114 protein-coding genes and 1 pseudogene (2 of these 115 running past the window's edge) are annotated in these 112891 nt (G+C 73.6%); 24 read left to right on the top strand and 91 right to left on the bottom strand.

What is annotated here, in order from left to right; genetic code table 11:
* The 3 genes from ABZ881_RS15350 to ABZ881_RS15340 all read left to right on the top strand — a co-directional run.
* Positions 1–577, top strand: partial view of an alpha/beta fold hydrolase gene (locus ABZ881_RS15350; protein ID WP_358485016.1) — the 3' portion only. Its footprint begins 422 nt before the window's first position; only the last 577 of its 999 coding nucleotides appear in the window; its start codon lies off the left edge, out of view; it ends in the stop codon at positions 575–577.
* 310 nt (positions 578–887) lie between these two features.
* Entirely contained in the window at positions 888–1730 is an 843-nt protein-coding gene (locus ABZ881_RS15345; RefSeq protein ID WP_358485014.1) for a M23 family metallopeptidase, read from the top strand.
* 102 nt (positions 1731–1832) lie between these two features.
* Positions 1833–2441 carry a DUF1707 domain-containing protein gene (locus tag ABZ881_RS15340; RefSeq protein WP_358485013.1) on the top strand — a complete coding sequence of 203 codons (609 nt, stop codon included), beginning with the start codon at positions 1833–1835 and terminating at the stop codon, positions 2439–2441.
* A gap of 9 nt (positions 2442–2450) precedes the next feature.
* Here the strand turns inward: ABZ881_RS15340 and ABZ881_RS15335 are convergent, their stop codons facing one another.
* Positions 2451–4871 (bottom strand): UvrD-helicase domain-containing protein, encoded by a 2421-nt coding sequence (locus ABZ881_RS15335; protein WP_358485011.1) that lies wholly within the window; start codon positions 4869–4871, stop codon positions 2451–2453.
* A 265-nt stretch (positions 4872–5136) separates the two neighbouring features.
* Between ABZ881_RS15335 and ABZ881_RS15330 the strand changes: the two genes are divergently transcribed.
* Together ABZ881_RS15330 and ABZ881_RS15325 are read left to right on the top strand one after the other, a co-directional pair.
* A complete protein-coding gene (locus ABZ881_RS15330) occupies positions 5137–5442 on the top strand; it encodes a chorismate mutase (RefSeq protein ID WP_358485010.1) in 306 nt (101 codons plus the stop codon).
* Positions 5443–5763: 321 nt separating this feature from the next.
* On the top strand, positions 5764–7230 hold the full coding sequence (locus ABZ881_RS15325; protein WP_358485008.1) for a hypothetical protein: 1467 nt from the start codon (positions 5764–5766) through the stop codon (positions 7228–7230).
* Positions 7231–7297: 67 nt separating this feature from the next.
* On the opposite strand, the gene ABZ881_RS15320 is transcribed toward ABZ881_RS15325, so the two are convergent.
* Both ABZ881_RS15320 and ABZ881_RS15315 read right to left on the bottom strand, forming a co-directional pair.
* Complete coding sequence (locus tag ABZ881_RS15320) at positions 7298–7972, bottom strand: response regulator transcription factor (protein ID WP_344029029.1); 675 nt, start codon at positions 7970–7972, stop codon at positions 7298–7300.
* Positions 7969–9222, bottom strand: a complete 1254-nt coding sequence (locus ABZ881_RS15315; RefSeq protein WP_358485075.1) for a PspC domain-containing protein — start codon at positions 9220–9222, stop codon at positions 7969–7971. Before ABZ881_RS15315 ends, ABZ881_RS15320 begins: the two co-directional genes overlap by 4 nt.
* Positions 9223–9537: 315 nt before the next feature.
* Between ABZ881_RS15315 and ABZ881_RS15310 the strand changes: the two genes are divergently transcribed.
* Positions 9538–10815: a PspC domain-containing protein gene (locus ABZ881_RS15310; protein WP_358485006.1), complete on the top strand. Its 1278-nt coding sequence runs from the start codon at positions 9538–9540 to the stop codon at positions 10813–10815.
* Positions 10808–11038, top strand: coding sequence for a hypothetical protein (locus tag ABZ881_RS15305; RefSeq protein WP_344029023.1), 231 nt, complete (start codon positions 10808–10810; stop codon positions 11036–11038). The genes ABZ881_RS15310 and ABZ881_RS15305 overlap by 8 nt, the downstream gene beginning before the upstream one ends.
* 158 nt (positions 11039–11196) lie before the next feature.
* Here ABZ881_RS15305 and guaA read toward each other — a convergent pair whose 3' ends face one another.
* Together guaA and ABZ881_RS15295 are read right to left on the bottom strand one after the other, a co-directional pair.
* The gene (gene guaA / locus ABZ881_RS15300) at positions 11197–12759 is read right to left on the bottom strand and encodes a glutamine-hydrolyzing GMP synthase (protein WP_358485003.1); all 1563 of its coding nucleotides are present in this window, start codon (positions 12757–12759) and stop codon (positions 11197–11199) included.
* A 27-nt stretch (positions 12760–12786) separates the two neighbouring features.
* Positions 12787–13545: a TetR/AcrR family transcriptional regulator C-terminal domain-containing protein gene (locus ABZ881_RS15295; RefSeq protein WP_358485002.1), complete on the bottom strand. Its 759-nt coding sequence runs from the start codon at positions 13543–13545 to the stop codon at positions 12787–12789.
* Between the two features lie 80 nt (positions 13546–13625).
* Here ABZ881_RS15295 and ABZ881_RS15290 point away from each other — a divergent pair, with 80 nt between their 5' ends.
* Both ABZ881_RS15290 and ABZ881_RS15285 read left to right on the top strand, forming a co-directional pair.
* A complete protein-coding gene (locus ABZ881_RS15290) occupies positions 13626–14633 on the top strand; it encodes an ABC transporter ATP-binding protein (RefSeq protein WP_358485000.1) in 1008 nt (335 codons plus the stop codon).
* Positions 14630–15427, top strand: a complete 798-nt coding sequence (locus tag ABZ881_RS15285; RefSeq protein WP_358484997.1) for an ABC transporter permease — start codon at positions 14630–14632, stop codon at positions 15425–15427. Before ABZ881_RS15290 ends, ABZ881_RS15285 begins: the two co-directional genes overlap by 4 nt.
* A 3-nt stretch (positions 15428–15430) precedes the next feature.
* Here ABZ881_RS15285 and ABZ881_RS15280 read toward each other — a convergent pair whose 3' ends face one another.
* From ABZ881_RS15280 to guaB, 3 genes are all read right to left on the bottom strand, one after another.
* A complete protein-coding gene (locus ABZ881_RS15280) occupies positions 15431–15865 on the bottom strand; it encodes a hypothetical protein (protein ID WP_358484995.1) in 435 nt (144 codons plus the stop codon).
* An 88-nt stretch (positions 15866–15953) separates the two neighbouring features.
* Positions 15954–17078 carry a GuaB3 family IMP dehydrogenase-related protein gene (locus ABZ881_RS15275; protein WP_358484993.1) on the bottom strand — a complete coding sequence of 375 codons (1125 nt, stop codon included), beginning with the start codon at positions 17076–17078 and terminating at the stop codon, positions 15954–15956.
* Between the two features lie 34 nt (positions 17079–17112).
* Entirely contained in the window at positions 17113–18624 is a 1512-nt protein-coding gene (guaB, locus tag ABZ881_RS15270; protein WP_358484992.1) for an IMP dehydrogenase, read from the bottom strand.
* A 122-nt stretch (positions 18625–18746) separates the two neighbouring features.
* Between guaB and ABZ881_RS15265 the strand changes: the two genes are divergently transcribed.
* Positions 18747–19157 carry a DUF5319 domain-containing protein gene (locus tag ABZ881_RS15265; protein ID WP_358484990.1) on the top strand — a complete coding sequence of 137 codons (411 nt, stop codon included), beginning with the start codon at positions 18747–18749 and terminating at the stop codon, positions 19155–19157.
* Positions 19158–19260: 103 nt separating this feature from the next.
* Here ABZ881_RS15265 and ABZ881_RS15260 read toward each other — a convergent pair whose 3' ends face one another.
* The 4 genes from ABZ881_RS15260 to ABZ881_RS15245 all read right to left on the bottom strand — a co-directional run bounded on the left by ABZ881_RS15260 (position 19261) and on the right by ABZ881_RS15245 (position 23635).
* The gene (locus tag ABZ881_RS15260) at positions 19261–20490 is read right to left on the bottom strand and encodes an anti-sigma-D factor RsdA (RefSeq protein WP_358484988.1); all 1230 of its coding nucleotides are present in this window, start codon (positions 20488–20490) and stop codon (positions 19261–19263) included.
* The gene (locus ABZ881_RS15255; protein ID WP_358484986.1) at positions 20483–21058 is read right to left on the bottom strand and encodes a sigma-70 family RNA polymerase sigma factor; all 576 of its coding nucleotides are present in this window, start codon (positions 21056–21058) and stop codon (positions 20483–20485) included. Before ABZ881_RS15255 ends, ABZ881_RS15260 begins: the two co-directional genes overlap by 8 nt.
* Before the next feature lie 732 nt (positions 21059–21790).
* Complete coding sequence (locus tag ABZ881_RS15250) at positions 21791–22387, bottom strand: response regulator transcription factor (RefSeq protein ID WP_010225624.1); 597 nt, start codon at positions 22385–22387, stop codon at positions 21791–21793.
* A gap of 201 nt (positions 22388–22588) precedes the next feature.
* A complete protein-coding gene (locus ABZ881_RS15245; protein WP_358484984.1) occupies positions 22589–23635 on the bottom strand; it encodes a hypothetical protein in 1047 nt (348 codons plus the stop codon).
* 87 nt (positions 23636–23722) lie between these two features.
* Between ABZ881_RS15245 and ABZ881_RS15240 the strand changes: the two genes are divergently transcribed.
* Positions 23723–24055: a WhiB family transcriptional regulator gene (locus tag ABZ881_RS15240; protein ID WP_344028988.1), complete on the top strand. Its 333-nt coding sequence runs from the start codon at positions 23723–23725 to the stop codon at positions 24053–24055.
* 111 nt (positions 24056–24166) lie between these two features.
* Here the strand turns inward: ABZ881_RS15240 and groL are convergent, their stop codons facing one another.
* Together groL and groES are read right to left on the bottom strand one after the other, a co-directional pair.
* On the bottom strand, positions 24167–25789 hold the full coding sequence (gene groL, locus ABZ881_RS15235) for a chaperonin GroEL (protein WP_358484982.1): 1623 nt from the start codon (positions 25787–25789) through the stop codon (positions 24167–24169).
* 107 nt (positions 25790–25896) lie between these two features.
* Positions 25897–26193, bottom strand: a complete 297-nt coding sequence (gene groES, locus ABZ881_RS15230; protein ID WP_197519944.1) for a co-chaperone GroES — start codon at positions 26191–26193, stop codon at positions 25897–25899.
* Between the two features lie 227 nt (positions 26194–26420).
* On the opposite strand from groES, the gene ABZ881_RS15225 reads away from it, so the two are divergent.
* Positions 26421–27329, top strand: a complete 909-nt coding sequence (locus ABZ881_RS15225; protein ID WP_358484981.1) for an aldo/keto reductase — start codon at positions 26421–26423, stop codon at positions 27327–27329.
* A gap of 74 nt (positions 27330–27403) precedes the next feature.
* Here the strand turns inward: ABZ881_RS15225 and ABZ881_RS15220 are convergent, their stop codons facing one another.
* Positions 27404–28825 (bottom strand): PucR family transcriptional regulator, encoded by a 1422-nt coding sequence (locus ABZ881_RS15220; protein ID WP_358484980.1) that lies wholly within the window; start codon positions 28823–28825, stop codon positions 27404–27406.
* A gap of 117 nt (positions 28826–28942) precedes the next feature.
* On the opposite strand from ABZ881_RS15220, the gene ABZ881_RS15215 reads away from it, so the two are divergent.
* The gene (locus ABZ881_RS15215; RefSeq protein ID WP_358484978.1) at positions 28943–30193 is read left to right on the top strand and encodes an aspartate aminotransferase family protein; all 1251 of its coding nucleotides are present in this window, start codon (positions 28943–28945) and stop codon (positions 30191–30193) included.
* 5 nt (positions 30194–30198) lie between these two features.
* On the opposite strand, the gene rimI is transcribed toward ABZ881_RS15215, so the two are convergent.
* The 7 genes from rimI to glmS all read right to left on the bottom strand — a co-directional run bounded on the left by rimI (position 30199) and on the right by glmS (position 37735).
* A complete protein-coding gene (gene rimI / locus ABZ881_RS15210) occupies positions 30199–30663 on the bottom strand; it encodes a ribosomal protein S18-alanine N-acetyltransferase (protein WP_344028975.1) in 465 nt (154 codons plus the stop codon).
* Positions 30660–31373 (bottom strand): tRNA (adenosine(37)-N6)-threonylcarbamoyltransferase complex dimerization subunit type 1 TsaB, encoded by a 714-nt coding sequence (gene tsaB, locus ABZ881_RS15205; protein ID WP_358484977.1) that lies wholly within the window; start codon positions 31371–31373, stop codon positions 30660–30662. The genes rimI and tsaB overlap by 4 nt, the downstream gene beginning before the upstream one ends.
* Before the next feature lie 11 nt (positions 31374–31384).
* Positions 31385–31879: a tRNA (adenosine(37)-N6)-threonylcarbamoyltransferase complex ATPase subunit type 1 TsaE gene (gene tsaE / locus ABZ881_RS15200; RefSeq protein WP_358484975.1), complete on the bottom strand. Its 495-nt coding sequence runs from the start codon at positions 31877–31879 to the stop codon at positions 31385–31387.
* On the bottom strand, positions 31876–33096 hold the full coding sequence (locus ABZ881_RS15195) for an alpha/beta hydrolase (protein ID WP_358484973.1): 1221 nt from the start codon (positions 33094–33096) through the stop codon (positions 31876–31878). The genes tsaE and ABZ881_RS15195 overlap by 4 nt, the downstream gene beginning before the upstream one ends.
* Positions 33093–34289: an alanine racemase gene (gene alr / locus ABZ881_RS15190; protein ID WP_358485073.1), complete on the bottom strand. Its 1197-nt coding sequence runs from the start codon at positions 34287–34289 to the stop codon at positions 33093–33095. Before alr ends, ABZ881_RS15195 begins: the two co-directional genes overlap by 4 nt.
* Before the next feature lie 65 nt (positions 34290–34354).
* Positions 34355–35836 carry an NAD(P)H-hydrate dehydratase gene (locus ABZ881_RS15185; RefSeq protein WP_358484971.1) on the bottom strand — a complete coding sequence of 494 codons (1482 nt, stop codon included), beginning with the start codon at positions 35834–35836 and terminating at the stop codon, positions 34355–34357.
* 39 nt (positions 35837–35875) lie between these two features.
* Positions 35876–37735 (bottom strand): glutamine--fructose-6-phosphate transaminase (isomerizing), encoded by a 1860-nt coding sequence (gene glmS / locus ABZ881_RS15180; RefSeq protein ID WP_358484969.1) that lies wholly within the window; start codon positions 37733–37735, stop codon positions 35876–35878.
* 118 nt (positions 37736–37853) lie between these two features.
* Between glmS and ABZ881_RS15175 the strand changes: the two genes are divergently transcribed.
* Positions 37854–38735: a dienelactone hydrolase family protein gene (locus ABZ881_RS15175; RefSeq protein ID WP_358484967.1), complete on the top strand. Its 882-nt coding sequence runs from the start codon at positions 37854–37856 to the stop codon at positions 38733–38735.
* 105 nt (positions 38736–38840) lie between these two features.
* Here the strand turns inward: ABZ881_RS15175 and ABZ881_RS15170 are convergent, their stop codons facing one another.
* From ABZ881_RS15170 to eccCa, 8 genes are all read right to left on the bottom strand, one after another.
* Positions 38841–39206, bottom strand: a complete 366-nt coding sequence (locus ABZ881_RS15170; protein ID WP_358484964.1) for a hypothetical protein — start codon at positions 39204–39206, stop codon at positions 38841–38843.
* Positions 39203–39457, bottom strand: coding sequence for a hypothetical protein (locus ABZ881_RS15165; protein WP_358484962.1), 255 nt, complete (start codon positions 39455–39457; stop codon positions 39203–39205). Before ABZ881_RS15165 ends, ABZ881_RS15170 begins: the two co-directional genes overlap by 4 nt.
* Positions 39458–39625: 168 nt before the next feature.
* Positions 39626–40960, bottom strand: coding sequence for a phosphoglucosamine mutase (gene glmM, locus ABZ881_RS15160; RefSeq protein WP_358484960.1), 1335 nt, complete (start codon positions 40958–40960; stop codon positions 39626–39628).
* Positions 40961–40971: 11 nt separating this feature from the next.
* Positions 40972–41577 carry a 30S ribosomal protein S9 gene (gene rpsI / locus ABZ881_RS15155; RefSeq protein ID WP_358484959.1) on the bottom strand — a complete coding sequence of 202 codons (606 nt, stop codon included), beginning with the start codon at positions 41575–41577 and terminating at the stop codon, positions 40972–40974.
* Positions 41578–41606: 29 nt separating this feature from the next.
* Positions 41607–42050: a 50S ribosomal protein L13 gene (rplM, locus tag ABZ881_RS15150; protein ID WP_344028945.1), complete on the bottom strand. Its 444-nt coding sequence runs from the start codon at positions 42048–42050 to the stop codon at positions 41607–41609.
* Between the two features lie 268 nt (positions 42051–42318).
* Positions 42319–42612, bottom strand: coding sequence for a WXG100 family type VII secretion target (locus tag ABZ881_RS15145; protein ID WP_344028942.1), 294 nt, complete (start codon positions 42610–42612; stop codon positions 42319–42321).
* Positions 42613–42625: 13 nt separating this feature from the next.
* Positions 42626–42937, bottom strand: coding sequence for a WXG100 family type VII secretion target (locus ABZ881_RS15140; protein WP_358484955.1), 312 nt, complete (start codon positions 42935–42937; stop codon positions 42626–42628).
* 114 nt (positions 42938–43051) lie between these two features.
* Positions 43052–48247 carry a type VII secretion protein EccCa gene (gene eccCa / locus ABZ881_RS15135; protein WP_358484954.1) on the bottom strand — a complete coding sequence of 1732 codons (5196 nt, stop codon included), beginning with the start codon at positions 48245–48247 and terminating at the stop codon, positions 43052–43054.
* A 100-nt stretch (positions 48248–48347) separates the two neighbouring features.
* Between eccCa and eccD the strand changes: the two genes are divergently transcribed.
* Both eccD and mycP read left to right on the top strand, forming a co-directional pair.
* Entirely contained in the window at positions 48348–49721 is a 1374-nt protein-coding gene (gene eccD / locus ABZ881_RS15130; protein ID WP_358484952.1) for a type VII secretion integral membrane protein EccD, read from the top strand.
* Complete coding sequence (mycP, locus tag ABZ881_RS15125) at positions 49718–51055, top strand: type VII secretion-associated serine protease mycosin (protein ID WP_358484950.1); 1338 nt, start codon at positions 49718–49720, stop codon at positions 51053–51055. The genes eccD and mycP overlap by 4 nt, the downstream gene beginning before the upstream one ends.
* On the opposite strand, the gene eccB is transcribed toward mycP, so the two are convergent.
* Positions 50990–52405 carry a type VII secretion protein EccB gene (eccB, locus tag ABZ881_RS15120; protein WP_358484948.1) on the bottom strand — a complete coding sequence of 472 codons (1416 nt, stop codon included), beginning with the start codon at positions 52403–52405 and terminating at the stop codon, positions 50990–50992. The genes mycP and eccB overlap by 66 nt on opposite strands.
* A 126-nt stretch (positions 52406–52531) precedes the next feature.
* Here eccB and ABZ881_RS15115 point away from each other — a divergent pair, with 126 nt between their 5' ends.
* Genes ABZ881_RS15115 through ABZ881_RS15095 form a run of 5 tightly spaced genes read left to right on the top strand, consistent with a single transcriptional unit; the run spans position 52532 to position 57659 of the window.
* Positions 52532–54127, top strand: a complete 1596-nt coding sequence (locus ABZ881_RS15115) for an ABC transporter substrate-binding protein (RefSeq protein WP_358484946.1) — start codon at positions 52532–52534, stop codon at positions 54125–54127.
* Positions 54124–55134: an ABC transporter permease gene (locus ABZ881_RS15110; protein ID WP_358484945.1), complete on the top strand. Its 1011-nt coding sequence runs from the start codon at positions 54124–54126 to the stop codon at positions 55132–55134. Before ABZ881_RS15115 ends, ABZ881_RS15110 begins: the two co-directional genes overlap by 4 nt.
* Positions 55127–56056, top strand: a complete 930-nt coding sequence (locus ABZ881_RS15105) for an ABC transporter permease (protein ID WP_358484944.1) — start codon at positions 55127–55129, stop codon at positions 56054–56056. The genes ABZ881_RS15110 and ABZ881_RS15105 overlap by 8 nt, the downstream gene beginning before the upstream one ends.
* Positions 56053–57009, top strand: a complete 957-nt coding sequence (locus ABZ881_RS15100) for an ABC transporter ATP-binding protein (RefSeq protein ID WP_358484941.1) — start codon at positions 56053–56055, stop codon at positions 57007–57009. The genes ABZ881_RS15105 and ABZ881_RS15100 overlap by 4 nt, the downstream gene beginning before the upstream one ends.
* Positions 57006–57659, top strand: coding sequence for an ATP-binding cassette domain-containing protein (locus tag ABZ881_RS15095; protein ID WP_358484940.1), 654 nt, complete (start codon positions 57006–57008; stop codon positions 57657–57659). The genes ABZ881_RS15100 and ABZ881_RS15095 overlap by 4 nt, the downstream gene beginning before the upstream one ends.
* A gap of 2 nt (positions 57660–57661) precedes the next feature.
* Here the strand turns inward: ABZ881_RS15095 and ABZ881_RS15090 are convergent, their stop codons facing one another.
* The 41 genes and pseudogenes from ABZ881_RS15090 to rpsL all read right to left on the bottom strand — a co-directional run bounded on the left by ABZ881_RS15090 (position 57662) and on the right by rpsL (position 84162).
* Positions 57662–57958 (bottom strand): YciI family protein, encoded by a 297-nt coding sequence (locus tag ABZ881_RS15090; RefSeq protein WP_358484938.1) that lies wholly within the window; start codon positions 57956–57958, stop codon positions 57662–57664.
* 15 nt (positions 57959–57973) lie between these two features.
* Positions 57974–58420: a nucleoside deaminase gene (locus ABZ881_RS15085; RefSeq protein ID WP_344028909.1), complete on the bottom strand. Its 447-nt coding sequence runs from the start codon at positions 58418–58420 to the stop codon at positions 57974–57976.
* A gap of 36 nt (positions 58421–58456) precedes the next feature.
* Positions 58457–59260: a tRNA pseudouridine(38-40) synthase TruA gene (gene truA, locus ABZ881_RS15080; RefSeq protein WP_344028906.1), complete on the bottom strand. Its 804-nt coding sequence runs from the start codon at positions 59258–59260 to the stop codon at positions 58457–58459.
* A gap of 284 nt (positions 59261–59544) precedes the next feature.
* Positions 59545–60072, bottom strand: a pseudogene (gene rplQ / locus ABZ881_RS15075) (50S ribosomal protein L17); the annotation flags it as partial.
* A gap of 2 nt (positions 60073–60074) precedes the next feature.
* Positions 60075–61127 carry a DNA-directed RNA polymerase subunit alpha gene (locus ABZ881_RS15070; RefSeq protein ID WP_344028904.1) on the bottom strand — a complete coding sequence of 351 codons (1053 nt, stop codon included), beginning with the start codon at positions 61125–61127 and terminating at the stop codon, positions 60075–60077.
* Positions 61128–61218: 91 nt separating this feature from the next.
* Positions 61219–61824 (bottom strand): 30S ribosomal protein S4, encoded by a 606-nt coding sequence (rpsD, locus tag ABZ881_RS15065; RefSeq protein WP_344028902.1) that lies wholly within the window; start codon positions 61822–61824, stop codon positions 61219–61221.
* A gap of 18 nt (positions 61825–61842) precedes the next feature.
* Positions 61843–62250 (bottom strand): 30S ribosomal protein S11, encoded by a 408-nt coding sequence (gene rpsK / locus ABZ881_RS15060; RefSeq protein WP_344028899.1) that lies wholly within the window; start codon positions 62248–62250, stop codon positions 61843–61845.
* On the bottom strand, positions 62250–62630 hold the full coding sequence (rpsM, locus tag ABZ881_RS15055) for a 30S ribosomal protein S13 (protein WP_358484934.1): 381 nt from the start codon (positions 62628–62630) through the stop codon (positions 62250–62252). Before rpsM ends, rpsK begins: the two co-directional genes overlap by 1 nt.
* Before the next feature lie 197 nt (positions 62631–62827).
* The gene (gene rpmJ, locus ABZ881_RS15050) at positions 62828–62941 is read right to left on the bottom strand and encodes a 50S ribosomal protein L36 (protein ID WP_010228516.1); all 114 of its coding nucleotides are present in this window, start codon (positions 62939–62941) and stop codon (positions 62828–62830) included.
* Positions 62942–63002: 61 nt separating this feature from the next.
* Complete coding sequence (gene infA, locus ABZ881_RS15045) at positions 63003–63224, bottom strand: translation initiation factor IF-1 (RefSeq protein WP_010228514.1); 222 nt, start codon at positions 63222–63224, stop codon at positions 63003–63005.
* Between the two features lie 244 nt (positions 63225–63468).
* On the bottom strand, positions 63469–64848 hold the full coding sequence (locus ABZ881_RS15040) for an NAD(P)(+) transhydrogenase (Re/Si-specific) subunit beta (RefSeq protein WP_358485071.1): 1380 nt from the start codon (positions 64846–64848) through the stop codon (positions 63469–63471).
* A 50-nt stretch (positions 64849–64898) separates the two neighbouring features.
* Complete coding sequence (locus tag ABZ881_RS15035) at positions 64899–65231, bottom strand: NAD(P) transhydrogenase subunit alpha (protein WP_344028893.1); 333 nt, start codon at positions 65229–65231, stop codon at positions 64899–64901.
* Positions 65231–66349, bottom strand: a complete 1119-nt coding sequence (locus ABZ881_RS15030) for a Re/Si-specific NAD(P)(+) transhydrogenase subunit alpha (RefSeq protein ID WP_358484931.1) — start codon at positions 66347–66349, stop codon at positions 65231–65233. Before ABZ881_RS15030 ends, ABZ881_RS15035 begins: the two co-directional genes overlap by 1 nt.
* 136 nt (positions 66350–66485) lie before the next feature.
* The gene (gene map / locus ABZ881_RS15025; RefSeq protein WP_358484929.1) at positions 66486–67331 is read right to left on the bottom strand and encodes a type I methionyl aminopeptidase; all 846 of its coding nucleotides are present in this window, start codon (positions 67329–67331) and stop codon (positions 66486–66488) included.
* 48 nt (positions 67332–67379) lie between these two features.
* On the bottom strand, positions 67380–67934 hold the full coding sequence (locus tag ABZ881_RS15020; protein WP_344028885.1) for an adenylate kinase: 555 nt from the start codon (positions 67932–67934) through the stop codon (positions 67380–67382).
* 127 nt (positions 67935–68061) lie between these two features.
* Positions 68062–69372: a preprotein translocase subunit SecY gene (gene secY, locus ABZ881_RS15015; protein WP_344028883.1), complete on the bottom strand. Its 1311-nt coding sequence runs from the start codon at positions 69370–69372 to the stop codon at positions 68062–68064.
* A 295-nt stretch (positions 69373–69667) separates the two neighbouring features.
* Positions 69668–70108, bottom strand: coding sequence for a 50S ribosomal protein L15 (gene rplO, locus ABZ881_RS15010; protein ID WP_358485069.1), 441 nt, complete (start codon positions 70106–70108; stop codon positions 69668–69670).
* A 29-nt stretch (positions 70109–70137) separates the two neighbouring features.
* Positions 70138–70323, bottom strand: a complete 186-nt coding sequence (gene rpmD / locus ABZ881_RS15005) for a 50S ribosomal protein L30 (RefSeq protein ID WP_344028880.1) — start codon at positions 70321–70323, stop codon at positions 70138–70140.
* A 5-nt stretch (positions 70324–70328) separates the two neighbouring features.
* A complete protein-coding gene (gene rpsE, locus ABZ881_RS15000; RefSeq protein WP_358484925.1) occupies positions 70329–70961 on the bottom strand; it encodes a 30S ribosomal protein S5 in 633 nt (210 codons plus the stop codon).
* A 34-nt stretch (positions 70962–70995) separates the two neighbouring features.
* Positions 70996–71406 carry a 50S ribosomal protein L18 gene (rplR, locus tag ABZ881_RS14995; RefSeq protein ID WP_344028875.1) on the bottom strand — a complete coding sequence of 137 codons (411 nt, stop codon included), beginning with the start codon at positions 71404–71406 and terminating at the stop codon, positions 70996–70998.
* Positions 71406–71945, bottom strand: coding sequence for a 50S ribosomal protein L6 (gene rplF / locus ABZ881_RS14990; RefSeq protein WP_344028871.1), 540 nt, complete (start codon positions 71943–71945; stop codon positions 71406–71408). The genes rplR and rplF overlap by 1 nt, the downstream gene beginning before the upstream one ends.
* A gap of 17 nt (positions 71946–71962) precedes the next feature.
* Entirely contained in the window at positions 71963–72361 is a 399-nt protein-coding gene (rpsH, locus tag ABZ881_RS14985; protein WP_344028868.1) for a 30S ribosomal protein S8, read from the bottom strand.
* Between the two features lie 124 nt (positions 72362–72485).
* On the bottom strand, positions 72486–72671 hold the full coding sequence (locus tag ABZ881_RS14980; protein WP_068797778.1) for a type Z 30S ribosomal protein S14: 186 nt from the start codon (positions 72669–72671) through the stop codon (positions 72486–72488).
* Between the two features lie 4 nt (positions 72672–72675).
* Entirely contained in the window at positions 72676–73239 is a 564-nt protein-coding gene (gene rplE / locus ABZ881_RS14975; RefSeq protein ID WP_344028865.1) for a 50S ribosomal protein L5, read from the bottom strand.
* Position 73240: 1 nt separating this feature from the next.
* Positions 73241–73567: a 50S ribosomal protein L24 gene (gene rplX, locus ABZ881_RS14970; protein WP_344029796.1), complete on the bottom strand. Its 327-nt coding sequence runs from the start codon at positions 73565–73567 to the stop codon at positions 73241–73243.
* Positions 73568–73582: 15 nt separating this feature from the next.
* A complete protein-coding gene (rplN, locus tag ABZ881_RS14965) occupies positions 73583–73951 on the bottom strand; it encodes a 50S ribosomal protein L14 (protein ID WP_068797776.1) in 369 nt (122 codons plus the stop codon).
* 8 nt (positions 73952–73959) lie between these two features.
* A complete protein-coding gene (gene rpsQ / locus ABZ881_RS14960; protein WP_344028858.1) occupies positions 73960–74244 on the bottom strand; it encodes a 30S ribosomal protein S17 in 285 nt (94 codons plus the stop codon).
* Entirely contained in the window at positions 74241–74486 is a 246-nt protein-coding gene (gene rpmC, locus ABZ881_RS14955; protein ID WP_020622931.1) for a 50S ribosomal protein L29, read from the bottom strand. The genes rpsQ and rpmC overlap by 4 nt, the downstream gene beginning before the upstream one ends.
* Positions 74486–74905 carry a 50S ribosomal protein L16 gene (gene rplP / locus ABZ881_RS14950; protein ID WP_344028856.1) on the bottom strand — a complete coding sequence of 140 codons (420 nt, stop codon included), beginning with the start codon at positions 74903–74905 and terminating at the stop codon, positions 74486–74488. Before rplP ends, rpmC begins: the two co-directional genes overlap by 1 nt.
* Before the next feature lie 2 nt (positions 74906–74907).
* A complete protein-coding gene (gene rpsC / locus ABZ881_RS14945) occupies positions 74908–75744 on the bottom strand; it encodes a 30S ribosomal protein S3 (RefSeq protein WP_358484921.1) in 837 nt (278 codons plus the stop codon).
* Entirely contained in the window at positions 75744–76181 is a 438-nt protein-coding gene (rplV, locus tag ABZ881_RS14940; protein WP_344028849.1) for a 50S ribosomal protein L22, read from the bottom strand. Before rplV ends, rpsC begins: the two co-directional genes overlap by 1 nt.
* A 38-nt stretch (positions 76182–76219) precedes the next feature.
* Positions 76220–76501, bottom strand: a complete 282-nt coding sequence (gene rpsS, locus ABZ881_RS14935; protein WP_020622935.1) for a 30S ribosomal protein S19 — start codon at positions 76499–76501, stop codon at positions 76220–76222.
* Between the two features lie 14 nt (positions 76502–76515).
* Complete coding sequence (gene rplB, locus ABZ881_RS14930; RefSeq protein WP_344028846.1) at positions 76516–77349, bottom strand: 50S ribosomal protein L2; 834 nt, start codon at positions 77347–77349, stop codon at positions 76516–76518.
* Positions 77350–77365: 16 nt separating this feature from the next.
* A complete protein-coding gene (gene rplW / locus ABZ881_RS14925; RefSeq protein WP_344028843.1) occupies positions 77366–77665 on the bottom strand; it encodes a 50S ribosomal protein L23 in 300 nt (99 codons plus the stop codon).
* Positions 77662–78354: a 50S ribosomal protein L4 gene (gene rplD / locus ABZ881_RS14920; protein WP_344028840.1), complete on the bottom strand. Its 693-nt coding sequence runs from the start codon at positions 78352–78354 to the stop codon at positions 77662–77664. Before rplD ends, rplW begins: the two co-directional genes overlap by 4 nt.
* On the bottom strand, positions 78351–79022 hold the full coding sequence (rplC, locus tag ABZ881_RS14915; RefSeq protein ID WP_358484918.1) for a 50S ribosomal protein L3: 672 nt from the start codon (positions 79020–79022) through the stop codon (positions 78351–78353). The genes rplD and rplC overlap by 4 nt, the downstream gene beginning before the upstream one ends.
* A 17-nt stretch (positions 79023–79039) precedes the next feature.
* On the bottom strand, positions 79040–79345 hold the full coding sequence (gene rpsJ / locus ABZ881_RS14910; RefSeq protein WP_003938093.1) for a 30S ribosomal protein S10: 306 nt from the start codon (positions 79343–79345) through the stop codon (positions 79040–79042).
* 482 nt (positions 79346–79827) lie between these two features.
* A complete protein-coding gene (gene tuf / locus ABZ881_RS14905) occupies positions 79828–81021 on the bottom strand; it encodes an elongation factor Tu (RefSeq protein ID WP_358484916.1) in 1194 nt (397 codons plus the stop codon).
* A gap of 146 nt (positions 81022–81167) precedes the next feature.
* Entirely contained in the window at positions 81168–83270 is a 2103-nt protein-coding gene (gene fusA / locus ABZ881_RS14900) for an elongation factor G (protein ID WP_358484915.1), read from the bottom strand.
* A gap of 47 nt (positions 83271–83317) precedes the next feature.
* Positions 83318–83788: a 30S ribosomal protein S7 gene (gene rpsG / locus ABZ881_RS14895; RefSeq protein ID WP_344028829.1), complete on the bottom strand. Its 471-nt coding sequence runs from the start codon at positions 83786–83788 to the stop codon at positions 83318–83320.
* A complete protein-coding gene (gene rpsL, locus ABZ881_RS14890) occupies positions 83788–84162 on the bottom strand; it encodes a 30S ribosomal protein S12 (RefSeq protein ID WP_020622943.1) in 375 nt (124 codons plus the stop codon). The genes rpsG and rpsL overlap by 1 nt, the downstream gene beginning before the upstream one ends.
* Positions 84163–84784: 622 nt before the next feature.
* Between rpsL and ABZ881_RS14885 the strand changes: the two genes are divergently transcribed.
* A complete protein-coding gene (locus ABZ881_RS14885) occupies positions 84785–85681 on the top strand; it encodes an alpha/beta hydrolase (RefSeq protein WP_358484911.1) in 897 nt (298 codons plus the stop codon).
* 180 nt (positions 85682–85861) lie between these two features.
* Here the strand turns inward: ABZ881_RS14885 and ABZ881_RS14880 are convergent, their stop codons facing one another.
* The 19 genes from ABZ881_RS14880 to ABZ881_RS14790 all read right to left on the bottom strand — a co-directional run bounded on the left by ABZ881_RS14880 (position 85862) and on the right by ABZ881_RS14790 (position 111836).
* Entirely contained in the window at positions 85862–89773 is a 3912-nt protein-coding gene (locus tag ABZ881_RS14880) for a DNA-directed RNA polymerase subunit beta' (protein WP_344028823.1), read from the bottom strand.
* Positions 89774–89822: 49 nt separating this feature from the next.
* Positions 89823–93320, bottom strand: a complete 3498-nt coding sequence (locus tag ABZ881_RS14875; protein WP_344028820.1) for a DNA-directed RNA polymerase subunit beta — start codon at positions 93318–93320, stop codon at positions 89823–89825.
* Between the two features lie 574 nt (positions 93321–93894).
* Entirely contained in the window at positions 93895–94287 is a 393-nt protein-coding gene (rplL, locus tag ABZ881_RS14870) for a 50S ribosomal protein L7/L12 (RefSeq protein WP_344028818.1), read from the bottom strand.
* A gap of 41 nt (positions 94288–94328) precedes the next feature.
* Positions 94329–94889 (bottom strand): 50S ribosomal protein L10, encoded by a 561-nt coding sequence (gene rplJ, locus ABZ881_RS14865; RefSeq protein ID WP_358484908.1) that lies wholly within the window; start codon positions 94887–94889, stop codon positions 94329–94331.
* A 292-nt stretch (positions 94890–95181) separates the two neighbouring features.
* A complete protein-coding gene (locus ABZ881_RS14860; RefSeq protein WP_358484907.1) occupies positions 95182–96036 on the bottom strand; it encodes a hypothetical protein in 855 nt (284 codons plus the stop codon).
* Between the two features lie 82 nt (positions 96037–96118).
* The gene (locus ABZ881_RS14855; RefSeq protein ID WP_358484906.1) at positions 96119–96703 is read right to left on the bottom strand and encodes a hypothetical protein; all 585 of its coding nucleotides are present in this window, start codon (positions 96701–96703) and stop codon (positions 96119–96121) included.
* A 190-nt stretch (positions 96704–96893) separates the two neighbouring features.
* Positions 96894–98189, bottom strand: a complete 1296-nt coding sequence (locus ABZ881_RS14850) for an MCE family protein (RefSeq protein WP_358484904.1) — start codon at positions 98187–98189, stop codon at positions 96894–96896.
* Complete coding sequence (locus tag ABZ881_RS14845; RefSeq protein WP_358484902.1) at positions 98186–99493, bottom strand: MCE family protein; 1308 nt, start codon at positions 99491–99493, stop codon at positions 98186–98188. Before ABZ881_RS14845 ends, ABZ881_RS14850 begins: the two co-directional genes overlap by 4 nt.
* The gene (locus ABZ881_RS14840; protein WP_358484899.1) at positions 99493–100890 is read right to left on the bottom strand and encodes an MCE family protein; all 1398 of its coding nucleotides are present in this window, start codon (positions 100888–100890) and stop codon (positions 99493–99495) included. The genes ABZ881_RS14845 and ABZ881_RS14840 overlap by 1 nt, the downstream gene beginning before the upstream one ends.
* On the bottom strand, positions 100890–101855 hold the full coding sequence (locus ABZ881_RS14835; RefSeq protein ID WP_358484897.1) for an MCE family protein: 966 nt from the start codon (positions 101853–101855) through the stop codon (positions 100890–100892). Before ABZ881_RS14835 ends, ABZ881_RS14840 begins: the two co-directional genes overlap by 1 nt.
* A complete protein-coding gene (locus tag ABZ881_RS14830) occupies positions 101855–103114 on the bottom strand; it encodes an MCE family protein (protein ID WP_358484895.1) in 1260 nt (419 codons plus the stop codon). The genes ABZ881_RS14835 and ABZ881_RS14830 overlap by 1 nt, the downstream gene beginning before the upstream one ends.
* Complete coding sequence (locus ABZ881_RS14825; RefSeq protein ID WP_358484894.1) at positions 103111–104547, bottom strand: MCE family protein; 1437 nt, start codon at positions 104545–104547, stop codon at positions 103111–103113. The genes ABZ881_RS14830 and ABZ881_RS14825 overlap by 4 nt, the downstream gene beginning before the upstream one ends.
* On the bottom strand, positions 104544–105389 hold the full coding sequence (locus ABZ881_RS14820; RefSeq protein WP_358484891.1) for an ABC transporter permease: 846 nt from the start codon (positions 105387–105389) through the stop codon (positions 104544–104546). The genes ABZ881_RS14825 and ABZ881_RS14820 overlap by 4 nt, the downstream gene beginning before the upstream one ends.
* Before the next feature lie 3 nt (positions 105390–105392).
* Complete coding sequence (locus tag ABZ881_RS14815) at positions 105393–106172, bottom strand: ABC transporter permease (RefSeq protein ID WP_344028035.1); 780 nt, start codon at positions 106170–106172, stop codon at positions 105393–105395.
* Positions 106169–107290 (bottom strand): ATP-binding cassette domain-containing protein, encoded by a 1122-nt coding sequence (locus ABZ881_RS14810; protein WP_358484889.1) that lies wholly within the window; start codon positions 107288–107290, stop codon positions 106169–106171. Before ABZ881_RS14810 ends, ABZ881_RS14815 begins: the two co-directional genes overlap by 4 nt.
* A gap of 318 nt (positions 107291–107608) precedes the next feature.
* On the bottom strand, positions 107609–108199 hold the full coding sequence (locus ABZ881_RS14805) for a TetR/AcrR family transcriptional regulator (RefSeq protein ID WP_344028029.1): 591 nt from the start codon (positions 108197–108199) through the stop codon (positions 107609–107611).
* A gap of 158 nt (positions 108200–108357) precedes the next feature.
* Positions 108358–109290 (bottom strand): oxygenase MpaB family protein, encoded by a 933-nt coding sequence (locus ABZ881_RS14800; protein WP_358484887.1) that lies wholly within the window; start codon positions 109288–109290, stop codon positions 108358–108360.
* 42 nt (positions 109291–109332) lie between these two features.
* Positions 109333–110442 carry an NDMA-dependent alcohol dehydrogenase gene (locus ABZ881_RS14795; protein ID WP_358484885.1) on the bottom strand — a complete coding sequence of 370 codons (1110 nt, stop codon included), beginning with the start codon at positions 110440–110442 and terminating at the stop codon, positions 109333–109335.
* 80 nt (positions 110443–110522) lie between these two features.
* The gene (locus ABZ881_RS14790) at positions 110523–111836 is read right to left on the bottom strand and encodes a HAMP domain-containing sensor histidine kinase (protein WP_358484882.1); all 1314 of its coding nucleotides are present in this window, start codon (positions 111834–111836) and stop codon (positions 110523–110525) included.
* An 83-nt stretch (positions 111837–111919) separates the two neighbouring features.
* Between ABZ881_RS14790 and ABZ881_RS14785 the strand changes: the two genes are divergently transcribed.
* Positions 111920–112567, top strand: coding sequence for a response regulator transcription factor (locus ABZ881_RS14785; protein ID WP_358484880.1), 648 nt, complete (start codon positions 111920–111922; stop codon positions 112565–112567).
* 131 nt (positions 112568–112698) lie between these two features.
* Positions 112699–112891: the beginning of a sterol carrier protein gene (locus tag ABZ881_RS14780; RefSeq protein WP_358484879.1), read on the top strand. The gene runs 218 nt beyond the window's last position; only the first 193 of its 411 coding nucleotides appear in the window; it begins with the start codon at positions 112699–112701; its stop codon lies off the right edge, out of view.

Here is a 112891-nt window from a genome sequence, read left to right as displayed (position 1 = left end):
CGCGCACGAGCTGCACGGCCACGTCGAGCGGCTGCGCGAGGTGACCGGCTCGGAGAAGGTGCACATCGTCGGGCACTCGCTGGGCGGGGTGATCGCCCGCTACTACGTGCAGCGGATGGGCGGCGACGCGGTCGTCGACACCGTGGCCACCCTCGGCAGCCCGCACTCGGGCAGCAACCTGGCCCGGCTCGCGCCGACCGCGCTGTGCCGCCAGCTGCGGCCCGGCTCGGACGTGCTGCGCGAGCTGACCGAGCCGGCACCCGGCTGCCGGACCCGGTTCCTGGTGGTCTGGTCGCGGATGGACGAGATCATCCTTCCGCAGCGCAACTCCCGGCTCCGCCATCCCGATCTCGACGTGCAGGAGCTGGGGCTCGACGACGTCGGTCACCTGTCGCTGCCGATCGACCGGCGGACGGTGCACTGGGTGGCGAGCACGCTGGCCCGCGGCGAGCAGGAGCGGCGCGAGCACGACCGGGTCCGCGACCGGCGGCTGCGCGGCTCGCTGCGCCCGGCCGGACGGCGCGATCCGGGTTCCGCCGAAGCGGTCACCGACCAGCGCGGGGCCCCCGCCTCCTGACGACGCCGGCGACGGCTCCCCGCACCGGCCAGACCGGTCGTCGATGATCTCCGACCGTCCGCAACCACCCGGTGGCACGCCGTTGCCACACCGCGACTCGCGGGTTACCGTCGCGTCGTCCACGTCACGGACCGATCACGGTGGTCGGCGCCCTCCCCGAACGGCGCCATCCCCGACGGAGCCCCCACTCCGACGACCACCGGCGAACGGCCCGCGGCGCCATGAACACCCAGAAGGGCAGGTCTTGGCGCGCCACCGCTCCCCCAGCGGCGCCATCCGACCGGAGCTCCGGCCCGGCACACTCCCCCGTGTGCCGGTCACCGCGGGCGGTCACCGGCTCCCGGCGCCACCGCCGACGATCTCGCGCACCCGTGTGACGGTCGCCGCCGCAGCCGGCGGTGCGCTGGTCGCGGCCGGGCAGACCGTGGCGGGCACCCTCGGCATCCCCGCACTGGCGGGTGCGCCGTCGGTGGAGGAGTCCTACGAGCGGATCGCCGCGTCGGCGATGCTCCCGGTGCCCGCCGAGCCGGCCGCGGCGACCGCACCCGCGATGACCTCGGCGATCGGTGGCGAGCAGCTGGCGACCGCGTCGTCGGTGCCCGATCTGGCGCGGACGGCCGCGGTCGACGTGGAGAACCTGACCAAGGCCGCCCGGCTCGGTGAGCAGGCCGCCAAGGTCGAGCGCGCCCTGTCCACCGCGATGTCGCAGGGTGCCCCGAAGGCCGTCGTCTACGACGGCGAGCCGTTCGTGATGCCGACCTCGGGCCGGTTCACCTCCGGCTTCGGTGCCCGCTGGGGCGTGCAGCACTACGGGATCGACCTGGCCGCCCCGATCGGTACGCCGATCTTCGCGCTCACCGACGGCGTCGTCGAAGAGTCCGGGCCGGCCAGCGGGTTCGGCATGTGGGTCGTGCTCCGGCACCACGACGGCACCGCGACGGTCTACGGGCACATCAACCGCTCGCTGGTCGAGGTCGGTCAGCAGGTCCGGGCCGGCGAGGAGATCGCCGAGGTCGGCAACCGCGGCCAGTCCACCGGCCCGCACCTGCACCTGGAGGTGTGGGAGGCGGACGGCACCAAGACAGACCCGCGGCCGTGGCTCGCCGCGCGCGGCCTCGACATCAGCGGCGCCACCGGCAGCCGGGACGCCTGAGCCGGTCGCCCGACGGTCCCGGACCGGGCGGCGGGACCCCCGGAACCGCCGGGTCGGGTCCCCGCCTTCCCCTCGCCGGAGGCGACCCGACAGGATGTCCGGGTGGGGGACGACTACCGGATCGGGGACGCCGAGCGGCGGGCGGTCGACGACCGGCTGCAGCGCGCACACGGCGAGGGACGGCTGACGCTGGAGGAGTACGAGGAACGGTCGGCCAAGGCGTGGGCCGCCCGGCACCGCTCCGAGCTGGCCGGCCTGACCGACGACCTGCCGCCCGACGACCGGGCGCCCGCCACCCGGGCGGGCGCGGCCCCGGCCACCTCACGGGCCCGCGAGATCGGCCTGGAGTGGGCGCGCACGGCGGGCGGGACGCTCACCACGATCGCGCTGGTCGCGGCCGCCCTGTGGGGCGGCTCGCACCTGCTCGGCGGGGATGACGGCACGGTCGTGTTCGGCAGCCGCACGGTCGGCGTCGCCGAGGACCGCGACCGGGTCGAGCTGGGGGTGCTGTTCGGCTCGGTCCGGGTCGTCGTGCCCGACGACGCGCGGGTGACCGTGGGCGGCTGGAAGGTGTTCGGCTCGGTGGACTGCGAGACCGCGTGCGCGACCACCGGCGGGCAGCCCGTCCGGGTGGAGGTGTCCGGCGCGTTCGGCAGCACCGAGGTCCTCACCCGCAGCGAGGCCGTCGCCGATCCGGACGACGATGACTGAGCCGCCCGACTACAGCTTCTGCATCGGCACGCCGCCGATCAGCATCAGCCGGACGGTGCCGCCGCTGCCGAAGTCGATCGTCACCGTGGCCCGCGGCCCGGACCCGTCGGAGGCGACCACCGTGCCCAGGCCGTACTTGTCGTGGTTGACCCGGTCGCCGACGTCGAGCTGCAGGGACTTGTTGTTCAGGCTGCGCTCGGGGACCTTCCAGTCGCCGCGGTCGGAGCCGGAGCGGCGGCCGAAGCCGAACCGGCCGACCGGGGCGGACGGCCGCTCCGCCACCAGCTGCTCCTCGGTGCGCCGCCAGTCGACGAGCTCCGGCGGCACCTCGTCCAGGAAGCGGGACGCGGGATTGGTACTCGGCTGCCCGAACGCGGACCGGACGATCGCCCGGGAGAGGTAGAGCCGCTGCTCGGCGCGGGTGATGCCGACGTAGGCGAGCCGGCGCTCCTCGGCGAGCTCCTTCGGGTCGCCGAGGGTGCGCAGGTGCGGGAAGATCCCGTCCTCCCAGCCGGTCAGGAACACCACCGGGAACTCCAGGCCCTTCGCCGTGTGCAGGGTCATCAGGGTGACCAGGCCGGAGTCGTCGTCCGGGATGGAGTCGGCGTCGGCGACCAGCGCGACCCGCTCCAGGAACGCGGCCAGCGAACCCGGCTCGGGGACGCCGGCGGCGATGTCGTCGTCGGCACCCGGGCCGTCGGTGGCCGGTGCGGCCCCGTCGTCCGGATCGGTCGACAGCGCCGCCAGGTCGGCCACCGCCGCGTCCCCGGCGAACTCGCGGGCTACGGTGACCAGCTCGGCGAGGTTGTCCATCCGGGTACCGTCCTGCGGGTCTTCGGAGGCCTGCAGCTCCTCCAGGTACCCGGTGCGCCCGTAGACGGCCTCCAGGATCTCGGCGGTGTCGTCCCCGCGCTCGACCAGCTCGCCCAGCTCGTCGAGCATCCGGACGAACCCGGCGATGTTGCGCTGCGACCGGGTGGCCAGCGCGGGCAGCCGCTCCGGTTGCTCGGCCGCGGTGCGCAGCGCGCGGGCGAACGACGTGCGCTCCCGCTCGGCGTACTCGGCGACGACCGCCTCGGCCCGGTCGCCGATGCCGCGCTTGGGTACGTTCAGGATGCGGCGCAGGCTGACCGTGTCCTCCGGGTTGGAGAGCACCCGCAGGTAGGCCAGCGCGTCCCGGATCTCGCGCCGCTCGTAGAAGCGCACGCCGCCGACGACCCGGTAGGGCAGCCCGACCCGGAGGAAGACGTCCTCGAAGACCCGGGACTGGTTGTTGGTCCGGTAGAACACGGCGATGTCGGAGTTGCGGTACTCGCCGGAGTCGACCAGCCGGTCGATCTCCCGGGCGACGAACGACGCCTCGTCGTGCTCGTTGTCGGCGACGTAGCCGACCAGCTTCTCGCCGTCGCCCGCGTCCGACCACAGCCTCTTGTCGCGGCGCTCGGTGTTCCGCGCGATGACCCGGTTGGCCGCGGTGAGAATGGTCTGGGTGGAGCGGTAGTTCTGCTCGAGCAGGATGGTCCGCGCGTCCGGGAAGTCCTGCTCGAACTCGACGATGTTGCGGATGTTCGCGCCGCGGAAGGCGTAGATCGACTGGTCCGAGTCGCCGACCACGCACAGCTCGGCCGGGGCAGCCTGTGCCGTCGCGGGCAGCACCAGCTGGCGGACCAGCTCGTACTGCGCGTGGTTGGTGTCCTGGTACTCGTCGACCAGCACGTGCCGGAACCGGCGCCGGTAGTACTCGGCGACGGCGGGCATCCGGTCCAGCAGCGAGACCGTCTCCATGATCAGGTCGTCGAAGTCGAACGCGTTCGCCTGGCGGAGCCGCGCCTGGTAGACGCCGTACACCTCGGCCACCCGCCGCTCGTGGTCGTTCGCCGCGCGCTCGGCCGCGTCGTCCGGCGAGAGCAGCTCGTTCTTCAGGTTCGAGATCTGCGCGGCCAGCGCCCGCGGGGCGTACTTCTTCGGGTCCAGCTCCAGGTCCCGGCCGACGATGCCGACCAGCCGGCGGGTGTCGTCCGCGTCGTACACCGAGAAGGCGCTGCGCACCCCCAGGTGCTTGGCCTCCCGGCGCAGGATCCGCACGCACATCGAGTGGAACGTCGACACCCACATCGGGCCGGACCGGCGGCCGACCAGCGCGTCGACCCGCTCCTTCATCTCGGCCGCTGCCTTGTTCGTGAAGGTGATCGACATGATCTCGCCGGGGTGCACGCCGCGCTCGGCGAGCAGCCAGCCGATCCGGTGGGTGAGCACCCGGGTCTTGCCGGAGCCGGCACCGGCCACGATGAGCAACGGCGATCCCGCGTGCGTGACCGCCTCTCGCTGCCGGTCGTTGAGACCCTCCAGCAGCTGGCGGCCGCGCGAGGTCTTCGGCTCGGCGGCGGACCCGCCCTGGCTGGTTCCGGGGAGTTCGAACAGCGCACTCATCGTGTCGAACACGGTACGCCGGGGGTCCGACACTCCCGAACCCGCGGCCGTCATCGCGCCGGGTGGTCTAGACTTCCGCGCGTGCGCAACGTGTACGTCGGCGGGCGATTTCGCCACGGGTCCCGGACCCGGGTACCCGCTGCGCCCACCGCGCCCACCGTCTGAGCGCAGAGCCACCAGCACGCCCCGGAGTCCGCGGACCCGGGGCGTTCGCGCGTCCCCGGTCCCCGGGCCCGAGCACCCGACCGACCGAGACGAGGAGCCCATGCCCGCCACCGACCCCCGCCCGCACGGCACCCGCACCGACTCCGTCCCCACCGCCGCGGACGACGAGATCGACGCGCTGCGCACCGAGATCGACCGGCTGGACGCCGAGATCCTGGACGCGATCCTGCGGCGCACCGAGGTCTCGAAGCGGATCGGCGCCGCCCGGATGGCGGCCGGCGGCCCGCGGATCGTCTACAGCCGCGAGATGGCCGTGCTGGACCGGTTCGACGCGCTCGGGGCCGAGGGCCGGGAGCTGGCGATGATGCTGCTGCGCCTCGGCCGCGGCCGGCTCGGCGGGCGCTGAACCGGCACCCGTCCCGCCGGGGCGTGCGGCACACGGCGTGTCGGCGGATCAGATCACAACCGTTCGCCGATTCGCCCGGTGTGCCCGCTGCGTGACCGATTCCGAAGGCGACGGGTGACCGACCTGGGACTTCCGACCCCGGTGCGTCACACACAGGTTGCCTGCGACGCCAACGAGCAGGACGAGCGGTTGGATACGCCCGATGAACGGGAATCACCCTAAAGGGGTACCTGCGACGAGCGGAGGGTCACCACTTGGGACGGGGCGGCTCATCCGGTACATCTTCCCTGGTCGAAATGACCCGAAGGAGGACGTGCGGCCGTGACCGACACCCCCGCCGGTGCCCCGCTCCCCGGCGCCCAGGGCGGCGCCTCCGGGCCCCGTGAGGTAGTGAGCGTCGCCGAACTGCTGGCCAGGCACACGGCAGGCGCGCGCGAGTCCCGGCACGAGACCGGTCCGCTGACCGGCCCCGTGCTGTCCGTGGGCGACCTGCTGCGCCGGGAGGGCCGCGCGCCGGTCCCCGCCGCGGCCGCCGACGTCCCCGCCGCCGGTGCTCCCGGCGGCTGGCCCGACATCGACCTGCCGCAGCCGCGCCCCGCGGCCGTCGCGGCCCAGGAGTGGGCCAACCGGCCCGCGGCCGGCCGCCGGCGGGCGGGTGCCGTCGCCGGTGCCCTGGTCGCCGCAGGTTCGGTGCTCGGCGCCGCCATCTACAACGGCGCCGCGTCGCACCCGTCGGACGCCCAGGCCGCCGCGGACGGGCTGTTCCCCGGCGTCGGGCTGCCGGCGAGCGCCCAGACCGACGGTCTGCCCGGCCAGTACCTGACCGCGAACGTGGCACTGCAGTCGACGCTGGAGACCCTCCCGGCGACCGCGCCCGGCGCGACCAACTGGATGGAGGTCGCGTTCCCGCAGCAGGCGGCCGGGTCCACCGCCGCGGCCACGGTGCGCCAGGTCTCCACCGGCTCCGGCCCGAGCGCCGCCGCCGCAGTGCCGGTGCAGCGCGCCCCGGAGCAGGGCGGTCAGGGTGGCGGGCTGCTGCCCGGGATCCTCTCGCCCGCCCCGTCCGCGCCGGGCACCCCGGGCACCCCGGGCACCCCGGGCACCGGGACCGGTTCCACCGCCACCGGCTCGCCGATCGGCGGGGTCCCGCTGGTCGCGGCGCTCAACAACCCGTCCCGCCCGCCCGCGGCGAACCTGATCGAGCCGGTCACCGCGCCCGGCCCGGCGCAGGGCGGCACCAGCACCGGCCCGCTGCAGGACATCACCGAGGCCGCCCGCCCGGTCGGGTCCACGGTCGGCGGCGTGGTCGCGCCGGTCGCCCGGGCCGCGGCACCGGTCGGCGAGACCCTCGGCGGCACCCTCAGCCCGGTCACCTCGGCCGTCACCCCGGTGACCGAGGCGGTGCAGCCGCTGACGAAGCCGCTCACCGACACCCTGGAGCCGGTCACCACCCCCGTCCTGGGGGCGCTCTCCCCGGTCACCGAGCCGGTGCTGAGCGCGACCGAGCCGCTCACCGGTCCGGTGCTGAAGGCCGCCGCCCCGGTGACCGGCCTGCTGGACACCTCCGCGAAGCGGGACTCCGGCGACGGCGGGTCCTCCGACGGTGGGTCCTCCGACGACGGGGGCAGCGGGGCCACCCAGCCGCTGCAGGCCGTCACGAAGCCGGTCGGCCAGACCCTGGGCGCGGTGACCGAGCCGGTCGGCGGCGTGCTGTCCGGTGCCACCGAGCCGGTCGGCGGCGCGCTCGGCGGCGTGACGAAGGGCGTCGGCTCGCTGCTCGGCGGCTGAGCACGACCCGTACCCCGAACGGCCCCGGACCAGCTGGTCCGGGGCCGTCGGTGTCACGGCGTCCGGATCAGACCAGCCTGCGGTCGGTCGCCCAGCGCGACAGCTCGTGCCGGTTCGACGTCTGGGTCTTGCGCAGCACGCTCGACACGTGCGTCTCGACCGTCTTCACCGAGATGAACAGCTCCCCGGCGATCTCCTTGTAGGCGTAGCCCCTGGCCAGCAGGCGCAGTACGTCCCGCTCGCGCTTGGTGAGCTGGTCGACCTCCGGATCGACCGGCGGGGCGGCGCCCGGGCGGTCGGAGAAGGCGTCCAGCACGAACCCGGCGAGCCGCGGCGAGAAGACCGCGTCGCCGGCCCGGACCCGGCGCACCGCGTCCGACAGGTCCCGGCCGGAGATCGTCTTGGTGACGTAGCCGCGGGCGCCGGCCCGGATCACGCTGATCACGTCCTCGGCCGCGTCGGACACCGACAGCGCGAGGAACACCGACTCGGTGCCCGCCGCCCGGGTCCGGCGCAGGATCTCCGCGCCGCCCCCGCCGGGCAGGTGCACGTCGAGCAGCACCACGTCCGGGGCAAGGTGCCCGACGCCGGCCACCGCCTCGTCCACCGATCCGGCCTCGCCGATCACCTCGACCACCGGCGTGCCGCCGTCACCGCGGTCGAGCTCGGCGCGCACCCCGGACCGGAACAGCGCGTGGTCGTCGACCAGGTAGACCCGGATCGGATCGCCGTCGTCGCTCATACCGTCTCCTTCTCCCCCAGCGGCATCGACAGCCGCACCTCCGTACCCGAGCCCGCGCCGGTCCGGATCCGGACCGTACCGCCGTGCCGGCGCATCCGTTCGTGCACCGAGTCGGCGAGGCCGTGCCGGTCGCCGTCCACCGCGTCCGGGTCGAAGCCGCGCCCGCGGTCCCGGACGAACACCTCGGCGGCGCCTGCGGCGCCGTCCTCGCCGGGTTCGACCTCCACGTAGACGTCCACCTCCGAACATCCGGAGTGCTTCGCCGCGTTCACCATCGCCTCGCGGGCCGCGAGCACCAGCGCCCGCAGGTCGCCGTCCAGCTCGGCGTCACCGACCAGGACCGGGCCGACCGTGACCGCGTAGGTGTCCTCGACCTCGCCGGCGACCCGGGTGATCGCCGCGGACAGCGTCGTCTCGGTCGCCGCGGCGCTGCCGTCACCGCCCCGCGCCCGGCCGCCCGGCCCGTACAGCCACGCCCGCAGCTCCCGTTCCTGCCCGCGGGCCAGCCGCTGCACCTCGCGGGCGTCGCCGGCCTGCCGCTGGATCAGGGCGAGCGTCTGCAGCACCGAGTCGTGCAGGTGCGCCGCGATCTCCACCCGTTCCGCCTCCACGGCGCGGGCCTGCCGCTCCTCCCCGAGGTCCCGGACCAGCCGTACCCACCACGGCACGGTCAGCACCGCGACGCCGAGCAGCGTGGCGAGCGCGGCCAGGATCCCGAACCTGACCTGGCCGAGATCGAGGTTGCCGACCAGGAACACCGCCAGCCCGGTCAGCACCAGGGCCGCGCCGAGCAGCGTGCGCAGCAGCGCCGCCCGCCCGCCGACGACCCGGCTGCGGGCGTCGCGCGCCCACCGCCTGCGCTGCGCCTCGTCTGCCTCCCGCCAGACGACGGCGGCACCCACCGTCGCGAGCCCCAGCGGCCCGGCGATCCAGCCGAGCACCGACGCCCCGGAGGTCGCCGCGACCAGGGACAGCCCGAGACCCAGGGTGAGCAGCCCGGCCGCCTGCAGCCGCTCGGAGCGGGTCACCGTGCGCTCGACCGGATCGTCCTCCTGCCGGACGAACACCCACAGCAGGCCGTAGGCCAGCACCCCGGCCCAGCCCAGGAAGGTCAGGACGACGAACGCCGCCCGGACCCACCGCACGTCCACCCCCACGTGGTCGGCGAGACCGCCCGCGACGCCGCCGAGCAGCCGCCCGGTGCGCCGCCGGGTGAGCGGGGCCGCGGGCCGGGTGGCCGGGCCCGGCACGGTCGTCGCCGCGCCCGGGTCCGCCTGGTCCGGCGGCGCAGCCTGGTCCGGCGGCGCAGCCTGGTCCGGCGGCGCGGCCCGGTCCGGCGGCGCAGCCTGGGTCCCGGCCGGCTCCGGGGACGTTCCCGGCTGCTCCCCGGGCACCACGTCCGGTTCGCGCACGACGGTCGCGGGCGGGCTCCCGGTTCGCGGGTTCGGGCTGTTCACCCCTCCATCGTCACACGCGCCGCGCCCCGGGCCTTCCGGTCCGGTTCCGGGGTCGCCTCGGGGTTGTCCCGGAGACCCCGGGGCTCCGGGGCGGGCAGAGTGACCTGCATGAGCGGATCGGGGGCCCCGGGGACGGGGGTGCAGGCGACGGACACCCTGCGCGACATGTGGGAGTCACGGCCACTGCGGCCGCGCGACGACCGGAAGCTGGCCGGCGTCGCCGCGGCGCTGGCCCGGCGCTACGAGCTGGATCCGACGCTGGTGCGGGTCGGCTTCGTCGTCGCGGCGATCGCCGGCCCGGGACTGCCGCTGTACCTCGCCGGGTGCGCGGTGCTGCCGGATGCGGGGCGGCCGGGGGGCCCGCCACCGCAGCGCGGCGGATCGACCTCCGCGCTCGCCGCGGTGCTGCTGACGATCGCGGCGCTGCTGGCGATCCCGCTGGTGATGCCGGTGGACCGGCTGATCGCGACGATCGTCACGCTGGGCCTGCTGGTCGCGGTGCACGTGACCCGCGGGGGGCGCCCGGGCGGCCGGACCGCCGCGCTCACCCCGACGCCGCCGGTGCCCTGGGCCGCACCGGACGGGACGACCGCCGCGATCCCGGCCCGGGATCCGGGCCGGCCGGGTACACCGCCGGTCGCGCCGCCGGAGCCGGAGCGCGCACCGCCGGCGTGGGACCCGCTCGGCGTCGCACCGTTCGCCTGGGACCTCCCCGAGCCGGGCCCCGAACCGGCGCCGCCACCCCGGCCGCGCTCCAGGGTGACCCCGGTGACCCTCGCCGTCGCGCTGGTCACCGCGGGCATGGTCGGCGTCGTGGTGCTGGCCGCACCCGGCGCGCTGCCCGCCTCCGCGGTCCCCGGTGCGGCACTCGCCGTCGTCGGGTTCGGGTTGCTGGTGGGTGCGTTCCGGCGGGCCGGGCGCTGGCTGATCCCGTTCGCGGTGCTGCTCGCGATCGTGACCTGGCTGGCGACGTTGCTGAACGGTGCGCTGGGCCCGGACGGGTGGGCGGTCCGCGGCGGGATGGGCCCGATGATGGACGCCCCGGCGACGGTGGCCCAGCTCGCGCCGGAGTACCGGCGCGGCACCGGCAGCATCGAACTGGACCTGACCCGGCTCGACCTCACCGCGGCCCCCGGCGCCGAGGGCCCGGTGTCCACCCGGGCCGAGGTGGGTGCCGGGGCGGTGATCGTCCGCGTTCCGCAGGACGCCGATCTCGTCGTGCGCAGCTCGGCCGGATGGGGCGACGTGACCGTCGACGGCCAGTCCCGGGCCGGGCAGGACGCCCGGCTCGACGTCACCGATCCCGGGCCGGACGGTCCCGGCGGACGGGTACTGGAGCTCGACCTGCGGGCCGAGATGGGAGCGGTGGAGGTGCAGCGTGGCTGAGCAGGGCGGTACCGGCCGGGACGGCCGTGCGCGAACCCGGCCGGATCCGGTCGGGCTGGTCGCGGGCCTGCTGTCGCTGCTGGTCGCGGCGGCCGGGATCACCGGGACGGGCCCGTGGGAGGTCGTCGACATCCGCTGGCTGCTGGCCGGGACCGCGGTCGTGGCCGGGATCGCATTCCTGGTGGCGAGTGTGCGTAACTCCCGGGCGGCCACGGACGACTAAGGGAGAGACGACGGGTGCCGGCGGGCTGGGGAGCCTCGCCGACGTCCGTTCCACCCGCGAGGTCGCGGCTCCGACGGGGGTCGAGCGCCGCTCGACCCGGGTGGGCCGGGGCGGGGCCGGACTGACCGGCTCCGCCCCGCATCACGTGGGCCCGGGGCTCACTCCCACTCGATGGTGCCCGGGGGCTTGCTCGTCACGTCGAGCACCACCCGGTTCACCTCGGACACCTCGTTGGTGATCCGGGTGGAGATCCGCTCCAGCACCTCGTAGGGCAGCCGGGTCCAGTCGGCGGTCATCGCGTCCTCGGAGCTGACCGGGCGGAGCACGATCGGGTGCCCGTAGGTGCGGCCGTCGCCCTGCACGCCGACGCTGCGGACGTCGGCCAGCAGCACCACCGGGCACTGCCAGATCTCCCGGTCCAGGCCGGCCGCGGTGAGTTCGTCGCGGGCGATCGCGTCGGCGGCGCGCAGCGTCTCCAGCCGGTCGTGGGTGACCTCGCCGATGATCCGGATGCCCAGGCCGGGGCCGGGGAACGGCTGCCGGGCGACGATCACCTCGGGCAGCCCGAGCTCGGCGCCGACCTTGCGGACCTCGTCCTTGAACAGCGCGCGCAGCGGCTCGATCAGGGCGAACTCGATGTCGTCGGGGAGCCCGCCGACGTTGTGGTGGCTCTTGATCGTCGCGGTGTTGTTGCCCGAGCCGTCCACCCCGCCCGACTCGACGACGTCCGGGTAGAGCGTGCCCTGCACCAGGAAGTCGACCTTCTCCTCGGCCAGCACCTCGGCGGTGGCGGCCTCGAAGACCCGGATGAACTCCCGGCCGATGATCTTGCGCTTCTCCTCCGGGTCGGTGACCCCGGCGAGCGCGGCGAGGAAACGGTCGGCCGCGTCGACAGTGTGCAGCTTCGCCCCGGTGGCGGCGACGAAGTCCGACTCGACCTGCTCGCGCTCGCCGGCGCGCAGCAGCCCGTGGTCGACGAACACGCAGGTCAGCCGGTCGCCGATGGCCCGCTGGACGATCGCGGCGGCGACCGCGGAGTCGACCCCGCCGGACAGCCCGCAGATCGCCCGGCCGTCGCCGACCTGGACCCGGACCGCCTCGACGGTCTCGTCGATGATCGACGCCGTGGTCCAGCCCGGGGTGATGCCGGCGACCTCGTGCAGGAAGCGGCGCAGCACCTCCTGGCCGTGCGGCGAGTGGCCGACCTCCGGGTGGTACTGCACGCCGGCCAGCCGGCGGCCGGTGTCCTCGAAGGCGGCGACCGCGACCCGGTCCGACGACGCGGTCACGGTGAAGCCCTCGGGCGCGGCGGTCACCGAGTCGCCGTGGCTCATCCAGACCGGGTGCCGGGCGGGCAGGCCGTCGTGCAGCACGCCCGGCGACCCGGACAGCGTGACCTCGGTGCGGCCGTACTCGCGGGTGCCGTCGTGCGCGACCTCGCCGCCGAGCGCGCGGGCCATCGCCTGGAAGCCGTAGCACATGCCGAAGACCGGGATGCCGGTGTCGAACAGCGCCGGATCGAGCGCCGGGGCGCCCTCGGCGTAGACGCTCGCCGGGCCGCCGGAGAGGATCACGGCGGCGGGCCCGCGGGCGACGATCTCGGAGACGGGCGTGGACGCCGGGACGATCTCGGAGTACACGTCGGCCTCCCGCACCCGCCGGGCGATGAGCTGCGCGTACTGGGCGCCGTAGTCCACGACGAGGACGGTCGGGGTCTGCACGCGTCAAGGGTAACGACGCGATCCGGGTCACCCGGGCCCCGGACCACCCGCCAGCCGCTCGATCCCGTCCAGGATGAGTTCCAGGCCGAACTCCCAGTCCCCGTCCGGGTTGTCGGCGTCGAACCCGCCGGCGTTCCAGAGCCGCAGCATCGACGGGAACCGCTGCTCGCTGAAGTAGGTCCCCCAGAACCCGGCCCGGGCCGCGTAGTAGTCGTCCTGGGTGACCCCGGTGCGCGCCGCGACGCTGGTGTCGGTGATCTCGGCCCGGGCGGCGCCGAACACGTGCGACTCGATCAGCCCGGCCGCGCGGACCACGGTGACCGCATCCAGCCCGGTCAGCAGGACGACCCGGTAGAGGTCCTCCTGGACGTCCAGCACGTGCGGCCCCAGCGGCATCCGCCACAGGTTGGAGCTGATCAGCCAGGGATGCGCGCGGTACATCCGCCACGCCTCGTGTGCGTGGAACGCGGCCTGCCCGCGCCACGGCAGCTCGCGGTCCGGGAGCTCCCGCATCCGCCACGCCCGGTCGACCATCAGCTCGAACAGCTCGTCCCGGCCGGGGACGTAGGTGTAGAGGCTCATCGTCCCGACGCCCAGCTCCTGGGCGACCTTGCGCATGGACAGCTCGTCCACCGAGCGCGCGGCCACCGCCATCCCGGCGTCGACCACCTGATCCAGGGTCAGCCGCTGACGCGGCCCGCGGCGCGGGGCCGGCGGCGGGTCCCACAGCAGCTCGATCATCGCCTGCCCGGCGGTGGTCCCGGCGGGTAGCTGGTCGTCGGTCACGAATTCTCCCTGGCGTGGTCTTTCCGTACGGCGTACTCTAACGATGCATTACTCAGTACGGCGTACGGCGAGAGGTTGCTGTGATCCACACCGAATCGCTGACCCGGCACTTCCGGGTCGGCCGGACGACGGTCGGGGCGGTCCGCGGCATCGATCTCGACGTCGGCGCGGGCGAGCTGGTCGCCCTCCTCGGACCCAACGGGGCCGGCAAGTCGACGACGCTGCGGATGCTCACCAGCCTGCTACCGCCCAGCTCCGGGCGGGCCGAGGTGGCCGGCGTCGACGTCGCGGCGCACCCGGCCGAGGTCCGCCGCCGGATCGGCTACATCGGGCAGAAGGACGGCGCCGGGCACAACTACCGGGTCCGCGACGAGCTCGTCATGCAGGGCCGCTTCTACGGGATGGGCAGGGCCGAGAGCGTCGCGAGCGCGGACCGGCTGCTGCGCACCCTCGATCTCGGACCGCTGGCGATGCGCAAGGTCGGGTCGCTCTCCGGCGGGCAGAAGCGCCGCCTCGACATCGCACTCGGCCTCGTCCACTCCCCCCGGCTGCTGTTCCTCGACGAGCCCTCCACCGGGATGGACCCGCAGAACCGGGCGAACCTGTGGGAGCACATCCTGCGGATCCGGGCCGAGCACGGCACCACCGTCGTGCTCACCACGCACTACCTCGACGAGGCCGACGCGATGGCCGAGCGGGTCGTCATCATCGACCACGGCCGGGTGATCGCCGACGACTCCGCGGAGCGGCTCAAGAGCGAGCGGGCCGGTGACCGGCTCACCGTCACCGTCGCCGCCGGGGACGTCCCGGCCGCCCGCGCGGTGCTCGCCGCCGCGGTCACCCCGGCGCTCGCCGGGCCGGGCGGCCGGACCGGGCCGGAGCCCGAGGTGCAGGAGCGGACCGGGCCGGAGGGGCAGGCGCTCACCGTCGGCGTCCCCGCCGCAGCCCGCGCGCTTCCCGCGCTGGTGGGGCGGCTGCGCGACGCCGGGATCGACGTCGTCGCCGCCGAGTCCCGGCGGCCCACCCTCGACGACGTGTTCCTGCACCTGACCGGCCGCAGCCTGCGCGACGGGGAGGCCGGACGATGAGCGCACCCGCCACCACCGGGCCTCGGGCCACCGGCGCGCTCACCGACATCGGCAACGTCTGGTGGCGGGAGACGCTGACCATCGTGCGGGACCCGTTCTCGCTGATCTTCTCGCTGCTCCAGCCGCTGGTGTTCCTCGGCCTGTTCGGGCCACTGCTGGCCGGCGTCGTCGGCGACACCGGCGCCCTCGGCGGCTCGTCGCTGCAGTGGTTCCTGCCCGGCGTGGTCGTCATGATCACGATGTTCGGGACGTCGATGACCGGATCGAACCTGCAGTTCGAGATCATGACCGGGGCGTTCGAGCGGATGCTCGCGACGCCGCTGTCCCGGTCGTCGCTGATGGTCGGCCGGGCGCTGAAGGAGCTGACCCCGCTGGTCGTGCAGGCCGCGATCATCACCCTGGTCGCGGTGCCGTTCGGGTTCGCGCTGTACCCGCTGCACGTGCTGGCCGGGCTGGTCGTCCTGGGGATCTTCGGGATCGGCGTCGGTGCGCTGTCCTACGCGCTGGCGATCGCCGCCCGGAAGACCGAGTGGATCTTCTGGGCGGTCCAGCAGTCACTGCTGTTCCCGCTGCTGATCCTGTCCGGGATGATGCTGCCGCTGGAGACCGGCCCGGAGTGGATGCGGGCCGCGTCGGTGGTGAACCCGCTCACCTGGATCGTGGACGCCGAGCGGGTGCTGTTCGCCGGGACGTTCGCCGATCCGGCCGTGCTGTGGGGCCTGCTCGCCGCGGTGGCGACGATGGCGGTCGGGCTGACCGTCGGCGTCCGGTCGATCCGGGGCGCCACCGCCTGATCGTCAGTCCTCGTGCCGCCCGCGGGAGCGGTGCGGGGGCGGGTTCACCGCGCCCAGCAGGGCGCGCAGGTCGGCGGCAGAGGCGGCGCGGCGGGCCAGGTCGACCGCGATGACCGGGGCGATCTGCCGCAGCCGGCCGAGCACGGCCGGATCGGCGAGATCGTGCCTGCCGTCGCCGAGCCCGGTGACGATCGCGTCCGGCCGCAGCACCGCGACGGCCTGCGGATCGGGTGCGCGCTCGGCGCCGACCGGCTCCGCGCCGTCCAGCGGGCCTGCGCAGCCGACCACCCGGGCGCCCAGCTCGGCCAGCAGCGCACCGACCTCCGGATCCGTCGCCACCACCCGCTGCACCGGTCCGCGCAGCGGCACCGGGGTGCCGGTGGCGTCGACGAACGCGCGGCCGCCGCCCATGGCGGATCCGGCGGTGGGTCGGCTCATCGGGTCCTCCTCGACCTGCGGGACGGCTCTGCCGACCATCATGCACCGGCGCGCCGGACCGGGAGCCGTCCCCGGCCGGGGTGGTCGGTCAGGCCCGCAGGTTCAGCCCGACCCGCTGGAACTCCTTGAGGTCCGAGTAGCCGGTCTTGGCCATCGCCCGGCGCAGCGCACCGAACAGGTTCGTGGTGCCGTACGGGCTGTCGGTCGGGCCGAACAGCACCTGGTCCAGCGTCCGCCCGGACCGGCCCAGGCCGGTCACCTCGGAGCGCGGAAGCGACGGGTGCGCCGCCGACGAGGTCCAGTACAGGCCGCCGGCGGGTGCCTCGGCGGCCTCGGCCAGCTGCTCGCCGAGCATCACCGCGTCCGCGCCGCAGGCCACGGCGCGGGCGATGTCGCCGGAGGTGCCGATCCCGCCGTCGGCGATCACGTGCACGTAGCGGCCGCCGGTCTCGTCGAGGTAGTCGCGGCGGGCGGCGGCGGCGTCGACGATCGCGGTCGCCATCGGCACGCCCACGCCCAGCACCTCGTCGGTGGTGGTGGCGGTGGACTGCCCGTAGCCGACGATCACCCCGGCCGCGCCGGTGCGCATCAGGTGCAGCGCGGTGCGGTAGTCACCGACCCCACCGGCGACGACCGGGACGTCGAGGTCGGCGATGAAGTCCTTCAGGTTCAGCGGCTCGCCGTCGGAGACGTGCTCGGCCGAGACGATGGTGCCCTGCACGATGAGCACCTCGACGCCGGCGGCGAGCAGTGCCGGGGTCAGCTCGCGGGCCCGCTGCGGGCTGACCCGGGCCGCGACGGTGTGCGCACCGTCGCGCAGCGGGCGCAGCGCCTCGGCGATCAGGTCCTCGCGGATCGGCGCCTGGTGCAGCTCCTGCAGCAGTGCGAGGGCGGTGTCCGACTCGTCGCCGGTGGCCGCCTCGACCACCTTCGCCAGTGCGCCCTCGGCGTCGCCGTGCCGGGCCCACAGGCCCTCGGCGTTGAGCACCGCCAGACCGCCCAGCTCACTGACCCGCACCGCCGACGACGGTGAGACCACCGCATCGGTCGGGTGGGTCACCAGCGGGATGTCGAACCGGTAGGCATCCAGCTGCCAGGCCGTCGACACCGCCTTCGAGCTGCGGGTCCGCCGCGACGGCACGATCTCGATCTGGCCGAGGTCGTAGGCACGACGGGCCTCCCGGCCCATCCCGATCTCCACGAGGTCACGCACGAGCACACCCTAGGCGGCGCTCCCGCGCCGCGGACTAGCGGGCGGCGTAGTTCGGCGCCTCGACGGTCATCGTGATGTCGTGCGGGTGGCTCTCCTTGAGCCCCGCCGCGGTGATCCGGACCAGCCGCGCCTGCTGCAGCTCCGGGATCGTCTGCGCGCCGACGTAGCCCATGCCCGAGCGCAGCCCGCCGCCCAGCTGGTGCACCACCGACGACAGCGGCCCACGGAACGGGATCCGCCCCTCGATGCCCTCCGGGACGAGCTTGTCCTCGCTGAGCACGTCGTCCTGGGCGTAGCGGTCCTTCGAGTAGCTGCGCCCGGCCGCGCCGGCGCGGCCCTGCATGGCGCCCAGCGAACCCATGCCGCGGTAGGTCTTGAACTGCTTGCCACCGACCAGCACGACTTCGCCCGGCGACTCCGCGGTGCCCGCGAGCAGCGAGCCCAGCATCACCGTGGACGCACCGGCCGCGATCGCCTTGGCGACGTCCCCGGAGTACTGGATGCCGCCGTCGCCGATCACCGGGACGCCGGCCGGGGCGCACGCCCGGGTGGCCTCGTAGATCGCGGTGATCTGCGGCGCGCCGACCCCGGCGACGACCCGGGTGGTGCAGATCGAGCCCGGGCCCACACCGACCTTGACGGCGTCCGCGCCGGCCTCGACGAGCGCCAGCGCGCCCTCGTAGGTGGCGACGTTCCCGCCGACGACGTCGACCTGCTCGCCGACCTCGGCGCGCAGCTTCGCGACGGTCTCCAGTACCCGCCGGGAGTGCCCGTGCGCGGTGTCGACCATCAGCACGTCCACACCGGCCTCGACGAGCAGCATGGCGCGCGCGTAGGCGTCGTCGCCGACGCCTACCGCGGCGGCGACCACGAGCCGGCCGTCCGGGTCCTTGGTGGCCAGCGGGTACTGCTCGGTCTTGTTGAAGTCCTTGATCGTGATGAGGCCGCGCAGCACGTCGTCGCCGTCGACGATCGGCAGCTTCTCCAGCTTGTGCCTGCGCAGCAGGCCGAGCGCCGCCTCCGCGGTCACCCCGACCTTCGCCGTCACCAGCGGCGCCCTGGTCATCACCTCGGCGACCGAGCGGTCCTGGTCGACCTCGTAGCGCATGTCCCGGTTGGTGATGATCCCGACGAGCTTGCCGCCCTCACCGGTCACCGGTACGCCGGAGATCCGGAACTTGGCGCACAGCGCGTCGACGTCGGCCAGCGTCGCGTCCGGCGAGCAGGTCACCGGGTCGGTCACCATCCCGGCCTCGGACCGCTTGACCACCTCGGCCTGGGCCGCCTGGGCCTCCGGGGAGAGGTTGCGGTGCAGCACGCCCAGTCCACCGGCCCGGGCCATGGCGATCGCCATCCGGGACTCGGTGACGGTGTCCATCGGGGACGACACCAGCGGGACCTGGACCCGGACCCGCCGGGTGACCTGGCTCGAGGTGTCGGCGGAACTGGGCACGACGTCCGACTCGGCAGGGAGCAGCAGGACGTCGTCGAACGTCAGGCCGAGCATCGCGAACTTCTCGGGCAGGCCGCCGATCTCGCTCGTCATCTCCTGGAGGCTCCTTGCAGTCACGGCTACCGCGGCGGGCGCCCGCCGCGCCGACGCCATCGTACGTCCACCATGGCGGGGTGGGCCGGGGCCCGGCCCTGTGCCCCGGTACCGTGTACAGCGTGTCACCAGAGGCGCTGCCACCGGACCCGTTCGCCGGAGACCCGGATGACCCTGCGCGCTCCATGGGGGCGCTGGACGATCACGTCGAGATCACCGGAGCGGGCTCCGGTGACCCCGACGGACCCCCGCTGACCGAGACCGACCGCGGCGAGATCCTGGCCGACCTGGCCGATCTCGCGGTTTACCAGGCGCTGCTGTCCGGCCGTGGGGTCCGGGGCATCGTCGTGGACTGCGCCGACTGCGGTGAGCAGCACTTCCACGAGTGGAACCTGCTGCGGGCGAGCCTCCAGCAGCTGCTCGACGAGGGCCGGATGCGGCCGCACGAGCCTGCCTACGATCCCGATCCCGCGCACTACGTCACGTGGGAGTACTGCCGCGGGTACGCGGACGCGACGCTCGCCGACGGCTGAGCCGCGCGACCCGGCCGGGCTGAGACGAAGACCGCACAGCGACCTGCGGCACACACGAAGGGCGGGCCCGGCCGGGCCCGCCCTTCATCGTTCCTGCGTCGCGCTAGTTGGGGCTGCTGCTGACCGCCCCGGTCGCGGTCGACGACGTCGGCCCCTCCGGGTCGGAGCTGCCCTCGCCGGAGGCGGTCGGCCGGGTCGACGACGTGGTGGTCGTCGGGTCGGCCGAGCCCTCGGTGGTCGGCGAGGTCTGCGACGGGTCCGGGCTCGTCGTGGTGGACGGGTCGGACGTGGTGCCCCCCGGGCCGGACAGCACCCGCGGATCGGTCGAGCCGCTCGGGTCGGCCGGTCCGGGGCTGCCCTCGCCGCCACCGGTGGTGCCACCGGGAGCGGTCGAGCCGGGCGGCGGGGACGGCTGCTGCGGCTGCGCCGGCGGCGGCTCCTCCGGGGTGCCCTCCGACGCCGGGGGTGGCGGCGGGGCCGGGGTGCCGTCGCGCAGCGGGGACCGCGGATCGGTCGGGGTCCCGGGCGGCGTCTCGGCGACCTTGGCGGTCAGGAACCGGTTCTGCTGCTCGAAGTAGCCCTGCTCGTCCGGCCCGACCTTGTCGACCAGCGGGCCGAGCGAGGTCAGGTCCTGCTGCGCGCCGACGGTGTCGCCGACGGCCAGCTTGGCGTTGACCCGCTCGATGCCCTGTCGCAGGTCGGCCGCGGCCTGCACCTGCTCGGCGCGCTCGCTGTAGAGCACCTTCGAGACGCCCCAGAGCGTGTCGCCCGGCACCGCCTCGTGGGCACTGATCGAGACGACGGCGAGCGCGCAGGCGGCCACCGCCGCGGCGGCGACCAGCGGACGCAGGTAGGAGACCTTCCGCGACGGCCGCGCCGGCTGCAGCATCTGCACGGCCTCGTCGGTGCCGACGAGCTCGGGGACCGGTTCGCGGTCGACCTCGTCCTTCCAGGACGACAGCATCGCGACCAGCCGGTCGTCGACGTCGTAGCCCTGGCTGCCGGGGCCGGACACGCCGAGCCCGGAGGACAGCGCGTTGATCAGCTCGTCGTCGGCCTGCAGCTCGACCAGGTCCACCGGACCCTCGTCGTCGAGCTCGGCGAACCGCCTGCCGACCGGCTGCGGGGCGGGATGCCCGTTGCGGCCGGGCGGGTGGACGTAGCCGTTCCCGTTCGGGCCGTGCGGTCCGCCCTGGCTGTTCGGGCCGCTGCCGTGGCGGCCCGTGCGGGGCTCGCCGAAGCGGCCCCGGGTCACCGGTGCCGGCGGTCGCTCCCAGCCGTCGCCGGGCGGCGGAGGGGAGCCCGGACCGACCGGACCCTGGTCGTCACGCATCCCGGACCACCTCCTCACTCATTATCTTCCGCAGCCGGGTCAGCGCCCGGTGCTGTGCCACCCGGACGGCGCCCGGTGTGGAGTCGACGGCCGCCGCGGTCTCCTCCGCGGACAACCCCACGACCACCCGCAACACGATGATCTCCCGATGCTTGTCCGGGAGGACCTCCAGCAGCCTGGACATCTCCGCGGACAGTTCGACCTGAAGGGCCCTGCTCTCCGGACCGTCCGCGATCTCGATCCGGTCCGGCACGTCCGCGACGGGCTCGGACCGGTTCCGGGATGCGGCGCGGTGCGCGTCGATCACCTTGTGCGACGCGATGCCATAGACGAAAGCGAGGAACGGGCGGCCCTGCACCCGGTACCCCGGCAACGCCGTCAGCACTGCAACACACACCTCCTGGGCGACGTCGTCCGCCGAGACGGACCCTCGGTCGGTCCCCAGTCGGGCGCGGCAGTAGCGCACGACGAGGGGCCGAATCATGGTGAGAACGCGCTCGACCGCGGAGCGATCGCCGGCCATGGCCGCTTCGATCCACTCGTCGGGTACGTCTCTTGATTCACTCATCGTGGGGAACCGCCCAGGCGTTACGAGACTCCGTCAGTGTCATCCGATCGTGGAGGCAACCCGCCACAGGACAGGCGGGGACCACAGTCCGCCCACCGTATCCGAGCGCAGTACGCCCGCGGGAGTTGCTCCACACGGAGTCAGACGATCGTGCGGAGTGTCGGGTTGCGCGGCGTGTCGGGTGCACGCGGTCACCAGCCGGGCACGGTCGGCGAACGGTCTGTTCGGGCCGCGGCGGGACGATCCGGGCGCTGCGCGGCGATGACAGGGCACATGACAGGGCCACTGACAGGGCCCGGACACCGGGACCGGACCGCCCGGCGCCGGTGGTGCCCGGCTCGGCGCTGTCCGGGCCGAAGGTCCTCGCGCGGGCGACGTAACACCAGAGGCGCGAGTGACGAGAGTGAAGCAGGAGCAGCGAGGTGACGACTCCCGGCGCGCGAGCGACCGCTCGTCCGCGGGGCGACGGCACGCGCTCGGGATGGGCATGCCGCCGACGGCGGACGGGATGTGCGGGTCCGGCCGCGGGGAGCACGACCGGCGCCGCGGCCCGGGACACGGGCCGTCGAGGGGTGCGCGCTGCGCACTCCGCACCGGACCGCGGGGGTCGGCCCGGCTCACCAGATCACATCCGGGGGTCGCGCCGGTGGTGCGGCGCCGACCGGATGCTGCGGGCGTTCCGGCTCGGGACCGGCGGACGCTCCGCGGGAACGACGTGGGTGTGGAACCCGGTCAGGAGACCAGGCCGCGGCGGAAGCCGTGCGCGACGGCCTGTGCCCGGTCCCGGACGCCCAGCTTGCGGAACAGCCGGCGCGCGTGGGTCTTGACGGTGTCCTCGGACAGGTAGAGCTCGCGGCCGATCTGGCCGTTGCTCTTGCCCTGGCTCATCCCGCGCAGCACCTGCAGCTCGCGCTCGGTGAGCTGGACACCCGGGTCGGTCGGCACCCGCGGGGTCGGCACCGAGGTGCTGGCCAGGGTGTGCGCGAGCGCGGCGACCAGCTCGGGACGCGAGGCGTCCCAGCGCAGGTAGCCACGGGCCCCGCCGGCGATGGCGGCGGCGATGCTGCCGGCGTCGTCCGGGGCGCCGAACACGATCACGTTCGCCTGCGGGTGGGCCGCGACGAGACGCCGGGTGGCCTCCACGCCGGTGGGGACCGCTCGCTGCGTCCCGACCAGGACGACGTCGACGGACTGGCGGGCGTAGCGGGCGAGGAGTTCGTCCCCGTGGGCCACGCAGTCGATGCGCTGGACCCCGGGGACCGCGGACATGACGCGAGTCAATCCCTCGCGGACGCTGCGACGATCGTCGCAGATGAGTACCGTCGTCACGACGATTCCTTCCTGCAGCTTCCTGCAGCCGGGTGATATTCACCCTCCGAATCGGCGGGTGACCCTCTCACCTTGACACGGTCGGGGCGAATTTGTTGCCCCCGTTCGGAACCTCGCCCCGCCTGGCTCAGCGTCATGTGGGTGAAGGGTCGCCGAATGGAGTAGTCCATACGGTACATCCTCCGGGCCCGCCTGCGGGCACTACTCCCGCAGCAGCTCCCGCCCGGAGCCGTCACTTCGCGTATATAGGACGCTCACCGTGCGCAACACCGCACTTCGGCGACCCTCCGCATCCGTTTGGCGACTACGCGTATCGAATCGTGACGCTCCGGCGTGTCGGCCCCTGGCGTCCGGATCATGCCGGCCGTCCGGCGTCGCCCGATCGGCCGTGGCGTGTCCGGTTCGTGCACGGCCGGCTCCCGCGGACGGACCACCGCGCTGTCCGGATGGCGGCCGGGCGCCGGTGCGGGCCGCGAGATCGGCGCCGGCGAGCAGCGCGGCACGGTGCAGCGGCAGCAGCCCGGAACCGTCCGCCTCCGCCGCGACCGCGTCCAGCTCGGCGAGCACCGCGACCGGGTCCTCGCCCGCGACCCCGCCGGCCACCGCGCGGACCAGCCGGCTCTTCAGCACGTGCCGGGGCGAGCCGAGTAGCCGGGCCCCGGCCAGCGCGCGCCCGGCCGCCCCGAGCGCCGCGATCGGGTCCCCCGCGATCAGCGCGGTCTCGGCCAGCACCCAGTCGTGGCGCACCCGGCTCCGGTGGCCGGGCCCGCCGCACCACGGCCCGGCGCGGTCGAGCAGCACCCGGGCGGTCCGCGCGTCGAACCGGCCGAGGGCGTCCGCGGCGAGCCCGGTGAGCGCGTCGGCCGTCGCGGCACCGGCCCCGGTCCCCCAGACGTCGGCGGCGGGCGGGGCACCCGCGGCGGCGATCGCGGACAGCGCCCGGAGCGCCCCGCCGTCGAGCACCGCAGCGGCGGCGTGCCCGCCCAGCTGCCGCAGGTGCGACGCCCGGGCGACCGCGGCGTGCGCCCGCAGCACCGGCCCGGCGGCCGGCGACCGGGACAGCGGCTCCAGCACCGCCGCGGCGGCCGCGTAGTGGCCGAGCCCGCCGAGCGCGACCCCACCGGCCCAGCGCCACAGCGGTCCGGACCGGCCGGCCGCGGCCGTCTCGGCGGTGCTCGCCGGGCCGCCGAGCAGGCGCCGGATCCCGGGCGGCGGGCCGGCTCCCGGATCCGACGTCCGGACGTGCACGATCGTTCACCTCGAATCAGGTTTGCGCCCGGCAGACCCCGGGAAACTGGACATCGACACGTCCGAGGTCGAAGGCAGGTGACGAACATGGCGGACATCCGGAGGCTTCCCGGCCCGGTCGCCGACATCTACGACTGGCAGATGGAGGGAGCCTGCCGGGGGATGGACAGCGCGTTCTTCTTCCATCCCGAGGGCGAGCGCGGGCCCGCGCGGGCCCGGCGCGAGGCACGCGCCAAACAGGTCTGCCAGGAATGCCCGGTGCTGGCCCAATGCCGGGAGCACGCGCTGAAGGTCCACGAGCCGTACGGCATCTGGGGCGGGCTCTCCGAGTCTGAGCGCGACACGATCATCCGCGGGCCGCGCCGGACCCTCAAGGTCGCCGATCCCCAGCCGATCGAGAAGACGCTGGGCTCCGCCTGAGCGTCGCACCCTGCCGCGACACCGGCGCGTCACACCGGTTCCCGATGCCGTCGAGGGCGGGTGGTCGACCCGACCACCCGCCCTCGACGTGTGTGCTGTGTGGATCCGGGGTCAGTGCCCGTGCCCGTGGCCGTGACCACCGGCGGCGGCCGGCGGCTCCTCCTCGGGCTTGTCCACCACGGCGCTTTCGGTGGTGAGCACCATCCGCGCGATGGAGGAGGCGTTCTCCACCGCCGACCGGACCACCTTGACCGGGTCGATGACCCCGTCGGCGATCAGGTCGCCGTAGCTGCGGCTGGCCGAGTTGTACCCGGTGCCCCAGCCCTTCTCGGCGACCCGGGACACCACGATCGAGCCCTCGTCGCCGCCGTTCTCGGCGATCCAGTGCAACGGCGCCGAGAGCGCCTTGCGGACGATCGCGACGCCGGTCGCGGCGTCACCGGTCAGGCCCAGACCGCCGTCGAGCTCCGAGGCGACGTGCACCAGTGCGGAACCGCCACCGGGAACGATGCCCTCCTCGACCGCCGCCCGGGTCGCCGCCACGGCATCCTCGATGCGGTGCTTGCGCTCCTTGAGCGCGGTCTCGGTGGCCGCGCCGGCGCGGATCACCGCGACGCCGCCGGAGAGCTTGGCCAGGCGCTCCTGGAGCTTCTCCCGGTCCCAGTCGGAGTCGGACTCCTCGATCTCACGCTTGAGCAGCGCGACCCGGCCAGCGACGTCGTCCTTCGAGCCGCCGCCCTCGACGATCGTCGTGTTGTCCTTGGTGACCACGACGCGCCGGGCCCGGCCCAGCAGCTCCAGCCCCGCCTCGTTGAGCTTGAGGCCGATCTCGGGGTTGATGACCTGACCGCCGGTGGCGATCGCCAGATCGTCCATGAACGCCTTGCGCCGGTCACCGAAGAACGGCGACTTCACCGCGGCGACCTTGACGGTCTTGCGGATCGAGTTCACCACCAGGGTGGACAGGGCCTCGCCCTCGACGTCCTCGGCGATGATCAGCAGCGGCCTGCCCTCGCCGAGCACCTTCTCCAGCAGCGGGAGCAGGTCCTGAATGGAGCTGATCTTGTCCCGGTGCAGCAGGATGTACGGGTCGTCGAGCGCCGCCTCCATCGACTCGGAGTCGGTGACGAAGTACGGCGAGAGGTAGCCCTTGTCGAACTGCAGGCCCTCGGTGATCTCCAGCTCCGTCGAGAGCGTGGAGCCCTCCTCGACGGTGATGACGCCGTCGTTGCCGACGGTCTGGATCGCCTGGGCGATCAGGTCGCCGATCTCCTGCTCGCGGGAGGCGATGGCGCCGACCTGGGCGATGTGGCTGCCCGCGTCGACCGGGGTCGCCCGGGAGAGCAGGACGTCGGACACCTTCTGCGCGGCGGCCGCGATGCCCTGGCCGAGCGCGAAGGGCGCGGCGCCCGCCGCGACGTTGCGCAGGCCCTCCTTCACCAGCGCCTGGGCCAGCACGGTGGCGGTGGTGGTGCCGTCGCCCGCGACGTCGTTGGTCTTGGTGGCGACGGTCTTCGCCAGCTGCGCCCCGAGGTTCTCGAACGGGTCCTCGAGGTCGATCTCGCGGGCGATCGTGACGCCGTCGTTGGTGACCGTGGGGCCACCGAACTTCTTGTCGATGACGACGTGCCGGCCGCGCGGGCCGAGCGTCACCTTCACCGCGTCGGCGAGCTGGTTCACGCCGCGCTCGAGCGCGCGACGCGTGTTCTCGTCGAAGCTGATCTGCTTCGCCATCTTCTCTTCTCTCAACCTCTCGTCATGGGGAGAAATGCGACCGCCCCGGCCGGGACACCCCTCGGGGTGGACCCGCCGGGGCGGTGCGCGTCACGAGATGCTCGGCGTCAGTTGACGACGGCCAGCACGTCGCGGGCGGAGAGGATCAGGTACTCCTCGCCGTTGTACTTGACCTCGGTGCCGCCGTACTTCGAGTAGATGACGACGTCGCCGACCGCCACGTCGAGCGGGACGCGGTTCCCGTTGTCGTCCACCCGGCCCGGGCCGACGGCCAGGACCTTGCCCTCCTGGGGCTTCTCCTTGGCGGTGTCCGGGATGACGATGCCGGAGGCGGTGGTGGTCTCCGCCTCACTGGCCTGGACGACGATCTTGTCCTCGAGCGGCTTGATGTTCGCCACGACGATGACCTCCCCTTCCTGGGGTGAATCCGGTGTCACGGGTATGTCCGGTGTCAGCAGCGCGCACGTACGCCCTCCCGCCCCGCCGTCGCGGGTGCCGGGGCGACAGGTGTCCGTCGCGCGCATTGGCACTCTACTCACGAGAGTGCCAGAACCGCGACGGGGGCTCAACCGGTTCTTCACCCACCCGGGGCACGAACTGCGGTGCACCCCGGAGGGTAGCGTCCACAGCCGTGGCTGACCTGGTTCTCGGGGCGAACGTGTTCGGCTGGACGGCGGACCGGGACGCGTCGTTCGCGGTGCTCGACGCGTTCGCCGACGCGGGCGGGACGATGATCGACACCGCCGACTCCTACATGTGGCGCCATCCCGGCAACTCCGGCGGCGAGTCCGAGACGATCCTCGGCGAGTGGATGCGGGCCCGGGGCAACCGGGACCGGCTGCACATCGCCACCAAGGTCGGCGCACTGCCCGGGCACACCGGGCTCGCCGCGGAGAACATCGCGGCCGCCGCGCGCGCGTCGCTGCGCCGGCTCGGCACCGACCGGATCGACCTCTACCACGCACACCGCGACGACTCGGACACCGCGCAGGAGGAGACCCTCGACGCGTTCGACGCGCTCGTCCGCGAGGGCCTCGTCCGCGAGATCGGCGCGTCGAACTTCGGCCCCGAGCGGCTGCGTTCGGCGCTGGAGATCTCCGCACGCGACGGGCTCACCGCCTTCACCGCCGTCCAGCCGCTCTACAACCTGATGGAGCGCGACGACTACGAGGCCGCGCTGGCGCCGCTGGCGGAGTCCGAGAAACTGGCCGTCTACCCGTACTACGGGCTGGCCAGGGGCTTCCTCACCGGCAAGTACCGGCCCGACTCGGTGCCGGAGGGTCCGCGCGCCGAGCGCGCCGCCGCCTATCTCGACTCCCGCGGCCGCGCCGTGCTCGCCGGGCTGGACGAGATCGCCGCCGGGCACGGCGTGCCGGTCCCGGCCGTCGCGCTGGCCTGGCTGGCGGCCCAGCCGTCGGTCACTGCGCCGATCGCCAGTGCCCGCACCCCGGAGCAGCTGGCGCAGCTGTTGCCGATGCGGACCCTGGAGCTCACCGACGACGAACTGCGCCTGCTGGCCTACCTGTCGGCGACCGGCTGACCGGTCCCGGGGCGGTCGCGCGCGGATCCCCGTGCCGGGTCGCCGACAGCCACGCCGCGTGGCGCACCTCGCGATCACCCGCCGGTGAGCAGGGCGAGGTAGATCCCGGCCAGCACCGCCGGGTCCCGCAGGTCCCCGACCAGCGCCTGCACCCGGCCCAGCCGGTGCCGGACGCTGTTCGGGTGCACGTGCAGCGCCCGCGCGGTCGCCGGTACGTCCTGGCGGTGCGCGAGCCAGACCCGCACCGTCTCGACCAGCGGCGGGGCCAGCGGCGCGAGCAGGGGCCGGGCCAGCTCCGCGGTGCGCTCCTCGCCGATCTGCAGCACCATCCGGTCGAGGACGCCGAGGTCCCCGGCCCGGACCGGGCCGCCGCCGGTCAGCGCCGCGTGCCGGGCGGCGAGCCGGGCGTCGCGGTGGCCGGGGCCCAGCGGCGCCCCTGCAGCGACCCCGGCCGACCCGGCCACCGGGGGCCCGGGGGCGGGGACGTCCTCCCCCACGACGGCCACCACCGAGCCGTCGACCTCGCCGAGCAGGTACGGGACGCGCAGCGCGTCCAGCGTGCGCTCGGCGTCGGCGAGTGCCGTGCCGGCGGCCAGCACGAGCACCGTCCGAGGCCGGTCGGCGGGCGGTCCGTGGGTCCCGGCGTCCGGGCCGGGCGCCGGGTCCCCGGCCACCAGCCGGTGCAGCTCGGCGGCCCGGTCCGCCCGGCGGCGGAGCGCGTCGTCGTCCGCGGCCGCGGCCAGCCCGCCGAGCAGCCGCGCCACCAGCGCCACCGCCCGCACGATCAGCGGGACCGGCACCGATCCGCGCGACGCCCCCGCGACCAGCCACGCGCGCAGCTCGCCGCGCGGCCGGACCGCGGCGGCGAACAGCCCGTCGGCGTCCACCACCTCGACCGGCGGCCCGGTGATCGCGAGCCCGCGGAACCGGGTCCAGCGCTCGGCCGCCCCGGCCCGGCCGGATGCCGGATCGGCGGCGAGCACCGACCCGTCCGGGCGGTGCAGCGCGACCCCGCAGCGCAGCGCGCGGGCGAGCCCGTGCACCAGCGACTGCTGCGGGACCGGCCCGTCGAGCAGCCCGGTGAGCGTGTCGGTGATCGCCGCGGTCCGCCGGAACACGTCCCGGTCGCGATCCAGCACGGCCGCGTCGACGGCGCGGACGATCTCCCGGAACGGCGTCGCCTCGGGCACCGCGAACAGCGGCAGCTCCCGGCGGCGGGCCTCCTCGACCAGCGCGGCGGGGACGGTGTCGTGCACGATCCCGATCCCGAACCCGAGCGCCGCGAGATCACCGGCGGCCAGCTCCGCGACCAGCTCCCGGCAGTCGGCGGGCGAGCCGAGCCGCAGGCCGGTGGTGAGCAGCACCCAGCCCGGCGGCACCCAGCGCGTCGGGTGCCCGATCTCGACGACGTGCGCGCCGAGCACCGGCCGCCGCCGCCCCGGCACGACCGGGACGAGCCCGAAACCGTCCCGGCCGAGCAGGTCGTCGAGATCCACACCCTTGTGAATAACACAACGACGCCGTCCACAGTTGTGGATCCACCGGGATCCGGCGGCCGGCGATCGGGGCTAACGTCGAACGGCGAGTCCCCGTCCCGCCCAGGAGGTCCGCCGATGTCCGCGTTCTGGCATCCGTTCGCCGCCATGCACTCCGTCCGCGACAGCGCGGTGACGATCGTCCGCGGCGAGGACGTCTGGGTGTTCGACGACGCAGGCAGGCGCTACCTCGACGGCACCGCGAGCCTCTGGTACGCCAACGTCGGCCACGGCCGGCGGGAGATCGTCGACGCGATCACCGAGCAGCTCGGCCGACTGGAGGCGTACTCCACGTTCACCGACTTCACCAACGGGCCGGCCGAGCGGCTCGCCGCCGAGATCGCCGAGCGCGCCCCGCTGGACGGCGGCAAGGTCTTCTTCACCAGCGGCGGCGGCGACTCGATCGAGACCGCCGCGAAGCTCGCCAGGGAGTACTTCGGCGCGATCGGGGAACCGCAGCGCACGGTGCTGCTGCACCGCGAGCACAGCTACCACGGCACCCACGGCCTGGGCACCTCGCTGGCGGGCATCCCGGGCAACCGGCTGGCCGGGCCGTTCGTGCCGGACGTCGTGCAGACCCCCTGGGACGACGCCGCCGGCCTGGAGAAGGCCATCGTCGATCTCGGCCCGGAGCGGGTCGCGGCGTTCTTCTGCGAACCGGTGATCGGTGCGGGCGGCGTACTGCCGCCACCGGAGGGCTACGTCGCGGCCGCCGCCGAGGTCTGCCGCCGGCACGGGGTGCTGTTCGTCGCCGACGCGGTGATCTGCGGGTTCGGCCGGCTCGGCGACTGGTTCGGCGTCGAGCGGTTCGGGGTCCGCCCGGACATCGCCGTCTTCGCGAAGGGCGTGACGTCGGGCTACCAGCCGCTCGGCGGGATCGTGGCGTCCGAGCGGATCGCGGCCCCGTTCTGGGACGTCCCGGGCCGGGTGTTCCGGCACGGCCAGACCTACGCCGGTCATCCCGCGGCGTGCGCGGCGGGCAGCGCCACGATCGCCCTGCTGGAGCGGGACGGGCTGCTGGCCAGGGCCGACATGCTGGAGACGCAGCTGCTGGAGCGGCTGCAGGGGATCGCCGACCATCCGCTGGTCGACCACGCCCGCGGCGGCACCGGGGTGCTCGGCGCGCTCGCGCTCGACCCGGAACGGCTGGCCGGGGCGCCCGACCTGCCGCAGCGGGTGTTCCGCGCGGCCCGCGAGCGCGGGGCGCTGATCCGCCCGATGGGCTCGGCGGTCGGCTTCTCGCCGCCGCTCACCGCGACCGCCGAGCACCTCGACCTGCTGGCCGAGGTGACCGCGGCCGCGCTGGACGACGCCGCTGTGACTCGGTAGGCGGCTCAGCCGCGCGCGGTCCGGCGCATGGTGTGCGCGTCGGCGCCGGACGGGTGGTAGTACCGCTTGCGCAGGCCGACGATCTCGAAGCCGTGCCGCTCGTACAGCGTCCTGGCCGGCTCGTTGTCGGTCCGGACCTCCAGGAACACGGTGGCGCGCAGCTCGTCGGCGACCTCCAGCAGCTTCGCCAGCAGGGCCCGGCCGATCCCGTGCCGCTGCCAGGCCGGATCGACGCCGATCGTGTGCACCTCCGCCTCGGCCTGCGGCGGACCGGCGACGACGGCCAGCCCGGCGTAACCGACGAGCTCGCTGCCCGCCCGCGCGGCGAGATAGAGCTGCCCGGAGCTGACGGCGTCCCGGAACGCCTGGGCGCTCCACGGGTCGTCGCCGGGGAACAGCAACCGCTCCAGCTCCGCGCAGCGCTCGGCGTCGGCCCGGTAGAGCGGGCCGACCGTGACGGTGGTGCTCATGCGGTGACGCGCTTGCGCCCGGTGGGCTCGACGGCGTCCGGGCGGCGCAGGTAGAGCGGCTCGACCGGCTCCGGCTCCCGGCCGGCCCGCAGCGCGGCCGCGGCCACCCCCACCAGGCCCTCCGGGGTGGCGGCATCGGGTCCGCCGACCGGGACACCGAGCCGGTCGGCGAACGCCGGGTCCCCGGCGACGGTGCCGACCGCCAGCTCGCCGAGCCGGCCGGCCAGCGTGTCCGGCGGTTCGACGGCGGGGCCGCTGAGCCGCCGCGCCGCCGGGTCGTAGGCCGCCCAGTACACCTCGCGCCGGCGCGCGTCGGTCACGACGAGCAGGTTGCCCGGCCCGGCCTGCGGACGTTCCGCGCCCGGCTCGACGATCCCGGCCGCGGCCAGCGCGATCGCGTCGTGCGTGCAGACGCCGTGCACCGGGACGTCGAGCGCGTGGCCGAGCGCGGCCGCCGAGGCGATCCCGACCCGCAGCCCGGTGAACGGCCCCGGTCCGGCGCCGACCACGATCGCGTCCACCGTCGCGAGGTCCCGGCCGGTCTCGGCGCACAGCGCCCGCACGGCGGGCATCAGCAGCTCGCCGTGCCTGCTCGGGCGGGTGGGGGAACCGCGGTGGGCGCGGACGGCGAGGGCCCGCGGGGTGTCCTCCAGCGCGACCAGGCCGGCGGTGACGACCGGGGTCGCGGTGTCCAGGGCCAGTACCAGCACGGTCGGCCAGCCTACGGGCGTGCGGTGCGGCGCAGCGTGGCGACCCGGGTCTCGTCGTCGCGGCGCTCCAGGACGACCTCGACGGCGCGCTCGGCGAGCCGGTCGGCCACCCCGATCCCCCACTCGACGGCGACCACGGCCCGGTCCAGCTCGGTGTCCAGGTCCAGGTCGTCGAGCTCGTCGATGACCGCGGCGGCAGCGGCTGTGTCGTCCGGCCCGCCGGCGCCGCCCAGCCGGTAGGCGTCGACGTGCACCAGCGCCGGCCCGTCCCCGGACGGCGGGTGCTCGCGGGCGATCACGAATGTCGGCGACGCGACCTGCCCGGTCACCCCGAGCCCGCGGGCCAGCCCGCGGACCAGCGCGGTCTTGCCCGCCCCGAGCGGGCCGGCGAGCAGCAGCACGTCCCCGGCGACGAGCTCGCGGCCCAGCTCCTCGCCGAACGTCTCGGTGTCGGCGACGGTCGGCAGCTCGCGGCGCAGCGGCGCGGCACCCGGCGCGGGGATCACGCGCGGCCCTTCCGCTTCCCGCGGCCGGCCCCGCGCAGGACGCCGGCGCGGCGGCGCGGCCGGTCCGGCGTGCCGTCGGCGTCCGGGCGCCGGTCCGGGCCGTGCTCGGGGCGCCTGCGCCGGAACCGGCCGCCCCGGGTGCGTTCCAGGCTGCGTTCGATCAGCGCACCCAGCTCGGCGTCGACCTTCTCCGGCTGCTCCAGCATCGGCATGTGCCCGACGCCGGGCAGCCGCACCAGCCGCGCGGTCGGGATCGCGTCGGCGATCACCTCGCTGTGCCGGTACGGGATGATCCGGTCGCCGTCGCCGGCGAGCACCAGCACCTCGGCGCAGCACAGGCCGGGCAGCGCGGCAAGCCGGTCGTGCGTGCCGAGGGTGTCGACGAAGTCGGTGAGCGCACCCACCGCGTTCGAGTCGATCATCGTGTCGACCAGGTCCACCATCCGCGGGTCGACCTGCCGGTCGCCGTAGGCGAACCGCTTGGTGATCGCCCAGATGATGTCGCCGAGCGCGCGGCGGCCGGTCTCCACCAGCCCCGGCTGCCAGGCGGCGAGCCCGCCGAGCGCGCGGATCACCGGGTTGCGGCGGGACAGGAAGGTGCCCGGCAGGCCGGACGCCGCCATCTCGCCCGCCGACGTCGACACCAGCGCGACGGCGGCGACCCGGTCGTGGAACAGCTCCGGGTGCTGCTCGGCGAGCGCCATCACCGTCATGCCGCCCATCGAGTGCGACACCAGCACCAGCGGCCCCTCCGGGACCATCGCGCGGATCACCGCGTCGAGGTCCCGGCCGAGCTGGTCGATGGTGCAGGAGTCCTGCGGCGCCCGCTCGGAGCGGCCGTGGCTGCGCTGGTCGTAGAGCACCATCCGCACCGACGGGTCGGTCATGCCGGCCAGGAACGCGCGCTGCTCCTGCCAGGTCCGCCGGTCCAGCGCGAAGCCGTGCACCAGGACGACGGTCGCGGCGGGCTCCGATCCGTCCGCGGGCGCGACCTCCTCGCAGGCGAGCCGGATGCCGTCGTCGGCCATCACCGAGCTCTCCTCACCGATCCGGCCGGGCGAGGGCGCGCCGCCGTGCTCGGCCATCTCGGTGGCCAGGCTGCGCCGCGCCGCGGCGATCTTGCGGCGCTGCGCGGCGACGCCGACACCGGCGGCCGCCCCGGCCGCGCCGACCAGGCCGCCGGTGATCCCGGCGACCGTCCATCCCCTGCGGCTCACGCCTGCCCTCCGTCGTGCACCGTCCGGCGGACCCGGCCCCTGATCCCGGTGACGATCTCGTAGTGGATGGTGCCGAGCTCGTCGGCCCACTCGCGGGCGGTCGGCCCGCCGCCCGCGCCGGTCCCGAACAGCTCCACCGGGTCCCCGACGGCGACCGCGAGCGCGCCCGGCTCCCCGCAGTCGACGACGAACTGGTCCATGCACACCCGGCCGGCCACCGGCCGGATCGTGCCACCGATCCGCACCCGCATCCGGCCGCGGTCGTTCCCCCGCCGCGGGACACCGTCGGCGTAGCCGAGCGGCACCAGCGCCAGCACCCGCGGCTCGGCGGCCACGAACTCGTGGCCGTAGGACACGCCCTCGCCCGCCGGGACCGTCTTCACCAGCGCGACCCGCCCGCGCAGCGTCATCGCCGGGCGCAGCGGGCTGTCCGCGGGCTGCGCGATCGGGTCCAGCCCGTAGGCGGCGATACCCGGACGGACCAGGTCGAGGTGCAGGTCGGGACGGGTCAGCGTGGCCGCCGAGTTGGCGAGATGGCGCAGCGGGGCGAAGCCGCGGTCGCGGACGTGCGCGACGGCCGCGTGCAGCCGGGCCGCCTGGGCGTCGATGCTGGGATCGCCGGGCTCGTCGGCCCGGGCCAGGTGCGACCAGACGGCGACCGGCTCGGCGGTCCCGTCGGCGGCGGCCGCCACGACGTCGTCGACCAGGCCCGGCCACTCGCCGGGCGGGCAGCCGTTGCGGCCCAGCCCGGTGTCGGCCTTGAGGTGCAGCCGGACCGGCCGGCCGGCCGCGCGGGCCCCGGCGAGCACCGCGGCGAGGTGCTCGCGGGAGGACACCGACAGCTCCACCCCGGCCGCGACGGCGGCGGCGAAGTTCTCGTCGGGCAGGTGCAGCCAGCTCAGCAGCGGGGCGTCGATCCCGGCGGAGCGCACCGCGAGCGCCTCGTCGAGGGTCGCCACGCCCAGCCGGGTCGCGCCCGCCGAGAGCGCGGCCCGGGCGACGCCGGGTGCGCCGTGGCCGTAGCCGTCGGCCTTCACCACGACCATCGTCTCGGCGCCCGAGCGGGCCGCCGCACCGGAGAGCAGGGCGACGTTGTGCCGCACCGCGTCCAGGTCGATCACGGCCTCCGCGCGCGGGCCGCCGGCCGGGGGTGTGGCGGCACCCGCACCGGGCACGGGTTCGGTGGCAGGCAACACGGGCCCGATCATCGCATCCCGCACCGGTCGGCCCGCCGGGGACGGGACCGCGCGGCCCGGGCTCAGCCCGCTGCGGCGGCCCGCACCCCGCTCAGCGCGGCCGGGATCGCGGCCTGCAGCGACGACGCGGGCACCGGCACCGGCGGCAGCCCGTGCGCACGCGCGGCGCGGGTCGCCGCCCTGGCGTGCACGAGGGTCGCGCAGCCGGCCGCCCACCAGGGCTCCATGCCTGCCGCCAGCAGGGCACCGATCATCCCGGTGAGCACGTCGCCGGAGCCCGCGGTGGCGGCCCACGCGTCGGCCGCCGGATCGACCAGCGCGCGCCCGTCCGGGGCGGCGACAACGGTGGCGTTGCCCTTCAGCAGCACCGTCACGCCCAGCTCGGCCGCGGCGGCCCGGGCCGCCGCGACCCGGTCGCCGCCGTGGTCCCGGTACAGGTCGCCGGCGATCCGGGCGAACTCGCCGGCGTGCGGGGTGAGCACCGCGGGCTGCCCGTGCACGCGCTCCCGCAGGGCCCGGTCGGCGGCCAGCAGGGTGATCCCGTCGGCGTCGATGCAGACCGGCACCTCCCGGTCCAGCACCGCCTCCAGCACGGCCCGGCCGGCCGATCCGGTGCCGATGCCGGGGCCGACCGCCCACGCCTGGGTGCGGCCGGCGTCGGTGATGTCCCCGGTGGCGACGATCTCCGGCCAGTGCCGGCGCACCTCGTCGGCCGCCGAGCCGGCGAACCGCACCATCCCGGAGGTGGCCAGCGCGGCCGCGCCGGCGGCCAGCACGGCGGCGCCCGGGTAGGTCGCCGATCCGGCGGCGATCCCGACGACGCCCTGGCTGTACTTGTCGTCGTCCGGGCCGGGGACCGGCCAGTACCGGCCGGCGTCGGCGTCGTCGAACACCCGGGCGTGCGGCTCGCCCAGGTACGGTCCGAGCCCGAGGTCGACCAGGTGGACCGGACCGCACAGCGGCGCCGCGAGCGCGTGCACCGGCTTGCGGGTGCCGAAGGTGACGGTGCACGCGGCCCGCACGTGCGGTCCGGCGGTGCGCCCGGTGTCGGTGTCGACGCCCGACGGCAGGTCGCAGGCGACGATCGGGACGCCCGCCCGGTCCGCGGCGTCGACCAGCGCCGGGGCCGGATCGCGCAGCGGGCCGCGGCCGGAGATGCCGACGATGCCGTCCACCACGACGTCGGCACCGGCCACCAGCTCGCGCGCCGCGTCCAGGGTCTCCGGCAGCACCGGCAGCACCCGGCCGCGGGCCCGGCGCAGCGCGGCGAGCCCGGCCGGATGGGCCCGGTCCCGGTCCAGCAGCAGCGCGGTGACCCGGGCGCCGCGGCGGCGCAGCTCGGCGCCGGCCCACAGCGCGTCGCCGCCGTTGTCGCCGGCCCCGACCAACAGGACCATCCGGCGGCCGTAGCCGCCGCCGAGGAGGCCTCGCAGGTGCGCGGCCAGCCCGCCGGCCGCCCGGCGCATCAGCACGCCGTCGGCGACCGTCGCCGCCATCGCGCCCTCGGACGCCCTGACCTGCTCCGCGGTGTACAACCCGTGCATGGCGCGGAGACTAGACCCGCGTCCCGATCGGCGGCCGGCTCACTCCACGGTGACCGACTTCGCCAGGTTCCGCGGCTTGTCCACGTCGTAGCCGCGGGCCCGGGCGATCTCGGCCGCGATGACCTGCAGCGGGATCGTCGCCACCAGCGGCTGCAGCAGCGTCGGCACGGCCGGCAGCTCGAAGAGGTGGTCGGCGAACGGCCGCACCGTCTCGTCCCCGGTCTCGGCCAGCACCACGGTCCGCGCGCCGCGGGCCTTGATCTCCTGGATGTTGCTCAGCAGCTTGGAGTGCAGCACCGCGCGCCCCTTCGGCGACGGCATCACCACGACCACCGGCAGGCCGTCCTCGATCAGCGCGATCGGGCCGTGCTTGAGCTCGCCCGCCGCGAACGCCTCGGCGTGCATGTAGGCGAGCTCCTTGAGCTTGAGCGCACCCTCCAGGGCGACCGGGTAGCCGACGTGGCGGCCCAGGAACAGCACCGCCTTCGACGGCGCCAGCTCCTGCCCGAGCGCGCGGGCCTCGCCCAGCGACTCCAGCACCTCGGCGACGGCCGCCGGGATCGCCTCCAGCTGCTCGTACTCGCGGACCACCTCGTCCGGGTACTTGGTGCCGCGGGCCTGCGCCAGCGCCAGGCCGACCAGGTAGTTCGCGGCGACCTGCGCGGTGAACGTCTTGGTCGCGGCGACGCCGATCTCCGGACCGGCGTGGGTGTAGATCACCGCGTCCGACTCGCGCGGGATCTGCGCCCCGTTGGTGTTGCAGATGGCCAGCACCCTGGCCTTCTGGTCCTTGGCGTGCCGCAGCGCCTCCAGGGTGTCCGCGGTCTCGCCGGACTGGGAGATCGCGACGACCAGCGTGGACCGGTCCAGCACCGGGTCGCGGTAGCGGAACTCGCTGGCCAGCTCGATCTCGACCGGGATCCGGGTCCAGTGCTCGATCGCGTACTTCGCGAGCAGCCCGGAGTGGTAGGCGGTCCCGCAGGCGACCACGAAGACCTTGTCGACGTCGCGCAGCTCCTGGTCGGTGAGCCGCTGCTCGTCGAGCACGATCCGGCCGTCGACCAGGTGCCCGCGCAGGGTGTCGGCGATCGCGGTCGGCTGCTCCTCGATCTCCTTGAGCATGAAGTAGTCGTGGCCGCCCTTCTCGGCGGCCGCCAGGTCCCAGGTCACCTCGAACGGGGTGGCGGTCACCGGCTCGCCGCGGAAGTCGGTGACCTCGTAGCCGTCCCGGGTGATGGTGACGACCTGGTCCTGCCCGAGCTCGACGGCCGAGCGGGTGTGCTCGATGAACGCCGCGACGTCGGACGCCAGGAACGTCTCGCCGTCGCCGATGCCGAGCACCAGCGGCGAGTTCCGGCGGGCCGCGACGATCCGGTCCGGGTCGTCGGCGTGCGTCACGACCAGGGTGAAGGCGCCCTCCAGCCGGCGGGCCACCGCGCGGACGGCGGCCGGGAGGTCCCCGGCCGTCCCGCCCTCGGCGTAGGCGACGGCGACCAGGTGCGCCGCCGTCTCGGTGTCGGTGTCGGACTCGGCCCAGATCCCGCGCGCCTCCAGCTCGGCGCGCAGCTCGATGAAGTTCTCGATGATCCCGTTGTGGACCACCGCGACCTTGCCGTCGCTGCTGCGGTGCGGGTGCGCGTTGCGGTCGGTCGGCGGGCCGTGCGTCGCCCAGCGGGTGTGCCCGATCCCGGACGTGCTGACGAACCCCTCCCGGCCGATCTCGTCCAGCCTGGCCTCCAGGTTCGCCAGCGCACCTGCCTTCCGTTCCACCAGCAGGTCACCGTCACCCGGTAGGGCGACACCGGCGGAGTCGTACCCGCGGTACTCCAGGCGGCGCAGGCCGCCGAGCACGACGTCGAGTGCGACCTGATGACCGACGTAACCGACGATGCCACACATACGACCGAGCGTATCGACGCCCGATCCGCGATCTTCCGGTGCCGGGTGCGAGCGGCGCCACGCCCGAGGTGGGCGGCGCGGCGGGCAGGTCGTGACCTGCACCGGTACGGTGCCGTCCGTGGCCCGGACCAGCGTGACCCGTCCCCCGTCCATGAAGGGGGCCAAGGACGCCCTCGGCGTGCTCTCCCGGCCGGGGCCGAACCCGGTCCGGTACGGCGATCTCGGCCTGATCGGGTTGCCGGGCATCGTCTACACCCCCGCGGAGGGTTACCAGCTGCCCGCCGTCGTGCTCGGACACGCCTGGCTGCAGCCGGTGCGCCGCTATCACGAGCTGCTCCGGCACCTCGCGACCTGGGGTTTCGTCGCCGCGGCACCGAACACGCAGCGCGGCCCGGTGCCGAGCGTGTCCCGGTTCTCCGCGGACCTGAACACCGTGCTCGACGTGTGCGTCGGCGTCCGGCTCGGCGACGGCCACATCAGTGTCGACGCCCGCCGCACCGCCCTGGTCGGGCACGGCATCGGCGGTGGCGCGGCGATCCTGGCCGCGGCCGCCCGGGAACGCCTCGGCGCGCTGGTGACGCTCGCCCCGGCCGAGACCTCGCCGTCCGCGATCGAGGCCTCGGGCCGGGTGACCGCACCCGCCCTGCACCTGGCCGCCGCGGTCGACTCGCTGGCTCCGGCCGCCGGGCACGCCGAGCCGATCGCCAGGGCGGCCGGTGGGGAGGTGACCCTGCGCAGCATCGACAAGGCGGGCCATCTCGGCTTCTGCGAGGGCACGCACTGGTCGAGCCTGCTGCTGCAGAACCGCCCGCAGCACCGCACCCGCAAGATCACCCGGGCGCTGGTCACCGCGTTCCTGATGCAGGAGCTGATCGGCGAGAAGCGGGTGTCCGCACTGACCTCGGGCAACGTCCCGGGTGCTCCGCTGGTCGATCTCACCCCGGCCGAGGAGGACGAGGAGTCCGCCTCGTCCGGCGGCCTGCTCGGCATCGGCCGCTGACCGGGCCGGCCGGCGTCTGATCACCGATCGGGAACCGGGACGCCTCCCGGGCGACCGATCCGGTGCCCGATCCGTGATCAGCAGCCGGGGCTCCGGGCCGCCGCGTCAGCGGCCGGGGTCCGGGCCGAGCGGCGGCAGCAGCGGTGCGACGACGCCGCGGCGGTCGGTGGTGCGGGTCCCGGTGACACCGGGCAGCGGCGGGGCGGCAGGCCCGGCCGGGCCGGGTTCCGGCTGCCCGGGTTCGGGCTGCTCGGAGCACCCGTCGAGACGCTGTCGTTCGGCCACGGCGTCGGCGGCCAGCCGGTCGGTCGCCCGGCGCACCAGATCGAGCCGGTCGGTCCACTCCCGGCCCGCCGGGTCGTCCCAGGCGGCGGCGAGGGCACCGCGCACCGCGACCAGCGCACCGGCGGTGTCGTCGAGGCGCTCCACCAGCCGCCGCAGCGCAGCGCTCTGCTCCGCGATCCCGGTCATCGCGGGTCCCGTGCCCCGGCCGGATCCGATGGCCCGGCCGGATGGCTCGACATCGTCCAGTGGGCCGCCCGGAACGCTGCGGCCGTCAACTCGTCGGCGGCGCGGGCTGCGCCGGCGCAGTACCGGGCGGTGGCGGCCAGAGACTCCAGCTCGTCGGCGATCCGCAGCGCGTCCCGGCCGTGCTCACCGGTCGGACCAGCGACCACGGCGGCCCGCAGATCGGACACGGCGTCGTCCAGCCGGGTGGCCATCCGGTCCAGTGCATCGGGATCCCGTCGCAGGTCCGGTCGCATCCCGGCACTCTGCCCGATCCGGCCCCCCACCGCCCAAGGGTCGTTCGCCATCGCGAACGGCAGCTGCTCGAGCGTTGCAGGATGGCGGTCCCGACGACCATCCTGCAACGCTCGAGCGGCGGCAGTTCAGCTCGCGGCGGCGACCACGTCGGCCAGCCGGGCGGCGACCGCACCGGCCTCCTCGGCGGTCGGCGCCTCCACCATCACCCGGACCAGCAGCTCGGTGCCCGAGGGCCGCAGCAGCACCCGCCCGGTGTCGCCGAGCTCGGCCTCGGCCTTCGCGACGGCCTCGGCGACCCGGTCGGACGCGGCGACCGCGTCCCGGTCGCCGACCACGACGTTGCGCAGCACCTGCGGCAGCGGCGTCATCACCGACGCCAGCTCGGCCAGCGACGATCCGGTCGACGCGATCCGGCTCATCAGCCGCAGCGCGGTGAGCAGGCCGTCCCCGGTCGTCGCGTGACCCGGCAGCACCACGTGCCCGGACTGCTCGCCGCCGAGTGAGTACCCGCCCTCGCGCAGCCGCTCCAGCACGTACCGGTCACCGACCTTGGTGGTGTCCAGGGTGATCCCGGCGTCGCGCATGGCGAGGTGCAGGCCCAGGTTGCTCATCACGGTGGCGACGAGCGTGTCGTGGGCGAGTTCGCCGGCGTCGCGCATCGCGAGTGCGAGCACCGCCATGATCCGGTCGCCGTCGACGATGTTCCCGGCGGCGTCCACCCCCAGGCAGCGGTCGGCGTCGCCGTCGTGCGCGATGCCGAGATCGGCCCCGTGTTCGACGACGGCGCGCTGCAACGGCTCCAGGTGGGTGGACCCGACGCCGTCGTTGATGTTCAGCCCGGTCGGCTCGGCGTTCAGCGCGATCACGTCCGCGCCGGCCTGGCGGTACGCCTCGGGCGCGGCGACGGACGCGGCGCCGTGCGCACAGTCCACGACCACCTTCAGCCCGGCCAGCGAGCCGGGTGCCGCCGACAGCAGATGGTCGACGTAGACGGTGGTCGCGTCCGGCGCGTCCCACACCCGCCCGATGTCCGCACCGGTGGGTCGGTCCGCGCGGGTGCCGAGACCGCGCTCGATCTCGTCCTCGACGTCGTCGGGCAGCTTGTGACCGCCCGCGGCGAACAGCTTGATGCCGTTGTCGGGCATCGGGTTGTGCGACGCGGAGATCATCACGCCGAGATCGGCGCCCGCCTCGGCGACCAGGTGCGCGACGCCCGGGGTGGGCAGCACGCCGACCCGGATCGCGTCCGCACCGGCCGAGGTCAGGCCCGCGACGACCGCGGCCTCCAGCATCTCCCCGCTCGCGCGCGGGTCCCGGCCGACGACCGCGACGGGGCGGCGGCCGGCTCCGTTCGACAGGGTGCGCGCGGCCGAGGCACACACACCAACGGCGAACTCCGGAGTGAGGAGTTCGCCGTTGGCCAGGCCCCGGACGCCGTCTGTTCCGAAAAGGCGACGCATCCGGTCTGCGATCAGCGCTTGGAGTACTGGGGCGCCTTGCGGGCCTTCTTGAGGCCGTACTTCTTGCGCTCGACGGCGCGGGCGTCCCGGGTGAGGAAGCCGGCCTTCTTCAGGGCCGGGCGGTCCTCGGAGTCGAGCTCGACCAGCGCGCGGGCGATGGCCAGGCGCAGCGCGCCGGCCTGACCCGCGGTGCCGCCGCCACGCAGGTTCGCGAAGATGTCGAACCGCTCCGTCTTCTCGACGGTGACCAGCGGCTCCTTCACGATCTGCTGGTGCAGCTTGTTCGGGAAGTAGGTCTCGAGCGGCTTGCCGTTGAGCGTGAACCCACCGGTGCCCGGCAGCAGCCGGACGCGGACCACGGCCTCCTTGCGGCGGCCGACGGTCTGCACCGGACGGTCCCCCTGCAGCGGCGCCTCGGCGGCGAACGCGTCGGCGTCGAAGTCGGTGTTCTCCTCGATCGAGTAGTCGACCTCGTCGACGGCCTCGACGTCTGCGGCCTCGACGTCTGCGGCCTCGCCGACGGTCTCGGTCAGCTCGGTCTCGGTCGCCGCGGCGGCCGCACCCTCGGTCTCGACCGCGTCGACGACCTCGTCGGGTCCGTTCTCGGGGCTGGTCACGGGCTGTCCCTCTTCGTTGCTCGGGGTGGTCACTGGCTGACCTGGGTGATCTCGAACGGCTGCGGCTTCTGCGCCTCGTGCGGGTGGTCCGGACCGGCGTAGACCTTCAGCTTCTTGGCCATCGCACGCCCGAGCCGGTTCTTCGGCAGCATGCCCTTGATCGCCTTCTCGACGAGGCGGTCGGGCTGGCTGTCGATCATCTCGCCGACGGAGCGCTGGCGGAGGCCACCCGGGAAGCCGGAGTGGCGGTAGACGAACTTGTCGGTCCGCTTGTTGCCGGACACCGAGATCTTCTCCGCGTTCACGATCACCACGAAGTCGCCGTTGTCGACGTGCGGCGCGTAGGTCGGCTTGTGCTTGCCACGCAGCAGCGTGGCGGCGTGCGTGGCGAGCCGACCGAGGCGCACGTCGTCGGCATCGATCACGTGCCAGGCGCGGGTGATGTCGCCGGGCTTGGGGCTGTACGTGGGCACGGATCTACCTCGTCGTCGTTCTCGGCTGCGGTGGGCAGTACCGGCGGACTCGTCCGCTCGGATCCGGCCCACACTGGTGTGGTTCCTAGCGTGCCGCTGGTGGACGCCGGAGGGACGCTCGCCCGCCGGAGTTTCGCTACCTCGCACCTTCTCGAGGAACGACGGTCGGCGCCCGCGGGTCTCCACCGCTGCACAACGAGTGTCAAGAGTACCCGGCGAGCCCGGGAGCGGGCGCGAGGGGGGGTCGGTCCACCCGCTCCCGGGATGGTCAGACGCCGAATCGGCCCGCGTTGCGACGCTCCACGTCCTGGTAGCCCTGGCCCGCGGCGGACACCAGCGCCCGGATCCGCTGCAGCGTCCCGGTGAGGTCCGCGGCGGAGCGGTCCCAGCGCTGCTGCGCCTCGTTGTACCGGTTCGCCGCGTCGCCGGTCCAGCCCGCCACGACCGGGGTCAGATGACTCTGCAGCTCCCCGAGCTGCGCGGTGATCCTCGCCCTCGCCCCGTCGATGTCCGCGGCCGCCTGGTCGATCGCCGCGAACGTGACCCTGATCTCCGATCCCATGCCCGTTCCCCTCTCAGCCCAGCACCGATGTGATCGCGGAGACGTTCCGCGCGTTCTCGTCCTCGACCGCCTGGTAGGCCGTGGCCGTGCCGCCGAGCTGCTCGGCGATGTCGGCGAGCGCGGCGTTGAGCCGCTTCGCCTCGGCGTCCCACTCCGCCATCAGCGCGGTGAATGCCGTGGCCGCCGCACCCGCCCACTGTCCGCGGGTCGCCTCGAGCCGAGAGCGCAGCCCGCCGAGCTCACCGTTGACGGCCTGGCTCACCTCCCGCACCCGCCCGGCCGCGCGGGCCATTTCGTCGGTCGTCGTGCCGAATCCCTGGGTCATCCGCCCACCCCGTCCCGTTCCGGCCGGGCGGTCGCCCGACCGGCGGGGACCGTGCCATCCGACGCCCACCGGCCGCGGCCGTTCCCGGGGTGACGGTTCGCGACCGGGAACGGATCACCGCGTCCGGCGCAGCGATCCGGCGATCTCGGCGCAGGCGGCCGGCGGCTCGGCCGCGACCGGCCGGCGGCAGCCGACGACGAGCTGGTCGGTGCCGGTGAACAGGACCAGCCAGTCGACGACGGTGCCGTCGCCGGGATGCTGGCGGTAGCGGTGCGTCCCGGGGGCGGCGCCCGGTTCCGGCGGGGTCACACCGCGGGCACCGGCCAGCCGGGCGGCCAGCTCCCGGCGGGCACGGTCCGGTTCGCGTCCGGCGTCGTAGCCGAGGGGGCTGCGCTCGACGACCACCAGCTCGGCCCCGTCCGGCCGGCCGGCCGGCGTGAGCAGGCTGCGCCGGCGGGCCGGGTCGCCGCCGGTGTGCTCCCAGCCCGCCGGGAGGACGGCCGCGTACCCGTACTGGACGAGGGTCCCGCCGGTTGGTGGACCGGGTGGTGGGCCGGGTGGCGGGCCACCCGCCAGGAGCCCGGCGGTGAGCAGTGCCGCCCCGAGCAGCGCGGTGGCCGGGAGCGCGGCCCGGCCGACGGCCCGGCGCGCCCGGCACACCCGGGGCATGCGGTCCCGCCGGTCCCGGCCGGCGGGCGGTCCCGGCGGCGGCCCGGGCCGAACCGGCCCGGGCCCGGGGCGAACCGGACCGGGGCGCCGGCTCCCCGGCGGCACCGTTCCGGGGCGCCCCGCACCCGGCGCCCGGGCACCCGGCAGCACAGCATCTACCGGCCCCGGCTCCAGTAGCCCGGCACCCAGCAGCGCCGCCCCCAGCACCGCGGCGGTGTCCGGCCCCGCGCCGTCGACCGCGGCTGGGTCGGCGGGGTCGTCCGGGTCCACCGGGCCGGCCCGCCGCACCGGGCAGGGTGCGGCGGCGACGTCCCCCGCCGGCTCCCCCACCAGCACGATCTCCACCGCACCGACGGCGCGCGCCGCGATCCCGAGCGGGAGCGCCGCCGGCACCGGCTCGACCACCGCGCCGTCCCGGACGACCGCGGGCCCGCCCCGGGACGGACCCGCCGACCAGGTCTCCGCGACCAGGACCGGCCCGGGCGGCGGCGCGGGCCCCACCGCGAGTGCGGCGACCGCGACCGGCACCGTCTCCACCCGCGGCGTGCCGGGGAACCGCCCGCCGGGGGTCGCGCCGACCCGGACGACCACCGCGGGCGGATGGTCCCCGAAGAAGTCGGCGACCGCGGCCGCCGGATCGGTGCCGCCGGGCGCGGCGGCGAGCAGCCGGATGCCGTCCGGATCGGCCGCGGCGAGCAGCACCCGGTCCGGACTGGCGTGCACCGCGACCGCGTACCCGGTCATCCCGGCTCGGTCCAGGCGAGCTGCAGCCGCCGGGCGCCGTACCTGCGGTCGACCAGCACGGCCCGCCCGGGGGGCCCTGGCCGCGGCTTGACCTTCTCCAGCAGCGCACCCTCGTCGGGGCTGCCCGACCCGACCAGACCGGGCGCGCCGAGCTCGCGCAGCCTGCCGAGCACCGGATCGAACAGCGCCCGCGCCGCGCCGCCGGTGCGGCGGGCCAGCACCACGTGCAGCCCGACGTCGCGGGCCTGCGGCAGGAACTCGGCCAGCGGCAGCAGTGGGGTGCGGCGTCGTCCCGCCGGGCGGGACGACCAGGTCGTAGTCGTCCACCAGCAGCCACACCTCGGGCCCGCTCCACCAGGACCGGTCGCGCAGCTGCTGCGCGGAGACGCCGGGCCCCGGCAACCGGCGCCCCAGCGAGCCGGCGATGTCGGCGCAGGCCTGCGCGGTGGCCTGGGCGGTGGAGGTGTGCGCCAGCAGGTGCGTGGCATCGATCGCGCCGAGCAGGGTCCGCCGGTGGTCGACGGCGACGATCCGGGCCTGCTCGGGCGCCCATCGGCGGGTGATGTCGCGGGCCAGCAGCCGGAGCAGGTTCGTCTTGCCGCCGCCGGAGTCGGCGAAGCAGAGCAGGTGCGGCTCGTCCGGGTCGAGCTCGACGGCGGCGAGCCGGTCCTCGTCGACCCCGACGGCGGGCCCGCGACCGGGTCCGGCGGGCAGCTCGTCGACCGTGATCCGCTCGGGGAGCAGCCGGACCTCCGGCATCGTCGGCCCGTCCCATGCGGCCGCGACGGCCGGGGCGAGATCGGCCCCGGGACCGGGCCACGGCGCGGCGAGCACGGCGGGGGCGCCGTCCGGGGCGAGCCCGTGCCCGGGCCGGATCGGCACAGCCGCCGCCCGCCTGCGGTCCACCTCGGACTCGCCGGGATCGCCGAGGCGCAGCTCGATCCGGCTGCCGAGCTGGTCCTTGAGCGCGGGCCGGAAGTCGGCCCAGCGGGCGGCGGTCACCGCGACGTGCACGCCGTAGGCCAGCCCGCCCGACGCCAGCGCGGTGAACCGATCGTCGAGGTCCTCGAACCCGGCCCGCAGCGCCGTCCAGCCGTCGACGACGAGCAGCAGATCGGTGCACGGCTCGTCCGGCAGGTCCCCGGCGCCGCGCCGGGCCCGGAACTCCTCGATCCCGGCGATGCCGTGCGCAGCGAACAGCTGCTCGCGCCGGTCGACGGTCGCGACGACCTCGGCGACGACCCGGCGCACCAGGTCGGTCCGGCGCCGGTCGGCGACCGTCCCGACGTGCGGCAGCCCGGCGAGCGGGCCGAGGCCGCCGCCGCCCAGGTCGAGCACGTGCACGCCGAGCTCGTGCGGGGTGCGGGTGAGCGCGAGCGCCGTGACCACCGTGCGCAGCGCCGTCGACTTGCCCGACCGGGGCCCCCCGACGACGGCGAGATGCCCGGCCGCGCCGGACAGGTCGAGCGTGAGCAGGTCCCGGCTCTGCAGGTAGGGCCGGTCGACGAGGCCGACCGGCACCGCCCAGCCGCTCGGGCCGGGCACCTGCAGGCCACGGCCGGGCCGCACGGCCGGTTCGCCGAGCACCGCGGTCAGCGGCGGCGGCTCCTCCAGCGGCGGCAGCCACACCCGGTGCGCCCGCGGGCCGGGACCCGCACCGACGGCGGCGACGACCCGGTCGAGCAGGCTCGCCGCGGCGACCGGCTGCCCGGCCGGTTCCGGGACCGGCACCGGGTCCGGCAGCGCGACCGGCCCGGCCGGGAACGGCAGCGCGCGGCGCGGCCCGCCGGACGCCCGGCCCCGGCCGGCCGGCTCGTCCTGCGGGCCGGAGACGTAGGCGGCCCGGAACCGGACCAGCTCGTCGGTGCCCGCGGACAGGTAGGCCGAGCCGGGGGTCGGCGGGAGCAGGTGGGCGTCCGGCACGCCGAGCACGGCGCGGGACTCGGCTGCGGAGAACGTCCGCAGCGCGATCCGGTAGGACAGGTGCGACTCCAGGCCCCGCAGCCGCCCCTCCTCCAGCCGCTGCGAGGCCAGCAGCAGGTGGATCCCGAGCGACCGGCCGAGCCGGCCGATCGTCACCATCAGGTCGATCATCTCGGGGCGCTGCGCGAGCAGCTCGGAGAACTCGTCGACCACCACCAGCAGCAACGGCAGCGGGTCCAGCGGAGCCCCGCCGCGCCGGGCCGCGTCGTGCTCGGCCAGCGACGCGAGGTTCCCGGCGGCGCGCAGCAGCTCCTGGCGCCGGGTGATCTCCCCGGCGAGCGCGTCGGCCATCCGGTCGACCAGGGTCAGCTCCTCGGCCAGGTTCGTGATCACCGCTGAGACGTGCGGGAGCCCGGCCAGCCCGAGGAACGTCGCGCCGCCCTTGAAGTCGACCAGCACCAGGTTCAGCTCGTCCGCACCCGCGGTGGCGACCAGGCCGAGCACCAGCGTCCGCAGCAGCTCGGACTTGCCGGACCCGGTCGCGCCGATGCACAGCCCGTGCGGCCCGGCGCCGCCCTGCGCCGACTCCTTGAGATCGAGCACGACCGGCCGGCCCGCCGGGTCGGTGCCCAGCGGGACGCGCAGCCGGTCCGCCGGGCCGCGGCGCCCGCGCAGCGCCGCGATCCCGTCCCGGTCCGGGCGGCCGAGGCCGAGCAGCGACCCCAGCCCGGGCGCCCGGACGTTCACCGGACCGTCCGGGCCCGCGGCGTCGGCCGGGCCGTCCGGCCGGTAGCGCGCCAGTCGCCGGGCGAGCGCGCGCGCCTCGGCCCCGGTGACCGCGTCCGGGACGCCGACCGGTGTCCCGCCGGGGCCGCCGCGGCGCAGCGTGCGCGCCCCGCCGGGTTCGACGCCGACGGCGAGCCGCAGCACCGACACCGCGGGCCGGCGCCCGCGGGCCGGGCCGATCCGCAGCACGGTGACGCCGGGCACCCCGGCCCAGGCGCCGGGGGTGTCGGCGGCACCGTCCAGCACCACCAGCAGGTGCCGGTCGCCCGACGACGGCTCGTCCACCCACCAGCGGCGGACCCGGTCCGGGTCGTCGGTGAGCATCCGGAGCGGTCCGACGGCGTCGGCGAGCGCCGGGTGCCCGGCGTGCGGCAGCCACTTCACCCAGTCCCAGCGCCCGGCGGCCGTCCCCGGCGCGACGACGGCCAGCCGCGCGTCATCCGGCCCGTGCCACAGCACGTACTGGACGACGAGCGCGCGGGCCAGGTCGGCCGCGGCGGCCGCGGCGGCACTGCCGTCCGGCTCCACCCAGATCGTCGCCGACGCCCGCGCGTCCACCGCCACCGGCAGGTCGTCCACGGTGGAGTGCCGGCGCAGGAAGCGGCGCAGTGCGAGCGCGGACAGCGGCTCCAGGCTCTCCAGCGGGCCGGTGTGCGGTGCGCTGAGCCGGGCGGCGAGCCGCTGGGTGCCGCGACCGGCCCGCAGCCGGCCGAAGTCGTCGTCGGCGGGGCGGCGCTCCCACAGCCGGCCCGCGGCGAGCACGTCCGGCCAGGCCCCGGGATCGGGGTGCACGGTCTCCAGCACGCGGCGCTGCCGGGCGGCGATCCCGGCCGCGCGGGCGCCGAGCACCTCGAGGTAGCGCAGGTAGTCGCGGCGGTCCTCGTCCATCGTCGCGGTGCGCGCGCCGGCCCCGCGCCCGCCGCCGGTGAGCAGCATGCCCAACGCCGAGAGCGCGAACATCCCGCCGAACAGCCACGTCCCGGTGTCGCCGCGGCCGAGCACCACGAACAGCACCGCGCCGCCGACCATCGCCAGCGGCAGCAGCCGCTGCGCGAGCCCGCCGGGGACCGGCCGCTCCGGCTCCGGCGGCGGCTCGGGCACCAGCTCCCCGCCGGGCATCTCCGGCACCGTCCGGCGTGGCCGCCGCAACCCGATCGTCCCGCCCACCGGGGCCTCCTCTGTGGACACGAGTTCTCCCGAACGCCCGCGGCCGGCGCCGGGACCGGCGAATACTCGCAGCGGCCCGGTGCCCCCGCGGCCGTTTCCGACAACTCCCCGGAGCCCGCCCGTGACCCTCGTCCTCCCCCCGCCGGCGGGCGCCGCCCCCGAACCGACCGGCCGCTGGGTGCGGCTGTCCGTGCTCACCCCGCGCGGGCGGGCCGACCTGGCCCTGCCGGCGGACGTGCCGGTCGCCGAGCTGGTGCCGATGGTCCGCGAGCTCGTCGGCGGCCCGGTCCGCACCGGGGTGCCGGAGGCGTGGCGGTTCACCGGCCCGGCCGGCGGCCCGCTGCCCCCGGACGCGACGCTCGACGAGCTCCGGGTCCGCGACGGCGAGCTGCTCCATCTCGGTCCCGCCCGCCCGGCACCCGCCGCACCGGTGTTCGACGACGCCGCGGAGGCCGTCGCGCACGCCGTCGGCGAGGCCCGCGACCGGGCGACCGGCACGCACCGGGCCGGGCTCGGCGCCGCGCTGCTCGGCACCGCCGCGGGCTGCGCGGTGCTGTCCACCGTGGCCGGTCCGCTGCGGCCGGCGGCGGCCGGCGTGGCAGCGGCCGCGGCACTCGCGGCGCTCGCCGTCACCCACCACCGCAACCGGTCCGAACCGGACACCGCGGCGGCCGCGGCGCTCTGCGCCGTCCCGGCGGCGGCGACTGCCGGCCTGCTGGCGGTCCCCGGACCGCCGGGGGCCGGGGCGGTGCTGCTCGCGGCGGCCGGTGCGGTGGTCGCCGCGGCCGCCGGCCAGGTGCTGGTCCGGGCGGTGTCCCCGGTGCTGCTCGCGGTCGCGGTCGCCGGGACCGGTACCGCGCTCGCCGCGCTCGCCCGGCTGCTGCTCGACGCGCCCGCCGGAGCCGTCGCCGCCGGACTGGCCGCGCCGGCGCTCGCCGCCGGGCCGCTGCTGCCGCGGCTGGCGCTGCGGCTCGCCGGGATGCCGGCACCGGCGGTCCCGGCCGACGCCGGCGAGCTCGCGGCGGCCGAGCGGATGCCGCCCGGCGACGGGCTCGCCGTGCGCGCGCGGCTGGCCCGCGGACTGCACTCCGGCGCGCTCGCCGGGACCGCGGCCCCGGCCGCGGGCGGCGCGGTGGTGGCCGCCGCGACCGGCGGCCCGGCCGGCTGCGTGCTGCTCGCGGTCACCGCGGCGGTGCTGCTGATGCGGGCCAGGGCGCTCGCCGAACCGATCCCGGCCCGGGTGCTCGCGGGCACCGCGGTGCTGGCCGTCGCGGTGGCCGCCGTCCCGGCCGCGCTGGCGTTCGGCCCGCCGGCCCGGCTCGCCGCCGGGATCGGGCTGCTGGTCGCGACGGCGGTCGGGGCGATGGCGATCCGGGCGGCCCCGTCCCCACCCGCGCGCCGGGCGCTCGACATCGCCGAGCTGCTGCTGACCGCCGCCGCGATCCCGGCATCGCTCGCCGCGATGGGGCTGTTCGCCCTGGTCCGCGGGCTGTGAGCGGCCTCCGGACGGCCACCGCTCTGGCCACCGCCGTACTCGCCGCGCTGGCCGCCGCGGGGCCCGCCGCCGCCGACCCGGGGCCGCCGCGCCCGGCCGACGGGCTCCGGCAGACCACCGGCTGCACCGAGCCCGGCCCGGGCGGCCCGGGCAGCACGCCGCCACCGTCGGCGCCCCCGCCCGGGCTGGCGTCCGGCGCGGGCCAGCTGGTCGCGGTGATCGACACCGGGGTGACGCCGGTGCCGCGGCTCGCCGGCAGGCTGCGCGGCGGCGGGGACTACCTCACCGGCGGCGACGGGCTGACCGACTGCGACGGCCACGGGACCGGCGTCGCGCTGGTCCTCGCCGGCGCGGCCGATCCGGTGACCGGCGGCGGAGCCGGGATCGCGCCGGGTGCCGGGGTGCTGTCGCTGCGCCAGTCGTCGACCCGGTTCGTGGTGGGCGACCCCGACGGGTCCGAGCGCCCGGCCGGTGACATCGCGACGCTCGCCTCGGCGATCCGGCGGGCCGTCGCGCTCGGCGCGTCGGTGGTCAACGTGTCCCAGGTGGTGTGCGTGCCGGCCGCCGCGGCCGACGACGCCGGTGCTGCCCTGCACGCCGCCGTCACCGCCGCCGCGGCGGCGGACGTGCTCGTGGTGGCGGCGGCCGGCAACGTCGATCCGGCGGGGACCTGCACCGGCGATCCGGACCTGCGGCCGCTGCCCGCCGCCTACGACGAGGTGCTGGCCGTCGGCGCGGTCGACGCCCGCGACCATCCGGCCGGGTTCTCGATCGCCGGGCCGTGGATCGACGTCGCCGCACCGGGCGTCGACCTGCCGGCGCCGGCCGGGCCGGAGGGCGCCGTGGTCAGCGGCACGTCGTACGCGGCACCGGTGGTCGCCGGCACGGCGGCGCTGCTGCGCGAGCGGTTCCCGATGCTCACCGCGGGCCAGGTCGCCGACCGGATCCTGGCGACCGCACGCCGCCCGGCCGCCGGTCGGGACGACCGGGTCGGCACCGGTGTCGTCGATCCGGCGGCGGCCCTCACCGCGGAGCCGTTGCTGCTCGTCCCGGGGCACCACGGCGGCGCGGCGGCCGGCACCGGCCGGGTCCCGCTGCCCGTCCCGGCCGCGCCGCGGGCCGGGCTCCCCACGGCGGCCGGGGTGGGCGCCGTCGCGGCGGCCGGGGGTGCACTGGCGCTGGTCCTCACCGCGGTGCGGCGCCGCCCCGCGGCCCGCGACAGCGGCCGCTCCCCCGGCCACCCCGGCGGCCCACCCGGCGCCGGCGGCTCACCCCGGCACGTCGGTGGTGTCCCGCGCGGCCGCGAGGTCCAGCGCTCCGGCCCGCGGCAGTAGGCGCACCAGCTCGGCCGGGGCGGCGCCCGGCTCACCGATCCCGAGCGCCGCGGCCGTCGGGTCGTCGGCGACACCGAACACCGCCCCGGACGACGCCAGCAGCCACCGGGTCCCGCCCGCGCCCCCGGCCGGGGCGGCCCGCAGCGGCCCGGGTCCGGTCCGGGGCAGCACCACCGCGTCGAGCCGCGGGCCCGGCCCGTCGGCACCGGCCAGCGCCACCGGCACCGCGCCGTCCGCGACCGGGAGCCGGTCGCCGAGGAACAGCCCGCCCCGGCCGTCCCGCCAGGTCCGGCACAGCACCGGCGCACCGGCCACGGTGACCCGGGCCGCAGGCCACGCCGCGGCGCCGGGCAGGGTCCGCGCCGGCGCCGCCGCGACCGCACCGGGCGGGAGCTCCGCAGGGGCGCCCTGCCCGGTCCGGGACAGCACCGCGTCGGCGAGGGTGACCGGGATCGGGGCCAGCCCGTCGGCGGTCCGCAGGTGGTACCCGGCGGGCCCGCCGAGCGGGCGATCGACCACGACCTCGCCGGGGTCATCGGGCAGCCGCAGCGGCGGGCCCTCCGGGATCGCCGACAGCAGGCCCTCACCGGCCCGGCGGATCCCGGCGCCGAGCAGGCCGAGCCCGTCGAGCACGGCACGGTCGGCCAGGTCGAGCCGGTGCCTGCGTCCGTCGTGCACCAGGTAGGTCGCGCCGCCGTCGATGCTCAGCAGCACCGCCGACGGCGGCCCGGCGGGGACCGCGCCGAGCGACCCGGCGAGCACCGTCGCCGTGCCGCCCACCGGGCCGGACGGCTCCGCCGAACCGCCGTCGGCGGGATCCGCCGGGCTGTCGCAGACCGCCCAGGCGGCCGGCACCGCGGTCCCGTCCAGGGCCGCGCCGAACGCCGCGGGCACCGCAGCGGGCGGGGTGCGGGGTGCGCCGGCGAGTGCCTCGTCGGGCACCGCGACCGGTACCGCGTCCGCCCCGTCTGTGCGGCCGAGCGCGGCGAGCACCAGCCGCCCGCCCAGCGCGTCCGGCACCGGGACCAGCCGCGGCGGCTCCGGGGTGACCGCGTAGAGCACCCCGGAGCGCTCCCCGCGGACCAGCGCGAGCCGGCGCCAGTCCGGCGCCGGCTCGTGCCTGGCCAGCAGCGCGGTGACGCCTAGTGCCAGCAGTCCGACCAGGACACCGGCGAACACCGCGCGGCGCTGCGCGCGGAGCTGCTCGTGCAGCGGCACCGGATCGGCGCGGACCAGCGCGGCCTCCATCCGGCGCAGGCCGAACCGGTAGGCGTCGACCTGGTCGCGGGTGGTCGCCGGGGCCCGCTGCACGCGCGCCTCCGGGCCTCCGCGGTCGGGATCGGGGCTCATCGCCCGGACGGTAGGGACCCGGCCACCTGGTCGTGGCGGTTCGGGCCACGCTGCGTGGAACTACCCCTGACCGTACGGTCCGGATTCGTTGCCAGACCAACGTAGTTGCCCATAATGTGCCACAGCGTGATCACGCTGCGGAACATCGCGGTCCCGTTGCTGGTGGGCCTGCTCGTCGCGGGCTGCGCCGCGCCGACGCCGGGGCCCGGCGAGGCCGGTCCCGGGGGCGACGGCTCCACGATGACGCTCGCCGACGGCTACGAGCCGGACGACCTCAACCCGCTGCTCGGGTACGGCTCGGAGGGGGCGAGCAAGTTCTACGACGGCCTGTACTCCCGGGACGCCGAGCGGACGCTGCAACCGGCGCTGGCCGCCGGCCCCGCGACCCCGTCGGCCGACCAGCGGTCCTGGACCGTCCCACTGCGCTCCGGCGTCACCTTCCACGACGGCTCGGCGTTCGGCCCGGAGGACGTGGTCGCCACCTACCAGGCCGTGCTCGATCCGGAGCGGGCGGCGACCATCCGCTCCGGCGTCCCGATGCTCGACGCCGTCGAGGCCGTCGGCGAGGACGCCGTCCGGTTCGACCTCGCCTACCCCTACGGCGCGTTCCCGGACCGCCTGACCACCGGGATCCTGCCCTCCGAGGTGCTCGACGACGGCGGCCCGGTCGCCGACCTGGCGGTGAACACCGAGGCGCTCGGGACCGGGCCGTACCGGCTCGCCGAGTGGCGCCGCGGGGACACGATGATCATGGAGGCGAACGAGCGGTACTGGGGCGGCGCCCCGGCGGTGCAGCGGGTGACGGTCGTGTTCGCCACCGACGACAACACCCGCGCCCAGCGCACCGCCGCCGGCGAGTTCGACGGCACCGTGCTGCCGCCGGCGCTGGCCCGGCCGGTCGCCGAGCAGAGCGGCCTCGCGCTGCGCGAGCACGCCTCCGCGGACTACCGCACCATCGCGCTGCCGTTCGCGAACCCGGTCACCGCCGATCCCGCGATCCGGGCCGCGCTGAACCGCTCGGTCGACCGCGAGGGCATGATCGACGCGCTGCTGGCGGGCCAGGGCGAGCCCGCCCACCATCCGATCCCCGGGGTGCTCCCGGAGCAGGTCGAGCCGTCCGCGACGTTCCCGCACGACCCGGCCGCGGCCGCCCGGATCCTGGACGAGGCCGGCTGGGCCGCCGGGCCGGACGGGGTGCGCAACCGGGACGGGCAGCCGGCGAGCTTCACCCTGATGTACCCGGCCACCGACACCGTCCGGCGCGATCTCGCGCAGGCGTTCGCCTCGGACGTGCGGGCGGCCGGCATCGACGTCCGGCTTGAGGGCCTCGGCTGGGAGGCGATCGAGCCGCGGATGGGCCAGGACGCGCTCGTCCTGGGCGGCGGGGACCCGTTCGACCCGGGCTTCAAGGCGTGGCAGCTGCTGCACTCGGCGAACGCCGCCGACGGCTTCAACAATCCCGGCTCCTACCGCAACCCGCAGGTGGACGCGGCGCTCGACGCGGCGCTGCGGGCGCCCGACGAGGCGACCCGCAACGAGCGGATCAAGGACTTCCAGCGGGCCTACGTCGCCGATCCCGGGATGGTGTTCCTGGCCTTCCTCGGCCACAGCTACGTGTCCCGGGACGACTGGGACGGCTACGTCGAGGTCGTCGAGCCGCACACGCACGGCGTCACCTGGGGACCGTGGTGGAACCTCGAGGACTGGACACCGCGGCAGTGACCGCACCGACGGCCGCGGTCGGGCATCGCGGGCGCGGGCGGGCCGTCGCCCGGCTCGTCGGGCTCCGGGTGCTGCTCGGCGTACCGACCGTGCTGGTGGTGGCGGTCGGGGTGTTCCTGCTGGCCGCGGCGTCGCCGTTCCGGCCGGTCTACCAGTACTTCGGGGTCGGGATCTTCTCGGCGAGCGACGCCGACATCGCGGCCGCCGAGCGCGCGCTCGGCCTGGACGGCGGAGTGTGGGTGCAGCTCGGCCGCTGGCTCGGCGGGCTGCTGTCCGGGGACCTCGGGCAGAGCCTGTCGATGCGCCAGCCGGTGGCCCAGGTGATCGCCGAGCGGCTCCCCTGGACGCTGCTGCTGGTCACCTGCGCGCTGCTGGTGTCGCTGGTGCTGGCGCTGGTCGCGGGCACCGTCGCGGCCTGGCGGCAGGGCGGCTGGTTCGACCGGGCGGCGACCGCCGTCGGGCACACCCTGGAGGGACTGCCGCCGTTCGTGCTGGCGCTCGGGGCGATCGCGGTGTTCGCCGTCGCCTGGCCGGTGCTGCCGGTCGCCGGGCTCACCGACGCCGGCGCGGCGCCCACCGTCGACCAGGTGAGCCGGCACCTGGTGCTGCCCGCGCTGGTGCTCGGGGTGTCCCAGACGCCGTGGCTGGTGCTGCACGTCCGGGCGTCGCTGATCTCCTCGCTGGACGACGACCACGTGACCGGCGCCCGCGCCCGCGGCCTGCCCGAGCCGGTCGTCGTGCTGCGGCACGCGCTGCCGACGGCACTGCTGCCGTTCGTGACCGTGCTCGGCAACCGGCTGCCCGAGCTGGTCACCGGGGCCGTGCTGGTGGAGACGGTGTTCTCCTGGCCGGGGATCGCCGCCGCCGTCGTCACGGCCGCGCTGGCGGTCGACTTCCCGCTGCTCGCCGCCCTCACGCTGCTCTCCGCGGTGGCCGTGCTGGCCGGTTCGCTGCTGGCGGACCTGACGGTGCTGCTGCTCGATCCCCGGGTGGACGCCGATGTCTGAGCGGACCGGCCTCGCGCCGCGCACCCGGGAGCGGCCACCGGCGGGCGAGTGGCGGCCGGCCGGGCGGCCGCGCCCGGGCTCGCCGCGCGGGCGCCGCCGGTCCGGGCGGGCCCGGCTGGTCGCCGGGGCGTCCGGGCTGACCCTGCTGGTGCTGGGTGCGCTGCTCGTCCCGTGGCTGGGCGGGCTCGACCAGGGCGCCGTCGACTACGACGCGATCCGCCTGCCGCCGTCCCCCGAGCACCCGTTCGGCACCGACTCGGTGGGCCGCGACGTGCTGCTCCGCTCGTTCGCCGGGCTGTGGGTGTCACTGCAGGTCGCCGCGGCCTGCGCGGTGCTCTCGACGGTGATCGGGACGCTGTTCGGGGCGCTGTCCGGGCTGCTCGGCGGCTGGTACGACCGGTTGCTGATGCGGGTGGTGGACGCGGTGAACGCCGTCCCGCACCTGCTGCTCGGCATTGTGATCGTCGCGCTCTACCGGGGCAGCGTGCTCGCCGTGATCGCCTCGATCGGGCTGACCCACTGGACGACGGTGGCTCGGGTGGTGCGCGCCGAGATCCTCTCGCTGCGCGGCCGCCCGTTCGTCGACGCGGCGATCTCCGGCGGGGCCTCCCGGTGGCGGGTGCTGCACAGGCACCTGCTGCCGGCGGTGCTGCCGCAGGCGGTGCTGTCCGCGGTGCTGATCCTGCCGCACGCGGTCTGGCACGAGACCGCGCTGAGCTTCCTCGGCCTCGGGCTGCCGCCGCACCTGGCCAGCCTGGGCACGATCCTCGGCGAGGGCAGGCAGGCGGTGCTGCTGGGCTCCTGGTGGATCGTGGTGTTCCCGAGCGTCCTGCTGGCCGCGACGACGCTGTCGGTGGCCGGGATCGCCGCCTGGTGGCGGGACCGCTCGCTGCCCCGCCGGCGTTCGGAGCAGGCGCTGTGAGCGCCGCGGAGCCGGTGCTCGCCATCCGCGGGCTGGACGTCGCGTTCCGGGTGGGCCGCGGCGCCCGGGCCCGCACGGTGCGCGCGGTCACCGGCGCCGACCTGGACCTGCACGCCGGACGGCTGACCGCGCTGGTCGGCGAGTCCGGCTGCGGCAAGTCGGTGCTCACCGAGGCGCTGACCGGGCTGCTGCCCGGCACCGCGTCGGTCCGCGGCCGGGCCGTCCTGTCCACCCCGGACGGACCGCTGGAGCTGCTCGGCGCCCCCGAGGCGGCGCTGCGCGACCGGGTCCGCGGACGGCTGCTGGGCCTGGTCCCGCAGTCGGCCGCCACCCACCTCGCCCCCACCCGGACCGTCGGTGCGCAGCTGCGCGAGACCCTCGCCCGGCTCGGCACCCCCACGCCCGCGGCCGAGCTGCTGGAGCGGGTCGCCCTGCCCCGGCACGTGCTCGGGTCCTACCCGCACGAGCTGTCCGGCGGGCAGGCCCAGCGGGCCGGGCTCGCGTCGGCGCTGGCCGGGGACCCTCCGGTGCTGCTCGCCGACGAGCCGACCGCCGGGCTGGACCGGCCGCTGGTCGAGCACGTCACCGCGCTGCTGGCCGGGCTGGCGGCGGAGGGCCGGGCCATCCTGCTGATCACCCACGACCTGCGGGCGGCCCGCGACGTCGCCGACGACGTCGCCGTCATGTACGCCTCCCGGCTGGTCGAGAGCGGCCCGGCGGACGGCGTGTTCACCGACCCGTGGCACCCGTACACGACCGGCCTGCTGGGTGCGCTTCCGGACGCCGGGTTCACCCCGGTGCCGGGCCACCCACCGGAGCTCTCGGCGCTGCCGGAGGGCTGCGCGTTCGCGCCGCGCTGCCCGGCCCGCGACGACTGCTCCGGCGATCCCGCACCGGTCCGCCGCGGCGACCGGACGGTGTCCTGCCACCGGCCGGTGGGGCGGGCGTCGTGAGCCTGCGCGCGGAGGCGGTGACCGCGGGCTGGCGGCGCGGGCATCCGGTCGTCGACCGGATCGACCTGGCCGTGGAGCCCGGGACGGTGCTCGGCCTGGCCGGGCCGTCCGGCTGCGGGAAGTCCACCCTGACCAGGGTGCTGGCGCTGCTGCACGCGCCGTGGTCGGGCACCGTGTCGGTGGACGGCGAGCCGGTGCGCCGGTTCCGCTTCGACGCGCCCGCGGCGCTGCGCAGGCGGATCGGGGTGGTCTTCCAGTCGCCGCGCGCCGCGGCCGACCCGCGGCTCACCCTGGACCGGATCGTCGCCGAGCCGCTGCACGCGGCCGGTGTGCCCGCTCCCGCGGTGGACGCCCGGGTCGCCGAGGTCGCCCGGCAGGTCGGCCTGACCGCCGAGCTGCGCCCACGCCGCCCGCACGAGGTGTCCGACGGGCAGCTGCAGCGCGCCTGCCTCGCCCGGGCGCTGGCGCCCCGGCCGGACTACCTGCTGTGCGACGAGATGACCGCGATGCTGGACGCCTCCACCACCGCGGCCCTGGTCTCGGTGGTGGCCGGCGAGGTGTCCGGCCGCGGGCTCGGCGTGCTGGCGGTCAGCCACGACGAGCCGCTGCTGGCGGCGTGGGCGGGCCGGGTGGTGCGGCCCTGGGCCTGAGCTCAGGAGTCGGCGGTGAGCGCCGCGGCGACCGGGCCGAGCGGCGGGGCCCACTCGCGGATCTGCACGTCCGCGATCACACCGGCCAGGGTGTACGGGTCGCTGTCGACGACGGCCTGCACCTCGGCCCGGTCCTCCGCCCGGAACACCAGCAGCCCGCCGGCGGGCTCGTCCGGCGCCCACGCCCCGGCGACCAGCAGGCCGGGCTGCGCCTCCAGGTAGGCGCGGTGGTCGGGACGGGCGGCGAACCGGCGGTCGTCGTCGTCGGTGTAGGTGTAGAGCACGGCGAAGGTCGTCACGTGCGGCAGCCTAGGTCACCCCGGGGCGACCCCGATGTCCTCGTTCCACAGCTCGGGACGCTCGGCGACGAATGCGGTCATCATCGCCACGCAGCGCTCGTCGTCGAGCACCCGGATCCGGACGCCGTGCCCGGCGAGCCAGTCGTGCCCGCCGTGGAAGGTGCGCGCCTCGCCGACCAGCACCGCGCCGATGCCGAACTGGCGGACCAGACCCGAGCAGTACCAGCAGGGCGACAGCGTGGTCACCATCGTCGTCGCCCGGTAGTCGCGTTGCCGGCCCGCATCCCGGAAGGCGGCGGTCTCGGCGTGCACCGACGGGTCGTCGTCCTGCACCCGGCGGTTGTGCCCGCGGCCCAGCACCTCGCCGTCCGGCCCGACCAGGGCGGCGCCGATCGGGATCCCGCCGGACGCCAGCCCGGTCCGGGCCTCGGCGATCGCGACGTCCAGCCAGCTCGGGTCCATGCCGGCGAACCTAGCGTCCCGGGTCGCTCCGGGTCGCTAGCCGCCCGCGACCCGCAGCCTGCGGGTGGTGTCGGCACGCGCGGCGAGCTCGTCGTCGGCCGGGTAGTCGACGCCGGTCAGCGACAGCCCGTGCGGCGGCGCCACCAGCACCTCCGACGCCCGCGCGGTCCGGGTGAGCAGAGCAGCCGGCCAGCCGGGATCGCGGTGCCCGCGCCCGACCTCCAGCAGCGCGCCGACCAGGCTGCGCACCATCGAGTGGCAGAACGCGTCCGCCGACACCGAGGCGACCAGCACCCCGGGCTCGCCGTCGGCGGGCGCCCAGTCCAGCCGCTGCAGCGCGCGTACGGTCGTGGCGCCCTCGCGGCGCTTGCAGAACGCGGCGAAGTCGTGCTCCCCGAGCAGCAGCGCCGAGGCGGCGTTCATCGGCTCCGGATCGAGGTCGTGCGGCCAGGCGACGGTGTCCCGCGCGCGCAGCGGCTCGGCGCCGTACGGCGCGGTGCTGACCCGGTAGCGGTAGTGCCTGCGCAGCGCCGAGAACCGGGCGTCGAAGGTGTCCGGCACCCGGCCGACGGCGCGGACCCGCACGTCGGCGGGCAGCAGCCGGTTGAGCCGCCGGAGCAGCCCGTCGACCCGGGTGTCGAGCTCGCCCGGCAGGTCGACGTGGGCGACCTGCCCGGAGGCGTGCACCCCGGCGTCGGTGCGCCCGGCGACGGTCAGCCGCAGCGGGACCCGCAGCACGGTGGACAGCGCGTCGGTCAGCACGCCCTGCACGGTGCGCCGGTCGGGCTGCGCGGCCCAGCCGGAGAAGCCGGTGCCGTCGTAGGCGATGTCGAGCCGCACCCGGAACGGGGCGGCAACGCCGCCGGGCCCGCCGTCGGAGTCGACGGCGGGCCCGGCGGGGTGGTGCGGCTGGCTCAGGAGTCGGACTCCTGCTGGGACGCCGGCTTCGCGAAACCGGCGGCCTCGGCGGCCTCCTCGCTGGCGAACCAGACCTCGGCCACGGTGCGGTCGTAGTGCGACGAACCGGGGACGTGGTAGAGCATCGAGTCGGCGTTGCCCTTGATCTCGAAGCCCTCGGGGGCCTGCGCCGGGTCGTCCAGCGGGGCGTGGCTGCCCTCGCCGTACGGGGCCTCGGCGGTCTCCTCGGTGACCGTCTCCGCGGAGGTGCTCTCCTCGGTGACGGTCTCCTCGGTGGCGGCCTCGTCCGCCGGAGCGGTGGCCTCCTCCGCCGGGGCGGAGTCGGCGGCCTGCGCGGCGGCCGCGCGGCGGGCGCGGTTCGCCTCGTCGGTGACCGTCTTCTGCTGGACCAGCTCGATGACCGCCATCGGGGCGTTGTCGCCCTTGCGCGGCATCGTCTTGGTGATCCGGGTGTAGCCACCGTTGCGGTCCGCGAAGAACGGGCCGATCTCGGTGACGAGGCGGTGCACGACCGACTTGTCGCGGATCACCTTCATGATCTGGCGACGGTTGTGCAGGTCGCCGGCCTTGGCCTTGGTGATCAGCCGCTCCGCGTACGGACGCAGCCGCCGGGCCTTGGCCTCGGTGGTGGTGATCCGGCCGTGCTCGAACAGCGAGGTCGCCAGGTTGGCCAGGATCAGCCGCTGGTGCGCGGGTGACCCGCCGAGGCGGGCCCCCTTGGTGGGCTGGGGCATGGCTACAACTGCTCCGTTTCTGCGTAGTCCTGACCGTCGTCACCGAAGGTGCCGGGGTCGAACCCGCTGTCACCGTCGGCGCCGTAGTCGCTCGCCGCCGCCGACGGGTCGAACCCGGGCGGGCTGTCCTTGAGGGCCAGGCCGAGACCGACGAGCTTCATCTTGACCTCGTCGATCGACTTGGCGCCGAAGTTGCGGATGTCGAGCAGGTCCGCCTCGCTGCGGCCGACGAGCTCGCCGACCGTGTGGATGCCCTCGCGCTTGAGGCAGTTGTAGGACCGGACCGTGAGGTCCAGCTCCTCGATCGGCATCGCGAACGCCGCGATGGTGTCCGCCTCCTGCGGGGAGGGGCCGATCTCGATGCCCTCGGCGTCCACGTTCAGCTCGCGGGCCAGGCCGAACAGCTCGACCAGGGTCTTGCCGGCCGAGGCCAGCGCGTCCCGCGGGGTGATGGACGGCTTCGACTCGACATCGAGGACGAGCTTGTCGAAGTCGGTGCGCTGCTCGACTCGCGTGGCCTCGACCTTGTAGGTCACCTTCAGCACCGGGGAGTAGATCGAGTCGACCGGGATCCGGCCGATCTCGGCACCGGTGGCCTTGTTCTGCATCGCCGGGACGTACCCGCGGCCGCGCTCGACGACGAGCTCGACCTCGAGCCGGCCCTTGTCGTTCAGCGAGGCGATGTGCAGGTCCGGGTTGTGCACGGTGACACCGGCCGGCGGCACGATGTCGCCGGCGGTGACCGCGCCCGGGCCCTGCTTGCGCAGGTACATGGTCACCGGCTCGTCCTCCTCGGAGCTCACGACGAGCTCCTTGAGGTTCAGGATGATGTCGGTGACGTCCTCCTTGACCCCCGGCACGGTGGTGAACTCGTGCAGGACGCCGTCGATCCGGATGGAGGTGACGGCGGCGCCGGGGATGGACGACAGCAGCGTCCGGCGCAGGGAGTTGCCGAGCGTGTAGCCGAAGCCCGGCTCCAGCGGCTCGATGACGAACCGGGACCGGGTCTCGGTGACGACGTCCTCGGTGAGGGCGGGTCGCTGAGAGATCAGCATGGGTGTGTGCCTCCTTACGACACCTGCGACGACCGCTATTTGACGCCGCAGTGCACCGCCGCCCCTCCCTGCGGGGCGGCGGGATGTCGAGCTACTTCGAGTAGAACTCGACGATGAGCTGCTCGGTGACCTGGGTGTCGATCTGAGCGCGCTCGGGCAGCTGGTGGACCAGGATGCGCAGCGTCGACGGAACGACCTGCAGCCACGCCGGAACCGGACGCTCGCCCTGGGTCTCCCGGGCGATCACGAACGGATCGGTGTTCCGCGACTTGTCGCGGACGTCGATGATGTCGTAGCGGGAGACCCGGTAGCTGGGGATGTCCACGCGCTTCCCGTTGACCAGGAAGTGGCCGTGGTTCACCAGCTGGCGGGCCATCCGCCGGGTACGGGCGAGACCCGCCCGGTACACGACGTTGTCCAGACGCGACTCGAGGATCTGCAGCAGCTCGTCGCCGGTCTTGCCCTCCCGGCGGTGCGCCTCCTCGTAGTAGCTGCGGAGCTGCTTCTCCTGCAGCCCGTAGCCGAAGCGCGCCTTCTGCTTCTCCTGCAGCTGCAGGAGGTACTCGGTCTCCTTGATCCGGATCCGGCCGTGCTGGCCGGGCGGGTAGGGACGACGCTCGAACGCCTGGTCGCCGCCGACGAGGTCGGTCTTCAGTCGGCGCGACTTGCGGGTCATGGGGCCGGTGTAGCGAGCCATGGTTGTACTCCCCTTCCCCTAGACCCGGCGCCGCTTGGGCGGACGGCAGCCGTTGTGCGGCTGCGGGGTGACGTCGGAAATGGTGCCCACCTCGAGGCCGGCGGCCTGCAGCGAGCGGATCGCGGTCTCGCGGCCCGAGCCCGGGCCCTTCACGAAGACGTCGACCTTCTTCATGCCGTGCTCGGCGGCCTTGCGGGCCGCGTTCTCGGCGGCCAGCTGCGCGGCGAACGGCGTCGACTTGCGCGAGCCCTTGAGGCCGACGTTGCCGGACGAGGCCCAGGCGATGACGGCACCGGTCGGGTCGGTGATCGACACGATCGTGTTGTTGAACGTGCTCTTGATGTGGGCGTGCCCGTGCGCGACGTTCTTCTTCTCGCGACGGCGGACCTTCTTGGGTCCGGTGCCCTGGCGTGCGCGGGGCGGCATTACTTCTTACCTGCCTTCTTCTTACCGGCGACGGTCTTCTTCGGACCCTTGCGGCCGCGCGCGTTGGTCTTCGTGCGCTGGCCGCGGACCGGGAGACCGCGACGGTGGCGGATGCCCTGGTACGAGCCGATCTCGATCTTGCGGCGGATGTCCGCCTGCACCTCGCGGCGCAGGTCACCCTCGACCCGCAGGTGCTCCTCGATGTAGTCGCGGAGCTTGGTGACGTCCTCGTCGGTCAGGTCCTTCGACCGCAGGTCAGGGCTGATCGCCGTGCCCTCGAGGATCTCCTTGGACCGGGCTCGTCCGACCCCGTAGATGTAGGTGAGCGCGATCTCCATCCGCTTCTCGCGGGGGAGGTCGACGCCGGCAACACGTGCCATGCGGCGTTGTCTCCATTCGGTTCTCGTGCCAGGTCTTCCCGACGTCCGTCCCGCTCCGCCGCTGCGATGCGGGCCCCGGCCTGGTTCCGGGGGTGCCTCCGGGCCCTCGTGGCCCGACGGGTACGTCGGGGGCTTCTCTGAAGCATTTCTGAAGCGATCAGACGATCACGACAGCTGCCCGCCGGGTCCGGCGGTGATCAGCCCTGGCGCTGCTTGTGGCGCAGGTTCGAGCAGATCACGATGATCCGGCCGTTGCGGCGGATCACCTGGCACTTGTCGCAGATCTTCTTGACGCTCGGCTTGACCTTCACGTCGTCTGCCTCTGTCCGTTGTTCTTCTGGGGCATGCGACCGACCGTGACGTGCACGGCAGTCACTTGTAGCGGTAGACGATGCGGCCGCGGCTGAGGTCGTAGGGCGACAGCTCGACCACCACCCGGTCCTCCGGAAGGATCCGGATGTAGTGCTGGCGCATCTTCCCGCTGATGTGCGCGAGAACCCGGTGGCCGTTCTCCAGCTCCACCCGGAACATCGCGTTCGGCAGGGGTTCGACGACCCGGCCCTCGACCTCGATCGCCCCGTCCTTCTTGGCCATGTCCTCCGCTATCCGTGACAGGTGTCGGTTGCTCCACCCTGCCGGCCTGACCGGCGGGGCGGCGGATGCGCACGAACGGGCCCGGGCCGGGTGTGGGAACACGACGGAACCGGCGCCACAGAGCGCACCGGCTGTCCAGTGTACGGAGGTCGGGCGGGGCGGGTGCACGCGGGGTGACCCACGGGTCGGCACCGTCGACGGTACCGGACCGGTGGGTTCCCGCGCGCGTGTGCGGCCCGGGCGGCTAGAGGGCCTTCAGCTCCTCGCTGACGCTCTCCACCGAGCTCTTCGCGTCACCGAACAGCATCGAGGTGTTGTCCTGGAAGAACAGCGGATTGTCGATGCCGGCGAAGCCCGAGCCCATCGAGCGCTTGAGCACGATGACGTTGCGCGACTCGTCGACGTTCAGGATCGGCATCCCGTGGATCGGGCTGGACGGGTCGTTGCGGGCGGCCGGGTTGGTGACGTCGTTCGCCCCGATCACCAGCGTCACGTCGGTGCGGGAGAACTCGTCGTTGATGTCGTCCATCTCCTTGAGCGCGTCGTAGGAGACGTCGGCCTCGGCGAGCAGCACGTTCATGTGCCCGGGCATCCGGCCGGCCACCGGGTGGATCGCGTACTTGACCTCGACGCCCTTGCTCTCCAGCAGCTTGGCCATGTCCTTGACCGCGTGCTGGGCCTGGGCCACCGCCATCCCGTAGCCGGGGACGACGATCACCTGCGACGCGTAGGCCATCTGGATGGCCGCGTCGGCCGCGGAGGTGGACTTGACGGTCCGCTCCACCCCGTCGTCGGCCGCCGCGGCCTGCGTCCCGCCGAACCCGCCGGCGACGATCGCCGGGATGGTCCGGTTCATCGCGACGGCCATCTGGTTGGTCAGGATCGAGCCGGAGGCGCCGACGATCATGCCGGCGACGATCATCGCGGTGTTGTTCAGCGCGAGCCCGGCGGCCGCGGCGGACAGGCCGGTCATGGCGTTCAGCAGCGAGATGACGACCGGCATGTCGGCGCCGCCGATCGGCAGCACGACGAGCACGCCGACCACCGCGGCCAGCAGCAGCACCGCGATCACCCAGATCTCGCCCGCCCCGCCGAGCCCGGCGACGACGGCGGCGACCACCGCGAGCACCAGCAGCAGCAGGTTCAGCGGCTGCTGCGCCCGGCCGAGGCCGATCGGGCGGCCGGGCAGGATCTCCTGCAGCTTGCCGAACGCGATCAGCGAGCCCCAGAACGAGATCGACCCGACGATCGCCGCGAACATGGTGGCGATGACGACGTAGAGCGCGGTGTCGACGAAGCCGTCGGTGTTGCGGAACTCGGCCCAGGCGATCAGCGCGACGGCGCCACCGCCGACGCCGTTGAACAGCGCGACCATCTGCGGCATCTGGGTCATCCGCACGTTGCGCGCGGACGGCACGCCGAGGATCGTGCCGACCACCAGGCCGAGGATGATCAGCAGCCAGTTCGCCTGGACCAGCAGCAGCGTCGCGCCGACCGCGATGGCCATGCCGACCGCGGCGATCCAGTTGCCGCGCACCGCGGTCTTCGGGCCGGTCAGCCCGGACAGGCCGTAGATGAACAGCGCGAACGCGATGATGTAGAGCACCGGGACGACCACGGCCAGCGGACCGGTCGCCAGGGTGTCGGTGGCGGCGAGGATCTCCGTGTGGCCGCTCACGAGCCGCTCCCGTTCTTCTCGGCGCCGGTGCCGGCCCGGCCCGGCTGCTTGCCCTTGAACATGCCGAGCATCCGGTCGGTGACCAGGAAGCCGCCGACCACGTTGATCACGCCGAACACGATCGCGACGACCAGGATGATCGCGTCCACGACGCCGACCTCCTCACGCCCGAGTACCACGATCGCGCCGAGCAGCACGATGCCGTGGATGGCGTTGGTGCCCGACATCAGCGGGGTGTGCAGGGTGTTCGGGACCTTCGAGATCACCGCGAAGCCGACGAAGCCGGCCAGCACCAGGATGGCGATGTTCGCCAGCAGTCCGGAGTCCATCAGGACACCTCCTCCTCACGGGTGACGCAGGACTTCGCCAGTACCTCGTCGGAGAAGTCCGGGGACAGCTCGCCGTCGGTGACCAGCAGCTCCAGCAGCGCGGTGACGTTGCGGGCGTACAGCTCGGACGCGTGCTCGGGCATCGCGGCCGGGAGGTTCAGCGGGGACACGATCGTCACGTCGTGCCGGACGACGGTCTCCCCCGGCTCGGTCAGCTCGCAGTTGCCGCCCGCCTCGCCCGCCAGGTCGACGATCACGCTGCCCGGCCGCATGCCCTCCACCGCGGCGGCGCTGACCAGCCGCGGCGCGGTCCGGCCCGGCACCAGCGCGGTGGTGATGACGACGTCGAAGCCGGTGATCGCGTCCTCCAGGGCCTGCTGCTGCCTGGCCCGCTCCTCGTCGGTGAGCTCGCGGGCGTAGCCGCCCTCACCGGCCGCGTCGATGCCCAGGTCGAGCCACTGCGCGCCCAGCGAGCGCACCTGGTCGGCGACCTCCGGCCGGACGTCGTAGCCGGTGGTCCGGGCCCCGAGCCGCTTCGCGGTGGCCAGCGCCTGCAGTCCGGCGACGCCGACCCCGAGCACCAGCGCGGTGGCCGGCTTCACGGTGCCCGCCGCCGTCGTCAGCATCGGGAAGAAGCGGGTGGAGTGCTCGGCCGCGGCCAGCACCGCCTTGTAGCCCGCCACGTTCGCCTGCGACGACAGCGCGTCCATGCCCTGCGCCCGGGAGATCCGCGGGATCGACTCCATCGCGAACGCGGTGACACCGGCGTCGCGCAGCTGCTGCACGGTCTCCGGGTCGGTGAGCGGCGACAGGAATCCGACCAGGACCTGGTCCTGGCGGAGCTTCCCGATCTGCTCGGTGGTCGGCGGGTTCACCACCGCGACCACGTCGCACGCCCAGGGATCGCCGATCGAGGCGCCCGCCTGCGTGAACTCCTCGTCCGGGATCAGCGCACCCGCGCCGGCCCCGGCCTCGACCACGACGGTCGCACCACGCCCGCCGAGCTTCCCGATCACCTTCGGTACCAGCGCCACCCGGCGCTCGCCCGCCCGGATCTCCGTCGGCACACCGACCGTGACCGTCTTCTGCGGGTCGTCCCGCCCGGCCTCTTCGCCCATGCCGGGAACCTAGTCCACCCGCAACGGTCCATGGTCCCGCGACGTGACGCGGACTACCCGCCCGGTGAGTGCTTGATCGATCGCCTGGATCGATCCGGACGGTGTCGCCCCGGACGGCGTCGATCCGGCGGTGGGCTCAGGCTCCGGGCCGGTCCGGCGCGCCGGCCAGCGCGGTCAGCAGCCAGGGCCCGTCCTCGGTGACGGCGACGGTGTGCTCCCAGTGCACGGCGCGGCCGCCGGCGGCGGTGACGACCGTCCAGCCATCCGGCAGCTCCAGGGTCTCCGGGTCGCCCGCGACGAGCATCGGCTCGACCGCGAGTGCCATCCCGGGCCGCAGCCGCGGACCGCGGCCCGGCTCGCCGTGGTTGGGCAGGAACGGGTCCATGTGCATCGAGGTGCCGATGCCGTGCCCGCCGTACTCGGCCACGATCCCGTAGTCGGCGCCGTCCGCCTCGGCCGCCGCCCGGCAGGCCTCCTGCACGGCGTAGGAGATGTCGGTGAGCCGGGCGCCGGGCTGCACCGCGAGGATGCCGGCGTCCAGCGCCGACCGGCAGGCGGCGGACAGTGCGAGATCGGCGGGCGCCACGTCGCCGACCGCGATCGTGACCGCCGAGTCTCCGTGCCAGCCGTCCAGGATCGCGCCGCAGTCCACCGACAGCAGGTCACCCTCGGCCAGCACCTGCGACGACGACGGGATGCCGTGCACGATCTGCTCGTTCACCGACGCGCAGATGCTCGCCGGGAAGCCGTGGTAGCCGAGGAACGACGGGACGGCTCCGCCGTCCCGGATGGTCTGCTCGGCCAGCGCGTCCAGCTCGGCCGTGCTCACACCCGGCTTCGCCTGCTCGGTGACCGCGGCCAGGGTGGCCGCGACCAGCGCGCCCGCCTCCCGCATCGCCTCCAGCTGGCGCAGGGTCTTGAGCTCGATGTCCCGGCCCCGGTAGCGGGCGATGGCGCCGCGGAGGCCGCCTCGACCGTTCATGCGTTCCCTCGGTTCCTCGCGGTGCCGGCCGACGCCGGCGGCCGGGTGTCAGGCGCCGTACTTCTTCAGCGCCGCGAACACCCGGTCGGTGATCTCGTCGACCTCGCCGACCGCGTCGATGGTGACCAGCTGGTCACGGTAGTGGTCCAGCAGCGGCGCGGTCTCCTCGCGGTACACGCGCTGCCGGTTGCGGATGGTGTCCTCGTTGTCGTCGCTGCGGCCGCGACCGAGCAGCCGCTGCACGACGACCTCGTCCTCGACGTCGAACTGCACGACCGCGTCGAGCCGGAGGCCCTTCTCGTCCAGGATCTCGCCGAGCGACGCCGCCTGGGCGGTGTTGCGCGGGAACCCGTCGAGGATGAAGCCCTTCGCGGTGTCGGCGTCGCCGAGGCGGTCGCGGACCATGCCCACGGTCACCTCGTCGGGGACCAGGTCCCCCGCGTCCATGTACCGCTTCGCCTCGCGACCGAGCTCGGTCTCGTCGCGGAGGTTGGCGCGGAACAGGTCGCCCGTCGAGATGTGCGGGACGTCCAACCGCTTCGCCATCTGCTCAGCCTGCGTTCCCTTGCCCGCGCCGGGCGGTCCCACCAGAACGAGTCGCACGCGAACCCGACCTCCTGAAGTCTCATCTGCTCGGCACCGGCATCGCCGCCGGCGCCACGGTGCCACGGCACCCGATCCGAGGCCGGGGCCCCGACCGGGGTTCCCGCACGGCCACGCTGCGGCGAGCCTAACGCAGGAAACCCTCGTAGTTCCGCTGCATGAGCTGGCTCTCGATCTGCTTCAGGGTGTCGAGGCCCACTGTCACCATGATCAGAACGGCCGTCCCGCCGAACGGGAAGTTCTGGTTCTGCCCGGTGCCGGTGATGCCGAGGAAGAAGTTCGGGAGCACCGCGATGATGCCGAGGTAGAGCGATCCCGGCAGGGTGATGCGACTGAGCACGAAGTTCAGGTACTCGGCGGTCGGGCGGCCCGGCCGGATGCCCGGGATGAAGCCGCCGTACTTCTTCATGTCCTCGGCGCGGTCGTCCGGGTTGAACGTGATCCCGACGTAGAAGTACGTGAAGAAGATGATCAGCGCCATGTACATGACGATGTGCACAGGACTGGACTGATCGACCAGATAGGTCTGCACGAACTGCTGGAACCAGCCGCCCTCGTTCCCGGCGAGCCGGGCCACCAGGTCGGGCAGGTACAGCAGCGAGCTGCCGAAGATCACCGGCACGACGCCGGCCTGGTTGACCTTCAGCGGGAGGTAGGTCGAGGTGCCGCCGTACATCCGGCGCCCGACCATCCGCTTGGCGTACTGGACCGGGATCCGCCGCTGGCCGTTCTCGACGAACACGACGCTCGCGATGATGGCGAGGCCGAACACGCAGACACCGGCGAAGACCAGGCCACCGGAGTTCTCCAGGATGAGCCGGCCCTCGGCCGGGATCCGGTGCGCGATCGAGGCGAAGATGAGCAGCGACATGCCGTTGCCGACGCCGCGCTCGGTCACCTGCTCGCCCAGCCACATCACCAGCGTGGTGCCGGCGACCATCGTGGTCACGATGACGACCAGGGTGAAGACCGACGAGTCCGGGATGATCGGCAGCGCGCAGCCCTGGAACAGCTGCCCGCGCTCGGCGAGCGCCACGAACCCGGTCGCCTGCAGGATCGCGATGCCGATCGTCAGGTACCGGGTGTACTGCGTCAGCTTCGCCTGGCCGGACTGGCCTTCCTTCTTCAGCTGCTCGAACCGCGGGATGACGACCTGCAGCAGCTGCACGATGATGCTCGCGGTGATGTAGGGCATGATGCCCAGCGCGAAGATCGACAGCTGGAGCAGTGCCCCGCCGGAGAACAGGTTGATCAGCGAGTAGACGCTCGCATTGTCGCCGCCCTCGACCTGGCGGACGCATTCCTGGATGTTCGGGTAGGACACCCCCGGCGAGGGGATGTTCGCCCCGAGCCGGTACACCGCCACGATCGCCAGCGTGAAGAGGATCTTCTTGCGGAGATCCGGCGTGGTCAGGGCCGACCGGACTGCGCTGAGCACTCGGTGATCCTCCTACGACGTCGGCGGCCCGACACCGCCTGCGCCGGCCCCGGACGGGGTCGGCCGGATGGGGGGCGCGTTCCGCGCCTCCCGGGCCGGGTGGGGACCGAACGGTCCCTCCCTGCGGGGGACCCGGCCGTGGCCGCGCCGCTCCCGCTGCACGTGGACCCGAGGCCCGATCGTGACTCTAACAGCGGCCCGGAAACGCCTCGGCGCCGCCCACGGGCCCCGACCCGCTGGAGCGGGTCACGGGCACATGGACGGCGCCGTGGCGGTGTTCTGTGCTCGGTCCGGGTCAGAGCTCGGTGACCGAGCCGCCCGCCGCCGAGATCTTCTCCCGGGCGGAGGCGGAGAACTTGTGTGCCTTCACGGTGAGGGCGACGCCCGAGAGCTCACCCTCGCCGAGCACCTTCACCAGCTGGTTGCGGCGCACCGCACCGGCCTCGACCAGCTCGGCCGGGCCGATCTCGCCGCCCTGCGGGAACAGGGTGGCGAGGTCGCCGACGTTCACGACCTGGTACTCGACCTTGAACCGGTTCTTGAAGCCCTTGAGCTTGGGCAGCCGCATGTGCAGCGGCATCTGCCCGCCCTCGAAGCGCGGCGACACTGTCTTGCGGGCCTTGGTGCCCTTGGTGCCGCGGCCCGCGGTCTTGCCCTTCGAGCCCTCGCCGCGACCCACCCGGGTCCTGGCGGTCTTCGAGCCCGGAGCCGGACGCAGGTCGTGCAGCTTGATCACGCCGCTGCCGGAGTTCTCGTCCGCAGTGCTCACTGCGCCACCTCCTCCACGGTCACGAGGTGGCGCACCGTGTGGACGTACCCGCGGTTCTGCGGGGTGTCCGGGCGCTCCACCGTCTGCCGGATCTTGCGCAGGCCCAGCGAACGCAGCGTGTCGCGCTGGTTCTGCTTCGCCCCGATCCGGCTCTTCACCTGGGTGATCCTCAACGTGGCCATGTCGCTCACACCCTCGCCGCGTCGGCCTCGGCGCGCTGACGCATCATGCTGGCCGGGGCGACGTCCTCGAGCGGCAGGCCGCGGCGGGCCGCGACCTCCTCCGGACGCTGCACCGCCTTCAGCGCGGCCACCGTGGCGTGCACGATGTTGATCGCGTTGTCGGAGCCAAGGGACTTGGACAGGATGTCCGAGATCCCCGCGCACTCCAGCACCGCGCGGACCGGGCCGCCGGCGATGACACCGGTACCCGGCGAGGCCGGGCGCAGCATGACGACGCCCGCGGCGGCCTCACCCTGCACGCGGTGCACGATCGTGCCGCCGATGCGCGGGACGCGGAAGAAGTTCTTCTTCGCCTCCTCCACGCCCTTGGCGATCGCGGCCGGCACCTCCTTGGCCTTGCCGTAGCCGACGCCCACCAGGCCGTCACCGTCGCCGACGATCATCAGCGCGGTGAAGCTGAACCGGCGGCCGCCCTTGACGACCTTGGCCACGCGGTTGATCGTGACCAGCCGCTCGATGTACGGGGTCTTGTCCTGGGCCGCCCCGCCACGGCCACCGTCGCGGCGGTCCCGGCTGTTGCGGTTGTCGTTGCCACCGCCGCCGGGCCCTCCGCCGTCACGCCGCGTACGTCCCGGCATCAGACGATCCCTTCAATGTTCTCGGTCTGGTTCATCAGAACTCCAGGCCTCCCTCGCGGGCGGCATCGGCCAGGGCGGCGATCCGCCCGTGGTAGCGCAGCCCACCGCGGTCGAACACGACCGCGGAGATGCCGGCCTCCTTGGCGCGGGCGGCGATGAGCTCGCCGACCTTGGCCGCCTTGGCCTTCTTGTCGCCGTCCACGCCGCGCACCTCGGTGTCCAGCGTCGACGCGTGCGCCAGGGTGTGCCCGGCCAGGTCGTCGATCAGCTGCACGGTGATGTGCCGCGACGAGCGGTTGACCGCCAGGCGCGGGCGCACCGGCGTCCCGGAGATCTTCTTGCGGAGCCGGGCGTGCCGGCGGAGGCGCGAGTCGCGGCGCGCACGCGCCACCTGCGACGCCATCCGCCGCCGGGCGGCACCCGACACGGTGTCGTTCTCGGCCATCACTTACCCGTCTTCCCGACCTTGCGGCGGACCTGCTCGCCGGCGTACCGCACGCCCTTGCCCTTGTACGGGTCCGGGCGGCGCAGCTTCCGGATGTTCGCGGCGATCTCGCCGACCAGCTGCTTGTCGATACCGGAAACCGAGAACCGGGTCGGGGACTCGACCGCGAAGGTGATCCCCTCCGGCGGCTCGATCACGACCGGGTGCGAGTAGCCCAGGGCGAACTCCAGGTTCGAGCCCTTGAGCTGGACCCGGTAACCGACGCCGTGGATCTCCAGCTTCTTCTCGTAGCCGGCGCTGACGCCGACCACGATGTTGTTGACGAGGGAGCGGGACAGGCCGTGGAAGGCCCGGACCTCGCGCTCCTCGTTCGGGCGCTTCACCAGCACCGCACCGTCGTCGTCGCGCTCGACCGAGATCGGCTCGACGACGGTGTGCGACAGGGTGCCCTTGGGGCCCTTCGCGGTGACCGTGCGGCCGTCGATGGTGATCTCCACGCCGGACGGGACGGTGACGGGCAGCTTTCCGATGCGAGACATCGTTCGTTACCCCTCTCTCACCAGACGTAGGCGAGGACTTCCCCGCCCACGCCGCTCCGGTAGGCCTGCTGGTCGGTCATCAGACCCCGCGAGGTCGAGATGATCGCCACGCCGAGGCCCCCGAGGACCCGCGGCAGGTTCGTCGACTTCGCGTAGACCCGCAGACCGGGCTTGGAGACCCGGCGCAGGCCGGCGATGCTCCGCTCCCGGTTGCGGCCGTACTTCAGCTCGACGACCAGGGACTTGCCGACCTCGGCGTCCTCGGTGTGGTGGGCGGCGATGTAGCCCTCCTTCTGCAGGATCTCCGCGATGGAGACCTTCAGCTTGGAGTGCGGCATCACCACGCGGTCGTGGTAGGCCGAGTTCGCGTTCCGCAGACGGGTGAGCATGTCTGCGATCGGATCGGTCATCGTCATGGTGTCTGTCTCTTTCCCACCGTGGTTCCGCGTACCGGCGCGGCGCCCCTGCTCGGGGCGCCGTGCCGGTGCGGGCCTTCGGCGATCGGGTCGACCCGGGCCCCGCGGCGCGGGGCCTCTCGGATCACCAGCTGGACTTGCTCACACCCGGCAGCTCGCCGGCGTGTGCCATGTCGCGCAGGCACACGCGGCAGAGGCCGAACTTGCGGAAGACCGCACGCGGCCGGCCGCACTTCTGGCAGCGGGTGTAACCGCGAACCGCGAACTTGGGCGTCGCGTTCGCCTTGTTGATGAGCGCCTTCTTCGCCATTCGCTCAGTTCTCCTTGAACGGGAAGCCCAGGTGACGCAGCAGCGCCCGGCCCTCGGCGTTCGTGGTCGCGGTGGTCACCACGGTGATGTCCATGCCCCGCGGGCGGTCGATGGTGTCCGGGTCGATCTCGTGGAACATCGACTGCTCGGTGAGGCCGAACGTGTAGTTGCCGCGACCGTCGAACTGGTCGCCGGACAGACCCCGGAAGTCCCGGATACGCGGCAGCGCGATCGTCAGCAGCCGGTCCAGGAACTCCCACATGCGGTCGTTCCGGAGGGTCACCTTGGCGCCGATCGGCATGCCCTCGCGCAGCTTGAACTGCGCGATCGACTTGGTCGCGCGGCGCAGCTGCGGCTTCTGGCCGGTGATGATGGCCAGGTCGCGCAGGGCGCCGTCGATCAGCTTCGAGTCCCGGGCGGCGTCACCGACACCCATGTTCACCACGACCTTGGTCAGGCCGGGGATCTGCATGACGTTGGTGTAGCCGAAGTCCTCACGGAGCTTGTCGAGGATCTCGTCGCGGTAGCGCTGCTTGAGACGCGGGAGGGTCTTCTCTGCGGTGGTCATCTCAGATCTCCTTCCCGTTGCGCTTGGAGATCCGGACCCGGCGGGACGTGCCGTCCTCGCCCTCGACGGTCGACCGGCCGACGCGGGTCGGCTTGCCGTCGGAGTCGACGACCATCACGTTCGAGACGTGGATGGCCGCCTCCTGGGTGACGATCCCGCCGCTCTCGGCTCCACGCTGGTTCTGGCTGATCCGGGTGTGCTTCTTGATCCGGTTCACGCCCTCGACCAGCACGCGCTGACGCTCCGGGTAGGCCGCGATGACCTTGCCCTTGGCGCCCTTGTCCTTACCGGCGATCACCAGCACGGTGTCGCCCTTCTTCACCTTCATCTTCGCCTTCATGAATCAGAGCACCTCCGGAGCGAGGGAGATGATCCTCATGAACTTGCGGTCGCGCAGCTCGCGCCCGACCGGGCCGAAGATTCGGGTCCCCCGAGGTCCGTTGTCCGGCTTGATCAGGACAGCGGCGTTCTCGTCGAAACGGATGTAGCTGCCGTCGGGACGGCGCTTCTCCTTCTTGGTGCGCACGATGACCGCCTTGACGACGTCACCGCGCTTCACGCCGGCGCCGGGGATGGCCTCCTTGACCGTGGCGACGATGACGTCGCCGATCCCGGCGTAGCGCCGCGCGGAGCCGCCCAGCACCCGGATGCACAGGATCTCCTTGGCACCGGTGTTGTCGGCGACGCGCAGCCGCGACTCCTGCTGGATCACTGTGACTCCTACTTGGCCTTCTCGAGGATCTCCACCAGCCGCCAGCGCTTGGTCGCCGACAGCGGGCGGGTCTCCATGAGGCGAACACGGTCGCCGACGCCGGCGGTGTTCCCCTCGTCGTGCGCCTTGACCTTGCTGGTCCGGCGGATGACCTTGCCGTACAGGGGGTGCTTCACGCGGTCCTCGAGGGAGACGACGATCGTCTTCTCCATCTTGTCGGACACGACCAGGCCCTCGCGGACCTTGCGCTCCCCGCGCTGGGTGTTCTGCTCGGTGCTGGCCTGCTCAGTCACGCCGCGCCCTCGCTCTCGGTCGGGGCGGCGGACAGGCCGAGCTCACGCTCACGCATCACCGTGTAGCAACGCGCGATGTCGTGGCGGACGGCCCGCAGCCGCCGGTTGTTGTCCAGCTGCCCGGTGGCCATCTGGAAGCGGAGGTTGAACAGCTCCTCCTTGGCCTCCCGGACGCGCACGACCAGCTCCTCGTCGGAGAGCTCGCGCAGCTCGGCAGCCTTGGTGTTGCCACTGCTCGCCATCAGATGTCACCACCCTCACGGGACACGATCCGGCACTTCATGGGCAGCTTGTGGATGGCCCGGCGGAGCGCCTCGTGAGCGGTCTCCTTGTTCGGGTAGGTCATCTCGAAGAGGACCCGGCCCGGCTTCACGTTCGTGACCCACTTCTCCGGCGAGCCCTTGCCGGAACCCATCCGGGTCTCGGCCGGCTTCTTCGTCATCGGGATGTCCGGGAAGACGTTGATCCAGATCTTCCCGCCACGACGGATGTGCCGGTTGATCGCGATACGCGCGGACTCGATCTGCCGGTTGGTCACGTAGGCCGGCTCCAGCGCCTGGATGCCCCAGTCGCCGAAGGTGACCGCCGTGCCGCCGCTGGCCATGCCCTTACGCTTCGGCCGGTGCTGCTTGCGGTGCTTGACCTTGCGTGGGATCAGCATCTCTAGCTCTCCCCACCGTTGCTCTGGTTGTCGGTGGACGCCGGGGCCTCGACGGTCGCGGTGGCCGCGCCGCCCTGGCCGCTCTGCGCGGCACGCCCGGCCTCGGTGCTGGTCGCGGTGGTGCCCGAGGCACCCGACCGGCGGCGGGCCGGACGCTCGCGGCGCGGGCCGCGGCCCGGCGCCTCGGCGGCGGGCGCGCCCTCGCGGCGGCCACCGACGACGTCGCCCTTGTAGATCCAGACCTTCACGCCGATCCGGCCGAAGGAGGTCCTGGCCTCGAACAGGCCGTAGTCGATGTCCGCGCGCAGCGTGTGCAGCGGGACCCGGCCCTCGCGGTAGAACTCCGACCGCGACATCTCGGCACCGCCGAGGCGGCCCGAGCACTGGACCCGGATGCCCTTGACCTGCGGGCTGCGCATGGCCGACTGGATGGCCTTGCGCATGGCCCGCCGGAAGGCGACCCGGTTCGACAGCTGCTCGGCGACGCCCTGGGCGACGAGCTGCGCGTCCGACTCCGAGTTCTTGACCTCGAGGATGTTCAGCTGGACCTGCTTGCGGGTCAGCTTCTCGAGGTTGCCCCGGATCCGGTCGGCCTCGGCGCCACGCCGGCCGATCACGATGCCCGGACGGGCGGTGTGGATGTCCACCCGCACCCGGTCCCGGGTCCGCTCGATCTCGACCTTGGAGATGCCGGCCCGCTCCATGCCCTTGGAGAGCATGCGGCGGATCGCGACGTCCTCCTTGACGTACTCCGAGTACTGCTTGTCCGCGTACCAGCGGGACTTCCAGTCCGTGGTGATGCCCAGGCGGAAGCCGTGCGGGTTGATCTTCTGCCCCATCAGCGGGCCCTCCCCTTCGCACCACGACGGCCGGCCTGCTGGGTCCGCTTCGGGACCGACTCGACCTCGATGGTGATGTGGCTCGTCCGCTTGCGGATCCGGTAGGCGCGCCCCTGGGCGCGCGGCCGGATCCGCTTGAGCGTCGGGCCCTCGTCGACCATCGCCACGGCCACCACGAGGGTGTCCGGGTTCAGGTCCAGGTTGTTCTGGGCGTTGGCCGCGGCGCTCGCCACGACCTTCGCCACCGGCTCGGCCGCAGCCTGCGGCGAGAACCGCAGGATCGCGAGCGCCTCGTCGACCGGCAGGCCGCGGACCAGGTCCACGACACGACGGGTCTTCATCGGCGAACTGCGGACGAACCTTGCCACGGCGCGCGCACGAGTCGGCTCGAGCGCAGCGCCGGTGGTGTCGGCTGCTGTCTTCACAGCATCAGCCATCTTTCTCCACCTCTCCTAGTCGCTACTCGGGCCGGCTTCTAGCGCCGACGCGCCTTGCGGTCGTCCTTGATGTGTCCCCGGAAGGTCCGGGTCGGGGCGAACTCGCCCAGCTTGTGCCCGACCATCGAGTCGGACACGAACACCGGCACGTGCTTGCGGCCGTCGTGCACCGCGATGGTGTGACCGATCATGTCCGGGATGATCGTGGACCGACGGGACCACGTGCGGATGACGGTCTTCTTGCCGGACTCGTTGAGGGCGTCCACCTTCTTGAGCAGGTGGTCGTCCACGAAGGGGCCCTTCTTCAGGCTGCGCGGCATCTTTACCTCCCTGCTCAGCGCTTCTTGCCGGTACGGCGCCGGCGGACGATCAACTTGTCGGAGGGCTTGTTCTTGCGGGTGCGGCCCTCGGGGGTACCGGCCGGGTTGACCGGGTGGCGGCCACCGGAGGTCTTGCCCTCACCACCACCGTGCGGGTGGTCCACCGGGTTCATGGCGACACCACGGACGGTCGGGCGCTTGCCCTTCCACCGCATCCGGCCTGCCTTGCCCCAGTTGATGTTGGCGTGCTCCGAGTTGCCGACCGCGCCGATCGTCGCGCGGCAGCGGACGTCGACGTTGCGGATCTCGCCGGAGGGCATCCGCAGCTGCGCGTAGGGCCCGTCCTTGGCGACCAGCTGGACGCCGGCACCGGCCGAGCGCGCGATCTTGGCGCCGCCACCGGGGCGGAGCTCGATCGCGTGCACCACGGTGCCCGTCGGGATGTTGCGCAGCGGCAGGTTGTTGCCCACCTTGATGTCGGCCCGGGGGCCGTTCTCGATCGGGTCGCCCTGCTTCAGCCGGGCCGGCGCGATGATGTAACGCTTCTCGCCGTCGGCGTAGTGCAGCAGTGCGATCCGCGAGGTGCGGTTCGGGTCGTACTCGATGTGCGCGACCTTCGCCGGGATCCCGTCCTTGTCGTTGCGACGGAAGTCGATCAGGCGGTAGGCACGCTTGTGGCCGCCACCCTGGTGCCGGGCGGTGACCCGCCCGTGCACGTTGCGGCCGCCACGGTTGTGCAGCGGGCGCAGCAGCGACTTCTCCGGGTGGTCCCGGGTGATCTCGGCGAAGTCCGAGACGCTCGAACCACGGCGGCCCGACGTCGTCGGCTTGTACTTACGAATGGCCATCGGTCTGCTCGCTCCCTCAGCTCGCCGGGCCACCGAAGACGTCGATCGTCTTGCTCTCCGGGGAGAGCGTGACGACCGCGCGCTTGGTGTCCTTGCGCTTGCCGTAGCCGGTGCGGGAGCGCTTGCGCTTGCCCGGGCGGTTCAGCGTGTTCACGCTGGTCACCTTGACCCCGAACACCTTCTCCACGGCGATCTTGATCTGGGTCTTGTTCGCGTCCGGCGCGACGATGAAGGTGTACTGGCGCTCGTCGAGCAGCCCGTAGCTCTTCTCCGAGACGACCGGACGCAGCAACACGTCCCGCGGGTCCGTGATCACTTGTCGGCCTCCTCAGCGGTGCCGGCGGAACGCCGGCCGGCGGCCTTCGGCTTCGCGACCGGGCCCGCCAGGAACTCGTCCAACGCCACCTGCGTGAACAGCACGACATCGTTGATCAGCACGTCGTGGGTGTTCAGCTGGTCCGGCGCGATCAGGTGCACCTGCGGCAGGTTGCGCAGGCTCAGCAGGGTGGTCTCGGCGCCGCGCTCGACGACGGCCAGCACCCGGCTGGTCCCGGCCTCGGGCAGCACGGTCTCGAGGACCTTGCGGGCCGCCTTCGTCGAGGGCGTGCCCTCGGCCAGGAACTCGGTCACGACGTGCACACGGCCGGCGCGGGCCCGGTCGGAGAGGGCGCCACGCAGGGCGGCGGCCTTCATCTTCTTCGGGGTCCGCTGCGAGTAGTCGCGCGGCGTCGGGCCGTGCACGATGCCACCGCCGGCGAACTGCGGCGCGCGGACCGAGCCCTGACGGGCGCGGCCGGTGCCCTTCTGCCGGTACGGCTTGCGGCCACCGCCGCGGACCTCGCCGCGGCCCTTGGTGTCGTGCGTGCCCTGGCGGGCCGCGTTCAGCTGCGCGGTCACCACCTGGTGCATCAGCGCGATGTTCGCCGTCGTGTCGAAGACGTGCTCCGGCAGCTCGACGCTGCCCTTCGCGGTGCCCTCGGGGGTCTTGATCTGCACGGTGCTCACTTGCCATCACCCTTCGCGGGGGTCTTCACCACGACGAGCCCACCGCGGGGACCGGGGACCGCGCCCTTGATGAGCAGCAGGCCGCGCTCGGCGTCCACCCGGTGAACCTTCAGGTTCTGCGTGGTCTGGCGGTTCGAGCCCATCCGGCCGGCCATCCGCACACCCTTGAACACGCGGCCCGGGGTGGCGCAGCCGCCGATGGAGCCCGGCGAACGGTGCTTGCGCTGGGTGCCGTGCGAGGCGCCCAGGCCGTGGAAGCCGTGACGCTTCATGACACCGGCGAAGCCCTTGCCCTTGGTCACGCCGACCACGTCGACCTCGGCCACCTCGGCGAACGCCTCGACGGTGATCTCCTGGCCCGGCGTGTAGTCGGCGGCGTCGGAGGTGCGCAGCTCCAGCAGGTGCCGGCGCGGCGTGACGCCCGCCTTGGTGAAGTGGCCGGTCTCCGGCTTGTTCACCTTGCGCGGGTCGATGGCGCCGTAGGCCAGCTGGACGGCGGTGTAGCCGTCGGTCTCCTCGGAGCGCACCTGGGTCACGACGTTCGGCTCGGCCTGAACCACGGTGACCGGCACGACGCGGTTGTTCTCGTCGAACACCTGGGTCATCCCGAGCTTGGTGCCCAGGATCCCGGTGACCTTCTTCGTCTGCTTGGTCGCAGTCGTCTTCATCGTCTTCGCCCCCACGCCTACTGGATGTTGACGTCGACGCTCGCCGGGAGGTCGATGCGCATGAGCGCGTCGACGGTCTTCGGCGTCGGGTCGAGGATGTCGATCAGCCGCTTGTGCGTGCGCATCTCGAAGTGCTCGCGCGAGTCCTTGTACTTGTGCGGCGAGCGGATGACGCAGTACACGTTCTTCTCGGTCGGCAACGGCACGGGGCCGACGACCCGGGCACCGGTACGCGTCACGGTCTCCACGATCTTGCGAGCAGACGCGTCGATTGCCTCGTGGTCATAGGCCTTGAGCCTGATGCGGATCTTCTGTCCCGCCATGGTCGTCGGTCGTCCTCTTCTTCCTGCCGCGGGGGTTGCGCGGTGTCGGCCCCGTTCGAGACAGCACGGCGCGAGCTCTCCACCGTCTGCGGCCGGCTGCGGCCCGTGCTCTGTTCAGGTCTGTCGGCTCGGAGTGGTCCCGGTGCTCCGGGACCTCGCTCCTGCCGGGGCTCTCCGGTCCACGAGGTCGGGCGTGTCGCGCCCGGTTCCCATGGTCGTGCCCGGGTCACCGCGTCCCACCCCCTTGGGGCGGGCATGTCACTCGGTTATCCCGGCCTCACGGCCGGGGGGTCACAAGGAACATGGCGCGTGGGGCGCGACACCTGGACTACCGGAGGTCCGGGAACAGGGGCGGCGCTTCCGCGCGCCATGCTCATCGTGCAACCCGTCAAGGATGCCACACGCTCGTGTAGCACCCTCGACCGGGGGGTGGATCGGAGGGCGGCCGGCCGGATCGGGTCCGGCCGGACGCCCCCGCCACCTCAGGAGTTGATCTTGGTGACCTGTCCGGCACCCACGGTCCGGCCACCCTCACGGATGGCGAACTGCAGGCCCTCCTCCATGGCGATCGGCTGGATCAGCTGAACGCTCATGGTGGTGTTGTCACCCGGCATGACCATCTCGGTGCCCTGCGGGAGGGTCACGACGCCGGTCACGTCGGTCGTCCGGAAGTAGAACTGCGGACGGTAGTTGTTGAAGAACGGGGTGTGACGGCCGCCCTCGTCCTTGCCCAGGATGTACACCTGGCCCTCGAACTCGGTGTGCGGGGTGATCGAACCCGGCTTCACGACGACCTGGCCGCGCTCCACGTCCTCACGCTTGATGCCGCGCAGGAGCAGACCGACGTTCTCGCCGGCCCGGCCCTCGTCGAGGATCTTGCGGAACATCTCGACACCGGTGACGGTGGTCGAGGTCTTGTTGGGCCGGATGCCGACGATGTCGACCGACTCGTTGACCTTGACGATGCCCCGCTCGATGCGGCCGGTGACGACCGTGCCGCGACCGGTGATCGTGAAGACGTCCTCGACCGGCATGAGGAACGGCTTCTCGATGTCCCGCTCCGGCTCCGGGATGGCCTCGTCGACCGCGTCCATCAGCTGGACGATGGCCTCGGCCCAGGTGTCGTCGCCCTCGAGCGCCTTCAGCGCCGAGACGCGGACGATCGGGAGGTCGTCGCCCGGGTAGTCCTGAGCCGACAGCAGCTCACGGACCTCCATCTCGACGAGCTCCATGATCTCCTCGTCGTCGACCATGTCGGCCTTGTTCAGCGCGACGACGATGTAGGGCACGCCGACCTGGCGGGCCAGGAGCACGTGCTCACGGGTCTGCGGCATCGGGCCGTCGGTCGCCGCGACCACCAGGATCGCGCCGTCCATCTGTGCGGCACCGGTGATCATGTTCTTGACGTAGTCGGCGTGACCGGGGCAGTCCACGTGGGCGTAGTGCCGCTTCTCGGTCTGGTACTCGACGTGCGCGATGGAGATCGTGATACCGCGCTGGCGCTCCTCGGGCGCCTTGTCGATCATGTCGAACGCCGAAGCCTCGTTGAGGTTCGGGTACTTGTCGTGCAGAACCTTGGTGATGGCCGCCGTCAGCGTGGTCTTGCCGTGGTCGATGTGACCGATGGTGCCGATGTTGACGTGCGGCTTGGTCCGCTCGAACTTCGCCTTCGCCACTGCTGGTCCTCCTGGACTTCTGTCTTCTTCTCCGCCGTGCTGACGGCAGGTCTGGTGGGTGTGGGGGGTGCGGGCCGCGGACCTTACCGATCCACGGACCGCACCCTCCGAGCAGGTCGGGCCGCAGCCCTTCCCGTGGGGAGCTCTTACTCGCCCGTCGCCTTCGCGATGATCTCCTTGGCCACGTTCTGCGGCACCTCCGCATAGGAGTCGAAGACCATCGTGTAGTTCGCCCGGCCCTGGGTCCGCGACCGCAGGTCGCCGACGTAGCCGAACATCTCGGACAGCGGCACGAGCGCCTTGACGACGCGGGCGCCTGCCCGCTCCTCCATGGCCTGGACCTGGCCGCGGCGGGAGTTGAGGTCGCCGATGACGTCGCCCATGTAGTCCTCGGGCGTCATGACCTCGACGGCCATCATCGGCTCGAGGATGGCGGGGCTCGCCTTGCGGGCCGCCTCCTTGAACGCCATCGAACCGGCGACCTTGAAGGCCATCTCCGAGGAGTCGACCTCGTGGTACTGCCCGTCCAGCAGCGTCAGCTTCACGCCGACCACCGGGTAGCCGGCCTGGATGCCGTACTGCATGGCGTCCTGGACACCCTGGTCGACCGACGGGATGTACTCCCGCGGGATGCGACCACCGGTGACCTTGTTCTCGAACTCGTACAGCGCACCGTCGCCGCCGGTGAGCGGCTCGAGGCTGATGATGACGCGGGCGAACTGGCCCGAGCCACCGGTCTGCTTCTTGTGCGTGTACTCGTACTTGGTGACCGGCTGCCGGATGGTCTCCCGGTAGGCGACCTGCGGCTTGCCGATGTTCGCCTCGACCTTGAAGTCGGACTTCATCCGGTTGACCAGCACCTCGAGGTGCAGCTCGCCCATGCCGGCGATGATCGTCTGGCCGGTCTCGTCGTCCAGGGAGACCTGGAACGTCGGGTCCTCCTCGGCCAGCTTCTGGATCGCCAGGGAGAGCTTCTCCTGGTCCGCCTTCGACTTCGGCTCGACGGCCACCTGGATGACCGGGTCCGGGAAGGTCATCGACTCGAGGACGATCGGGTTCTGCGGGTCGCAGAGCGTGTCCCCGGTGGTCGTGTCCTTCAGACCGATCACCGCGTAGATGTGGCCCGCGATGGCCTCGTCGACCGGGTTCTCCTTGTTGGAGTGCATCTGGAAGAGCTTCCCGATGCGCTCCTTGCGGTCCTTGGTCGAGTTGATGATCTGCGCGCCGGCGGCGACCCGGCCCGAGTACACCCGGACGTAGGTCAGCTTGCCGAAGAACGGGTGCGCGGCGATCTTGAACGCGAGCGCCGAGAACGGCTCGTCCTTCGACGGCTTGCGGCTCGCCGCGGTCTCGCCGTCGGTCAGGAAGCCCTCGACCGGCGGCACGTCGTACGGCGACGGCAGGTAGTCGATGACCGCGTCCAGCATCGGCTGCACGCCCTTGTTCTTGAACGCCGAGCCGCACAGGACCGGGTACGCGGCACGGTTGGTCACCAGTGCCCGGATACCGGTCTTGATCTGCTCGGTGGTCAGCTCCTCGCCGCCGAGGTAGAGCTCCATGAGCTCGTCGTCGGTCTCGGCGACCGCCTCGACCAGCATGGTGCGGTACTCCTCGGCCCGCTCCTGCAGGTCGGCCGGGATCTCCTCGACCGTGTAGTCCTCGCCCTTGGCCACCTCGCCGCGCCAGGTCAGCGCGCGCATCTGGACCAGGTCGACGACACCGATGAAGTCGTTCTCCGAGCCGATCGGGATCTGCAGCGGCAGCGGGGTCGCGTTCAGCCGGTCCTTGATGGTGCGGACGGTGAAGTAGAAGTCCGCGCCCAGCTTGTCCATCTTGTTGACGAAGCAGATCCGCGGGACGTCGTACTTGGTCGCCTGGCGCCAGACCTGCTCGGACTGGGGCTCGACGCCCTCCTTGCCGTCGAAGACCGCGACGGCGCCGTCGAGCACCCGCAGGGACCGCTCCACCTCGACGGTGAAGTCGACGTGCCCGGGGGTGTCGATGATGTTGATCTGGTGGTCTTTCCAGAAGCAGGTCGTCGCGGCGGACGTGATCGTGATGCCGCGCTTCTGCTCCTCCTCCATCCAGTCCATGGTGGCGGCGCCGTCGTGCACCTCACCGAGCTTGTAGTTGATCCCGGTGTAGTACAGGATCCGCTCGGTGGTGGTGGTCTTACCGGCGTCGATGTGGGCCATGATGCCGATGTTGCGGACCTTCGTGAGGTCCGTCAGCACATCCTGTGCTGCCACTGCTCAGCTCTCCCTCGATCGCGAGTTGGCGCCCGACGGTCGGCCGGTCACCAGCGGTAGTGGGCGAAGGCGCGGTTCGACTCCGCCATCTTGTGCATGTCCTCGCGCCGCTTGACGCTGGCGCCGAGGCCGTTGCTCGCATCGAGCAGCTCGTTCATCAGCCGCTCGATCATGGTCTTCTCGCGGCGCTGGGCCGAGTAGGTCACCAGCCAGCGCAGACCCAGGGTGGTCTGCCGGGAGGCGCGCACCTCCACCGGCACCTGGTAGGTGGCGCCACCGACGCGGCGGCTGCGCACCTCGAGGGCCGGCTTCACGTTGTCCAGCGCGCGCTTGAGCGTGACGACCGGGTCGGTGCCGGTCTTGTCGCGGGTGCCCTCCAGGGCGGCGTAGACGATGCGCTCGGCCAGCGAACGCTTGCCGTCCTTGAGCACCTTGTTCACCAGCTGGGTGACCAGCGGCGAGCCGTAGACCGGGTCCGAGACCAGCGGACGCTTCGGGGCGGGGCCCTTGCGGGGCATCAGCTCTTCTCCTTCTTCGCGCCGTAGCGGCTGCGGGACTGCTTGCGGTTCTTGACGCCCTGGGTGTCCAGCGATCCGCGGATCACCTTGTACCGCACACCCGGGAGGTCCTTCACTCGCCCGCCGCGCACCAGCACGATCGAGTGCTCCTGCAGGTTGTGGCCCTCACCGGGGATGTAGGCGGTGACCTCGATGCCGCTCGACAGGCGCACGCGGGCTACCTTGCGCAGCGCGGAGTTCGGCTTCTTCGGAGTGGTCGTGTAGACGCGCGTGCAGACGCCGCGGCGCTGGGGGCTCCCCTTCAGCGCGGCCGTCTTGGTCTTCGAGACCTTGTCCTCACGGCCCTTTCGGACCAGCTGCTGGATCGTGGGCATGAACCGTCTGCTTCTTCCCGTCGGTGGCTCGACTGTCTCGCTCGTCGCTGTTCTGTGTTCGCATCTGTGTTCGCACTGCCGGCCCTGCCGGTGCCCCGGAGGGCGGGCGCCGGAGCGGCTCCGGCGAATCGCTGCTCGCGGGCCGCCCGTCGCTCCGATCCCCGAGGTCGGGCGTGTCGCCCCGGGCACGCTCGAAGCCGGAAGGGCCCCGCGGAGGCTGTCGGGACGTCCACCGTGCCCGTCACCGGGACGCAGTGCCGGCCCGGCCGGGACAACCGGCTCGGACCTGTACGCCACGGGGCACGCGGACTCGCCCGACCGGAGTCGAGCGCAAGACACGAGGATACTCGGCCCTCTCGAAGGCGGTCAAAGCGGGTCCCTCACGGACACCGCTCCGGGTCCTCCGGGGGCTTCGGAAGACCTCTGATCCACCGGAGATGAGCTCCGGAGGAGACCTGCTGACCCGGACCCTGCCGTAGACGACGGTCCCTGGCAAGCGGACTCACCCGCTCGCCGCAGACCGTCGGCCGCTCGGCGCGTCCGGGCCGGAGATGGGCGATCGGTGTGCCGCACCGGATGCGGGCCGCCTCTCGGCCGCCCGCGATTCCGGTTACCGTCCGGTATGCACCTGCCGACGGCCGTCAACCGATTCGCCACGCGTGCGCTCGTCGCGCCGCTCCTGTCGCCGACCCTACCGGTAGCCGTCCGGCGCGCCGGACTCGACCTCGTCGGCGCCTCGCTCCCCCTCCCCCGCGGCACCCGCCGCACGCACGGCGAGCTCGGTGGTGTCCGCACCGAGGTGATCGCGCCGGCCGGGCAGTTCGGCCCGCACCGGGTGATCTACCTGCACGGCGGCGGCTATCTGGTCGGCTCGCCCGCCTCGCACCGACCGCTGGTGGCCGGCCTGGCCCGGGCCACCGGGACGCCGGTGCACGTGCCCGCGTACCGGCTGGCGCCCGAGCACCCGTTCCCGGCCGCCCTGGACGACGCGCTGACCGCCTGGCACGCGCTGCGCGCCGCCGGACACCCTGCACAACGCATCGCGGTGGCCGGTGATTCCGCGGGGGGCGGGCTGGCCGTGTCGCTGCTGCTGCGGCTGCGCGCCGAGGGCGAGGAGCTGCCCGGCGCGGTCGGGCTCATCTCGCCGTGGCTGGACCTCACCCTGACCGCAGATGCGCTGTCCCGCAACGCGTCCAGCGACGCGATGCTGAACCCGTCGTGGCTGGCGTCCGCGGTCGCCGACTACACCGGCAGCCGCGCCGGGGCGCCCGAGCTCAGCCCGCTCGACGCCGATCTCGCCGGGCTCCCGCCGCTGCACGTGGTGGCCGGCGCTGAGGAGGTGCTCGTCGACGACGCGGACGCGCTGGTGGAGCGGGCCCGCGCCGCCGGCACGCCCGTGACGTACTCCCGGGTGGCCGGGATGTGGCACGCCTTCCCGGTCCTCGCCGGCCTCCTCGCCGAGGCCGACGACGCGCTCCGCACGCTCGGCCTCGCCCTGCACGCCGACTGCACTCGCTGACCCGCCGCACACCCGTCGCCGCGCCGCACGCCTGGTGCCGGGTGCGCCGCGGGCGGGATGTGCCGGGGGTCGGACGCACGAACGGGGCCGGACACCACCACGGGAGAGCGGTGTCCGGCCCCGTCCGGGACCTCTCCGGCGCCCCGGGCCCGCCGTCGCGGACCCGGGGCGTACGACCACCTAGCGGTAGTCGCGGCCGAAGTCGTAGTCGTCCAGCGGCACCGCGGCACCGGTACCCGTGCCGAACACGTCAGGGCTGTAGAAGCCGTCGTCGTAGCTCGGCAGCGCGTAGGCGGCCGCGCGGGCCTCCTCGGTCGGCTGGACCTGGATGTTGCGGTACCGGTTGATGCCGGTGCCGGCCGGGATCAGCTTGCCGATGATCACGTTCTCCTTGAGCCCGACGAGCTTGTCGCGCTTTCCGTTGATCGCGGCATCGGTGAGGATCCGGGTGGTCTCCTGGAACGAGGCCGCGGACAGCCACGACTCCGTCGCCAGCGAGGCCTTGGTGATGCCCATGAGGACCGGACGGCCGGAGGCCGGCTCGTTGCCCTCGGCCACCACGCGCCGGTTCTCCGACTCGAACTCGCCCCGCTCGGCGAGCGCGCCGGGCAGGAACTCGGTCGCACCGGAGTCGATGATCGTGACCCGGCGCAGCATCTGCCGGACGATGACCTCGATGTGCTTGTCGTGGATGTCCACGCTCTGCGTGCGGTACACCTTCTGCACCTCGCGCACCAGGTGCAGCTGCACCTCGCGCGGGCCCATGACGCGCAGCACCTCGTGCGGGTCCGCCGTGCCCTCGAGGAGCAGCTGGCCGACCGTCACGTGGTCGCCGTCGGCCAGCGGCCGCTCGACGCCGTCGACCGAGGTCATCCCGAGCCACTGCCGCTTGGACAGCTTCTCGTAGACGATCTCCTCGCCGCCGTCGTCCGGGATCAGCGTGATCTTCCAGAAGCGGTCGCCGTCCTCGATGCGGATGCGGCCGTCGACGTCGGCGATCGGCGCCTTGCCGCGCGGGACCCGGGCCTCGAAGAGCTCGGTGACACGCGGCAGACCGGTCGTGATGTCGTCGCCGGCCACGCCGCCGATGTGGAAGGTACGCATCGTCAGCTGCGTGCCCGGCTCACCGATCGACTGGGCGGCGACGATGCCGACGGCCTCGCCGACGTCGACCAGCTTGCCGGTCGCCATCGAGCGGCCGTAGCACATTCCGCAGATGCCGGTGGCCGACGCGCAGGTCAGCGCGGACCGCACCCGGATCGTCTTCACGCCGGCCTCGACCAGCGCGTCCAGTGCGGGGTCACCGAGGTCGTCGCCCTTGCGGACGATGACCGTGCCGTCGGGCGCGGTGACCTCCTCGCCGGAGGTCCGGGCGTAGACCGAGGTGCGCAGGTAACGGTGCGGGATGAGCCGCCCGTCGCTGGTCTCCTCGGTGACCGCCATCGGGATGGCGCGCTCGGTTCCGCAGTCGACCTCGCGGACGATGACATCCTGCGACACGTCGACCAGCCGCCGGGTCAGGTAACCCGAGTCGGCGGTCCGCAGCGCGGTGTCCGCCAGACCCTTCCGGGTGCCGTGCGTGGAGATGAAGTACTCCAGCACGGACAGGCCCTCGCGGAAGTTCGACTTGATCGGCCGCGGGATGTACTCGCCCTTGGGGTTCGCCACCAGGCCCTTCATGCCCGCCAGCTGGCGGACCTGGGCCATGTTGCCCGCGGCACCGGACTGCACGATCGTCGGGATCGGGTTGTCCTGGGGGAAGTTCTCCTCCATCGCCCGCGCGACCTCCTCGGAGGCCTGCGACCAGATCTTGACCATCTCGTCGTTGCGCTCCTGGTGCGACAGGGCACCACGCTGGTAGCGCTTGTTGATCTGGTCGGCCTTCGCCTCGTACGAGTCGAGGATCTCCTGCTTGCGCGGGGGGACCACGACGTCGTCGATGGCGAGGGTGACGCCGGAGCGGGTCGCCCAGTAGAAGCCCGCGTCCTTGAGCCGGTCCAGGACCTGCGCGACCTCGGTCATCGAGTAGCGCTCGGCCAGGTCGTTGATGATCGCGGCCTGGCGCTTCTTGGGCAGCGGCTCGTTGACGTACGGGTAGTCCGCGGGCAGGAGCTCGTTGAACAGCACCCGGCCCAGGGTCGTCTCCGCCGTCCAGACGCCCTCCTCGGTGACCGACTCGGCAGCGGCACCCGGGGTGGGCACGACCTGCGGGAGCCGGATCTTGATCGGCGCCTGGAGGTGCAGCACCTTCCGGTCGTAGGCCATGATCGCCTCGGCCGACGAGCCGTAGTGGTTGCCGGCGCCCTCGGCCTCGTCGCGCTGGCGGGTCAGGTGGAACAGACCCGTCACCATGTCCAGGCGCGGCATCGCCAGCGGGCGGCCGGACGCCGGGGACAGGATGTTGTTCGACGACAGCATGAGCACCCGGGCCTCGGACTGTGCCTCGGCCGACAGCGGCAGGTGCACCGCCATCTGGTCACCGTCGAAGTCCGCGTTGAACGCCTCGCAGACCAGCGGGTGCAGCTGGATGGCCTTGCCCTCCACCAGCTGCGGCTCGAAGGCCTGGATGCCGAGGCGGTGCAGCGTGGGCGCACGGTTCAGCAGCACCGGGTGCTCGGAGATGACCTCCTCCAGCACGTCCCACACCTGCGAGCGGCCGCGCTCGACCATCCGCTTGGCGGACTTGATGTTCTGCGCGTGGTTGAGGTCCACCAGGCGCTTCATCACGAACGGCTTGAACAGCTCCAGCGCCATCTGCTTGGGCAGGCCGCACTGGTGCAGCTTCAGCTGCGGGCCGACGACGATGACCGAACGGCCGGAGTAGTCGACGCGCTTGCCGAGCAGGTTCTGCCGGAACCGGCCCTGCTTGCCCTTGAGCAGGTCGGACAGCGACTTGAGCGGGCGGTTGCCCGGCCCGGTCACCGGCCGGCCGCGGCGGCCGTTGTCGAACAGCGCGTCGACGGCCTCCTGCAGCATCCGCTTCTCGTTGTTGACGATGATCTCGGGCGCGCCGAGGTCGATCAGTCGCTTGAGGCGGTTGTTCCGGTTGATGACCCGGCGGTACAGGTCGTTCAGGTCCGACGTCGCGAAGCGGCCACCGTCGAGCTGCACCATAGGGCGCAGGTCCGGCGGGATGACCGGGACGCAGTCGAGCACCATGCCCATCGGCGAGTTGCCGGTGGACTGGAACGCCGCGACGACCTTCAGCCGCTTGAGCGCGCGCAGCTTCTTCTGGCCCTTGCCGGACCGGATGATCTCGCGCAGCTTCTCGGCCTCGGCCTCGATGTCGAAGTTCTCCAGCAGCTTCTGGATCGCCTCGGCACCCATGGCACCGGTGAAGTAGTCGCCGTAGCGGTCGTACAGCTCGCGGTAGATCGACTCGTCCGCGATCAGCTGCTGGACGTCCAGCTTGGTGAAGGTGGTCCAGATCTCGTCGAGCCGGTCCAGCTCGCGCTGGGCCCGGTCGCGGAGCTGGCGCATCTCCCGCTCGCCGCCGTCCTTGACCTTGCGCCGGACGTCGCCCTTGGCACCCTCGGCCTCGAGCTCGGCGATGTCGGCCTCGAGCTTCTGGGCCCGGGCCTCCAGGTCGGCGTCGCGGGTCTGCTCGATCCGCCGGCGCTCCACGCTCATCTCGTTCTCGAGCGTGGACATGTCGTTGTGCCGCAGCTCCGTGTTCACCGAGGTGATCACGTACGCCGCGAAGTAGATGATCTTCTCGAGGTCCTTGGGAGCCAGGTCGAGCAGGTAGCCCAGCCGGCTCGGGACGCCCTTGAAGTACCAGATGTGGGTGACCGGTGCGGCCAGCTCGATGTGGCCCATCCGCTCACGCCGCACCTTGGCACGAGTGACCTCGACGCCGCAGCGCTCGCAGATGATGCCCTTGAACCGGACGCGCTTGTACTTGCCGCAGTAGCACTCCCAGTCCCGGGTCGGACCGAAGATCTTCTCGCAGAAGAGCCCGTCCTTCTCCGGCTTCAGGGTGCGGTAGTTGATGGTCTCCGGCTTCTTGACCTCACCGTGCGACCACTGGCGGATGCCTTCGGCGGTGGCCAGGCCGATGCGCAGTTCGTCGAAGAAGTTGACGTCGAGCACGTAAGTCCTCTGTTTCTTCGTTTTAAGGTCGGCTAGTCGAACGGCAGGGTCAGTTGACGACGTCGTCGACGGTCATCGACTCCGAGCCGGGGCGGCTGGACAGGTTGATGCCCAGGTTCGCCGCGGCGCGCTCGAGGTCCTCGTCGTCGGCGTCCCGCATCTCGATCGCCGCGCCGTCGCTGGAGAGCACCTCGACGTTCAGGCAGAGCGACTGAAGCTCCTTCAGCAGCACCTTGAACGACTCGGGGATCCCCGGCTCCGGGATGTTCTCGCCCTTGACGATCGCCTCGTAGACCTTGACCCGGCCCACGACGTCGTCGGACTTGATCGTCAGCAGCTCCTGCAGGGTGTACGCCGCGCCGTACGCCTGCATCGCCCAGCACTCCATCTCACCGAAGCGCTGGCCACCGAACTGCGCCTTACCGCCCAGCGGCTGCTGGGTGATCATCGAGTACGGGCCGGTGGACCGGGCGTGGATCTTGTCGTCCACCAGGTGGGCCAGCTTCAGGATGTACATGTAGCCGACCGCGACCGGGAACGGGTACGGCTCGCCGGAGCGGCCGTCCAGCAGGTTCGCCTTGCCGTCCGACCCGACCATCCGCTCGCCGTCCCGGTTGGGCAGCGTGCTGCCCAGCAGGCCGGTGATCTCGTGCTCGCGGGCGCCGTCGAAGACCGGGGTCGCGGTCTTCGTGTCGGCGGGCACCGAGTACAGCTCCTCGGGCATCCGGGAGGCCCACTCGGGCGTGCCCTCGATCTCCCAGCCGGTCTTGGCGATCCACCCGAGGTGGGTCTCCAGGATCTGGCCGATGTTCATCCGGCGCGGGACACCGTGGGTGTTCAGGATGATGTCGACCGGCGTGCCGTCCGCGAGGAACGGCATGTCCTCCACCGGGAGGATCTTGCCGATGACGCCCTTGTTGCCGTGCCGGCCGGCGAGCTTGTCGCCGTCGGAGATCTTGCGCTTCTGGGCCACGTACACGCGGACCAGCTCGTTGACGCCGGGGGCCAGCTCGTCGTCGTCGTCGCGGGAGAAGACCCGGATGCCGATGACCTTGCCGTTCTCGCCGTGCGGCACCTTCAGCGAGGTGTCGCGCACCTCGCGCGCCTTCTCGCCGAAGATCGCGCGCAGCAGCCGCTCCTCCGGGGTCAGCTCGGTCTCGCCCTTCGGGGTGACCTTGCCGACCAGGATGTCACCGGGCTGGACCTCGGCACCGATCCGGATGATGCCGCGCTCGTCGAGATCGGCGAGCACGTCCTCGGAGACGTTCGGGATGTCCCGCGTGATCTCCTCGGCACCCAGCTTGGTGTCCCGGGCGTCGACCTCGTGCTCCTCGATGTGGATCGAGGTGAGGACGTCGTCCTGCACGAGGCGCTGCGACAGGATGATCGCGTCCTCGTAGTTGTGGCCCTCCCACGGCATGATCGCCACGAGCAGGTTCTTGCCCAGCGCCATCTCGCCGTTCTCGGTGCACGGACCGTCGGCGAGCACCTGGCCCACCTCGACCCGCGCGCCCTCGTCGACGATCGGCTTCTGGTTGTTGCAGGTGCCCTGGTTCGAGCGGCGGAACTTGTTCAGGCGGTAGGTCTGACGCTGCCCCTCGTCGTCCATGACGGTGATGTAGTCGGCGCACAGCTCCTCGACCACGCCGGCCTGCTCGGCCACCACGACGTCGCCGGCGTCGACCGCGGCGCGCAGCTCCATGCCGGTGCCGACCAGCGGCGACTCGGAGCGGAGCAGCGGCACGGACTGGCGCTGCATGTTCGCGCCCATCAGCGCGCGGTTCGCGTCGTCGTGCTCGAGGAACGGGATCATCGCCGTCGCGACCGAGACCATCTGGCGCGGCGAGACGTCGATGTAGTCGACGCCCGAGGGCGAGATCAGGTCGACCTCGCCGCCCTTGCGGCGGACGAGCACCCGGTCCTCGGCGAAGGAGCCGTCGTCGTTGAGCCGGGCGTTGGCCTGGGCGACGACGAAGCGATCCTCCTCGTCGGCCGTCAGGTAGTCGATCTGCGAGGTGACCACGCCGTCGACGACCTTGCGGTACGGCGTCTCGATGAAGCCGAACGGGTTGACCCTGGCGAACGACGACAGCGACCCGATCAGGCCGATGTTCGGGCCCTCCGGGGTCTCGATCGGGCACATCCGGCCGTAGTGCGACGGGTGGACGTCGCGGACCTCCATGCCGGCCCGCTCCCGGGACAGACCGCCCGGACCGAGCGCCGAGAGCCGGCGCTTGTGGGTCAGGCCCGCGAGCGGGTTGTGCTGGTCCATGAACTGGGACAGCTGCGAGGTGCCGAAGAACTCCCGGATCGCGGCCGTGATGGGCCGGGTGTTGATCAGGGTCTGCGGCGTGATGGCCTCGACGTCCTGCGTGGTCATCCGCTCACGGACCACCCGCTCGGTCCGGGACAGGCCGACCCGCACCTGGTTCTGGATCAGCTCGCCGACGGTGCGCAGGCGCCGGTTGCCGAAGTGGTCGATGTCGTCGGTCTCGACCGGGATCTCGTTCTCCCCGACGGTCATCGTGGTCTCGCCCGCGTGCAGCCGGACGAGGTACTCGATGGTCGTCGCGACGTCCTCCTCGGTCAGCGTGCCGACCGAGTTGTCGATGTCCAGACCGAGCTTCTTGTTGGCCTTGTAGCGCCCGACCTTGGCCATGTCGTAGCGCTTGTCCTTGAAGAACAGGTTCTCCAGGAGGGCCTGGGCGCTCTCCCGCGTCGGCGGCTCGCCGGGGCGCAGCTTGCGGTAGATGTCGAGCAGCGCCTCGTCCTGCCCCGCGGTGTTGTCCTTCTCCAGCGTGGTCATGATCGTCTCGGAGAAGCCGAAGCGCTCGCCGATCTGCTCGGCGGTCCAGCCGAGGGCCTTGAGCAGCACGGTGACCGGCTGCCGGCGCTTGCGGTCGATCCGGACGCCGACGGTGTCGCGCTTGTCGACGTCGAACTCCAGCCAGGCACCCCGGCTCGGGATGATCTTGACGGAGTACACGTCCTTCTCGGTCGTCTTGTCGATCGCGTGGTCGAAGTAGACGCCGGGCGACCGGACGAGCTGGGACACCACGACACGCTCGGTGCCGTTGATGATGAAGGTGCCCTTGTCGGTCATCACCGGGAACTCGCCCATGAAGACCGTCTGGGACTTGATCTCGCCGGTGGTGTTGTTGGTGAACTCCGCCGTGACGAACAGCGGGGCCCCGTAGGTCATGTCCTTGTCCCGGCACTCCTCGACGGAGGCCTTGACCTCGTCGAAGCGGGGATCGGAGAAGGACAGCGACATCGACCCGGAGAAGTCCTCGATCGGGGAGATCTCGGTGAGAATCTCCTCCAGACCGCTGACCGGAAGGTCGTCGCCGGCCTCGATCCGGCGCTGGAACCAGGCCTCGCTGCCCACCAGCCATTCGTAGGACTGGATCTGCAGGTCGAGCAGGTCCGGGACCTCCAGCGGCTCGGCGATCTTCGCGAAGCTGACCCGGGTGGGTGCGCCGGGGTAGTTCGGGTTCGCCGAAGCGGAGAGGGTCGAGGTGGTCGCGGCGGCGCGGGAGACAGCCAAGATGCGTCCTTCCGAGAACTGCGCTTCTCGTCTGGCGTACGCCGGTGGCGAGCGCTACCGTCTCCCTCGATCCGATCGGGTCTCCCCCGGACCGACGGTCGATAGCGGGCCCACGTCGCACGCCGTCTGTTGTCAGGCACTGCTGAACGCGGTCGGGCCCCACACGCGCTCCGCCGGACCCTCTCCGGCGGTCGGCCTGGCAGAACCAGTCCCGGCCCGGATACTTCCCGGTAGCAAGCGCGCAGAACCTGGCCGCAGGCAGCGCAAAGAATGACTATAGCTGCTCAGAACGCAGCTGTCGAGACAGGTCGCCGATTCCAACACTCAGGCAACCATCGTTGTCCAAGAGTGACCTGCGCGGCGCACCGAGTCAAGCCCCGATCCGTCGATGAGCGGTCGAATGCCCGGGACGACCGGTAGCCCCTCGCCCGTTCCGGGCGATTTTCATGATCGTCACCACCTGCCGGGCGCCGACCGGGCGGACGGCCCGGCTACGGCGGAGGGGCGGGACCCGGTCCGGGTCCCGCCCCTCCGGGCGAGTGGGCGTGCGCGGCACGCCCGGCTCAGCGTGAGGTCACTTGAGGGAGACCTTCGCGCCGGCCTCCTCGAGCTTGGTCTTGGCGGCCTCGGCGGCGTCCTTGCCCACGGCCTCCAGGAGCGCCTTCGGGGCGGACTCGACGAGGTCCTTGGCCTCCTTGAGGCCCAGCCCGGAGACGACCTCGCGGACGACCTTGATGACCTGGATCTTCTTGTCGCCGGCGCTCTCGAGGACGACGTCGAACTCGTCCTTCTCCTCCTCGGCGGGAGCAGCGGCGCCACCGGCGGCCGGGCCGGCGGCCGCGACGGCGACCGGGGCGGCGGCGGTGACGTCGAAGGTCTCCTCGAACTTCTTCACGAAGTCCGAGAGCTCGATCAGGGTGAGCTCCTTGAAGGCGTCGAGCAGCTCGTCGGTGGACAGCTTCGCCATGATGGCGTCCTTTCTCTACAGCAGACTGGGGGTGGTGGAGATCAGCTCTCGGCGGAGTCGCCGTCGGCCGCGGCCGGGGCGGGCTCGCCGTCGGCCTTCTTGTCGGCCAGCGCCTGGGCGAGCCGGGCGACCTGCGAGGCCGGCTGGCTGAACAGCGTCGCCGCCTTCGACAGGTTGGCCTTCATCGCGCCGGCGAGCTTGCCGAGCAGCACCTCGCGGGACTCGAGGTCCGCGAGCTGCTCCACCTCGGCGGTGGACAGGGCGCGCCCGTCCATGTACCCGCCCTTGATGGACAGGCCCGGGTTCTCCTTGGCGAAGGTCTTGATCGCCTTCGCCGCGTCGACGGGCTCGCCCTGGATGAACGCGATCGCGGTCGGGCCGGCGAGCAGGTCGTCCAGACCCTGCACCCCGGCGTCCGCTGCTGCACGCTTGACCAGGGTGTTCTTCGCGACGCGGAAGTTCGCGGTCGCACCCAGGTCCCGGCGCAGCTGGGTCAGCTTGGCGACGCTGAGCCCGCGGTACTCGGTGACGACCGACGCGGATGACTCGCGGAACCGGTTGGCGATCTCGTCGACCGCCGCGACCTTGTCGGGTCGTGCCATCGCTGCCCTCCTCTCGGGTGGTTGGTCCTCGTGCTCTTGCGGTGTGCCACCGCCCGGACCCCGAGAGACGACGAACGCCCCGTGCGCAGGGCACGGGGCGTGAAGATCGTGCGGGCGCCGAGCGCCCTGCATCGCCTCGTCCTCCTGCGCGGGTCGCCCGGTGCTCCGGGACCTTCGTGCCTCCGGACGAGTCCGGGGCGCAGACCTGCGGTCTTCGGTGGATCGGCGACAACGGTACGCCTGCGTCCCGCACCCCCGTGCACCGGGGGTGCGGCACGGGCCCGGGCCGGGTTCAGGCCGGGTTCATGGCGGAGATCTTCCAGCGGCCGTCGACGAACTGGGCGTCCACCCGCAGCCGGGCGGCCGCGGCGCCCTCCTGGGGCACTCCGGCGTCGTCCTCGCGGCGGATGACCTGGTTGACGAACACGTAGACCGACGCGTCGTCGCCGTCGATGCGGGCGACCGCGGACTTCGGGATCGTCGCGGTGACGACGGCGTTCTGCTGCGGCGCGAGCTCACGGACGCTGCCGAAGATCCGGTCGAACTCGGGCTGGAACTCCGGCGTGATGACGGCGCGGGCGTCGTCCTCGGCCTGCTGGAGCCGGGCGTGGTCGAACGAGTAGACCTTGGTGACGGCCTCGGTGACCTGCTCGCTGACCTGGGCGGTGGCGCCGACGTCGGTGAGTGCGGTGTTCCCGGCCGAGCCGGTGAAGGCGGTGCGGTACCAGGAGACGCCGAAGAACACCGCCGCCGCGGTCAGCAGCACGGTGACCGCGAGCAGCGCCGCGGCGCCGCGGCTGGTCGCCGGGGCGGTGAGCAGGGCGGCGGCCCGGCCGCGCGCCCGGGAGGCCGGCGGGTCGTCCGCGGTGTCGGCCGGGCCGGTGCTGCCCGGGCCGGCGGTGCCCCGGGTGGTACTGCTGCCCTCGGCGGCGCGGCTACCGGGGCCGCCGGGGCCGGGGCCGGTGTCGGCGGGGCGGGCCGGCGCGGTGGGGGCGGCCGGGGCGGTATCGGCGGCGCGGTCGTCGAGGGCGAGACCGCCGGGCTCGCCGTCCTCGTCGTGCTCGGATCCGGGGCGGGCCGTGCGCGGCCGCCCGGCGACCTGCGGCCGGCGGATGCCACCCGCGGGGCGGCGACGGGGGGTGGGCATGCGGTGACCTCCTGGGGTGGTCGACCTGGGAGCGGGGGCGGCCGGTCGGGCCGCCGGTGGGTGGACGCCGGGGCGCGCGGTGTCAGCCGCCTGCGCCGGGCGTGACGAGCGGTTCCAGGGCGTCGACCTTCCAGCCGTCGTCGGTCCGGAACATGCCGAGCTCGATGCGCTGGCGGGTCACGGCGGGCTCGCCGCCCTCCGCGGTGACGGTCACGTCGACGCCGGCGAGCACCCGCGCGGTACCGGCCCGCGGATCGACCTCGGTGACGGCGGCGTCGGTGACCTCGGCCGAGGTGGTGCGGCCCTGCTCGCTGACGAGCTGCGCGTAGGCGTCGCGGTTCTGCACGAACTCGTCGCGCACCGAGCCCGCCGACGACTGGATCCACAGGTCCAGCCCGCGCTGCGGGTCGGCGTGGTCGAGCGTGTTGAGGTTGACCACGGCCTGCCGGGCGTCGCGCAGCGCCTCGTCGCGGGCCTGCGCGACCTGCACCCCGTCGCTGTTCAGCGCGAACAGCCACAGGGCGCCGAGCAGCAGCGCCGCGAGGGCCGCGACCACCGCCGCGAGCGGCAGCGCGCGTGCCCAGCGGCCGGGCGCGGCCGCCCCGGCACCGGGATCGGCACCGGAGTCGGCGCCGGAGGCCGGGCGTTCGTCGAGTTCGGTGTTCATGGGGAGCGTTCCTCCTCCCGGCTGCGGGGGCACAGCCGCTCGGTGGTCGCGCCGGAGGGCGACCGGTGGACCGGCCGGGGGGCGGGCCGTCCGGGTGGACGGCCGCGGTTCCCGCGGTCGTGCTGGCTGCCGCGTCCCGTGCGGGACGCGACCGCGGTGCGGGCGGGGTGGTGTGCGGTGCGCACCGCGCTCACCCGCCCAGCAGGATCTGTGCGGCGTCGGTGACCAGGTCCGGCCCGCTCGTCCGGCGGACCGCGTCGTCGCCGAGCGAGCCGGCGTTCGGCCGCGGCGCGGGCCCGAAGTCACGGGGTCGGTCCACCGGGCCGCCGCCGAAGCTCGGGTGCCCGGAGTTCCCGGAGTAGTCCGGCACCTCCAGCGGCTCCGGCCGGGGGGCGTTCTGCATCCCGCGGACCGACGTCGGGCTGCCGGGCGGCTCGGCGCAGCGGGCCTCCTCGTTGACCGGCGTCTCGCTCACGTCGAGCGCGCCCCGGTTGGCGGTGCCCTCGTAGCCGCGGGTGCACACCGGCGGGTCGAACAGGTTCACCACGAGGCCGAGATGCGCGGTCCCGTCGCCGGGCACCACCTTCGGCGCGACGGCGACCAGCCCCGGGTAGGTGACCAGGATCTGGCGGAGCCCGGCCTGCCGGGGCCCGAGCAGCTCGGCAACCGTGCGCAGGTTCGCGACGGACTCGCCGAGGCCGGGCCCGCTCTCCCGGAGCAGCGCGCTGACCTGCTCGCCGGTGCGCGGGCCGTCGTCGATGATCCGGCGGATGTCCGGATCGGACTCGCGCAGCTGCTCGGCGATCTCGCGCAGTCCGCCGGCGAACTCGCGGAACTGCGGCGCGACCTCGTTCTGGGTGGTCAGCACCGGGCGGGCGTCCCGGATCAGCGCGGTCGTCTGGGGCAGCGCCTCGGTGGCGGCCCGGGTGAACTCGCCGGAGGTGTCGAGCAGCTGCTGCAGCGGCTGGGCGGTGTCCTGGAAACCCTGGCCGAGCTCGGCGACGACGGTGCGCAGCGAGTCCTGCGGCACCGTGGACACGAGCTGGTCCAGCTCGGTGAGGAAGGTGTTGATCTCGATCGGGGTGCGGGTGCGCTCCTGTGGGATGACGGTGCCCGCGGCGAGCGTCTCGCCGCCGTCGGCGACCGGCTGCAGGTCGACGAACTGCTCGCCGATCGGCGACAGGTTCCCGACGACGGCGGTCGCGTCGGCCGGGATCTCCGGCGCGCCGTTGTCGATGTCCAGCTGGACGTCGACGCCGGCGTCGGAGAGCGTCAGCGGGCCGACCCGGCCGACCGTCACGCCCCGGTAGGTGACGTTCGCGCCGGTGAAGATCCCGCCGGACTCGGCGAGCTGCACGGTGACCGGGTAGGTCGTCGCGCCGAAGATCCGGTCCAGCCCGGCGTAGCGGAAGCCGGCGTAGCCGACCCCGACGACCGTGACGATCGCCAGCGCGATCAGCTGCCAGCGGACGGTCCTGGTGATCACGATCCACCTCCGAAGAGTCCGCCGAGCAGGCCGCCGCGTCCCGGCTCGGGAGCCGGGGTCGGGGCCGGGGTCGGCGGCGGGGTCGAACCGGGCGTCGCGGGTGTCGCGGCGCCGCCCTCCGGGGCGGGCTCCGGCGTCTGCTGCTCCGGTCCGAGCAGCGGCAGCTGCGGGACGCCCGGCACGGGCGGCGCGGCCGGCGCCCCGCCGCCGAGCAGCGGGGTGAGCAGCTGCGCGGTCGGCGGGAGCTCGGCGAGCCGGCCCGGGTCCAGCGGGAGGCCGGACTGGCGGGTGCTCAGGATGTTCCGCAGCACCGATCCCAGGTCGAGATCGAGCGTGACGTACAGGTTCGCGTAGTCACCGGCCACGGCGTCGGTCGCCGCGTCGGTGAACGGGATGGTGAGCAGCAGCTCCAGCGAGTCCGGCAGGTCCTGCCCGGAGTCGGCCAGGTTGCGCAGGATCGGCCGCAGCGCCTCCAGGTCGGCGATCAGGTCGTCGCGGGAGCGGTTGACCACGTCGGTCGCGACGCCGGAGAGCCGGTCGAGCGCCTGCAGCATGCCGACCAGCTGGGCGCGCTGGGCCTCCAGCTCGCGCAGGCCCGGGCTGATGTCGTTGAGCGCGGTGCGGATCTGGCCGCGGCGCTCGGCCAGCGTCGCGGACAATCGGTTCACGCTGTCCAGCGCGCGGTTGATGTCGTCCTTGCTGTCGTCGAGCGAGCCGACCAGCTGGTCCAGGTTGCCCAGCAGCGCGCGGACCTCCGGCTCCCGGCCGGACAGCGCGTTGTTCAGCTCGGTGGCGATGGTCCGGATCTGCGCGACGCCGCCGCCGTTGAGCAGCATCGACAGCGCGCCGAGCACCTCCTCCACCTCGGCGGCCCGGCTGGTACTGGCCAGCGCGATCTGCCCGCTCTCGGCGAGATCGCCCTGCCCGGGGCCGTCCGGCGAGGCGAGCTCGACGAACTTCTCGCCGAGCAGCGAGGTGGTGCGCACCCGGGCGGTGGCGTTCGCGGGCAGCTGCACGTCGCCGTTCACCAGCACGGTGACGACGGCGTTCCAGCGCTCCGGCTCGACCGACACCGACTCGACCGCTCCGACCGGCACGTCGCCGACCCGCACGATCGACTGCGGCACGAGATCGACGACGTCCGGGAACTCGATGCGCACCGGATAGGGGGCGTCGCCGAGGTTCGCACCACCGGGCAGCGGGACCCCGCGGAGCCCGCCGTTGATCACGCCGCAGCCGCTCGCGGTGACCGCGACCGCGGTGAGCAGTGCGGCCACCCGGCCGGTCCGGCCGGTCCGGGCCATCACGATCCACCTCCGAACAGGCCGCCGAACAGGCCGCCGCTGCGCTCCTGCGGCTCGGGCACCGGGGTCGGCGTCGCCTGCCGGGACGACGACGGCGCCGGGGTCGGGCTCGCGGGCGCGGTCCCGGACGGGGCCTCCGCCGGCGCCGGGCCGGGGGCCGGCGGCGGCGCGGCGCCCGGGTCGCGCAGCTGCGAGCCGGGATCGGTCAGCGACAGCGGCGAGCCGGGCATCAGCTGCGGCACCGCCGGGTTCGCCGCCGGACCGCCCTGCTGGAGCTGGGTGATGATGTCCTGCGGCGAGGGCAGCGGCACGATCCCGTCCAGGATCGGCGCGAGATCGCCGCACAGCCCGGTGACCGGCTCGAGCAGGTCGCCGGGGATCGTCGCGCCGGTCCGCCGCAGCAGCTCGCAGACGATCACCGGTGCCGGGTAGGCCAGCTCGTTGATGTTCGCCCGGGTGTCCAGGGTCTCCGACGAGCCGTTGTAGATGTTCGCCAGGTTGCCCAGCGCGGCGGGCGCGGAGTCGGCGATCTCGGCCAGCGCGCGCTGGTGGTCGACGACCTCCTGGGTCACGTTGGCGAGCTTGTCCACGTTGGAGCGCAGCGTGCCGCGGTTGTCCTCGACGAAGTCGGAGACCTCGCCGAGCGCGAACGACAGCTCGTGCAGCGCCCCGCCCAGCTCGCCCCGCTGGCTCGCGAGGAAGCCGGTGACATCGGCCAGCCGCGCGTTCAGCTCGCGCACCCCGGGATCGTTCTCGCGCAGGGTGGCGACGAACTTCTGCAGCTCGGTGATGGTGCCGAACAGGTCCTCGCTGGAGCCGCTCAGCGTCGCCGAGAGCCCGCCGAGGTTGCGGATCGTGTCGTTCAGGGCGCGCCCGTTGCCGTCCAGGTTCTCCGCGGCGACGTCGAGCACGTCGTTCAGCGAGCCGTCGGCGTTGGCGCCCTGCGGCCCCAGCGCGCGGGACAGCTCGGTCGCGGTCCGGGTCAGGTCGTCCACCCCGAGCGGGAACGCGGTCCGATCCAGCGGGATCGGCGAGCCGTCCCACTCCGGGCCGCCGGTCCAGACCGGGGTCAGCTGCACGTAGCGGCCGGTGACCAGGCTCGGCGAGATCACCGCGGCCCGGACGTCGGCGGGGAGCCGGACGTCGTCGTCGGTGATGGTCATGTCGACCCGCACCCGGTCGCCCTCCGGGGTGATCCGGTCGATCTTTCCGACCGGCACGCCGAGCACCCGGACGTCGTTGTCCTCGAACAGCGCGGCGGCGTTGGTGAAGTAGGCGGTGACCGGGCGGCCCCCACCCGAGGTGATCATCCAGACGCCGGTCGCGGCCAGCACCGCGACGACCGCGAGGAGCGCGGCGAACTGGATCTGGCGACGGTCGTTCACCCAGGAGGCCATCAGCAGTCACCCCCGAGCGGGATCGCCGGCGGGAGCAGCCCGCACAGGTAGTTGTCGAACCAGCGGCCGTTGCCGAGCGCGTTGCCGAACACCCGGATGAACACCGCTTCCTTGTCGAGGATCTCGCCGAGGTTGTCCCGGTTCTCCTCCAGCACGGCGAGCACCCGGTCCAGCGTCTCCAGGGCCGGCCGCAGCTGCTCGGAGTTGTCCGCGACCAGGCCGCGCAGCTGCACCGACAGCGTCCGGACGCCGTCGAGCAGGGCGGAGATCGCGTCCTTGCGGCGCTGCAGCTCGGCGAGCAGCAGGTTGCCGTCCTCGACCAGCTTCACGACGTCGCCGCGGCGGTCGGCCAGCGTCGTCGAGAGCTGCCGGGTGTTGGCCAGCAGCTGCTTGAGCTCGGCGTCCCGGCTGGAGATCGTGGTGGACAGCCGGGACAGGCCGTCCAGCGCCCCGCGGATCTCCGGCGGGGTGTCCCGGAAGGTGTCCGAGAGCGTGTCCAGGCTGGCCGCCAGCTGGTCGGTGTCGAGCTGGTCGATGGTGCCGGACAGCTCGTTGAAGGCGTCCACGACGTCGAACGGGGACTTCGTGCGGTCCCGGCCGATCGGCTCGCCCGGGTCCTGCTCGGCGTCCCCGCGCGGGTCCAGCGCGAGGAACTTCGAGCCGAGCAGCGTGGCGATCTCGATCGAGGCGGTCGTGCGGTTGCCGACCCAGGCGTCGTCGACGGTGAACGCGACGAGCACGTGATCGCCGGCCAGCTCGACGCTCTGCACCCGGCCCGCCTCGACGCCGGCGATCGTCACCCGGTCCTGCGCCTGCAGGCCGGCCGCCTCCGGGAACTGTGCGGTGTAGCGGGTCGCGCCGGAGAACAGCGTCTCGAAGTTGAACGCGGCCAGCGTGAGCGCCACGACGGTCACCAGCCCGATCGTGGCGACCAGGACGGGCCGCTTCTGCCCTGCCTGTGCCATCAGTTTCCTCCCGGCGCCAGCAGCGCGGTCGGGTCGCCGACGCCGCCCGGCCCGGTCGGCGCGGCGGGCTCCAGGAGCGTGCCGACCGACTCGGTACCCGGGTCGCGCATCAGCGGGTTCGACTCCGGCTGGGCGCGGTTGTCGCCGTGCTCGCCGCCGGGCGCCGAGCCGCCGGTCGGGGCGGTGTTGCCCGCGCCGATGCCGGACGGGTCCGGGCCGCAGCGGCGCTCCGGGTTCTGCGCGAGCCCGTCGAGGCCGAGGTCCTCCAGCGAGGTCGGCGGGATGATCGGGGAGAGCCCGACCTGGCCGTCCAGCCCGCAGAGGTAGAAGTTGAACCAGCTGCCGTGCGAGCCGACCCGGGCGATCCGGTTCAGCTTGAACGGCGCGTACTCCAGGAACCGCTCGATCGTCGGGCGGCCCTCGTCGAGTTCGGCGGCCAGGTCGCCCAGGTTGCGGATGTCGTCGCGCAGCGGCGGCCGCGCGTCCTCCAGGAACGAGCCGGTGACCTGGGTCAGCGTCCCGATCGACTCGATCGCCTCGCCGATCGGCTCCCGGTCCTGGGCCAGCCCGGAGACCAGCGCCTGCAGCGAGCTGATCAGCTCGTCGAGGCCCTCGTCGTTCTCGTTCACCGTCGCCAGCACGGCGTTCAGGTTGTCGATCACCTGGCCGATCACCTGGTCCCGGTCGGCGATCGAGTTGGTCAGCGACGAGGTCGACGCGAGCAGGTTCTGCACGGTGCCGCCCTCGCCCTGCAGCACCTGCACGATCTCCATCGAGAGCCGGTTGATCTGCTCCGGGTCGAGGCCCTGGAACAGCGGCTGGAAGCCGTTGAACAGCACGGTCAGGTTCAGTGCCGGACGGGTCCGGTCGAGCGGGATCTGGCCGCCGGCCGGCAGCGTCTCGCCGGTCGGGCCCGGGCCCTGCTCCAGCGCCAGGTAGCGCTGCCCGATCAGGTTCTTGTACTTCAGCTCGGCGCCCACCGAGGCGGGCAGCGGGGTGGTCGAGTCCACGTTGAACGCGACCTCGGCGATCCGCTGGTCGACCACCCGCACGTCGGTGATCGAGCCGACGACGACGCCGGCGATCCGCACGTCGTCGCCGCGCAGCAGGCCGCTGGCGTCGGTGAACCGGGCCGTGTACTCGACCGTGTCGCCGCCGCGGGCGTTCGCGATCGTCAGGCCGAGCACGGTCGTCCCGAGCGCGGTGACCACCGCGAACACCAGGAACTTGATCAGCGGGGAGAGCGGGAAGCGGCTCATGTCAGCGTCACCTCCGCACCGCGCAGCAGCGGTCCGACCATCGTGCTGCTCCACGCCGGGACGGCCTGCGGCGAGCCGCCCTGCTGGGCGGCCAACAGCTGCGCCACGACCTCCTGCTCACCGGCCGAGTTCGCGACGCCCATGTCGACCGATCCCTGGTGCGACGCCGGCTCGATGCCGAGCTGCCCGAGCGCACCGGTCAGCGGCGGCAGCAGGCCCGCCGAGTTCTCCGCGCTCTGGTCCTGCACCAGGTCCCAGCTGTTCGTCCCGTCGTAGGTCCCGAACGTCTCGACGCCGAAGTCCTCCGGATCGCCCATCGGCTGCCCGGCGGGCGGCGGGCCGGGCACCGAGCCGTCCCGGAACGGGCCGTCCGGCGGGTACTGGGTGCCGTCCGGGGTCGGGATCGGGTAGCAGCGCGGGCCGCGGTCGTCGGCGTACTCGGGCTCGTCCTGGTTCGGCAGGTACTTGCCCTTGTTCGCGACGATCTCCAGCGTGATGTTGACTCCGACCCGGTCGGTGCCCGGCCGGATCGCGTCGTTGATCTTCGGGACCAGGTCGACGAGCTGGCTGGTCAGGCACGGGAACTCCGGCGAGTACCGGGCCAGCGTCTCCAGCGTCGGCCGGCTGGCGGACGCGACGCCGATCAGGTTCTCGCCGTTGGCGTCGAGGAAGGCGCGCAGGTCGTCGGAGGCGCCGGTGATCGACCGGTAGAGGTTGCGCAGCCCCTCCCGCTTCTCGACGATCGTCGCGCTGGTGACGGCCAGGTCGTCCACCGCGTCGAGCAGGTCGGGTGCGGCGGCGTCGAGGTTGTCGGCGAACGTCGCGAGCTGCCGGATGTCCTCCTGCAGGTCGGGGACGGCCGGATTGAGCCCCTCGGTCAGCGTGTTCAGCGCGACCAGCGTCTCGCCGAGCTGGTCGCCGCGGCCCTGCAGCGCCTGGGACAGCGAGCCGAGCGTGGTCGCCAGGTCCTGCGGGCGCACCGCCTGCAGCAGCGGCAGCAGCTCGTCGAGCACCCGCTCGACCTCGATCGCCGCCTGGCTGCGGTCCTCCGGGACGGTCGCGCCGGCGGCCAGCCGGGCGGTGGACGGCGCGGCGGGCGGGACCAGCGACACGAACTTCTCGCCGAACAGCGTCTTGGGCAGCAGCTGCGCCTCGACGTTCTCCGGGATCAGGTCGATCATGTCCGGGTTCATCGACATCCGGATGCTGGTGGTCTCGCCGTCGGTGGTGACCTCGTCGACCTGGCCGACGATCAGCCCGCGCACCTTGACGTCGGCGCGTTCCTGCATCTGGGTGCCGACCCGGGAGATGTTCAACGTGACCGGCACGCCGGCGGAGAACAGGCCGGCGTACTGGCCGATCGCCAGGCCGATCAGCACCACGATCACGGTGACGAACGCCAGGCCCTGCAGGACTCTCTTCGTGGACCTCATCCGGCCACCCGCACCGAGGTCGAGGTACCGAACATCACCAGCGTCAGGAAGAAGTCCATGATCGCGGTGCTGACGATCGACAGCCGTACCGCCCGGCCGACCGCGACGCCGACGCCGGCCGGTCCGCCCTTGGCCGAGTAGCCGTAGTGGCAGTGGATCAGGATGATCACCGTGGCGAAGACGATCACCTTGAGGTACGACAGCAGCACGTCGCTGACCGGCAGGAACAGGTTGAAGTAGTGGTCGTAGGTGCCGCCCGGCAACCCGTTGATCAGCGTGACGTTCAGCCGGGCCGCCGCGTAGCTGGCGAGCAGGCCCAGGGTGTAGATCGGGACGATCGCGATGATCCCGGCGATCACCCGGGTGGTCACCAGGTAGGGCACCGACGGCACCGCCATGACCTCCAGCGCGTCGATCTCCTCGGAGATCCGCATCGCGCCGAGCTGGGCGGTGAAGCCGGCGCCGAGCGTCGCGGTGAGCGCCGCGGCGGCGACCAGCGGGGCGATCGAGCGGGTGTTGAAGTAGGCGGTGATGAAGCCGGTCATCGCCTCGACGCCGAGCGCGTCCAGGGCCCGGAAGCCCTGCAGCCCGACCAGCGACCCGACGAACAGCGACAGCGACGCCATCACGCCGACCGTGCCGAGGATGACGATCAGGGCGCCGGAGCCGAACGAGACCTCGGCCAGCAGCCGGCCGATCTCCTTCTTGTACCGGGTGACGGTCTTCGGGATCCAGAGGATGGACCGGATGTAGAGCGAGAGCTGCTCGCCCAGCTCCTCGAGCTGGTTCAGCGGGGCCTGCGCGGTCCTGCGGGCCCGGGCGCCGAGTGGGGTGGTGGCCATGTGTCAGAAGCCCTTCGGCGGGACGAGCTCGAGGTACAGGGCGGTGAGGACCAGGTTGATCAGGAAGACCAGGACGAAGGAGATGACGACGGCCTGGTTCACGGCGTCGCCGACGCCCTTGGCACCGGGCGGCGGATTGAGGCCGCGGTAGGCGGCGACGACGCCGGCGACGATGCCGAAGAGGAAGGCCTTGACCTCCGAGACGACGATGTCGGAGACCTGGGCGATCGCCGAGAAGCTGGAGATGTAGGCGCCGGGCGAGCCGCCCTGGATGATCACGTTGAAGAAGTAGCCGCCGGACACCCCGACGACGGTGGCCAGCCCGTTCAGCACGACCGCGCAGATGCCCATCGCGAGCACCCGCGGCACGACCAGGCGCTGGATCGGCGAGATGCCGAGCACCTCCATCGCGGCGATCTCCTCGCGGATGGTCCGCGCGCCGAGATCGGCACAGACGGCGCTCCCACCCGCGCCGGAGATGAGCAGCGCGGTGACGATCGGGGCGGCCTGCTGCACGATCGCGAGCACCGCGCCGGCGCCGGTCTGGGACTGGGCGCCGAACTGCCGGGTCAGCTCACCGAGCAGCAGTGCGATCGTCGCGCCGAACGGGATGGTGAACAGCGCGGTCGGCAGCGCCGAGACCTTGGTGACGAACCAGATCTGCTCGATCAGCTCGCGCCACTGGAACGGCCTGCGCAGCGACTGCCTGCCGATCTCGATGCCCAGGCCGATGAACTTCCCGACCGGGGTGAGCGCCCGGACGACCGGGCTGGGCGCGGTCACCGGTCGCCCTCCGAGAGCTGGTGCCGGCCGGCCGGCGGTGGGGTGTCGTCGGTGATCCGCGGGTGGATGTCGGTGGGCCGGTCGTCGGTGTCGGCCGCGTCCCGGGCGTACTCGCGGGTGCTGCCGTCGCCGGCCGGCGCCCACTGCGCGGTGGGGCTCTCGCCGCGGGCCTGGAGGATCGCCTGCCGGGCGGCCGGGGGGAGCTCGTGCAGCATCGCGTCGACCCGCTCCCGGCGGCGGTGCACCGCGGCCCGGTCGGGCATCCCGGTGGACGCCTCCAGCTGCGGCTTCATCGGCGGCAGGCCCTGCAGCTCGCCGGCCTCCTCCATCTCCCGCGCGGCCTGCGCCGCGTCCTTCTCCTCCGACATCCCGATCGGGCCCTCGCGGCGGCCGTTGAGGAACTGCGCCACCACCGGCTCGTCGGAGGTCAGCAGCACCTCCCGCGGACCGAACATCGCCAGGTGCTTGCGGTACAGCAGGCCGATGTTGTCGGGCACCGTCTGCGCCGAGTTGATGTCGTGGGTGACGATCAGGAACGTGGCGTCGGTCTGCGCGTTGAGGTCGATGATCAGCTGGTTCAGGTAGGCCGTGCGCACCGGGTCCAGGCCGGAGTCCGGCTCGTCGAACAGCACGATCGCCGGGTCCAGCACCAGCGCCCTGGCCAGCCCGGCCCGCTTGCGCATACCGCCGGAGATCTCGCCGGGCAGCTTGCCCTCGGCGCCCTGCAGCCCGACCATCTCCATCTTCTCCGCGACGATGTCGCGGATCTGCGCCTCGGACTTGCGCGTGTGCTCGCGCAGCGGGAACGCGATGTTGTCGACCAGGTTCATCGACCCGAACAGCGCACCGTCCTGGAACAGCACCCCGAACAGCTTGCGGATCTCGTAGAGCTCGGACTCCGAGCACCGGACCAGGTCGACACCGTTGATCACGATCGACCCCTGCTCGGGCTTCAGCAGCCCGATCAGGGTCTTCAGGAACACCGACTTCCCGGTGCCCGAGGGACCGAGCAGCACGGACACCTCGCCCGGCGGCAGCGTCAGCGACACGTCCGACCAGATGTTGGCCCGACCGAAGGACTTCGTCAGTCCCTCGACCTTCACCTCGACACCGGTCACGTGCCGCCTCCTTGCGCAATCGACCGTTCGGTGACACCGGGGACCCAGGAGGCGCGGGGAGCGCGGGGAGCACGGGCCACTCGACGGTGCTGAACGGCACAACGAGGCGGGACGGCAGGGGTTACTCGGGGTATGGGGCCGGTCCGGCACCAGATCCGTACCATGAACTACGTTATGGTCACCCAGCGTCGACGGTCGAGCCGGAATGTTGCGGACCGTGGGTAACAGTTACTCCCGAGCGGGCAGTCCGCTGGGCCGAACGGCCGGACCGTGACCGTTCCCGGATCGAGACCGGACGGGCGCCATCCGGTCGCATGATCACCCGATCGGCGGCGTCACGGCCCGCATCGACTCGGGCGCGTGCGTGAGGATCAGCCGCTGGAAGTCGTCGAACAGGTCCCGGAGCAGGTCCCGGTCGCGCGGGTCGCAGGTCTGCTGGAAGCCGGCCATCAGCGAGATGCCGAACACCGCGAGCCGGTGCGCGTCGGCCCGGTCGGCGACCACGTCGGCGACGACCTGCTCCAGCGCGATCCGGCGCTGCAGGTCCACCCTGGCCTGGGCCCGGCCGACCTCGCCGTCGATCTGCGCCCAGGCCCGGATCGCCGCCTCGGCGTCGTGCCGCAGCTCCACGGTGAGCCGCTTGACGACCGTCATCCGCTCGACCGGATCGGCGTGCGCGCGGGCCAGCTCGACCACCCGGCCGGTCTGCTCGGCCTCCCAGTGCTGCAGCAGCCCGCGCACGAAGCCGGCCCAGCCCCCGAAGTGGTGATAGAAGGAGCCACTGGTCACGCCGAGCGAGCGGCACAGGGGGCCGATCTTGAGCCCGGCCGCGCCGTCCCGGGCGAGGATCGACATGGCGGCCTCGTAGTACTGCTCGGCGGCGACCTGGCCGCCGACTCGTCTGGCCACCCGACTCCGCCCCCCTCGTCCGCCGTGCGCGGACAAGGGTGCCACGCAGGCGGATCCGGCACCCTGTCCGTCGGGTCAGCCCCGACCGTCGTCCATAACATAACTTATGTCATGTACAGGTCGAAACGGTGGTGTCGCGACGCTCGTCGGGCGGGGTGTCAGGCGGCCGGCCCGGCCCGGCGCGCGTCGTGCGGAACCGGGCAGGTGGCCGGGAAGGTCCCCAGCTCACGGACGTCGAAGCCGTCCGGGTAGCTGCGGATGCTCGGCGACTGCTGCAGCGAGAACGGCTCGGTCCGGACCGCCATCCGGCGCACCACCGCGGCCCGGGCGCGCAGCGCCGCGTCGGCCGCGATCCGCACCGGTCGCGGCGGGAACGGGTAGCCGAGCGCGTCGAGCAGTGGCTCGTCCATCAGTGCCAGCAGGAACGTCCGGCTCAGCGCCGCCGGCACCCGGTCGTTCGGCGGGAAGGTCGTCGCCAGGTCCAGGGTCGCGTCCGCGACGGCGCGCCCGCCCGGGTCGTAGCCGAAGTGCTCGGCCTCGTAGGCGTCGAGCAGCGACTCGAACTCCTGCCAGGTCGCCGGGATGTCGCGGATGCCCATGTGCCTGCCGAGCTCGCGGTAGTAGTTCGCGGTGGCGACCTTCTCCACCTCGGTGTGCCGGCGCCAGCCCCAGCGCTGCACCCAGCGCAGCGGCACCACGACGAAGGTGCACAGCACGTAGCGCAGGTCCTCGTCGGAGATGTCGTAGGAGCGGTGCATCTGGTTCATCCGGCGGACCGCCGCGCGCCCCTCGGGGTGCTCGAAGCCGTTCGCCAGCACCGTCTCCAGGATCAGCCCGGTGTCGTCGTAGCGCTTCTGGGTGCGCTCGGTGAACTCCCCGGTCGCGGCCAGCAACCGGCCGATCGAGGGGACCGCGTAGGTGCGGAACAGCGCCAGCGACAGTGCCTGCTGGATGTCCCACGGGAACTCCAGCCCGGACAGCGCCCGGTAGATCTCGACGTGGTCGGTGGCCGGGTCCAGCGCGGCCAGCGCGTCGCGCCGGTGGTAGCGGTCCGGGCGGATCCGGGTGATCGGTGTGCTGGTGATGCGCAACGTGCGGCCCCTCGCCGTCGGAGCGGTGCTGCCGGTACCGGGTCAGTACCGGATGAGACCCCTGATGTTGCGCCCTGCCCGCATGTCCTCGTAACCCTCGTTGACCTGGTCGAGGGAGTACTCGCGGGTGATCAGCTCGCGCAGCTTGAGCTGGCCCAGGTTGTGCATCTCCAGCAGCCGCGGCACGTCGTGCTGGGCGGCGGAGCTGCCGAACAGCGCGCCGCGGATCTGCTTCTCGTAGAGCGTCAGGTCCAGCAGGGACAGCGTGGCGGTCTCCTCGTCGGCGTTCGCCAGCGCGGTGACGACGACCCGGCCGCGCTTGCCGACCAGCTGCAGCGCGGGCTGCAGGTCGGCGCCCGCCGCCACCCCGGTGCAGAGGATCGCGGCGTCCGCGAGCTGCCCGCGGGTCAGCTCGCTGATCGTCTCCCACACCTCGTCGATGCTCGCCGCGACGTGCGTGGCGCCGAGCTCCAGTGCCCGCTCGCGCTTGTACCCGACCGGGTCGACGGCGACGACGTACCGGCAGCCGGCGATCCGGGCGCCCTGCACCGCGTTCGCCCCGATCCCGCCGACACCGATGACCACCGCCGTGTCGCCGGCCCGCAGCTCGGCGGTGCGCACCGCGGAGCCGAAGCCGGTGGTGACCCCGCAGCCGACCAGCGCCGCCAGGTCCAGCGGGAATCCCTCGTCGATCGTCACCACGGACTTCACCGGGACCACGGTGTGCCGGGCGAACGTGCCGAGCAGGCACATCTGGCCGATCTCGGTGCCGTCCGCGCTGCGGAACCGGTAGCTGCCGTCCAGCTGCGGGCCGAGCGTGGCGCCGGCGCCGTCGTTGCACAGGTTCGGCAGGCCCCTGGCGCAGTACGGGCAGCGGCCGCAGGACGGCAGGAAGGTCATCACCACCGGATCGCCGACCGCGACCTCGGTGACCCCGGGGCCGACCTCGACCACCCGGCCGGCACCCTCGTGGCCGCCGACCATCGGCAGCACGGCCGGCAGGTCCCCGGTCACCAGGTGCTCGTCGGAGTGGCACAGGCCCGACGCCGTGAGCTCGACCATCACCTCACCGGCGTTCGGCGGGTCCAGATCGAGCTCCTCGATCTCCCACTTGCCGCCCGGTTCCCACAGCACCGCTGCCGTCGTCCGCATGGCGGACGATCCTGGCCGCCCCCGGCCCACCGGCACACCCGCCGTCCGCGCCAGCCGTGGCCCCCGGGTGCCACACCGGGTCAGACGGCAGGCAGCGGCAGGGTGAGCCGCGCGGTCAGGCCGCCACCATCGCGCGGGAGCAGGCTCAGCTCGCCGTCCATCGCCGACGCGAGCGCCTCGGCGATCCACAGCCCCAGGCCCGCGGTGCCGCGCCGCTCCCCCAGCGCCACCCCCTTCGCCGTCACCACCCCCTCCTGGCCGGCCGGCAGGCCGGGACCGCGGTCGCGGACCTCGGCGGTCAGGGTGGCGCCGTCGTGCGCCAGGTACAGCTCGACCGGCTCGTCGCCGCTGTGCCGGGCCGCGTTCTCGGCCAGGTTGGTGAGCAGACGGCGCAGCCGCTGCGGATCGCAGTGCACGGCGGCACCGGGCGCCTCGACGATCGGCCTGCGCCGGTGCACGGCGATCCCCGCCGCGTCCAGCACCCCGTCGGCCAGCTCGGCAAGCGCGACCCGCCGGGGCCGGTCCCGGCCGAGCGGGCTGCCGTCGGCGACGGCGAGATCGGCCAGCCCGTCCAGCATGTCCTGCAGGTGCACCGCGTGATCGGCGAGCAGCCGCGCCGCGGTCCGGCGGGCGTCGCCGGTGAGGCGCTCCGCGGCCAGATCGGCGGACAGCGCGGACAGTGACGCCACCGGCGTGCGGAACTCGTGCAGCACCACCCGGGCGCCGTCCAGCCGGGCCCGGCTCTGCGACACCAGCCGGTCGCGCAGCGCCCGCTCGGACAGGTAGCGCTCGTGCTCGCTCTCCGCGCGGGCCCGGGTGGTCGCGATGTCGGCGACCTGGCGCTCCAGCAGCCGGACCAGAACACCGACCAGCACCGCGGTCGCGAACAGGAAGCCGGTCCACCACAGGCCGTCGAAGACCCGTTCGGTGACCGGCACCGCGGGGTCCGAGCCCAGCAGCCCGGCCACCCCGGCGGCGAGCCCGAGCACCAGCGCCGCGACCCGGCCGACCCGGGGGCCTCCGCGCAGCGCGATCGCGATGACCACCAGCGGCAGCGCGGCGACCATCGGGCTCTGCACCCCGCCGGTCAGTCCCAGGGCGACCACCGCGAGTGCACCGTCCACACCGGTCAGGGCGGCCGGTCGGACCGGCAGCGTGCCGCGCCGGACCGCGGCGGCGGCGAGCGCGAGCGCGTACACCGCGGCGAGCCCGATCAGGCCGGCGGCGAGCGCGGTCCCGCCCCGGGCAAGCTCCGGCCGGACGACGAGCAGGGCCACCGCGGCGGCCACCACGCACAGCCGCAGCACGACGGCGGTGCGCTCCTCCGCGGTCCGTTCCGGGAGCTCCGCGGCGAGGTCTCCCGGCGGACCGTCCGACGAGGTTCGGCTGATCATCGGGTCGGCCCGCTCCCTACCGGAGACGTCGTCTCCCGGCGCCACCCGGGATGGTCGGCGGCGCCCACACTAGGCTCGCCGCCGTGCCCGCCGAGCCGCACGTCGTCGTCATCGTGGACGACCACGCCCTGTTCTCCCAGGGGCTCGCGCTCCTGCTCGAGTCCCGGGCCGGTGACACCTTCCGGGTGGCCGGCTCCACCACCGCGGGCGAGGACGCCGTCGCACTGGTCGGACGGCACGGCGCCGGGATCGCGATCGTCGATCTGGCCCTGCCCCCGCTGGGCGGGGTGGAGACGATCCGGCGGATCAAGGCCGCCTACCCGGCGACCCGGGTACTGGCGCTGTCCGGCACCGAGGACCTCGATCTCGCGGCGGCCGCGATGCGCGCCGGGGCGGAGGGCTACCTCGGCAAGTCGGCCGATCCGGAGGTGCTGGTGGCGCCGCTGCTGGCGATCGCCGCCGGGGTCCGGGTGCTCCGCGCCGAGCTGCTCGACGCACTGCTCACCGCCGCCGACCGGACCGCCGACGGCCTGCTCGACCGGCTCGGCGAGCGGGACATCGAGCTGTGGACGCTGCTCGCCCGCGGCCTGGAGACCGCCGACATCGCGCGGCCGCTGCTGGTCAGCGAGCGGACCGCGAAGCGGATGATCGCCTCGCTGCTGCACAAGCTGGGGGCGTCGAACCGGATCGAGGCGGCCGCGCTGGCCGGCCGCTGCGGCCTGCTCGACTGACGGCACCGGCGGACCGGCCCGCGTGGGCCAGCGCTGGCCCGGTCGCGGGGTACGGGCCCGGTCGATCACCGGGCAGACTCGCCCGCGCCGTACGGCGGTCCGACCGCCGAACATCTCGCGAGGAGGCGCTGATGGCCGTGTTCGCCGACGAGGCCGAGGTCTACGAGTACCTGGGCGGGGTCTTCCGGCTCGGCCTCCAGGACCCGGACCTGGTCGCCAAGCTGGCCCCGACCGGGATCGTCCTGCGCATCACCTACACCGACCCGGACGCCGTGCTCACCGTCGACATGCCCAACTCCGAGATCCACACCGGGGCGGGCAACG

It is taken from the genome of Pseudonocardia sp. NPDC046786, from assembly GCF_040645415.1.
Taxonomy (GTDB): domain Bacteria; phylum Actinomycetota; class Actinomycetes; order Mycobacteriales; family Pseudonocardiaceae; genus Pseudonocardia; species Pseudonocardia kongjuensis.
Note: the sequence above shows the minus strand (reverse complement) of the source record. Positions and strands in the feature narration are given on the sequence as shown.

What these genes read in the sequence shown, in the direction of transcription:
- ABZ881_RS15335 (WP_358485011.1), bottom strand. Translation starts at nt 4,871, where the DNA reads ATGAGTGCGCTGTTCGAACTCCCCGGAACCAGCCAGGGCGGGTCCGCC.
- ABZ881_RS15330 (WP_358485010.1), top strand. Translation starts at nt 5,137, where the DNA reads ATGCCCGCCACCGACCCCCGCCCGCACGGCACCCGCACCGACTCCGTC.
- ABZ881_RS15320 (WP_344029029.1), bottom strand. Translation starts at nt 7,972, where the DNA reads ATGAGCGACGACGGCGATCCGATCCGGGTCTACCTGGTCGACGACCAC.
- ABZ881_RS15310 (WP_358485006.1), top strand. Translation starts at nt 9,538, where the DNA reads ATGAGCGGATCGGGGGCCCCGGGGACGGGGGTGCAGGCGACGGACACC.
- ABZ881_RS15285 (WP_358484997.1), top strand. Translation starts at nt 14,630, where the DNA reads ATGAGCGCACCCGCCACCACCGGGCCTCGGGCCACCGGCGCGCTCACC.
- ABZ881_RS15280 (WP_358484995.1), bottom strand. Translation starts at nt 15,865, where the DNA reads ATGAGCCGACCCACCGCCGGATCCGCCATGGGCGGCGGCCGCGCGTTC.
- guaB (WP_358484992.1), bottom strand. Translation starts at nt 18,624, where the DNA reads ATGACGAGCGAGATCGGCGGCCTGCCCGAGAAGTTCGCGATGCTCGGC.
- ABZ881_RS15260 (WP_358484988.1), bottom strand. Translation starts at nt 20,490, where the DNA reads ATGCGTGACGACCAGGGTCCGGTCGGTCCGGGCTCCCCTCCGCCGCCC.
- ABZ881_RS15255 (WP_358484986.1), bottom strand. Translation starts at nt 21,058, where the DNA reads ATGAGTGAATCAAGAGACGTACCCGACGAGTGGATCGAAGCGGCCATG.
- ABZ881_RS15240 (WP_344028988.1), top strand. Translation starts at nt 23,723, where the DNA reads ATGGCGGACATCCGGAGGCTTCCCGGCCCGGTCGCCGACATCTACGAC.
- groL (WP_358484982.1), bottom strand. Translation starts at nt 25,789, where the DNA reads ATGGCGAAGCAGATCAGCTTCGACGAGAACACGCGTCGCGCGCTCGAG.
- ABZ881_RS15215 (WP_358484978.1), top strand. Translation starts at nt 28,943, where the DNA reads ATGTCCGCGTTCTGGCATCCGTTCGCCGCCATGCACTCCGTCCGCGAC.
- rimI (WP_344028975.1), bottom strand. Translation starts at nt 30,663, where the DNA reads ATGAGCACCACCGTCACGGTCGGCCCGCTCTACCGGGCCGACGCCGAG.
- ABZ881_RS15185 (WP_358484971.1), bottom strand. Translation starts at nt 35,836, where the DNA reads ATGCACGGGTTGTACACCGCGGAGCAGGTCAGGGCGTCCGAGGGCGCG.
- glmS (WP_358484969.1), bottom strand. Translation starts at nt 37,735, where the DNA reads ATGTGTGGCATCGTCGGTTACGTCGGTCATCAGGTCGCACTCGACGTC.
- ABZ881_RS15170 (WP_358484964.1), bottom strand. Translation starts at nt 39,206, where the DNA reads ATGACCGGGATCGCGGAGCAGAGCGCTGCGCTGCGGCGGCTGGTGGAG.
- ABZ881_RS15165 (WP_358484962.1), bottom strand. Translation starts at nt 39,457, where the DNA reads ATGGCCACCCGGCTGGACGACGCCGTGTCCGATCTGCGGGCCGCCGTG.
- glmM (WP_358484960.1), bottom strand. Translation starts at nt 40,960, where the DNA reads ATGCGTCGCCTTTTCGGAACAGACGGCGTCCGGGGCCTGGCCAACGGC.
- ABZ881_RS15145 (WP_344028942.1), bottom strand. Translation starts at nt 42,612, where the DNA reads ATGGGATCGGAGATCAGGGTCACGTTCGCGGCGATCGACCAGGCGGCC.
- ABZ881_RS15140 (WP_358484955.1), bottom strand. Translation starts at nt 42,937, where the DNA reads ATGACCCAGGGATTCGGCACGACGACCGACGAAATGGCCCGCGCGGCC.
- eccB (WP_358484948.1), bottom strand. Translation starts at nt 52,405, where the DNA reads ATGAGCCCCGATCCCGACCGCGGAGGCCCGGAGGCGCGCGTGCAGCGG.
- ABZ881_RS15105 (WP_358484944.1), top strand. Translation starts at nt 55,127, where the DNA reads ATGTCTGAGCGGACCGGCCTCGCGCCGCGCACCCGGGAGCGGCCACCG.
- ABZ881_RS15085 (WP_344028909.1), bottom strand. Translation starts at nt 58,420, where the DNA reads ATGGACCCGAGCTGGCTGGACGTCGCGATCGCCGAGGCCCGGACCGGG.
- ABZ881_RS15070 (WP_344028904.1), bottom strand. Translation starts at nt 61,127, where the DNA reads ATGCTGATCTCTCAGCGACCCGCCCTCACCGAGGACGTCGTCACCGAG.
- rpsD (WP_344028902.1), bottom strand. Translation starts at nt 61,824, where the DNA reads ATGGCTCGCTACACCGGCCCCATGACCCGCAAGTCGCGCCGACTGAAG.
- rpsK (WP_344028899.1), bottom strand. Translation starts at nt 62,250, where the DNA reads ATGCCGCCCCGCGCACGCCAGGGCACCGGACCCAAGAAGGTCCGCCGT.
- rpsM (WP_358484934.1), bottom strand. Translation starts at nt 62,630, where the DNA reads ATGGCACGTGTTGCCGGCGTCGACCTCCCCCGCGAGAAGCGGATGGAG.
- infA (WP_010228514.1), bottom strand. Translation starts at nt 63,224, where the DNA reads ATGGCCAAGAAGGACGGGGCGATCGAGGTCGAGGGCCGGGTCGTCGAA.
- ABZ881_RS15035 (WP_344028893.1), bottom strand. Translation starts at nt 65,231, where the DNA reads ATGGACTCCGGACTGCTGGCGAACATCGCCATCCTGGTGCTGGCCGGC.
- ABZ881_RS15030 (WP_358484931.1), bottom strand. Translation starts at nt 66,349, where the DNA reads ATGGGCGAAGAGGCCGGGCGGGACGACCCGCAGAAGACGGTCACGGTC.
- map (WP_358484929.1), bottom strand. Translation starts at nt 67,331, where the DNA reads ATGAACGGTCGAGGCGGCCTCCGCGGCGCCATCGCCCGCTACCGGGGC.
- rpmD (WP_344028880.1), bottom strand. Translation starts at nt 70,323, where the DNA reads ATGGCCACGTTGAGGATCACCCAGGTGAAGAGCCGGATCGGGGCGAAG.
- rpsE (WP_358484925.1), bottom strand. Translation starts at nt 70,961, where the DNA reads ATGCCGGGACGTACGCGGCGTGACGGCGGAGGGCCCGGCGGCGGTGGC.
- rplR (WP_344028875.1), bottom strand. Translation starts at nt 71,406, where the DNA reads ATGGCCGAGAACGACACCGTGTCGGGTGCCGCCCGGCGGCGGATGGCG.
- rplF (WP_344028871.1), bottom strand. Translation starts at nt 71,945, where the DNA reads ATGTCTCGCATCGGAAAGCTGCCCGTCACCGTCCCGTCCGGCGTGGAG.
- rpsH (WP_344028868.1), bottom strand. Translation starts at nt 72,361, where the DNA reads ATGACGATGACCGATCCGATCGCAGACATGCTCACCCGTCTGCGGAAC.
- ABZ881_RS14980 (WP_068797778.1), bottom strand. Translation starts at nt 72,671, where the DNA reads ATGGCGAAGAAGGCGCTCATCAACAAGGCGAACGCGACGCCCAAGTTC.
- rplE (WP_344028865.1), bottom strand. Translation starts at nt 73,239, where the DNA reads ATGACCACCGCAGAGAAGACCCTCCCGCGTCTCAAGCAGCGCTACCGC.
- rplX (WP_344029796.1), bottom strand. Translation starts at nt 73,567, where the DNA reads ATGAAGGTGAAGAAGGGCGACACCGTGCTGGTGATCGCCGGTAAGGAC.
- rpmC (WP_020622931.1), bottom strand. Translation starts at nt 74,486, where the DNA reads ATGGCGAGCAGTGGCAACACCAAGGCTGCCGAGCTGCGCGAGCTCTCC.
- rplP (WP_344028856.1), bottom strand. Translation starts at nt 74,905, where the DNA reads ATGCTGATCCCACGCAAGGTCAAGCACCGCAAGCAGCACCGGCCGAAG.
- rpsC (WP_358484921.1), bottom strand. Translation starts at nt 75,744, where the DNA reads ATGGGGCAGAAGATCAACCCGCACGGCTTCCGCCTGGGCATCACCACG.
- rplV (WP_344028849.1), bottom strand. Translation starts at nt 76,181, where the DNA reads ATGGCTGATGCTGTGAAGACAGCAGCCGACACCACCGGCGCTGCGCTC.
- rpsS (WP_020622935.1), bottom strand. Translation starts at nt 76,501, where the DNA reads ATGCCGCGCAGCCTGAAGAAGGGCCCCTTCGTGGACGACCACCTGCTC.
- rplB (WP_344028846.1), bottom strand. Translation starts at nt 77,349, where the DNA reads ATGGCCATTCGTAAGTACAAGCCGACGACGTCGGGCCGCCGTGGTTCG.
- rplC (WP_358484918.1), bottom strand. Translation starts at nt 79,022, where the DNA reads ATGAAGACGACTGCGACCAAGCAGACGAAGAAGGTCACCGGGATCCTG.
- rpsJ (WP_003938093.1), bottom strand. Translation starts at nt 79,345, where the DNA reads ATGGCGGGACAGAAGATCCGCATCAGGCTCAAGGCCTATGACCACGAG.
- rpsG (WP_344028829.1), bottom strand. Translation starts at nt 83,788, where the DNA reads ATGCCCCGCAAGGGCCCCGCCCCGAAGCGTCCGCTGGTCTCGGACCCG.
- rpsL (WP_020622943.1), bottom strand. Translation starts at nt 84,162, where the DNA reads ATGCCCACGATCCAGCAGCTGGTCCGAAAGGGCCGTGAGGACAAGGTC.
- ABZ881_RS14885 (WP_358484911.1), top strand. Translation starts at nt 84,785, where the DNA reads ATGCACCTGCCGACGGCCGTCAACCGATTCGCCACGCGTGCGCTCGTC.
- rplL (WP_344028818.1), bottom strand. Translation starts at nt 94,287, where the DNA reads ATGGCGAAGCTGTCCACCGACGAGCTGCTCGACGCCTTCAAGGAGCTC.
- rplJ (WP_358484908.1), bottom strand. Translation starts at nt 94,889, where the DNA reads ATGGCACGACCCGACAAGGTCGCGGCGGTCGACGAGATCGCCAACCGG.
- ABZ881_RS14860 (WP_358484907.1), bottom strand. Translation starts at nt 96,036, where the DNA reads ATGCCCACCCCCCGTCGCCGCCCCGCGGGTGGCATCCGCCGGCCGCAG.
- ABZ881_RS14855 (WP_358484906.1), bottom strand. Translation starts at nt 96,703, where the DNA reads ATGAACACCGAACTCGACGAACGCCCGGCCTCCGGCGCCGACTCCGGT.
- ABZ881_RS14845 (WP_358484902.1), bottom strand. Translation starts at nt 99,493, where the DNA reads ATGGCCCGGACCGGCCGGACCGGCCGGGTGGCCGCACTGCTCACCGCG.
- ABZ881_RS14840 (WP_358484899.1), bottom strand. Translation starts at nt 100,890, where the DNA reads ATGGCCTCCTGGGTGAACGACCGTCGCCAGATCCAGTTCGCCGCGCTC.
- ABZ881_RS14835 (WP_358484897.1), bottom strand. Translation starts at nt 101,855, where the DNA reads ATGGCACAGGCAGGGCAGAAGCGGCCCGTCCTGGTCGCCACGATCGGG.
- ABZ881_RS14830 (WP_358484895.1), bottom strand. Translation starts at nt 103,114, where the DNA reads ATGAGCCGCTTCCCGCTCTCCCCGCTGATCAAGTTCCTGGTGTTCGCG.
- ABZ881_RS14825 (WP_358484894.1), bottom strand. Translation starts at nt 104,547, where the DNA reads ATGAGGTCCACGAAGAGAGTCCTGCAGGGCCTGGCGTTCGTCACCGTG.
- ABZ881_RS14820 (WP_358484891.1), bottom strand. Translation starts at nt 105,389, where the DNA reads ATGGCCACCACCCCACTCGGCGCCCGGGCCCGCAGGACCGCGCAGGCC.
- ABZ881_RS14795 (WP_358484885.1), bottom strand. Translation starts at nt 110,442, where the DNA reads ATGCGGACGACGGCAGCGGTGCTGTGGGAACCGGGCGGCAAGTGGGAG.
- ABZ881_RS14790 (WP_358484882.1), bottom strand. Translation starts at nt 111,836, where the DNA reads ATGATCAGCCGAACCTCGTCGGACGGTCCGCCGGGAGACCTCGCCGCG.